Origin of the sequence: Fibrobacter sp. UWB4 (assembly GCF_002210345.1) — a bacterium.
Lineage (GTDB): Bacteria > Fibrobacterota > Fibrobacteria > Fibrobacterales > Fibrobacteraceae > Fibrobacter.
Map to the genome: position 1 here is coordinate 115343 of NZ_MWQI01000002.1, position 115343 is coordinate 230685.

Here is a 115343-nt window from a genome sequence, read left to right on the forward strand (position 1 = left end):
AAAATTGCAAGAATCAAGCCGCGCATTAGAAAGTAAAAACATCAAAGCGCCGAGAATCGCCGTCATGAGCGCAAAGCTCAACCGCGAAGAAATGGAGCAGGCGCTCGGCGTCAAATGTCTGGAACTCGGGCATCCGCTTTATCCCGTACAAATTCTTTACCAGAAGCCCGCCGCAGGCACAAACATTAGCGCAGGCCAGGGAATCGAAAGCGAAGTAGTTCGCGCATTGCGCACTTTATACCGCAATAACATTTGGCAGACAACGCTCGTATTCTTGCCAGGCAAAGCAGAAATCGCAAGATGCCACACCGCCGCAAGCGAAGCTCTTGGCGCAAACGTCGCCGAGTTCCTTGAACTCTACGGCGGTCAGGACCGAGAAACGCAAGACCGCATCTTTGAAGAAACGGAACGCCCGCGCGTCATCTTTACAACCAACATTGCAGAAACGTCTATCACCGTGCCAAACGTCACAGGCGTTGTCGATAGCGGCATCGAGCGCGTAAACGAATATGACGACAGCAAGAAAGTGAACGTACTGCGCACTCTCCCGATTTCGCTGCAAAATGCAATCCAACGCAGTGGCCGTAGCGGCCGTACGCAAAACGGTTGCGCCATCCGCCTCTGGACCGAAGAAGCCGAGAAGCACATGCCGCAAGGCATCGTGCCCGAAGTCCTGCAAATCGAACCGTCGGAACTTTTATTGCAAAAAGCCGCACTTGAAGAAGATGAGAGAACGGGCAAAGCCCTACAGACGAGAGACGAAAGAGGCGAGTGTGCTAGAATAAAACTGCCCACGGCAATTCCAGAAGTGCGCGAAAAAATCGCTACAGCGATGCTCGAAAAATTCGGCATGCTGCAAGACAGCCGCATCACTGAACTCGGCAAGCGAGCCATTCAAACACCGATTTCAAGCATTCCGCTCGCATTGATTTTAGCAAAAGCAACAAGCGCCGCAGACCTCCCCGACTTGCTCCTCGCCGCCATGGCATGGATCCATTCCGGAACTGAATTTATCCAGAAATCTAAAAACACGCTCAACTTGCTCACGCTTGCAAGCGATACACTATCAAAAGCCATCAGCGCTCCGCGAGAAGTTTCGTTCACACTAAAGCAACTGCGAGATTTTCGCGACTCATTAAAGGAGATGCCCGTTCAAGACGGGCATGACAACCAACGTCATTGCGAACCCCAAAGGGGTGTGGCAATCCATGAAGTTGTCATTCGCAACTTACTAAACGCATTCCCAGACGCACTCGCGACACCAAGCGGTAATGTCTACAAGTTGAGCAACGGCAACACCATTCGATTGCAAGTCGCAGAGCCGCCTTATGCATTGCTCGCGCTCTCCATGCTCCGCACCGAAGCAGGCGCCAAATCAGAAATGCGCGTGAACCTTTACGCTCCAGTGCCCAAAGAATTGCTCGATGGAGAAAGCGAAATCATCCGCTATGAACTGCTTTGGCGGAGCGGTCAAGAACGCTTCATCGGCGTCGAGATTCACAAATGCGAAAGCCCCAACGGCGACATTCGCGAAACTAGCCGCAAAGAAATTCTCCCGCAAGAAGCTTCGCCAAAAGTTCTCGAAAAGCTCAAGGAACTCACCGCCGATGCCTGGCGCGACAAGCTCGAAAAAGAAAACTGGACCGGCCGTTACCTCACCGAAAACATCCAGACGCTCCTCATCAAGATGCGCCTTGCCGCAAAGCTTTACCCGGAATACAGCCTCCCGGAATTTAACGAAGAGGACATGGATCTTATCCTGAACGAGCTTACAGACGGCATATTCCTATTGCGCGACATCAACGAAGACCGTTACCGCAACATTGTCGAAGACTACTTCGGCAAATCCATGTTAGCATGGCTGCAAAAGACGTTCCCCGATCATTATGTACTGCCAAACGGCAAGCGCGCCCGCTATAGCTATCAAGAAGTCGCCACCGCCGATGAACAAGGCAACGGCAAAATTGTTCAAAGCGCGGACGGCGTACTCGTCGAGATTTCGGCGCGAATCGAAGACTTTATGCAGCTCCGTGGCGAGCACAAAATTGCTGACGGCAAACTCAAAGTGCGTTACGACATTCTAGCGCCGAACTTCCGCACGATTCAAAAGACATGGGATCTCACGAGCTTCTGGCAGAACACCTACGCCGAAGTCCGCAAAGAATTACGAGGAAGATACCCAAAGCACCCGTGGCCTGAAAAAATCATGTAATTTCATTACATGAAAAAAAAGTTTTTTTGAAAAGCATGCGGGCGGGGCCCCAGCTCAGAGTTGACGCCTACGGCGTCAGCGGCTTCACTCGGTCATGAACGCCTGCTAGCAGTCGTTCGCGACTCTCGTTTTGCACGCTACTGCGAAGAAAATACCTTGGCCGACGCTTTTTGTAATACAAGACGCTAATCTATTTAATAATATTAAAGCACCTAAAATTTACTGTAACACTAAGAAGTTACTTCACGCTATATACAGCGAGTGTCTTGCTGTACTCGTAGCCCACAACTAAAAGCGGCTCGCCATTCGGGCTTTTTTCAGCAGGGATAAACAGGATGCCCTCTGGACCGCGATCTTTCGGGTCTAAATAGAGATCGACAATCTTCGGAGTATTTCCGTTTTCAATTCCCGAAATATCCAATACGGCAACACCGCTCGTGCGTTCCAGCCCGACAAAAGCATAACGTTTATCGCCTACAACGCCAGTCGTCACGTTTTCCGGTTCGCAGCCCTTGTCTTCGCTGCGGGCATCCATCTTGACTTTGCCCTTCTTGGAATTCCAGTTAAAGTAATCCGGCGCCATCTGGGCCATCGTCTGTTCAAACGCGTCGCCAGAATCCCACATCAAGTGCCCTGTTTCGCCATCAAAAATGCTAATCGAACGCGTTCCAAAGCTGTACATGTATGGACACTTGCCATTTTCAGTCTTATCCGGCGCCACATTGCAGCGTTCCAGATTGCTCACAGAAATGTTCTTCACATTTTCAAGGACTTCAGCCGTAAACATGTCCGGGTCCAAAACGCCATTTTGCATAAGCATCATCGGAGTGGTCACATCCGTCCATGCCTTGTAATCGTTCACCGGAGAGCCTTCGTTAGCCGTGAGCACAAACGTCTTGCCACCTGCGGTAAACGCCGAAATCCCATCCGGCTGGCGCAGGCCGCGCAACGGATAATTCTTGATTTCAATTTTCTTGTTCTTCTTGATGTCCAGACCAAATCCAGGCTTGGAATGGTCCACATAACCAAGCGGGAACACATCCAAGATCTTTTTCGCTTCGACATCGAACTTCACAAGCGCATTATTTTCTTGCAAGCTCACCCAAGCAGTCCTGGAATCTTTAGATACCGTAATGTATTCAGGTTCAAGCGACTGTACAAAACCTTTCACGCCCGTCTTGCGGACACCTTTAGCCATCAACGCAATCGAATCAAGCCCGCCAAAACCGACAACCGTCTTCTGAGGCTTTTTCCAAGCTCTTGCCAAATCAGCAGCACTCGATGCATTCACGCCTGCAATCGACAAAACACCAAGGCCGCCTTCCGGGTCTTCCGTGAAATTTTCATCCGGGGAGCCTTCACATGCGATAAGCAAATTCGCGCCATCCGGAGTAAACGTGATCATGTCGGGCATGTAGCACAGTTCGTGCTTTCCAAGAACTTCGAGTTTCTTGCCGTAGCGCATCACCTGCACATGCCCCATTTTCCATTCGGGGTTGTTCAAAAGGCTTACCGCCACAAGGTCGCCATGGACGGTCACACTAGAGGCGCCCCCCGGCAATTTCACCTCGCTCACCTTTTTCGGATTTGCGGGGTCAGCCATATCGACGACTTCAAGGACATTCTCGCCGCCAACGACGAACAGCACTTTCTTTTCGGGCATGTACGCCGAAATTTCTGCCGTCGTCATAGGGATAGAAGCCATTTGCTTGAGCGTCGATCCCCAATGGAACGGACCTGTCGGCACATCCGACTTTTTAGCAAACGAAAAGCCCGTGCACATAAGCAGGCTCATGACAAAAGCGGTTCTTTTCATTTTCAACTCCCTGCGGCGGCGCCGCAACTTAATGAATTAATCCAGAATCAGCCACATGATAAGCATACCAAGTCCAAAGCTAGCCGCCATAGACGCCGTTTGCACGACCATGTCCTTTTTCTCTTCTTTCTTTATCTTTTCGTCTTTGGCTTTTTGCTTTTCAGCCTGTTCCTGAGAAGCCTGTACCGCAATACTCAAAGCCTTGGCGCAAGTCTCATTGTTCTTCTTGAGCATATTGTAACTCTGTTCCCAATTTTCGCATTTGGCCGTCTCGATTTCGAGATCAGAACGGAGAGCTTTCTTTTCAGCGATGCAGACACTGTCGTGAATCGCCATCACGCTATCGCGCACGGCAATTTCAGCGACAAGTTCAGCCTTCTCGGCGTCATTATCAGCAACACTTCCAGTCGCTTTCGATTCCGCAGCATTCACTGCTCCGGCAAAAGCAAGCACAAGCAAAGAGCACAAAGCACATGATTTCAAAAAAGAACGAGCAAGAGAAACCATATTCCCTCGATTACATCTGGGCGTAAATGCGCTGCCAGCCTTCTTCAGGAATCTGGGCGCCCATCACCTGGACCACTTCGTTCGAGACAATGCTGCCGAGATTACCCGAGCGCTCCATATCCCAGCCGTTCATGTAGCCGTACAGGAATCCCGATGCCCAGAGGTCGCCTGCGCCCGTCGTATCGATAGCCTTTGCAGCCCCTGCAGATACGCGAGTCACCACGCCGTCCTTAGCGATCAAGGCACCGCGCTTGCCGATCTTCACGACTGCAACCTTAGCCTTCTTGGCCAAGACTTCGAGAGCCGCTTCTTCCTTGACGCCGGCATAGGCAAAAGCTTCGTCTTCATTTGCGATGATGATATCGATCATCTTTTCTTCGAAGAGTTCGTCGAACAGCTTGCGGCAAGCTTCAACCACGCCAAACGAGCTAAAGTCGAGAGCGGTCTCGACACCGAGACTGCGCGCAAGCGTAAACGACTTCTTGAAGCATTCGCCATTAAAAGCGCGGTAGCCTTCAGCATAAAGAAGGCCTACATCGTCATAGAGAGCCGGAGTAAAGTCATCCGAACCGAGGAAATCCGAAGCGCCAAGGTAAGTCCACATGGAGCGCTGGGCATCCGGAGTCACGGCAGAGAACACGCAGCCCGTAGCGACATCGCTCATCCCGAGCTTCGATTCCACACCGTTATTCTTCAAGTGTTCCTGGAAAAGCTTGCCAAGTTCGTCATCGCCAATCTTGCTGATAAAAGCAGCCTTGCCATGCAAGCGGGAAAGACCCACCATGGTATTGCAAGTCGAGCCACCCGGTACGCGAATCGGATTTTCGAGAGCACCGAGGAACTTTTCCATCTGCGGCCAATCAACCATGTTCATGCCGCCCTTCTGGACGCCCTGTGCAGCAATCCATTCGTCGCTCACATTAGCCAAAATATCAACAAGGGCAGCGCCCATACCAAGAACTTTCTTCATTAGAATCCTCCGCGACGGCGACGCAACTTGTCACCCGCTTTCAATAAAAATTCACGTTCCGATTCCGTCAAGGACTGGATGCCACTGCGTTCCACCTTCTTGAGGATCTCGTCCATGCGTTTCTGTTCATCTACGTAGAACACTTCACCTTCGAGAACTTCCGGTTCCTCAGAATCGCGCGAGTAAGAGCGCGACCCCGAACGGCGGTCTCGACTATACTTTTCTGGATTGCCCGAAAACAAGCGGAAAATAGCCGAAAGCGGAGAATGGTAAAGCACCTTCGGACCATTCTGGAAAACGGCCATGTAAATAAACCCGGCAACGACACCGCCCAAGTGGGCAAAATGCGCTATCATGTCGCCCGAATTTGCAAAGAGAATGTCAAGCGCAATCATCACCCACATAGCATGCTTGATTCGCATCGGGATGACAAAGAACATGAGAATCATGCGTTCCGGGAAGAACTTGTAATACGCGACAAAGACGCCCATCAGGGCGCCAGACGCACCGATAATCGGATTGTTCGTGAGCCCGAGCAAGCACATGAAAAAGCTGAACAGCGCAGCAAAAATGCCACAGAAAAAGTACATCGAAATAAAATGACGCGCCCCCATCCATTCTGCCACTTCGGAGCCGAACATCCAGAGCATCAACATGTTGAAGAAGAAATGCATGAAGTCGAAATGGATGAACATGTACGTCACGTAACGCCAAAGTTCCAGCGGGACCCGAGGCATAAAAGCGCCATAGTAACTGATGTAATCCGTCAAGGTTCCGTATCCAGCCCCCAGATTAACTTCTAGTCCACGCCCAAGAAAAGCGATAATAAATACAGCAGCATTCGCAAGCAACAGCGTCTGCAAAGCTTTGGGCAAATATTTAAACGGTTTCATAAACCTTCCTATACTCTTTTAAAAGCATTGACACCATATTCTTCGGCACGTATTTAGAGATAAGACTCTTCTGTTCGGTTGCGCTTCGGTTCGCACCGCACTTGAGAAGTTCACGCACCAAGGTACTGCTCACAACGAGATGTTCCTGCGCGCTAAGCAGAAGCACCGTCTCGACTCCGTTCCCGCCATAAATGACCTTGTTATTCCAGGCTGCCGCCTGTTCCGCTTCCAAGTCTGCGGAATTGCGAATCCCGCGTACCAGGTAATGCGCCCCCACCGACTTCATAAAATCGACAGTCAGCCCACTGTGGACTTTGACCGAGACATTCGAGAATCCAGAGACAGCAGCCTCCACCATCGCCTTGCGGGTTTCGGCATCAAAAAAGTTTTTCTTGCTTGCATTCTGGGCAACGAGTACAATCAGAGAATCAAAGATGCCCGCGGCACGCTTTACAAGATCCAAGTGCCCCACAGTAAACGGATCGAAAGAACCTGCAAAAACCGCCACGCGGCGTTCGCGCCCTTCCTCCACAATCGATTTTTTCTGTGCTTTAGAATTCCACACCATGTGGTATAATTTACAAAATTGCGACCAAAAAATGTAAGCTATGAGGTATGGGTACGGCACTTCGAGCCTTTGAGCTATGGGATATAAACAATCGCCCAAAGCGAAGCGAGCCCAAAGGGGCTTTAGCCCCGAGCTGACAAGCTCACTTTCTTATAATAATCAGCGATGACTCGCCATAGCGGCGAACTTGCCCCTGAAAATCGTCACCTTTAGCCCATTCAGGCAACTTGCGGCTCGGAGCCTCGAAAACGGCCACGCCGCCAGGGTTCAGCCACTCGATAAATGGGCGCAAGTCCGGGTATTCCATGTCCTTGAACGGCGGGTCCGCATAAATCAAGTCAAAACCGCCATCGGCACAGACAATTTCCTTTTTCAGCGTAAGCACACTCGTTTCCAGGAGCTTGAGCCTAGAATCCATGCCGACCGACTTGTAAGAGCGTTCGATCATCTTCGCCTGCGGGCGAGCAAGTTCCACCGCAGTAACGCTTGCAGCCCCACGGCTCAGCGCCTCAAGCCCCATGATGCCACTACCGGCAAAAAGGTCCAGCACACGGAAACCATCGACGCCCTGCAAAATGTTAAAGAGAGCTTCCCTCGTGCGAGAAGCTGTCGGACGCGTCTTCATGGTATCCGGGGACTCGATGTTGCGCCCCCGCAACGAACCGCCTGTAATACGAATCGGCATACTAGCGAAGCACAAGCATTTCGATACGCATGCTCGTAACTAGATACTTCTTAGCAAATCTAAGATCGGTCTTCGAGACACCCATGCGAATCGGAGAATTAGCAAATGCATTCAGGAAGTTCAACAAGTCGGCAAAGTCCGCTGTCGAAGTCACCTGATAGGCATAACGCTTGTACACGCCGAAGTCCTCAACAATCGGCTTTTCAGTTCCCTTCAGCTGCACTTTGTGCGTAGAGGCAAGCGTCTTGAGAGCCTTGATTTCGGCCCCCACTTCAGAAGCAGGAACAAAGCCGCGCACGGCATCGAGGCGCACCTGCGGAACAGAGAACTGCCCAAATGCAGCCACTTCAGTTGCAGCTTCCGAAGCAATCGGAGACTGGAAGGACTTGCTCACCGCCTTAAGCCTATCCATAAGCGTATGCTGAGAAGAAGCCTTCATTGCGATACCGCGAAGGTAATAGTAGTTCGGAGCCTGGAACACGCATTCAGAGAATCCAATATCGTCCGGTGCGGCCGTGTTGAGGAACGACAGGAACTGAGCCAGAGCCGTTTTCTGGAACGAAATCTTTTCTAGTGGGAGATAGCTATTGTAGCTCGTTCGTTTGTTATTAAACAAAGCCTGGGGCTTGATTTCCTTTACGATTTCCCTAACAGGCATTGCGGCACGAGCCTTCGCCAAAGCCTTCTGCTGTTCTGCAATCTCTTCGGCGGTCGGACCAGCAGGGGCCGTCTTAGTCGGAGTACTCCCCTTCGCGCCAATCAAGTTGAGGTAAGATTCCGGGAAAACGCCATCCAGCGCCGCCGGAACCCCGTTCATGCTCAAGTAACCGCTTAAGCCAAGCACGGCAACGACAACAACAGCAGCAACAGTCAAATACTTTTTCTTGTAGCGGCGTTCCACATCCGCCACATTCGTCACATGCAAATGCTGCGAAACACTACCGATGGTGGAATTCTTTTCCGCCACCGCAATAAGGTTCATGTGAATCATACACCCTCCATCTGATTGAGTGCAGCACCAACAGCGCCGACACAGCAAATCATGTCAACGGGGTTCACGCTTTCGTCACACGGGAGCTGCGACAAGTTTGTCATCAGCGACACCTTGTAATCGCTCAACTTATCCATGAGAATATTCACGAACTGCTCGTTCGAAGCCATCTCGCCGCACAAGCGCACATCGGTCACACCGTTGACGGAATTCTCAGACTGGACAAGCTTCATCTGTTCAACAATTTCGTTTGCAAGAATCGGGTACGCCATTTCTTCGGTCTTTCCGACCATCGAAAGCGTCGAAACGCAACGCAAGGCAAGGAGTTCATCGCGACGCATCCAGGCAAGCGTCACGCCAGTAAAGTCAGCCTTCACAACGCAAACAGCATCCTTGATCTTTTCGCCAACATCCATTACATTCATGAGCGAGAGCACATCGACTTCCATAGACTTCGGCGAGAGCACACGGGAGCGGAAGCCCTTGCGCAAAGCATCGACCCATTCCTTGCGGACAGCCATGATCAGTTCATTATACCCGAGAGTATCGTCACCGCTCAACGTGATGGAATCGACAACATAAGCGCTCACATCGGCGTTGGTGAAAAGTTCCATATACCATTTCAAATACTGAGACTTACTTGCAACAGCCTCTTGCGGCACATAGACCTTGCGGATAATAGACATCGTCGCAGGCATCGTCACCGAAGTCGCTTCGATATCCTTGATCTGGTTTTCGTCCACCCACTGCTGGAGCATGCTCTCAAAAAGGAAAATATCGTAAATGGGATTGGTTTCAGCAGGGAGGACCGCAGCCTTGACCACCATCTTTGCAGTAGCGTCCACAAGGGCGACCTTCATGGAGGTGTCACCAACTTCAATACCTAGATATAACTTCGTATCGCTCATATATATGCTTATGTAAAGTTTTATATCCTAAAACTAATCAAAAATTATCGATTGTAACATGTTTTCGAGCTTTTTCTTTCCAATTCCGTGCACTTTTTTGAGGTCAGAAGGCCCTTTGAACGGCCCTGCGGCATTTCTGCGCTCGATAATTTTGTCAGCAAGCTTTGGCCCCACCCCCTTTATGGCGCACAAATCGTCGGCACTCGCCGTATTGATATTCAGCGGGAACGAGACCTTTTTCTTTGCCTTACGGTGACGCTCCGTCGATTTCGGGCCGGGATCCGCAAGGGGTATTACTTTGTCGGTATCGTAAGCCTGGACTGTACTAGCATCTGCAACCGGGACTGCATCAGAAAACGCACCCGGTGATGCGTCAGGAGTACCCCCCGGTGATGCATTTGCAACAACTATAGCGTCTCCGACTTCGAATGTCTCGATAGACGGGAGTCCCCACGGGAGGTAGCGGACGGTTAAGCCAATGATAAAGAGGATGATTGCGAGTTTGAGAATTCTTTTTTCAGATGCGTTCATAGCCTTTTCTGAGAGGTTCATCTAGCAAAGGATTTAGCAAACGATCTAGCAAAATATTCTCGACGTGGGTCGCGTCCGACGGGACGTCCACGGAAATGCTCGGGTAAGCGCTCTGGACAATGCGGATCGGGCGGCGCCCCAAAATTCGCATCTGTTCTAGCGAGCGTTCCAGCTCAATTTTACTCTGCGGGAGCGATGCAAACTCGTCGCGGGCTTCGCGGGAGTAAGCGTAAATGCCCTGGTGCTGGAACCATAGGCTCGCTTCTGCAGGCGGCACGGACCTTGTAAAGTCAACCGCCACACCGTCGCGCACGAGCACTTTCACGACGGTCTTGAGTTCAGCTTCTGCGGGGTTCAACGGGCATGCGACCGTCACCCAGCAGTCGGGGTGTTCCGAGAGGTCTTTCGCGACATCGCGGAGCACGGAAGGTTCAACGAGAGGTTCGTCGCCCTGGAGATTCACGACCAGGTCAAGGCCAAGCTTTTGGGCGGCCTCCGCCACGCGGTCGGAACCGGTTGCACATTCGCCAGTCATCACGCAGTCAAAGCCAGCCGCCTCAACCACCGCTTCGATTTCAGGACAGTCCGTCGCACAGACGATGCGGTCAAAGCAATTGGCGAGGAGCGCTCGTTCCATGGTACGGACAATCATCTCCTTGCCGTTGAGCTTCAGGAGAGGCTTTCCCGGGAATCTGGACGATCCCATGCGGGCCGGAACAACGCAACTGACCTTGTTCAAAGCGAAATGCGTAACGAGATGCGCGAGATTCGGCAAATGCGTCGGGCAAGTGCGCCGACTACATCACCTTCGGAATGGCGAAATGGTCGTTTTCGACAGCCGGAGCGTTAGCAAAAGCCTGTTCAAGCGTAAAGCCCTGCACCGGCACGTCTTCGCGGAGGATGGTTGCGCCATTTTCGACAGCAGTCATCGGTTCCACGTTAGAAAGGTCCAAAGCCTTCAATGCTTCGAGATGGTCGAGCATCTTGTCCAAGTGACCCTTGATAGCCGGGATATCTTCTTCTGCAATGCTCAGGCGAGACAACTTCGCGAGCTTCAAAACTTCTTCACGTTCAAGCATGATTACCTCTTTTTTTCGAGATGTAAGATAGAATTTTTTAGTAGGAAGTAGGAAGTAGACAGTAGGAAGTAGCTAGAAAATGCAATAGACGAAAGAGCACTTCGCTGGTAGACGAAAGACGAGAGAGGCTAATGCAGCGGATACGCTCGCGTATACATTGCTGAGCCGACCAGTCTTGGCTTGAAGAGCAAAGACGAGAGATTTATAATCGCGGCTTTGCCGCCTTACTAAATTCACTTTCGTCTCTCGTCTGTAGGCTCATAGAGCCGTTCTCTCGTCTATATCAACCAATCACTTCCAATGCGGCGTATTTGAGGATGATGGTGCGGTTCATGTTCTCGCGGTCGAAGCGCACATCGACGCGGGCGTTATCGCCACTGCCATAAGCCTTCATAATCACGCCCGTTCCATACCTGGAATGGCGAACGCGAGCGCCCTCGTGGTACGGATTATCGTACTCGATTGTCGGGCCGGACGGAGCAGGCGATTTCACGACCTTCACCGGATTGCGGTAGACAATATGCTTGTCGTTCTTCTTGATGGATTGAGGCACAGGCGCCGGGCGAGAGCCATACGAGCCGTAAGAACCGCCACCGTACGAATTGCCGGAACCGCTCCCATAGCTGCCGCGAGAACCTCCGCCATACGAATTTCCGCCAAACGAGCGATTGCCATACGAATTTCCATAAGAGTTGCCCGAACCCGAGTTGCCATAAGATGGACGGGAGCCATAGTTCGACGAGCCGTACGAACCGTAAGACGGTTTGGAACGCGTATTGCCAACAAAATCAGGAACAGACGGACGCGTATTCAAGCACGGCGTAAAGTCTACAACGGACGGATCCAATTCCTTAAGGAAGCGTGACGGCGCAAACGGTCTAATGTTCCCCTGGAAGAACCTGCGTTCCGCATGGTACAGATAAAGTTTCTTTTCAGCACGGGTGCAGCCCACGTAGAACAGGCGCCGTTCTTCTTCCATTTGCTCGTTGATTTCGGCCATCGAGAGCATCGAAGTTCCACGCACGAGCGGGAAGATTTCATCATCGCAACCCGCCAGGTGAACCGTATTGAATTCCAAACCCTTCGCCATGTGAATCGTCATAAGCGTCACAAGGCCCTTCGACGTATCGACCTTCTTGTCGCCATCCGTCAAGAGCGAAATATCCTGCAAGAACGCATCGAGCGTTGCGCCCGGATGTTCTTCGTCAAATTCACGGATAGCGTTGATCATTTCGTCCAAGTTCGCAATTCGTTCGTCGGCAGTGACTTCGTCTTCCTTGCGCAAGAAGTCCTTATAGCCCGTATCATTGATGATATGTTCAGCAAGAATCGGGAGCGGATACTCGCCAGAAGTCATCATGTTCTTCCAGTTCGTCACAAGGTCGGTGAACACCTTGAGCTTCGGAGCGCCGCGCCCCGTGCCGTTTGCCTCGGTGAGTAGATTGTCCCAGAACGAACCCTCGCCCGCTTTCACCTTGGCGAGTACGCCTTCGACGGTCGTCTTGCCGATGGCACGTGGCGGAGTGTTAATCACGCGCAAATAGGCTGCATCGTCTTTTTCGTTGGCGAGCACGCGCAAGTAAGCAAGCACATCCTTGATTTCCTTGCGGTCCCAGAATCTTGTACCGCCAAAAATCACCGACGGGATGCGCAAATCGTTGAGCGCCTTTTCAAGCACACGGGACTGCGCGTTCGTGCGGTAGAAAATGGCAGTCTTGGCATAAAAATCAGGACCCGCCTGCGCCACCGTCTTTGCAATGTTTGATGCTTCGGCACGGTCATCTTCAAAATAGCGCACGTGAATAAGCTCGCCCGCTTCTTCCTTGGAAAACACGTTCTTCTGCATTTCGGCAGGACGGACGTTATGTGCAATCACGGAACCCGCACCCTTCACGATGTTTGCAGTCGAGCGGTAATTGCGTTCGAGCTTGACAATCGTCACCGGAGCAAAATCGCGGTGGAAGTTGCGGATAATTTTGATGTTCGCGCCGCGCCAACCATAAATACTTTGGTCGTCATCGCCCACTACCGTCACGTTTTTGGTTTCCGGATTGATGAGCAATTTCAAAAGTTCATACTGAACGTCGTTTGTGTCCTGGTATTCATCCACGACAACGTACTGGAAACGTTGTCTAAGCTGTTCCGCCAAATTCGGGACCATCTGCAACATGCGAACCGTATTGAACAGCAAGTCGTCAAAGTCCATTGCATTCGATTCCGCAAGCTTTTTCTGGTAAGCCGCGTAATAGCGGGCCTTGCGTTCTTCATCGGCAAATTCGGCGTTCAAAGCAGCCACATCCGGAGTCTGCAAGACAGCCTTGTCGTTCTTGTACAAGACCGTATTCTTGAAACGGGAAATGGCGCTGTGGACCTTTTTCAGTTCATTCACGTCGTAATCGTCGCCCAGGTCGTCCTTCAAGATTTCCTTGAGGATGCGCTTCTGGTCATCGTCATCGTAAATGGAAAAGTTTGCATCAAACCACTTGCCACCAAGCGCCTTGATTACGGATTCCTTCGCCAGGCAGAGCTTCAAAAGCTTAAGGCATACGGAGTGGAACGTGCCCATCCACGTGAACGGCTTTCGGCAATTCAAAAGTTTCTGGATACGATCCTTCATTTCGCGGGCGGCCTTGTTCGTAAAGGTCACCGCCAGTACGCGATTGGAGTCAATCTTGTGGTAAGATACCAGGTGGGCAATCTTGTAAGTAATGCAACGCGTCTTTCCAGAACCAGCACCGGCCAAAATCAGCATCGGGCCGTTAATCTTTTTCGCGGCGGCGGCCTGTTCCGGGTTTAACTCTTTATCTAAAACACTATCATCAACAACATTGCATTCTACGAAATCGTCCATCCTGCACCTCTAGTCAATATACAGATGTGCAATATAGTAATTAGTAGACAGCAGGAAGTTAGAAGTAGGAAGTGGTCATTGATTATTAGAGATGTAATTCAAGAATCTAGCGGGAATGGAGTGCCCCACGGCCACTAAGCGAGAATTGCACTCAATACAATAAGTCTCTGGAACGTCTTATTGAAGAATTCCATTAACAAAGCTCATTGAATATTCACCACCAGCACTTACATATGGTTCAAATTGATATATTTGATTTTCAAATAAGATTTCCCGTCTAAAAAAGCGTTCTAAAACAGGAAGCATTCCAGGAATATAACGAATATTTTTTTTCGCTTTATTTTGAATAAAAGTCGGAACTTTAGATTGATTAATATTTTGTTCAGCATTAGTATATTCTTCAATAAACCTTTTTATTCCATCTTCATTATACATTGTTGAAACGACACTCAAAAAAATGCGTTCTATATTTACAAAATAATAAGCACAAACACTCTTTACATATCTAATAGAACTCATCCATTGTTCAACAAGATGTTGTATAACTTCAACACCATTTCCCACAGTTTTTTTTAAGTCACATATATAACAAAAAGCCTTTTTATCCTTTGAGACAATATACATATAACAAAAATCTACAGCTTTTTGGCAATCATATCTATTACAACACTCGGATCCAAACAAACCACAATCTGTAGAATCCGTCTCAAACGTAAGCAACAACGTCTGTTGAGCCTCTTTTTCATATAATTTAAATTTTAAACAATTCTCTTTATCCGTAATCTTAGTCAAAACATTCTTTTGATTTACAAGATAAAAATCATTTTCCAACTTTGATATAGTAGTCAAACAAGGAATGTTTCCAGCAATCATTATACATCCCCATAAATTATTTTTGCTGTTTCAAAAATACTATTTGATACTTCTGAAAACAAAGAGAAATCAAACCCCATACCTAATTCATTAAATTTGGGAATTTCAGAAACAACCATTTGACCATTTTCGTCTTTTATAAACTGATATGCGTAAACTGAATCATTCTTTAACAAATCATCAAATTCATACCCAAGTTTTTTGCATTTTTCTTCTTTATTCCTCGCAAAAGAAAGTGCAACTAAATTTGATATAGCAGCAGCCATGGTATCACTATGAGTACTGACAATCAAATTTATGCCAGAATTGACAAGACGATTCATTAAACGAGCCAATTGAATTTGAGTCGTTGGATGTTGGCTAGTTTCTATTTCATCATAAAAAACATAACCAACAGGTTCAACAGAAGACAAAAGATGAACAACTGGCGTCAGTTCATTCACCATTGACGATGCTAGAAAAAGAGGTAAATTTACACCATTATCGGTTATATACCGAATTTCATCACCAATATAGATTATGTTTCCCTTAATTATTTTTTTGTTGATAAAATCAATGATATCCTTATTTTTTTTCAACCTATTTTCATCAGGTTTATAAGTTTGCATAAATAGTAAATAATCAAAAACAGGCTTAGAAAGTCCCAATTTTTTTGATTCCGGCACCAAATTTAATGGAGTACCTAAATTATATTCTCTAGGTTTAACCATAGCAGCCATCAAATCTCTGTATACCAAATTAAGACCTGAACGAGCAACAGGTAAATATAAAGTCCTAGAACTACCAATCGTACACAAAATGGACTCAAACAAAAAATCTACAAAAAGCGTAATCCAAAAAGATTTTGTCTGTTCTTGTTCTTTCGCTAAAATATGTATATATTCTTCCGTCTCTATTCCTAAAAAAACATCTCCGGTCTTATCAACTTTTGGAGAAAAATAAACTTTTTTTGTAGCCTTTTCTATTTCAGACGATTCTATTCTTTGAAATAGAAAGGGATCTTTCGTTATGTCATTTTCATCAATTTCCACCGAAAGAGAATCAATAACCAATTTATTATTAAATGTATCCTCTACTATTTTATTCTTATTATCATCCAACCATTTATTGATATCCGCTTGAAATTCAAGAATATTTTCTTTATTAACCTTAAATGGATACTCTTCAAACAAGGAGCTTTTAAAATTAGTGATATTGCAAAGAGCATTGATAACTCCATATATCAATTGCATTAGGTACGTTTTACCACTATTGTTATCTCCAACAAGTATAGTGAATCCATTCAACTCTACACATGCAGATTTAATTTTTCCAAAATTTTCAACATTTAGCTTCATATTTTAATCCTTCATCTTAAATATACAACTTTCTGCATCTTTTTTTTAAAACATAATCCTAATCCATTCACAAAAGCTCTTTTGAAGATTTATTCTATATCTTTTAAAGATTTCCATAATCAAACCACCAAATGACGTTCGCTCCAAGAAGCGATATAAATCAATAGTCAAACAAAACTAATTAACAACCATTTCTTACAAAAATAGGAGATGCCCGCTCAAGGCGGGCATGACAAGATTAAATGTTCGGAGCGACAAGCGTCTATTATTCGTCGGCGGTGGAAGCGCCAACGGCCTGCTCAAGCGTGGTCAAGCCCTGGAGAGCCTTGTTGATGCCGTCCATACGGAGCGTAATCATTTCGCAAGACTTGATGGCCTCGCGCTTGATTTCGTCACCGGAAGCGCGCTTGATCACGAGATTACGCACAGCTTCGTTCGGCACGAGGAACTCGTAAATACCGCAACGGCCCTTGAAGCCCGAACCATCGCACTTTTCACAACCGCGGCCATGATAGAACTGCATGTCCGGCGAGAGGTGGAGTTCATCGCGAAGTTCCTGCGAGATTTCGACCGGTTCCTTGCAGTTCTTGCAAATGCGGCGCACAAGTCGCTGGGCCAACACACCCTTAATAGCGGTAGACACAAGGAACGGTTCCAGTCCCATTTCGAGCAAACGAGGGAATGCGCCGGCAGCGTCGTTCGTATGGAGCGTACTGAAGACCAAGTGACCCGTCAAAGCAGCTTCGATAGCCATCGTCGAGGTTTCCTGGTCACGCATTTCACCGATCATGATCACGTCCGGGTCCTGACGGAGCAAGGCACGAATGCCCGCCGCAAAGGTAAAGCCTGCGGCATTGTTGATCTGGCCCTGGTTCACACCGTCAATATTCAATTCCACCGGGTCTTCCATCGTCGAGATGTTGATCGTGGAATCCAAAATTTCTCGAATAGAAGCGTAAAGCGTCGTAGACTTACCGGAACCCGTCGGACCGGTAACGAGCACAATGCCGTTCGGGGCATTAATGGCATCAATAAACTGCTTGAGCACACGGGGGTCAAAACCCATTTCACGTAGCGGGAACTGACCCGAATTCGGGTCCAAAATACGCATAACGATCTTTTCGCAAACGCCGCGCTTACGCAAAGAAATCGGGAACGAGCTTACACGAAGGTCAACTTCGGATCCCTTGTAGCGCACCGTGAAACGTCCGTCCAACGGCTTACGCTTTTCTGCAATGTCCATCTTGGACAAGAGCTTGATACGCGAAAGGATCTGCGGCATGAGTCGTGCCGGAATCGGAGACATCACCTGCAAGTCACCGTCAATACGGTAGCGCAGCTTAAGGAACGTCTCCTGCGGTTCAAGGTGAATATCGGATGCATGACGCGCAATAGCTTCGTGGATCAAGGTCGTCACGATCTTCACGACCTGGCGGCCTTCTTCATCAGAAAGTTCCGGTTCATCGCTTGTACTGCTACCGCGTTCGACAGTTTCGAGTTCATCGTCGCCAGAAGATCCGATAAGCTCCGCAAGGGACTCTTCGGCCGGGCCGTGGCCCGCAAAGAGGATGTCGATCGTCTTCTTGATGTCCTGTTCAGACGCCATGACCACATCGACATTGCGCTTGACCTTGAACTTGATGGAATCCCTGAGGCGAACGTTCGTCGGGTCCGCCATGGCAACAACGAGCGCCTGGCGAGCATCCTTTGTCACGTAAAGCGGAACAATCTTGTTCGCCTTGCACTGGTCTTCGGAGATAAACTCGTAGACCTTTTCATCAAGCTTGATGGAATCGAGCTTGACGTAAGGAACTTCGAACTGGCTGCAAAGAATCTTCATCAGCTTATCTTGCTGGATGAATTTCAAATCGACAAGAATGCTGCCGAGACGCTTGCCGCCCGAAGTTTTCTGCTTTTCAAGGGCTTCGTTCAGCTGTTCCTGCGTAATAAAGCCCTGGTCCAGAAGCATTTCACCAATACGCTTTTTGGTGACACTCTGCATCTGGACACCCAAAATATCCGTAAGCTGCTCAGGTTTTACCATCTCCGCTTTGAGAAGGACCTGAGTCAGGGTCAACTTTTTACCCTTCTGTGTCCAGAACTTGACTTCTTCTTCAGCGTACTTCAGCTGATCCTCATTAATCAGGTTAACGCGAACCAGCAACTGTCCTAAACTGCTTGAATCCTTCATAGATGCGACCACGCCTGAGCGTTTAAAGTAATCCTACCACCAAGTTTTCTTTTCAAAGAAACTCCACTCCCACAACTTACTAAACCGACGTCGTGGATTTTGCCCCACTTGGGCGTTCCCTTCAAATATATACTATTTGTAACTTCAGAAGTAAAAAGGAGTTCATATTCTTCACCACCATTTAACGCAAATTTGAGGGGAGACAGGCCAAAATACTCGCACATTTCCAAAACATCATCGTCAATAGGCAATTTTTCCTCGTCGATTTCGATGGAAACGCCAGACGAAAGCGCAAGGTGGTTCGCTTCGGAACTAAGACCATCGCTAATGTCCATACAGGCGCCACGCACCCCCTGTTTTACCAGCTGCGCCCCAGCATCTTCGCAAATTTTCGGGGAAAGGTGGTACTCGACCAGGCGCGGGAAGCGTTTTGCCTCTTCGGGACGGTTCATCAAAATCCAAAGTCCGGCGTCGGATTTGCCGAGAGTGCCCGCCACAAAAACGTGATCGCCCGGCTTTGCCGCACTGCGTAAGAGCGCCGTTTCGCCATCGGTCGTGCCAAGAAGCGTTGTCGAAAACATCCCGACATCGCCAGCAACCGTATCACCGCCAATCAGCGTAATTCCTCTTCTCTCAAAGCCTTGCGCAAAAGCTTCAGCAATTCTGTTTCGAGTTTCTTCGCTCCAGTTTCTGTTCACGCAAATTCCGAGCACGGCAATTTTGGGGCGACCGCCCATCGAAGACACATCCGAGACATTGGACACAATGTGCTTCTCGACCGCCTGTTCTGGACTAGACCAGTCCAGGCGGAAGTGCGTGTTCTCGACCGATAGATCCTTTGTAACAAGCCATCCGTCAAAGATGGCGCAGTCATCTCCAGCAGACAGCCAGCCGCGGTGTGCCGGCGGCTCGTTTCTTAAGGGGCAAGCCCCTTCTAAAATTTTAGTGACGAACCTGAACTCGCCAAGATCTGGGAATTTCATAATTTTCAAGGACAATTCATTTTTTCATCCGATAATTTAACAATAAACTTTCTATACTTAAGGCGTGGGACACATATTTTTCATAACGCCATCATCGCCAGGCAGCTTGGACAAGCTCAACCAGTGGACATTCCGCTGGCTATTGGAGCATGGCAACATGGCAGAAGATTCCACCCTCTATACTTGCAATTCCATCGAAAGCGCCCAGAGCCTTCTGGAATCTGCACTCATCATCGGTCAGTCGCCATCGCTCATCATCTTTGACCATGCCGACCACGCTACCGAGAAGAACTTGGCCTTTAGCAAGGAACTCCACAACGGCATCCCGGAATCCTGGATTATCGAGATCATTCCGGACGACATGCCGCTCCCCGAAGATTCAAGAGACGATAGCACATTCTGGATCAGACGCCCTGTCAGCGAAGAAGAATGGTACGCCACGCTTGAAAATGTTCTGCACAAGAACGGTTGTCCGCAATGGGCAAAGTGGACCAAACACAAGAGCTATAGAGGTTTTTAAACGTGATTAAAGGCGTTAGCTATTTTGGAGTGCGCTCACCGAAGCTTGCGCTCATGGACGTTGCACACATAAAAGAAGCGGGGTTCAACGCCGTTCTCCACACATGGAGCGAAGAGGACCTGCAATATTATTACGATACCATGAAGCAGATTGTAAATGAGTCTGCCGCCATGGGTCTTTCTGTTTATGTGAACCCGTGGGGCGTAGGCCGCGTGTTTGGCGGTGAAGCTTATTCGGAACTCACCGCAAGGAACCACGACATGTGCCAGGTCGCCCTCGACGGGAAGCCGAAAGTGGCCGCATGTCCGAACCACCCGGAGTTCCGCGCGTACATGCACAAGTGGATTGCAGCCGTATGCGACACGAAAGTCTCAACGATCTTCTGGGACGAGCCTCACTTTTACTTTGAAAAAGGCGGGCTTGAAAACTGGAGCTGCCGCTGCGAAAAATGCCGCGAGAAGTTTCGTACAAAGTACGGATACGAAATGCCCGCCGAGCTTACGGAAGACGTGAAGCAGTTCCGTGAACAAAGCCTGATTGAATTTCTGGACGAGATGACCCAAGATGTCAAATCGCGCGGCAAACGCAACTGCGTTTGCATGCTCCCGCCATGGTTCCCCGCCGGACTCGATGACTGGAGTAAAGTCGCAAGCCTCGATGCCGTCGATGAAATCGCGAGCGATCCGTACTGGGAGCGCGGTGCAAGCGAAGAATGGGTCCGCGAAAAATACCGCGAGACAGCAAACAAGCTCGTCGAAGTTGCATCCCGCTACGCAAAATCCGTACAAATGTGGATCAAGGCTTACCAGATTGAAGCGGGACGCGAAAACGACCTTGCCATCGCCGTAGAAGAAAGCCGCGCTGCAGGCATCAAGAACATCTTCGCCTGGAGCTACCGAGGCACAGAAACATTAAGCTGGCTCAAGAGCGACAACCCGGACGAGGTCGCGAATGTTTTCAGAAAAGCTCTTAAAAAACAACCCCAATAATTTTTTATGAAAAAAAAGATCCTCGCAATACTACTCTTACTCGCGTCAAGCGCATTCGCCCAGTATGCCAACGGCAAATTTCATAGAGGGCTTTTCTTTTCAACAAGTCTAACCTTCGGATATACGTACTTGCGCAACTACGAGCTGAGCATTCAGGATGAAGGCTACAACGAAAAGACGCACAAATTTAATGGCGCCATGCACCCCTATGCCGAATTGCGATTCGGCAGGACAACCGCCAACATATTCTCCTTATACGGATCCCTCGGTCTTGGATTCGGGATTGGAAATTTTGATGCCGTGGACAAGTCCTACAATGTTTATCCAGACAACAACAGCCAAGTCGAGGCCACCGGTCTGGACGTCAAATTCCTTGTAGGCGGAGGCGCAGAGTTTTATCCCGTTCAAAATCAGGAAAACCCTCTTTACGGTCTATTCTTTGGATTATCCCTGGGTTTCGTGATTGACGGCGTAAAATACACCATCGACGAAAACGATGGCGACTTCGACGGATTTGCCAATATCTTCTACCGTTTTGAATTGGGTAAGGAATGGTGGATTGACACACGCTGGAGTCTCGGCGTAGCATTGAACTACATGTACGGATCTCTCGAACTCAAAGACGAGACATCCTCGTACAATAGCGCAGGAATCAACGAAAAAGCATCCTGTGTCACTCACACCATTGGCATTTCAGTAAGAGTCGCCCACTAATTACTTTATCACGCGGATCGTCGCGGAGCCGTTACGGGATTTCGCGAGGTACGTGCCGTTAGGCTTCACAAGTGCACGGACTTTCTGCGGAACATCTTGAACGGTCCGAGCCTCAATACGGCCTACATGTGCCCCGAGCATATCGAACACATCGTAGGTGGCAAACACTTGGCTTGCCATAAACTTTGGGCGAACCGAAACATACTCATGGAAGAACTCAAGCCAATCGATATTCACGTAGTTGCCCGTAATCAGAATTTTCAGCACGTGCTTTCCGGCTTCCAAATCAAAATTTCCCAGATTTTCTGTTTTATACACGCTCCAGTCCTCGCCCGTCTTTGAAAGCGTCATCGGCGGGACAATTTCCTTATCGTCCAAGAGCAAACTCAAGCCAGAAGATTCGGAACCTGAGGCATAATTGACGCTGACGCCATACGCGCCTCCAGATACGACATCCACGGTGTATTCCAGCCACTCACCTTCCTGCGTGTAACCAATAGCGTAATTGTCACCACCCTCATAAATATCCACGCCGTCCTTGCGATACTCGCCGCCCCTGTTTTCGGAATCGTTATCCGAGTAAGAGGAATTGCCAGAACCGACGCCCGTGATGTCATAATTTTCAGCTTCAATCTTGCCCGGAATTTTTGCAGGATCTCCAGCGACAACGCTATCGCCTTGCACCTTGCCAAACGGCTTCTGCGGAACTGGTTCCACGGGCTTGCGGTTCACCGCCTTGAGCATCTGCGCCGCATAACGCTTGCCGAATTCCACGTAGGCATCGTGATTGAAGTGGTAGCGGTCCACGCCGTTACCGCCCAAGCCTTCAGACGAGGCGTAGTAGGTGTTGTCCATCGATTTCGGGAGTTTCGACACGCGATCGGAATAGCAGCAGCCTTCGCGCAAGAGTTCGCCCGCCACAAACGGCACCGTATCGGAACTCATGTCGAGCGCCTTGAGAATGTCGTCTCGGGTTTTCTTCACGATTTTAGGCCAGTCGGAATAGCCGCCATCAGTTTCGCCCTGGTGGAAAATGAATCCCTTGATAACGCCCTTTTCCTGCGCCTTTTTCGCGATGTCGATAATCGTCTTCGTCACGTTGCCATCGCTTGCGTATTCCTTCGCGTAGTTCTGGAGCCAGGTTTCTGCCGTCAAGAGATAAGTTTTGTACTGGTCCTGGTCAAAGAGCTTGATGCTTGCGCCTCCCACAGCCACCGGGATAATCCCGATGGTCACGTCAGGCATGCTATCCGCCATCGTACGGCCAAACCAGTCCGCCACAGAAATCGTGTTGCCACAGTTAAAGAGCGAGGGCACCGCCGGGTAAATATCACCGAGCGTATTGCGCCCCTTGCCCGAGCATTTTTGCGTCGCGAAAATCTTGAAACGAGAATTTTCGACCTTGTCCGCGCTCTGCGCATCCGCGGTGCCGCCCATGTTGGACTGCCCGTACGCAATGTAAATGTGGAAATTCGGATCTGGAGCGGCCACAGAAGGAGCTGCCCCGAACGCAAGAAAGCCCGCGGCAAAACACGCCACGGACGCAAAACCAGAAAGCTTTTTATACATTCCCATATATCCCTTTGGGTTAAACAACAATTATAAATTATACAGAAATGCAATAAAGCGCTCCCCCACCCTAAAAAATTCTATAGACACTTTGTCTATGCGCATAGGATATAGTTGGCAGAACTTAGATCTTAGAACTTAGTAAGATCAATGCGTAAAGTAAATCTACAGCGATTATGATTTGAAGGCGGTAAACGGTCGAAAGAAGTAAAAAAAATGTATTTTTTACAAAGTCAATAATCTCGAAAAATTTTTAACAAATCCTATGACAAAAAGCTTTTTTGCGACCTCGCTTTTTATATTCCTCTTTGTATCGAACGCCAGTGCCTGGGATATGGGAGCATATGTTGAAAGCGCACAAGCCGGTGAAGGGAAAACTGATTCGACTCGTGTTCAAAAAACGAGCAAAAAACAACCTGAAGCCGCCGACAGCAGCATGGCGTTAACCAACAACCACGTCTATCGCGGACTCTATTTTTCAGCGGAAGTCGCATTCGGTTACACATCGCTAAACTATTCTGTAAACACCTGGAGCGGCAAATCTGTTCAAAAATTTAGCGGACTATCTTTTCCTTATGCCGAAATACGGTTTGGTCATTACTTCGCTAACATAGTCTCCGTTTATGGTGCACTCGGAATCGGAATTGGTACAGGCAAATACGAAGGCCCCTACCCAAAGCGAGATAAAGAGGAAATTGACGCCGTGAGCTTTAGAGGTCTTTTAGGACTCGGTGCTGAAGTTTATCCATTTCAGGACAAAGAAAGCGCTCTTTACGGCCTGTATTTAGGGCTTTGCGTTGGCGGCGCCGTCGAAAGGGCACAAGACGACAACGAAAGATTTGGCTACACATACCGCTCAGCCGATCCTGATTTAGAAATCTTCGACAATACCTTTATCCGTTTTGAAGTAGGTTACAGCTTCTGGATCGATAATCGTTGGAGAGTAGGCCCAGCTTTCAGCTATTCTTTCGGCAAATATGATTCTGACGACGATGACAATGTCGTCACAACAACCCACAATTTCAACTTAGCCATTAAGATCGCACTCTAAAAGTGTCGTACACATCATCTGCAATTAGCAAAAAAAATTAGCCTCGTCGCTTGGACGAGGCTTTTGAAAAATCACTGGATGGGGCAAAGCCCCAACTCTTTGGCTCGGTTATGCCCATGCAAGCATGGTCGCAACACTCGCCTTCTGAGTTGTCTTCCGCGCTACGCGCTCCAGGATGACAAGATTACTTAGCGCGTTCGAGGTAAGAACCGTCGCGGGTGTCCACGCGGATCTTGGTGTTGTTTTCGATGAAGAGCGGAATCATCACCTTAGCGCCAGTTTCGAGAGTAGCTTCACGCATCACGTTACCGCTGGTGTTGCCCTGAACTGCCGGAGGTGCGTCAACGATCATCAAGTCAACGAAGGTCGGCGGGATAACTTCGATCGGAAGTGTAGCCATCGTCTTCGGGTCCTTCCACCAAGTGACTTCGACAGTTGCGCCATCGAGGAGCCAGACTTCGCAGCCATTGAGAGCTTCCTTGGAGATTTCTTCAGTTTCCTGAGTTTCGCTGTTGAGGAAGTACCAAGTAGAACCGTCGTTGTAGAGGTAGGTCATTTCGGTGTAGGTCACATCAGCTTCTTCCACCGTATCACCGCTCTTCCAAGTGCGTTCGAGAGTACGGCCTGTCACCAAGTTCTTGATACGAACGCGGTTGAAAGCCTGACCCTTACCCGGCTTCACAAACTGGTTTTCGATGATTTCATACGGCTGACCATCAACCATGATTTTCAATTTTTTACGGAATTCGTTGGTGCTTACAGTACCCATATTATCCTCTTTTGGTTTTTGATTCTAAATTTAGCAATATAATGGACAATTCTGTTAAAACCTTCACGCATATTTCTGAATTTTTAGACTATTTGGGCAATGATTTTACCGGTTTGACAAGCGAAATGCGCACAAACCTCGACCAAGAGCCCACGTTCGCATTCAACTGTTCCAAGCACTACGCCGACCTCATCAAGAATTCGGCCGAGCCCGTCAAACTGCTACGCGAGGTTCTCCCAAGCAAGGACGAACTCAAGGAAGCCCCCGGCTTTGTCGATGACCCTGTGGGCGACCTCCCCGCCGGCAAGTCCGAATGCATCTTGCAAAAGTACGACAACCGCGCCCTCATCGTTTCGACTTCTGCCTGCGGTGTGCGCTGCAGGTTCTGCTTTAGGCGCAATTACCCCTTCCAGGACACACAGAATATCGCGAGTGAAGTTTCGAACTGGCTCGACGTCCATACGAGCATTTGGGAAGTCATCCTCTCGGGCGGAGACCCGCTCACGCTTGGCCCGGGACCGTTCCGCGACCTCGTGGAAGCAATCGCATTCCACCCGTCTGTCACGACGCTCCGCATCCACACGCGACTCCCGATCATGCGACCGGACCTCGTGATGCAGCATTTTGAACTTTTGCGCGAACTCCCCGCGCGATTCAACTGCGTACTCGTGGTACACGTGAACCACCCTGATGAATTGGACGAAGAATCTGCCGCCGTTTTTGCACAACTTAAATTCAGCGGTTGGACGCTCTTGAACCAGAGCGTTCTTTTGAAAGGCGTGAACGACGAAGCCGAAACGCTTGAACGCTTGAGCCGCAGGCTATTTGAGCAAGGAGTGCTCCCCTACTACCTGCACCAGCTCGACCACGCGAAAGGTGTCGCCCATTTTGAAGTCAGCGACGAACGAGCCCGAGAGTTCATCGCGCAAATCCGCACCAAGCTCCCCGGCTATCAAGTGCCCAAGCTCGTGCGAGAAATCGCCGGAGAAAAGAGCAAGACACCGGTGTAATGAGGTCGCAACCTATGGTTGCTTTGAGGTATGGGCATTATTCGATAAAGCGAGAATCGTTTAAAACCAATAGCCGATGCCGAGCTGAATTTTGTTGAATAGGTAATACGAACCGACCATACCTTCGTCGATATATTCGAATTCCTTTTCGACGGATTCGGTACCCGTCGCATTGTCCGTACGGCTATTCCATCCAGAAACGGTGTAGCTGCCACAAGTTTTATTGACCGTCACAACATCGGTCAGTTGATATGACAAGTGCACATCGACAAAGAGGCCAAAAGAAAATTCGTGTCCGAGACCTACAGATAAGCCTGCTCCGAAAAAGCGGTCGTCATGGCATTTGTCCTGCCGATGTTCTTTCGGAATATAAAATTCACTTTTTCGCATAAGCAAAAAATCAAAAACCGGCCCCGCCTCGAAATAAATTATTTCTGGAATCTGGAACTGCGCCATCACAGGAATTTCTAAATAAAGTAGATAATCCTTATTATCACCTTCCCACAAAGATTCTGAGCATCCATCGCAGCTAACACCCATTTGTTGATCGTCCGAAATAAAATAGCGGTAGTCTAGCCCGACCGAAGGATGCAGCGCAAAACGGTTCGAAAGCTGGTACAGCGCATCAAACGAAAGCGTTGCGCCGGACCCGACACCGTCCGCATAAACACCCCAGGGAGCATCGGTAATCTCGTTAACCTTACTCAAGTTCAAGTGAGTTCCCAATCGCAAAGGTCTGTCAGTCGCAGCAGCCGATTCAGCCCCACCGGCTAGCAAGAGAACGACTGCGGCGACCTTCATCATTTTTTCAAACAACATATTTTCTTCCTAACACGGTTTACAGTATTTTTATTCACGCCCGATAATGCTTTCAATGCATTTTTCAAATTCAGAAATATTGTCCTTTTTATATCGCAACGCATGCGCATCTGAATCCGAATCTTTTGTGAGAAAATCCAGATAAGGTGCATTTTCTTCACGGCATAATTCAGGCGTGACATGATTCATCTTGCTATAATGGCCAACGCATGTCGTCCCGTTAGACGTAAGCCTTACAGCCACGCTATCGCTATAACGGACATAATCCAGTTTCAAGTCAAACGTACGACCTTCATGCGTAAACTTTATGCTCTTATTCGTTTTCTCCTGAACCGTAATTCCGTATTTCTCAGGACTATTGTTAGTACGTGAATAGAAAACATCTTCGAACATAATGGTGTTGTTACCGTTCAAGAACCGGAATACATCACCCACAAAATCCGAGTTCATATAATCATAGTTTGCCATATCACCAGCACGGAATTCAACATCGTTTCCATCGAGTTTAATAAACTTATCGTAAGCGTCATTGTTACAGTAATAGACGCCATCGATATAAAAGCACGGCGTCAGGCGCCAAGTTCCATCCAACTCGCCAGAAGTTCCGCCAACATATTGAACCGTCTCAAGTTCTTTTGTTGTTTGATCTTCGTAAATGAAAGAAAGTTGCAATGTATCATTGCGGAAGTTATAGGCATAGTGATTTGTATCGGCAAAATAATAGTCTGGATCATAGAAGAGCGATCCATCGCGCTTAAAGCAGCCTCCAAAAATTTCAGATACAAACGTTATAGAATCCTGAGACGCATTAACCAGCACCTTGCCCTTTTCCACCACGCGGCTCATCGCAAAAGCATCTTCCAGAGAATTATCTTCATCGACCATACCAGTCGTATTCGAATCATCGGTAAACCCAGCACAACCGGCAATAAAAGCCATACAAGTACAGCCTACGGCAAAGAAATTTCGAATAAAATCTACAGTTTTCATTTATCCCCCACTTTTTTACACAACGGAAACAGTTGCAAATTCATACGATAAACACAATCGTATTTCTTTACGTTAGAAACAATGCTCGCCACTTTTTTACGGAAAGCGTCCAGTTCTTCAGTAAGGCGTTCGTAAGCCTCCTTATCAAGCCCCATAGTCACCCCAGAAATATGCCGTTCCCTTCGTGAAAACCTGTTCAAAGCATCAGACGCAAGATTCGCATATTGCTTTTGCATATTGACAACCGTTGCAGAAACAACTTCGCGAGAACTCGAAATGCCCACACTCGTTTGCACATAATTTCCGCATTCATCCTTTTTCAGAACGCCAAGCGATTCCTGAAGCTCTAAAGATTTTCGAGCATCGGCGGCAGGAATCGGCGGAATAAGCGCATGCCCCATTTCAAGCGGAGTAGCGCCTTTCATAATCGGAGCAAGTTCCCTGAGAGCCGGATTCACCCACGACGAAAAATACGCAAAGGACTTGGATTCTAAAAACTCAATTTTATTCCCTTGCGCAATCTGCATCATCTTTTCAAAAGCCGCCTGGCGCAGATCTGGATTCGAAGAATCACAAAACGTAACCATTTCACGGAAATAATCCGCCTGCGTACCAGACAAATTCATTGCAGGCAAAACTTTTTCAACACCAATTTTTGAAAGCCGCGTTTTACCGTCACAAACAAGTTTCAAAAAACCCGATGACGAAAACCCGGCAAGCATTGCAAATCTGCGCCACGTAAACGCAGACTTCTTTTTACGGCATTCGTAAAAATCCTGCATGTACGCGCGATAATCTCTATATTCAAAAACGGATTTCATATTTATTCGCTTTTCTAAAGCTAAAATAAATAATCTGTCCTAAAAAAGCAATGTACACAAAACAAAATTGCGTAAATTTTTACAAAATCAACGCTTAAAAACGCTATTTTAAAATTTTCACTTTACCATATGAAACAGTGTGTTTCATAAGCAAAAATACGTTTTTACCGAACACTAACACGCAAGCACAGATTCGATAAATTTCCTTTCCAGGAAATCATCAAAAACAGCCGGCGGCATCACATTCAATTCTTCGTTTTTGCTATAGACAAGGCAGTTCCCCTTTGGGCCGCCCAGCCAATCCATCCCCTTAAACATAAGGGTAATGCAATCGTCAACGGAAAAATCAGCAATATCAATTTTGGCGAATTCGGAATCTCCATTACATGCAAAGTTTGAATGAAACAGGGCCGCATTGTACTTGGGCTTGAACTTTTCAATAAAGACACGCTCAGTTTCCAGCGAAAGCAATTCGACAGATGGGAAATTTTTCCCCATCAGCGGAGATTGAAACTCATTTATCGAAACAGAATTACCGATTAGAAGGCTATTATCGCGTTCCAGGACATCAAAGAACAGCAAAACAACGTCATCGCGGACGTCCTCATAATCCTCAATTTCAGATTCCAGCATATCCAGAATCGACTCATGATGCCCATGATGAGCCTTTACATTTTCGCCAGTCACCTTCCCTATGAACATCACCTCGTAATCCCAAAAGAACTCTTTGGACTTATCAAAGTTCGGAATATGGAGTTGCTTGCTCAAATAGAGGTACAAAATTTTTTCAGGCGTAAGCCAAGTGACAAAAGAGTCCTCATCAAGGCACTTCTTCAGATCCTTAGCGCTCGCTTTTTCGTACAAGCCCGAATCAACCTCATAGATTTTCAATCGATGAGCAACGGGGACAACCTCGTTATTTGCAAGAATGTGTATTTCTTTATCACCGGCATCTAAAACAAGAGTTTTTTTCGTGCTAGTCTTGAAAATAGGCTCTTTTGTAGGGATCGATACACTTAAGCGCCCATGAACGCCGACAAGATCAAATTCTATCTTATGGCCATTAAATTTCAGATTGCCAAAATAAAGGCGCGACTTCTTAGCGACCATATACACATGGGCTTCGCTGACTGCTTTCAACACATTTGCATCGTTCTTGACCCATGCAATATCATGAAAAGACAACGGACAACACGCTAATTTCAACGTCGTAGAAATTACCTTCATATCGACCTCGCGATATCACCCATACAATGCGAAACATAAATTTTTTCTTGAAATATCAAAGGAAAATATTAACAAAAATTTACGTTAATTTTCTTACACAATTAGCCAATTTTTACAGAAAAAGGCGAAACCGAAGTTCCGCCTTGGAAAGATTTACAAGATGTGTGTGGGGGGAAGCGGTTAAAACTACACCTTTTCCACATTAATATTCGGCAATGCCCCTAGCCCATTACTAACATAATCAATTTTCAAATTGATTTCGCTCGATTCTATATTATCTCCATAACATTTAATTTTCACAAAGCAATTCCCCGTAACATACGTCATCTGTGGATTTTGATTCAAATGAGGTAAAACAAATTTGGTAGAAAGACGATTTACCATATCCACTGAGGACTCTATAAAGTCCAAATAGACACATTGTCCAGAAGCAACATCACGATAAACACTATCTAAATGAGTCCATTTAAATGGAGCAGGAACAATTTTACGGGGAGTTCCATAAGCCCCTTTAATTTCTACAGCTTTTACAAATATTTTTTTTACCGTTTTTCTAGAATCATTTTTGAATACAAGTCGATAAATTTCATAAGCTCGACAATTTTGAGCATTTTGTGGAATCTTTTCCACACGCAAAAAAACTATGTTAGGTTTTTCTGAAAAAAAATCTTTTATTCTATCACCGAAACAACCAAAAACAACAGCGGCAATTGTTGCGACAGTAGTTGAGATTGCAGCAATCATATTAGAATCCATATGCAAAAAATCCTTACAATATTTATAACACACTCCAAAGCAGCATACAACACAAACGATTATTACAGAAATAAGCAATAATTCCGCAAAAAAATCTCTAATTTTCTTCATATTTCACTTTCTATCACAAGCAACAAATCACATACAAATCATAGTATTTTTATTTGCAAATTCAACCAACACATTACAAATAAATACTTTTTATTTCTTACAACAGAACTATTACAACACAAAATGCCGGAACAGTGTCCAGCATGACTATAAAGATAAAGCCCGCTTTCGCGGGCTTGACAATTTCGGCGATTTTCGCGCTTCTCAATCGCAGCGACTCTCGTGGGCCTTACAGAACACCCTTGCTGCTGGGAACGCCCTTCACGTTGCGGGAAGGTGCGACAGCCATGGCGACGGCGCGGGCAAAAGCCTTGAAGATGGATTCCAGGCAGTGGTGGTTATCCTTGCCATAGAAGAGTTCCACATGCAGGTTCATGCGAGCGTTTTCGCAGAGGCTCTTGAAGAAGTGTTCGAACATGCTGGCTTCAATTTCGCCTGCGGTTGCTGCGGGCAAATTCACATTCCATACAAAGCCGATGCGGTTGCTAAAGTCGATGCACACGCGGCTCAAGGCTTCGTCCATCGGGACAAAGTAAAAACCGTAACGTTCGATACCCTTCTTGTCGCCGAGGCATTCAACAAGCGCCTGGCCAAGCACGATGGCGATGTCTTCCATGCTGTGGTGCATATCGACTTCGGTATCGCCCTTGCAGGTCAAATCGAGGTGGAATCCACCGTGGACTTGGAACAAGTTAAGCATATGATCCAAGAAGCCCGAACCCGAGCTGATCTTGCCTCTGGAGCAATCGTCCAAATTCAAGAAAAGTTGAATGTCGGTTTCACTCGTCTTGCGAGAAATCTTAGAAGAACGCATCTTAGCACCTCTTATTTAAGGACACGACCGTCATAGACACTAAAGCGAGCCACACGGCCAAACTTCGGCACAGGCACAGGCGTTTCCACGCCGTTCAAATACATTTTGCTGATAGCGCGCGGTTCACCAATCACAATGTAGAGCGTACCACTTGCAGTATAGACAAGCTTGTTATCAACAGTTGCAATGTTCGCTTCTTTCACAAATTCGTCATCATCTTCATCGCGCTTGATGCCGACCCAAGAACGCATTTCGCCGGAACCGACGAGTTCGATTCGAGTGCGACCGTTATCCGAAACCGGACCAGTCACAGTATCCTTCTTGGAGGTCGAAGAGATAAAGATTGTTGCAGATGCCGGGAGATTTTCAGCTTTTTTCACAGCCTTGTCGACTTCGGCCTGCGTCACCGTCTCGTTTTTCTCGTCCTTGATGGAATCGACCGGAACCTTGATTGCACCTTCAGGCATATCCTGGTTGACTTCCGAAGAATCGTCAGCAGCAACTGCCGCCGGAGGATTGGCTTTAGCATCTGAGGTAGCATTGTCACGGGTTACAAAATGAAGCCCGACAATGAGAAGAACCAAAATGGCTACGATTGCTATAGGCACGGCCTTGCTGCGCGGCTTCTTTTCGTCTTCGGTCACCGGAGCGATATTCTTGATGGGTTCAGCTTCACGAATTTCGTAACTAGAACCCACTTCCTGGGTGTACATTTTAAGGATGGCCTTTGTATCCAAGCCAAGCTTTGAACTCACGGAATTCAAATAGCTACGAACATAAGCTTCAACCGGCAAGGATTTCCAGTCGCTCGCTTCGATAAAGTGAAGCATTTTCACCGAGATTTTCGTGCGCTCGGCAAGATCTTCTATAGAAAGCCCTTGAGATTCGCGAACGCGGGCCAAGAAGTCACCAAGGCGTTCGTTTGGATTTTTCTCTTCCAACTGAATCATTTGCTATACCCTAACTTGTAAACCATCCAACATTTCCAGTGTACGTGCAACTGGTAACCCAACCACGTTGTAGTAGCAACCGTTGATAGACTTGATCAAGCGCGCGCCATTCGTCTGAATGCCATAAGCGCCGGCCTTATCCATCGGGTCCTTAGAATTTACATAATCTTTGAGTTCTTGTAAGGTGCAGTTTCTGAAAAACACCTCTGTTTTCTCCTCGGACGCGCTGAGGATTTCTCCGTTACGCGCAATCGCAACTCCGGTGATGACAAAATGCGAACGGTTGTTTAGTTTGCTCAGCATTTCAAGAGCGTTCGCCTCGGATTTTGGCTTGCCAAGCGGCTCGTTATCCAAAAAGACAAGCGTGTCAAAGCCGAGCACGTAAGCATCGCGTTCCTGGCGAGAAACGGACAGCGCCTTGATGCAGGCGTTTTCACGCGGAAAATCAAGCGGGTTTGTGCTTGTGGGCTTTTCATCTTCGCCCGAGACAACTACGCGGAACTTAACTCCCAGCTGCTTTAAAATTTCAGAACGGCGCGGAGATCCGCTTGCAAGGATTATTTGGTTATTGGTCATTGGTTGTTGGTCATTAGATATTGGTCAATAGTTATAAGGTATGAGGTCGGCACGTTGTGCCTCTGAGCACACTTCGCTTTGGGGTCGCCTTGCTTTGCAAGGCTTTGGGCATTTCTAAGGACAATAATCTCATACCCCATACCTCAAAGGGGCGCAAGCCCCGTGCCCATACCCCACAGCCATTAATCATAACTCTTCGTATCGGTGCTGCCGGCGTTAAGCTTGATATCCGGCAAGTCGCGGACATACACGGAGAAGCTCCAGCCTGCGGCAGGCCCTGTCGGGGTCCACGTAAAATCTAGCTGCCAGCAGTGCAACGAACGCTTGAACGTAAACTCGTGCGAGACAAACTTGCCTTCATTATAATCATAGCGGGTGCTGTAAGACACATCCCAGTTCACAGTCGGCTGGAATGTGGCAGAGATCCCGGTCGAATGAGAAATATTGTCTTTGAACAAATTCTTTGCGACTCGCGTACTGCTAAACGAATAACGATAATCCAAGCTCAGCGACCACTTGAGCATTTCATATTTTTCAAGCTGCGACGGAAGGCCGCCGTTAAAAGTTCCGCTCCAGTGGAAGCTCTTTGAAAGTTCGTAGCCCCAATACGTGAGTTCCGGGAACCTTACCTTGTTCGGATTCACATCGTACTTGTGATAGAAGCTATGACGCGTATTGATGGTAAACATGTAGTCTGGCAAAATCTGGAAGCCGAACGACGAAGAGATATCCGAGAAATTCAGGGAATCGGCAGCAAAGTTGTACGAAAAATTATGCCTTGTCGTGAGCAAGCGACGAGTGCCGTACTGATCTTCAACAGCCTTCGCGCGCTTGGCCGAATCACCACGACTCGTATCGGCATGCCCAGCCACCTTGAGATACTTGATATCAAAGTCGTTACTCAAGCTAAAGCCAACCGTCTGTTGCTTTTCCTGATACGGAGACTGCCCCAAAAGCGGATGCGGCGCAAAGGTCTTTACAGTATCAATTTCAGGAGCATACGTGTAGGAAACGCTCGGAGAAAGCACGTGGCGAATACCGGTGAATCGTCCGATTTCAGGAACCCAGATACCATAGAGCTTAGTATCGGCGGTCAAGCTGTAATTGTGATTATAAGCCACATTGCCATAAGTTCCGGCATCCGGATTAAAGCTCATGTAGCGTTTTCTTTTGTACAAAGAATCGTTCGGATTGCGCCAGGAGGTACCCGTCCAGTAACCAGAAAAAGAAGCTCGCGGAGTTATGTTGATCACATCAAAAAGACGTCCCGAGTAATCCAATGTATAATTTCCCGTGTACCCCAGGTAATGGGCCGCCGTATCTTTGTTCAAAGTCGTATCGCGAGCCTTGCGCATGTTGTAGTTAAAGCGGTTCGTAAAGCTGTAGTTGAACTTTTCAAGAAACGACTGGAACGATCCATCTTCTGCGGCAACCTCGCCTTCTTCCAGTTCAAAGTTGAAAAGGTTTCCGCTCATGCGGTACTGGATATCGGGCAAGTTGCGTTCGAGCATGCCGGTCGTGAGGTTGTGGCTCTGCGAGATTTTCACCGTCAAGCTCTTGTTGTTCCCGAACTTACCAGAATAAGCAAGAGAAGCGTTTGCCTGCTGGTTCAAAATGGTACTCGCCTCTAGCGAATTTTCCTTACGGATGCTTCGGTCGCTCACAAAAGAACCCTGGCCGCTCAACGTGTGCTTGGCATCCGGAGTCAAGTTCTGGTTATGGGAAAACGAAATGTCGTAACCGCTGTTGCTGAAATCAAATTCCTGGAGGTAACTCGTGTACTTCAAGTAGCCATCCAGCAAATAACGTTTCTTGTAACGAATTTCGCCCGACAAGGTCGATTTTTCAAACCGAGCCTCGTCGCCTTCGATAATGTCAGCGGAAAGAGTTGCATCCCAGTAATCGTTAGCGGCGTAATAGAAACCGATATTGCGCAAATAGAATCCCTGCTTCTGGTCACCACCGAACTTCGGCGTCAAAAGGCCGGATTTACGACCACTCTTGAGAGGAGCGACAATCATCGGAAGAACCGCCACCGGCACATCGGCAATGTTTAACACCACCGGCCTTGCAGTAATCGTCTCCTTGGGCTTGACCACCATGCGTCGGCCATAGAAGTAAAAGTGCTGATGCGTCGTATCGTTACACGTACTGAAGTCGCCACGGGCAATCTGGATTCGCGTATCAGGCAAGCGGCGGACTTCCATACCATTCAACTGCTGGTTATCCTGGAATGTAGTAGCGTAATAGACTTCACCAATTTTGGACTTAAGGTTGTACTTGAGGCGCATCCCAGACAAAGACGGGTTTTTCGCTTCGCGGAGAACTGGATTACCGGAAGCCGCAAGGATCTGGTTTTTCTGGTCCATCCAGATCGTGTCCGACTCAAGCGTTGCGGTACGGTACTTGAGCTGTGCCGACTTATTCAGATTAAAAGTCGAAGTTTCAACATCGTAGACCAGGTCTACAGCATGATACTCAATCGTATCGACACCCGTCGTATCGTTCATCCAATCGACCTCAGTCGTATCTTCGACAGGCTGTTCACGCTCTTCGAGTTCAAAGCGGGTCATCTCCTCGCCATAGGAGCAAGGAGCGAAGACCACAGCGACAAGAATCGCGAAAACGGCCCACAAAAAGCGATGGGTTTTGGATAAAATCACGGTTCCACAAGATAGAAAAAAGAACGCTCCAAAATAGCAGCGTTCTTCAAAATTTTTGTTTAAAGCGCGAATTACTTCAGCACAGCATTTGCACCGCTCACGCTGCCATTGTGGTCAATGGAAATAACATAGCGGCCATTCGAAATCTTGGAACCGTCCCAGTTGAGCGTATTCACACCAGCGACAGCATTGTCAAGGCCAAGCTTTGCCACCTGTTCGCCATCGGCGTTCAAGATCGTCACGGTTGCACGGCCCGGAGACTTAAGCGTAAATGCAATTGCCTTGCGACTGAAAAGGCGGAGGCTTGCATCGCCCGAGCGGACCGGAGTCGTCTTTGCGAACCTCGGGGCAGACTTAGCCTTTTCCACATAAATTCCGTTGACATCAGCAGAGGCTACAGCCACATCGTTCTTGATGAGATTTCCACGGCTAAGCACAGCGACGAGCTGCTTGTCGTTTTCGGTAGCGCTGGCAAACGTTTCAAGTTCATGAACATTCACACGTTCCTTGTCGCCATACCAGTTCTTGACGGCCTTGTTGTCCAAGTCCTTCACCGTAATCTGAGCGCGACGGATCACGGCAGAATAGGTTTCGCCATTGCTTGTGTAGGTGATTTCGAGCGGCTTGTTAACCTGACCGCGAAGCTTAGACTTTGAAAACTCGATATCCTGTCCCTTGAGGCTTACACCATCAACAGACGTGATGATATCGCCAGCACGGAGATTGGTCTCTGCAGCAGGCGTACCCGGGATGACTTCTGCCACGTGGACACCTTCGCCCACCTGATAAATCGTAATGCCTACGCCACCAAAGGATTCGTCAGCCATAAGCGGAGCCGTCATCATAGCGGCAATCAGAGAAGCCTTAACGAAAGAATTCATAAAAATCTCCTTAATATTTACTTTCTTAATATAATATAAATTACTGCATTTTTAAAGAAATGCCCCTAAAAATCAAGTCTAAATGGGCTGTAAAAAGGCAATGCCGGCTCGATGGCCGGCATAATGCATTAACAGGATGTCGTAAAGACTCTTTTATTCCGTCATTTCCTTTGATTCGTCGTAAGACGGGCGGTCGTCTTCATAGTCCTTGATCGTCTTGTCGCCAGGAACAACAATCAAGCCAAGCGTCACCGGTTCGCCCTTCAAGTTGATGTAGGCTTCAAGATAAAGCGTCGTCGAGAGGCGAATGAGGCGCAAATCCATCATCGTGCCGCCCTTGTGGATGCTCATCGGGTCCAAATTGAAGAAGAGAAACTTCTTGTTGATGTATTCAAAGCGATCCTTTTCGTAGTTGATAGACCATTCCGTATCGCCGTCGTTTTCCTGGCGGTAAGTGCAGCGGTCATTGTCGATATCGCATTCAAAGCTCGCGCTTTCCTGGTAGCGCTTGTTCCATTCGCGGCTAAAGGCGCAAGACTGTACGCGAGAACCGCTACGATTCTTGTTCAGCTGGTCGTTAATGACCACGTAATCCATCTTCATGTTCTTGACCTGATTGTAGACATTCATGAGGATGATGTAAGCTTCGATATCCTTCGGGCACTTGCCTGTGAGATTCACATCTTCGTGCGCCTTCAAAAGCGTCTGCTGCAATTCAATGTCGATAGCATCCGGAATTTCACTCTTCTTGATTTTGTCAAGCGTTTCCTTAGGCGGCACATGGATAATCTTGTCACCCTTCTTGATGGCGTAACCGAGCTGGTCGCGCACATAGTCCAAGCACTGCTGCACGTGAATATGCACCGTATTGGAACCTGCGGAAACGAAGTCCGCACCAATGCGCACGTTCCATTCATCGGCTGTATTTTTTGCGGCCTTGTCAAGCTCGCAGAACGGCTCTTCGCGGGTACCATCCACAAAAATCAAGTTCACGTGGAGCTTTGTCACAAGCGATTCTTCCTTGTTGATGGCACTGCCCAAGCTCCAGAAATTTGGATTCAGGCGAAGCACTTCAGCAAAAGCCTTGTCGCCATCGAACGCCGGCAAAAGAGAATCGTTACGGGCGTTTTTCTCCTGCAACAGTTCAGAATAAGAAGTCTTGACATCCATGTTGTCAAACGAGTTACGAGCAACCGCCGAAAAAGCCGAAGTGGCCAAGAACGAACACGCAACAGCAATGGACATACCCAATCTTGAAAACATTTTCCCTCTCCTATTTTTTCACAAATTTTTTTACAGCAAAATTCAGCAAGTACAGGATGACGCCGCCAGCAATAATCGTAGGACCGACGACAAAGTTCAACTGGCATGCAACTAAAAGTCCAAGCACCACGAGTACAAGCGAAACGATGACGGAAACAACCATCATCTGTAGTAAGTTCTTGGCGTAGCATTCCGCAATGTAAGCCGGAATCGTGAGAAGCGCAATCACGAGAATCATGCCCACCGCCTGCACTGCAATCACGACCGTAAGCGCAATCAGCGCAATCAAGAGCATGTAGTAGTTCAGCACAGGAATGCCCCGGACACGTGCAAATTCCGGATCGTACGAAATCGAAAGGAAATTGCGGTAGCAAACAGAAACAGCCCCCAAAATGAACACGAGCAAGCCGCCCATCCACCAGAGAAGTTCTGTCGGCACCGTCAATAGGCTACCGAACAAGAAGCTCATCATCTCGCCGCTGTATCCGGGAGTCAAGTCGGTCAAAATCACGCCAAGCGCCATGCCAGCCGCCCAGATAATCCCGATGAACGTATCGGAGTGCTTGCGGTCGCGCCACGTGAGAGCGCCCATGAGCATGGCACAGGCAAGTGCAAAGCCAAGCGAGCCAAGCATCGGCGAAAAGCCGATAAAGCAGGCAAGCCCCACCCCGCCAAACGAAGCATGTGCCACACCGCCCGAAAGCGATGTCAAGCGGTTTACCACGACATACGTCCCCATGACGCCACAGGCAATGGCTACAAGTACCGCCGCGATGAGGGCGTTCTGCATAAAATCCATGGAAAGCAAGTCGAGCATAGGGCTATGGGGTTTGGGGTTATGGGGTCGCACCTACGGTGCTTTGGGCAGACTGATCACTAGATTCAATCAACTTCTCCCGTAAATTTAGTAAATGCGGGATATGAAAATCCACCCAGCTGGGCGCTTGAATGTTCGGATTTACAAGAACGGTCGTCCAGCCGCGTTCATGGGCGGGTTCCAAATTGCGGAGCGAATCTTCGAGCAGCACGATTTGCGACTTTTCCGACGAATCCTGAGCCAAGACGCCCCGCGCCACAAGCCATTTTTCGATTTTATCATATGCGCTCACGTGAGGCTTGCCTTCCCAATCCATAAGCTTGAGGTCAAAAACATCCTCAATCGCAGAATCGAGCTGCATGTGCGCCATGCCCGCGCGGCTCCAGTCCCCTCGCCCATTCGTAAACACAAAGCGATGCCCCTCAAGCGATTTCAGGAGTTCGAGCTTTTCAGGCGCCACCTTTGGATAAACTAGGTACTCCGGTTCATGGATAAAGTCAAAAAAATCGTCAGGAGCGGTGCCATTCATCGCCATGAGTCCCGAAAGCGTCGTGCCAAAGCGGTGCAGATAATCCTTGCGAATTTCCGTTGCACTTTCAAAAGTCCCGCCCACGGTCTTTTGGACAAATTCAGCAATGCGATGGTCGAGTGAATTTAAGACAACGCGTTCCTCTTCGCCATAAAGCGTGAGGTCGTAATCGAACAGCCAAATTTTCGAGGCATCATTTTTGATGCCGATATCCAGCGCACTCACAGAGCAAGACCTCTTAATATCCCATCGCAAGCCCGCCGATTTGACGAGCGAGGTAAGTGGCATAGTTGTCCGTCATGCCGCTCACAAAGTCAAGCACCTGGTGGTAAGCTTCGGCGGTCGTCACGCTCTGGCCAATCTTGGCCTGTCCAATCAAGCGGACAATGCGGTTTGCACGGTACGAATTGCGGTCATTCTGGCGGTAATCGTAAACACCGTTGATAAACGCATCGAGCACGGTGCTGAGCGTCGTATAGCTACCGACTTCAAGTTCCGTCTTGCGGCGGTCGGGGTAAATGCGTTCCACGCCCAAGCGCTTTGCAATGCGGATGCCTTCCATCGTATCCGAACGGGAAAGGTCAATCAGATGCTTGTCGAGCGTCCCTTCCATGATGCGGTCGTAATGCTTTACAAAGAGCACTGCCACGTCATCGATCAAGTTCTGGATGGCGCGCCCGCGAATGCTGCTGAGGAAGTCCCTGAAATTCTGGCCATTTTCTTCGAACTCGCGGTCGATATCGACTTCCGGGCCGCACAAGAAACTGAACATGTTGCGCACATCGCCAAACGTCAAAATGCCAAGTTCAATTGCATCTTCTACGTCGAGAATGGAATAGCAAATATCATCCGCGGCTTCCATCAAGTACACGAGCGGATGGCGAACCCAGACGCCGTTTTCAATTTCTGGAATACCCAGAATCTCTGCGGTTTCGCGATAGAGTTCTGCTTCAGTGCGGAACAAGCTCGTCGGGCAACCGTAATACGCAAGTCGCGGGTACTTGATCATCGAGCCAATCGTCGCATACGTAAGCCGCATTCCGCCATCGAGGAAGTGGTATTCCAGCTTACTCAAGATGCGGTGGCCTTGAGCGTTACCGTCAAAGTTTTCGAAATCCGCAATTTCCTTGTCATTGAGTTCAGACATCGGAGCCGAACGGCGATTCTTGCGGAACCATTCGCGAATAGCGGCTTCGCCCGCATGGCCAAACGGCGGGTTTCCAATATCGTGAGCAAGGCATGCCGACTGCACGATCGTACCGAACTGGTATTCGTTCACGTACTTCGGCAAATGCTTTTTAATCAGGTGATACACCGTAATCGCAAGGCTACGGCCCACACTCGAAACTTCGAGGCTGTGCGTGAGGCGGCTGTGCACATGGTCATTCACCGAGAACGGGTGAACTTGAGTCTTGCGGCCTAAGCGGCGAAATGCAGTAGAAAAAACGATGCGGTCGTAATCGCGATGGAAGTCAGAACGGTTCGGGTCCGGATCGGCCGGGTGACCGTAACGCGTTGCAGAAAGAAGCGTATCCCATTGTAGCATATAATAAATATAGCAATAAGGCAATCAGCCATGGGGTCGCACCTTCGGTGCTTTGGGCTATGGGGTATGGGCTTTTTATAATGCTGTTCCGGCTTCGACTGAGACGAACTTACGGTTATCGAGTTTCTGTTCGCCATCAAAACGGTAAGCGACTAGGCGCCCGTCACCACGGTAGCCAGCAACGCTGTAATCCAAGCAGCAAATGTTATCACGAATAAGTTCAGGCAAACCCGTCAGCCAATAATGCCCAAAGAAAACAGGGCGTTCACTTTCGCCATAGAAATCGCGAGTCTGGATTTCAAGCGGAACTTCGAGCGGAGGCAATTCCACGCCCGGCTGGAAACTGAGTTCCTGCAAATTTTTGTTTTTCGGGCAAATCCACCAGCGAATACGAGTGCGCTTGCGAAGTACACCTTCGGCATCGCGGAAAGTCAAGCCTTCAGGCAAATCCAATTCAGGGCCTTTCAAGAACAAACTTATCGGCCAGTACAACGAGTCATCATACTCGTCATTCTTGTCGTTTGCGCGAGCAATCAGCTCATCGAAATCGCCATCCATAAAAGAACGGATGTTTTCGGCCTTAAGCACCTCAGCGCATTTCAAGTCAAAGCAGGCATGCTGCGCACGGAACAAGTCCGTTTCCAAGTAAAGCGGGAGCGTCTTGAGGAAATCCAGCATTTCCAGGAATTCCGCCTTGCGCCCGCGATAGCTCTCGACCGTCTTCACGTGAATCGCTACTTTGTTAAAAGTATGCTCACGCAGATAGCCGCCATGGATTGCTTTTATAGGTCGCCCACCGGCTCCATTCTCGTGCCAAAAGCTAAGCGCATTGAACTCGTGATTGCCCATCAGCGCCACCGCAGAACCCGCATCGCGCATGGCGCGCACGAAATTCACCGTCTCACGCACTTGACTCCCGCGGTCGATGTAATCGCCTAAAAACACAACCGTACGTTCATCGCCCGGATAGCGGAAAGCGCCGCCACGTTCTTCGTAGCCTAGCTTTTTAAGGAGCACCACGAGTTCATCGTAGTGCCCATGAATATCGCCAATGAAGTCGATAGAAGCGTTCATTAAACCGCAATCGGAGCCTTGATGGTCGGCCACGGGTCGTAATTTACAAGTTCAAAATCTTCGAACTTGAAATCGAACAAGTCATTGACATCAGGATTCATCTTCATCGTCGGAAGCGCACGCGGCGTACGCGAAAGCTGTTCACGAGCCTGGTCAAAGTGATTGCTGTACAAATGAAGGTCGCCAAAAGTATGGACAAACTCGCCCGCTTCGTAACCGCAGACCTGGGCAAGCATCATCGTCAAGAGCGAATAAGACGCAATGTTGAACGGCACACCGAGGAACATGTCGGCACTGCGCTGGTAAAGCTGGCAGCTGAGCTTGCGCTTGCCACTAGCGCCAACACCGCCCACGTAGAACTGGAACAGGCAATGGCACGGCGGCAAAGCCATTTTGTCTACTTCGGCAACGTTCCAGGCGCAAACCAAGTGACGGCGGGAATCCGGATTGTTCTTGAGGCTATTGATCAAGTTTGCAATCTGGTCGATATGTCCGCCATCGGGTGTCGGCCAGGAGCGCCACTGGTGACCGTAAACCGGACCCAGGTCGCCATTTTCATCGGCCCATTCGTCCCAAATCGTAACCTTGTTATCGTGCAAGTACTTGATGTTCGTATCACCCTTCAAGAACCAAAGCAGTTCGTGAATAATGCTGCGCAAGTGGAGCTTCTTGGTCGTTAAGCACGGGAAGCCCTTGGAAAGGTCAAAGCGAGTCTGGCGGCCAAACACAGAGCGAGTGCCGGTGCCAGTGCGGTCGGAACGGTCCACACCGTTATCGATAATATCTTTGAGAAGATCTAAGTATTGCTGCATATTGTAATTATATAAAAGTAGGCAGTAGGCAGTAGACAGTAGACAGAGGTTAGTGGTTAGTAAACAGGGGTTTGTATGAGGTATGGGCTATGAGGTATGGGCTATTGCTCACTGCTAAGCGACTTCATCGCTTCCGAACACTTCCACGCGCTTGTACTGCTTAGCGACCTTACCTTCCACTTCAGCGGCCGTCTGCAACAAGAGTTTGTTCAAAGCCTGCAAAATGAGGTCTTGCGTGTGCTTGGGCACGGGCTTCTTGCCGAGGCGCGCTTTCTGCACCATCTTATGGTTCAAGTTCACAGGGAGCATTTCAACGAGATCGTGATTGCTAAAGTTATTGGCTGTTAAAATTTCATCGAGTTTTGTCATACGTGATAATTTAGCAATTCATAAAGGCGATCCCGGCATACTTCGACTCCGCTCAGCACAGGCTCCGGCCGGGATGACATAATGGCAACGTAGTTGCGACTATAAGAAAAGCCCCGGGCGGATGCCCGGGGCTTTGGTTGAGACTCTAAAAGTTATTAGTCACCAACGTAGTTGCTTTCGCACTTCATACCGTCATTTTCCGGTGTGACGAAGTGCATTTCAATACGACGGTTCATTTCGCGACCTTCTGCCGTGGAGTTATCGTCAACCGGGCAGGTAGAGCCGAGACCAACAGCCTTGATACGGTTCTTGGCAACGCCGAACTTCGTGAGCTGCTTCATAACTGCCTTAGCGCGGCGGTCAGAGAGCTTGAGGTTCTTCTTAGCCTTACCGCGGTTATCGGTATGACCCTGGATCACAATCTTGAGGTCCTTATAGGCTTCGTCTTCCTTGAGCTTCTGAGCGATACCCTTAAGGATTCTCTTAGCGTTAGCGTTGACAGTAGCAGAACCGCTCTTGAAGGAGATACCTTCGAGCTTTTCTACCTTCTTCTTCGGGCAGCCGAAGCCATCGTCACCAGCTTCATTCGGGCAGCGATCAAGACCAGCGCAGACACCTTCGAAGAGGTTGAACATGTTCCTTTCGGTGACCCAAGCATCGCAGACGCCATCCTTGTCAAGGTCCGGATCCGGGAGCGGGCAACCATCGTTAGCGGCAACACCGTGTTCGAGCGGGCACTTGTCAAGACCCTTACAGGTCTTGGAGATGAACCATTCCTTAGCAACAGATTCGTCTTCGGCAGCCTTTTCGAAGTAGTAGCCGAGCTTCTTCTGTACAACCCATTCATCGCAGATACCGTCGCCGTCGCTGTCCGGATCATCCCACGGGCAGCCCTTATTGCCGGCAGCACCAGCTTCACCCGGACACATGTCGTAGCCCTTGCAGACGCCGGCATACTGATCGAGCTTGTTCTTGTCGGTGACCCACGGAGAGCAGAGACCGTCGCCATCCGGATCCGGATTGTCTTCCGGGCAACCGTTGTTGACGAGCGTACCAGCTTCAGCCGGGCACTGGTCGATGCCTTCGCAAATTTCCTTGAACTGGTCAAGCTGACCCTTCTGGCTTACCCAAGAATCGCAGACGCCGTCCTTATCCGGGTCCGGATCATCCGTCGGGCAACCATTCGTGCTATTACCCTTTTCGTTCGGGCACTGATCGATACCTTCGCAAACATTGCGGAATTCGTCAAGCATACCCTTTTCAGAAACCCAAGCGTCGCAGACACCGTCTTCGTCGCTATCCGGGTTGCCCATCGGGCAGCCAGCGTTCAAACGATGACCATAGTCATCCGGGCAACGGTCATCAGCATCCGACACGCCATCGCCATCGCGGTCCTGCGGAAGGAGGAAGCCAGACCAAGTCAAGCCACCGAACAAGGCATACTGCGGATTCACGCGAATCTTGGTTGCAACAGTCTTAGCCTTGTCCTGGTTTTCGAGAACTTCCACAAAGTGGATGTAGTTATCGTTACCCACGTACATAGAACCACCGAGCTGGATATCGAGGCCAACCGGCAAGTGGAATACGAGACCACCCGTGACCTGCTTCATATCAAGCTTTTCTTCAAGAGTCTGACCCGCCGGAGTCTTCATTTCGAAGTTCTTGTCCTGGTAATCCATGTAGAATTCAGCAAACAAGGAGAGGAAGTCGAGCGGATAGATTTCGATTGCTGCACTACCGAACGGGAAGGACAGATAGTCCTTGTTCATCGACAAGCGGTAGCCACCGTTGATGTGGAGGAGGAGCGGCATGACATCAACCTTGGAAAGGTCCAAAGTCAAAGCAGCACCGGCAGTAAAGTCGGACTTGTTGGCACCGAACGGGTAAGCCTTACCAGCAACTTCACCCTTGTTACCAATGAATTCCGGTTCACGAATCCAGAGACCCTGTTCGGTCTTCTTGGAAGTAGCAAAAGAATATCTGAAGAATGCAGCGAAGTCCACCGGAATATCGGACGGAATCGGAGCACGCATCTTCAAGTTGGCCGTCAAGTTACCAACGTAACCCTTCTTGGTGCCGTAAAGATTTTCCGGGTTGCAGTTAGCTTCTTTGCCACACATCGTCGGACCCTTGAACTGGTCATAGTAGACCGGCAACGTCACACCGAGGTCGAAATAGTCCAAGAGACCAATTGCGAACCCAACATAAGCGCTAACACCGTTATAGTTACCAACATCTGCTCTCTGCTTCCATGCACCCGGAGTCTGAGTTTCATCAAATGTTCTTTCCAGAGTATAACCGTAATAAGCCTCCGGCTGGAACATCTTGTTACCAAATGCAAAGTCTCCCAAAGCATTAAACACAAGCTTGGAATGACCGAGAGACTGAGCTGACTGTGTCTTATTGACACCGACGAAGCCCGTCTTATTGATCGTCTTGGCATGCTGGTCAGCGTAAGCGGATACCGCCAGCGCCAGAGCCAATCCCATTGCTACTCGTTTCATAGAGTCTCCTTGTTTTGACCAACCCTTGAATAGAGCGGTCCTTATAGTAATGTTTATGTGAAATATAACTCTTTAAAAAAAAGTCCGCACTTTTTGTATAATGAAAAAATTGACAAATCGTACATACTTTTTATATTTCGCCATTTTATTTCTTTTTTTTTACACAAATTCACTTAAAAAATGTGCTTTCAAAGATTTCTGGGAAACAGCGGCATAAACTTGTAAACCCACTTTTACCTATGATAATATGGTCCAGAACGGGTATTTGCAAAATTTTACCAGAAGCGCAGAGAAGCCGCGTAATCGACATGTCCTCGGAACTCGGCTCCAGCGATCCGGAAGGATGATTGTGGGCAAAAATCACCGATACCGCGCGATCCTCAATGGCTAATGCAAAAGCCTCGCGCGGATGCACGGGTGTCTGGTTCACAAGCCCCGTCGTAAGCTCATGGACGCGAATGATGTAATTAGCAGAATTTAGCGAAACAACCACCAGGTGTTCCTGCGATTCGTATTTCATGTACGACAAGCGCGAAAGGACATCTTCCGGGACCGAAACGGGTATCGCCTTGTCGCTTAAAATGAAGCGCCCCGAAAGTTCCAGACAGGCCAAAATCTGTGCCGCCTTGACTTTTCCAAGTCCACGAATTTTCTTAAGGCGGTCAAGCGTAGGAACAGACGTTTCCGTCGATAAAAAATTAGAAAGCCGCCTAGACAGCTCAAACACATTGCATTCGCGAGTTCCGCTCCCAAGAATAATGGACAACAGCTCTTCGTTACTTAAGGCACTGACTCCGATATGTTCCATTTTTTCTCGTGGCATCAAGTTATATCCTGTTTTTGAAAAAAGCGCAACCTGATTGTGGTTCATGGATTTTCTCCTATAAAGGTTTCTATTATATAAACACGCTTTTTTCAGATTTTTTGAGCCACCTTTTTCAAAAAAAAAGGAATCCACACTTTGCAGCATGGATTCCACTCTCCTTTCTTGAATTTATTAGTACAAGTAGTAGTTCAGCACGAACTGGATATTCCAAATCTTGGAATTATCTTCCATTCCGTAGAACTTATTGTCCTTCTGAATACCGCTAACGTCAAGGTTCAAACGAAGGCCCAAATCCATTTCGTGGTTTTTAACCTTGATCGTACCGCCAAGACCTGCGACAACGGACGGAACAAAAGTCTTGACTTCCCAGGTATCCAAGTCTTCGCTATCAAAAGTCTGTCCAGTTGACTGATCGCTTGCATCCAAGCTATGGCCTGTAGCAAAGTTAAAGTTCATGCGAAGGCCTGCTTCAAGATATGCATAAGGGACCGGAGTAAAGCGTGCTGTGACTGGGATGTTCAAATTGACGAGAAGACGAGTTTCGTTAATATTGTAACCACCATACCAATAACCTTCAGCCACCTTTCTAGAAGAATGGATAAAGCCGATGTTCAATTCAGGCACGACGGCAAGCATGTCATTGACGCGATACTTGAGCACACCACCAAGATCAAAGGCCAGGCCAAACCACTCGTTACTGCCCAATTGCGTGGGATAATCCCAGTAAGTACCGAGGCCAAAGCCAAAGTGGCCACCAATGTTGAGCTGTCGAGACTGGCTGTTGCCATTAGACGACGAGCGGGCATCAGTGAAGCTCTTGAATTCGGATTCACCAGACGACGGAAGCTTGTTTCCATAGCCATCATCAACGGTACCTTCTTCCCTTGCAGTCGGGATATCGTTACCGTAGCCATCATCTTCAGCAAAAGCGTTTGCGCTAAAGCACATCAAGGCAATAGCGGATGCAATCATGAGTTTTTTCATATGGACTCCTTGAAACAACATGAAATGTTATTAAAATAATGTGTTTTTGTTAAAGATGGGGGAAAAATACAAAATTGTAGGAATAAAATCCCACAATTTTTAACAAAAAAATTAAAAAAATTTACAACATCCCTAAATTTGCTCAAAATCGGCAAATTTGGATGTATTATGTTCTTGAAAATCTTTCCAGGAATGCACTCAAGCGCTTGTTCTGAGACTGGTTGAACACAAAATCAGGAGTTCCCTGTTCCACGACAACGCCCTGGTCCATGAACATGATCTTGTTCGCCACATCACGTGCAAAAGCCATTTCGTGCGTCACGATGACCATCGTCATGCGGTCTTCAGCAAGTTTCTTGATAATCTTGAGGACTTCGCCCGTGAGTTCTGGGTCCAATGCGCTCGTCGGCTCATCAAAGAAGAGAATCTTAGGCTTTAACGCAAGCGCCCGCGCAATGGACACGCGCTGTTGCTGGCCGCCCGAAAGTTCACACGGATAAGACTTTTCCTTGCCTTCGAGCCCCATCTGCTTAAGCAGGAATCGGGCAAGCTCACGGGCCTTTTCACGATTTTCTCCGAGTACGCGGATCGGCGCAAGCGTCAAGTTCTGGAGTACGGTCAAGTGCGGGAACAAGTTAAAGTTCTGGAACACAAGGCCCGTAGAAAGTCGAATGTCACGGAGAGTCTTTGCAGGAGCGTACTTGATTTTACCACCAATGCAAGAACCGGGTACGACCATGTCCTTGCCATCGACACGCACCTCTCCCGCTTCAAACGTCTCGAGCTGCGTGAGGCAACGGAGGAGAGTGCTCTTGCCGGAACCGGAAGGACCGATAATCGAAAGGACCTCGCCCGCATTGAGATCAAACGAAATGTCCTTGAGCACATGCAAGTCGCCAAAGGACTTCTTCAAATGTTTGACTTCGAGAATCGGAGAAGAATCTAGAGGTGCGTCATTGATAATAACAGACTGAACTTGAGAATCCATGACACGCCTCACTTGTAGTAATTCAACTTACGTTCAACGTAAGCAAAGACAACGCTCAAAATCAAATTTGCGATGTAGTAGAACACGCCCGCCACAAACAACGGATAAATGCTCGCGTAAGCAGCCTGCTGCTTTTTCGCAAGCGCAAAAAGTTCCGTCACGGCAATCACCTGCGCCAAGGAAGTATCCTTCACAAGCGTGATGACTTCGTTTGCACTTGCAGGTACAACGCGCTTGACCACCTGCGGAAGAATGATGCGGTAAAACGTCTGACCGCGCGTAAGGCCAAGCATTGCAGCCGCCTCGTACTGCCCCTTCGGAATCGACTGGATGCCACCGCGGAAGATTTCGGCAAAGTAAGCCGCGTAGTTTATCGAGAACGCGACAATCACCGCCGGGAAGCGGTCAAACGAGAACTCCACTCCCGTGTATTCGCTCAAGTAGTACGAGCCAAAGTAGATCGCTACAATCTGGAGAAGTAGCGGAGTGCCACGCATCACCGAGATGTAGAACGATACCGGGTAACGCACAATGCGGTAGCGGCTCATCTTGAGAACCGCTACAAGCAAGCCGAGCGGAATCGAGAACAACAACGTGAGCGCGAAAATCGCGAGCGTCGTGCAGAAACCGCCCCAGAGAATCGGGAGTAAAGAGCTTAAGTCAGACATGGGAATGAGCGCCGAGCGTTATTTGCCGAACCACTTGGCGGAGATTTCGGCGAACTTGCCGTCGGCCTTCATCGCAGCGAGGACGTTGTTCACGGAATCGCGGAGAGCCTGGTCCTTCTTGCGGAAGCCCACAGCGTAGACTTCGTCGGAAAGGCCTTCTTCCAAGACGATGTACGGCTTAGCGTTCGTGACAATCCAGTACTTGGCAACGATTTCATCGAGGAATACGGCATCGACACCGCCCTTGTCCAAATCCATGAGAGCTGTCTGGTTGTCGTCAAACGGGACGATTTCCTTGGCTGCCTTACCAGCATCGGAAGCATCCAAAAGCTTCTGAGCGGTAGAGCCGTTCTGCACGGCAATCTTCTTGCCAGCGAGAGCTGCGAGGTTTGCAAGAGACTTGTCCTTCACCGTGAAAATCATGCGGTTCTTGAGATAAGCATCGCTCAAGTTCATGGCCTTAGCACGTGCAGAGTCAACGCTCATGCCGTTCCAGATGCAGTCAATCTTGCCGGTGTTCAGTTCCTGTTCCTTAGCATCCCAGGAAATCGGCTGCGTTTTGAGCTTGATGCCCAGACGAGCGCAAACTTCAGTCGCGAGGTCGATATCGAAACCCACGATGTTGTTGTCCTTATCGCGAAAACCCATCGGCGGGAAGGAATCGTCGAGGCCGAGCACGAACACGCCAGCAGCCTTGACCTTGTTGAAGGATTCGTCGGCAGCGGCCTTAGTTTCGGACTTCTGGTCGTTGCAAGCAGAAAGGAAAGCAGCGCAAGCTACCGTCGCAAGAATTGCAAAAATCTTTTTCATCTTAGATTCCTTGTTTATTTTCTGATGAAAATATAGGAAAGCGAATTGTTATAAGGCGAAGCAAGCGTGACCGAGCTACAACTTCTTTTGGGAATTTCCCGAAAAATTGACCTTTTCCCGAGAATTTTGGACGATTGCAGTTTACATACAAAAAAGGGCCGCATCGCTGCGGTCCTTTTTAAATGCACTAGATCCTTCGACTTCGGCGCTACGCGCCTCCACTCAGGATAACACAGGAAAGGTCGGTGAGCCTGCCGAACCGACTATTCAGTTCACTTCGGCAAGCTCAGTGAACTTATTAATCCTTGCCGTACACCTTTTCGGCGTAGGTCACGGTGGCGCCGAGGTATTCGCGGTTCATCTTGGCGATGTAATCGACGGTGATACCCTTCGGGCAGGCAGCCTGGCATTCGTAAAGGTTCGTGCAATTGCCGAAGCCTTCCTTGTCCATCTGAGCGACCATGGCCAAAACGCGCTTCTTTGCTTCGACCTTGCCCTGCGGCAAGAAGCTGAGGTGAGAAACCTTAGCGGAGACGAAGAGCATAGCAGATGCGTTCTTACATGCAGCGACGCAAGCACCGCAACCAATGCAAGCGGCAGCGTCGAATGCACGGTCGGCATCAGCCTTCGGAACCGGGATCGTGGATGCTTCAGGAGCGGCACCAGTGTTCACAGAAACAAAGCCACCGGCAGCGATGATGCGGTCGAAAGCGGTACGGTCAACAGCGCAGTCACGGATAACCGGGAATGCGGCAGCGCGCCACGGTTCGATCACGATGGTATCGCCATCCTTGAACTTGCGCATGTGAAGCTGGCAGGTAGTCGTTGCATGGTCAGGACCGTGCGGCATACCGTTGATGACGAGAGAGCACATACCACAGATACCTTCACGGCAGTCGTGGTCGAAAGCGAAGCCTTCCTTGCCCTGCTTCATCTGTTCTTCGTTCACAATGTCGAGCATTTCCAGGAAGGACATGTCCGGAGAAACATCGTTGATCTTGACAGTTTCGAACTGTCCCTTGGTCTTGGCATCCTTCTGACGCCAAATCTTCAAAGTCAAATTCAGTCCGCTCATTATTTGTAGCTCCTAGTAGCAAGGTGGACGTTATCAAAGGTAAGAGGTTCCTTGGAGAGTTCCGGTGCGATACCGTCGCCCTTGTATTCCCAAGCACCGACGTAGCAGAAGTTTTCGTCATCGCGCTTTGCTTCGCCTTCCGGAGTCTGGCTTTCTTCACGGAAGTGGCCACCGCAAGATTCTTTACGATGGAGAGCGTCGAGAGTGAGGACTTCGGCGAATTCGAGGAAGTCAGCAACGCGGCCAGCACGTTCGAGGTTCTGGTTGAAGGAACCTTCGGAGCCGAGCACGTTGACGTTTTCCCAGAATTCCTGACGGAGTGCCGGAATCTTTTCGAGAGCCGTCTTGAGGCCGGCTTCGTTACGAGCCATGCCAACGTATTCCCACATGATGTTACCGAGTTCACGATGGATATCGTTAACAGTGCGGTGACCCTTGATGGAGAGGAGCTTGTGGATGCGTTCTTCGGTCTGCTTCTTGCAGTCTTCGAAAGCGGCATCGGATTCAGAGACCTTTTCGAGCTTGGTACCTGCGAAGTAACCACCGATGGTGAACGGAATCACGAAGTAACCGTCGGAGAGGCCCTGCATAAGAGCAGATGCACCGAGGCGGTTTGCACCGTGGTCGGAGAAGTTTGCTTCACCGAGAACGAAGCAGCCCGGGATGGTGGACATCAAATCATAGTCAACCCAGAGGCCACCCATGGTGTAGTGGATAGCCGGGAAGATACGCATCGGGACCTTGTACGGGTCTTCGTCTGTGATCTTTTCGTACATCTGGAAGAGGTTGCCGTACTTGGCAGAGACGCCTGCAACGCCCATACGCTGGATAGCGTCGGCGAAGTCGAGGTACACAGCCTGCTTGGTGTTACCCACGCCGAGACCTGCATCGCAGACCTGCTTGGCGTTACGGGAAGCCACGTCACGCGGAACGAGGTTACCGAAGCTCGGGTACTTTTCTTCGAGGTAGTAGTAACGATCTTCTTCCGGGATCTGGTCCGGAGAACGGGTGTCGCCAGCCTTGCGCGGAACCCAGATACGACCGTCGTTACGGAGAGATTCACTCATCAAGGTGAGCTTGGACTGAAGGTCGCCATGGCGCGGAATGCAGGTCGGGTGGATCTGCGTGTAGCACGGGTTTGCAAAGAGAGCGCCGCGCTTGTATGCACGGAATGCAGCCGTGACGTTGGAACCCTGAGCGTTCGTGGAGAGGTAGTAGACGTTACCATAACCACCAGTGCAAAGGCAGACAGCGTCTGCAACGTGGCTTTCGAGTTCGCCAGTGATGAGGTTACGGACGATGATACCGCGTGCCTTGCCGTCGATCACGACGAGGTCCATCATTTCGCGACGCGGGAACATCTTGACCTTACCGGCGGCAACCTGGCGCATGAGAGCCTGGTATGCACCGAGGAGGAGCTGCTGACCCGTCTGGCCACGAGCGTAGAACGTACGGGAAACCTGCGTACCACCGAAAGAGCGGTTGTCCAAAAGTCCACCGTATTCACGACCGAACGGAACGCCCTGAGCGACGCACTGGTCGATGATGAGGTTCGAGTTTTCGGCCAAGCGGTGCACGTTAGCTTCGCGAGCACGGAAGTCACCACCCTTAACGGTATCGTAGAACAAACGATAAACGGAGTCGCCATCGTTTTTGTAGTTCTTAGCAGCGTTGATACCGCCCTGTGCAGCAATGGAGTGTGCACGGCGCGGGCTATCCTGGATGCAGAAAGACTTGACATTGTAACCAAGTTCACCGAGGGATGCGGCAGCAGATGCACCTGCAAGGCCAGTACCCACGACGATCACTGTGAACTTACGCTTGTTAGCCGGGTTCACGAGCTTGAGTTCGAACTTGTGCTTGGTCCACTTTTCTTCGATGGAACCACCGGGGATTTTAGAATCAAGAATCATTAGTGGGCTCCTTACTTTTCAATATTGAAAGAAACTTGTACTTCGCCAACAGACGGAATGACGAAAGCAGCCTTGTCGGCCTTGGCCTTCTTCTGCTGTTCGTACTGCGGCTGGAGACTACGGGACTTTTCGATAAGAGCCTGGGTTTCAGGCTGGTTAGCGAGGTAGTAAGAGGCAACAGCGGTGATGCCGAAGCCAAGTGCCACGACGACGCTATAAACGATACCGGCGATATCGATAATCGGGGTCCACTTCTGGTGAGCGATACCCATCGTCTGGAATGCAGAGGAGATGGCGTGGAAGAGGTGGAGGCCGATTACGAACATGCTAACAACATAGAATGCAGCCCAGCCCGGGTTTGCAAACATCTGGATCGTGGTGAGCCACATGTCGCGGATGATTTCGCCCTTGTCGTTCACATAGAGATAGTGCTCACCGAACTTGAGCATCATGAGGTGCTGGATGAGGAAGCCGAGAATGAAGAGACCAGACCAGATCATGGTGAAGGTTGCGAAAGTCTTCTTGCCCTTGCGTGCGTTGACTTCGTATTCGATTCCACCACGAGCCTTCTTGTTTTCAATCTTCAACTTGATAGCAAGGAAGATGTGAATGGCGAAAGCAGCCACGAGTACCAGTTCGACGAGGTAAATCATCTTCACCGGGAAGTGGAGCGGGTTGAATCCGGTCAGGAATTCGGTATAAGCGTTGTAAGACGCCTGTGCCGCAGCCTGGTCGAAGTTCAAGAGCTGGAAGTTGCCACACATGTGGCCAAAGATGAACAGAGCCAGAAAGGCGCCTGTGCATCCCATGATCTGCTTCTTACCAATGGACGAGGTAAGATACTTGATGATCCATTGCATTTGAGTCTACTCCTTAGAAGGATTGTTTTATTGTTAAAAATTAGAGGACGCAGCAGGCCTTGAGAGAAGGCATTTCGTAAGCGTAGCGTTCTTCCTTCTTGAACCAGAAGTCGAGTTCGCGTTCTGCAGAAGCCGAACTATCGGAGCTGTGAACGACGTTTTCGGTCATGGAAGGAGCAAAATCGTAGCGGAGGGTACCCGGTTCCGCCTTGGCCGGATTGGTAGCACCGTTAATGGCGCGGACCTTTGCAATTGCGTTTTCGCCACCGAGAGCAAGCATCACGGACGGGCCCTTGGTCATGTAGGCTTCGAGTTCCGGGAAGAACGGCTTTTCGACGTGTTCAGCGTAGAAACCGCGTGCATCTTCGGAGGTCATCTGGTGCATCTTGACGGCGCAGACAGAGAGACCGGCACTGATGTAGCGATCGATAATACGACCAACCAAGCCAGACTTGACTGCGTTCGGCTTGATCATTGCAAATGTCATTTCCATAGTAGTACCTTTTAGTTAAAGATGTGAGAAATATAGATTTTAGTAGGAAGTAGGAAGTAGGAAGTAGGAAGTAAAAAGACAAAAAACTGTCTACTTCCTACCGTCTACTGTCTACTCAATTACTCTTCGGCTGCGATTTTTTTCATCAAATCATCGGCGAGTTTGCCGTTGCTCTTGATGTTCTGAACGAGCCAGTCCACTGATTCATTGAGTTCGCTCTTCGGGTAGAGCTTCTTGAATTCTTCAAAGACCTTAAGCGCTTCATCATCCTTGTGCAGGTTTTCGTTCAAGATGAATCCACGGCTGAACATCGCCTTTTCGGCATCCGGAGAATCCGGCCAAGTCTTGTAGAAGGCCCTGTATTCGCGCTGAGCTTCGTTGAAATTTTCCCTGTCGCTAAAGATATGAGCAAGTTCAAAAGTCGCCCTGCGGGCTACAGAATCAATGTCCACATAGCGGTCGCGGATTCCAGACCAGGCGAGATAAGCCTTTTCAATACTTTTGGCCTGCGCATAGAGGGAATCCGCAGATCTCACAGCAAGATCAACGGACCATTCCTGCGGTAAAAGTGTTATGTTATCTGCAAACAAATCCACTTTGGCCGTACCCCAGGACGTCACAACTTCCTTGTCCCAACGACCAGAACGGTATGTCAGATAAGCCGATTCGAACACCTGCTTCTTTGCCTCTTCGTAGGTTTTCGGCAAATAATCTTCTTCTGCATAGTAATAGGTTCTCTTCATGAGATTTTCAGGAATTACGAACCAGTCACTCAATTCCGCACGAGATTCTTCGTAGCCCATATTCGGGTGAGCCGGGTTCCCCATCCGTGCATACAGAGCCTTGAGGGAATCTTCGGGAACCGAGACTCGAGTAAGGACTTTATGTTTGTAAAGCTTAATAACGTAATCCACATCGCTCTGGCGTTTCATCGCACGGTATTCCCAAGAATGGTCAAGCCCCACTTCACGAGCTTCCGAAGCAAATGCAAGCTGAAGCGCAAGAGCATTAACAATCTGGTCATGAGATCTACGGGAACGGAGCATCGCCGAATTGTCATCATATACAGCAATAACATCCTTTTCACGAATGGCGGGTTCACCGTTTTTCGTTACAAGCACATAGTTCGAGTCGAGTTCGTAATTTGCAGTCGTAGCAAGATCCCGTTCAATAACCTTGCGAACGCGATCAAACGGTTTACGAACTGGCGGAACAAAGGATTCGCGATAAAAGACATGGTAACGCCCCGTCGATTCAGAACGAATGATCGGAGAAATAGAACCGTCTTCCAGAGAATTAAATTCCATAAACATTCTCGAAACAAAGCCAATCCCATACGGGAGCAAATGGCCGAGCAAGACCTTGCCGACATAACCTTTTGCCTTCTTAGTTTCTTTGTTTTCGCTATACTTGGATGCGATTTTCTTGAACATGTTGAGATCGACTTTCTTGCCCTTGAAACGCTTTGCAAGAGATGCGGAATCCGCCGATTCAACGTGATAGACGACATAGCCCATCGGGGTATTGTAAAGTTCAGGATGACGGTTATAGTACTCTTCCGCCGATGGCATCTCAATCTTTGTTTCCTGGATATTGAACTTTTTCAAAAGAGCGGGACCTGTTTCGCGAACAATCCTTTGGCGATGGTCCGAGACAAAACTTTCCTTAATATCATCCGTAATTTCAACTTCAGCTGTAGAATCGGCCAGATTCCTGTGCAACATCGCAAAGGATTTCAGGGAATCCTTATGAGACTCGATATACATTGCATCAGCGATCTTATCACGGAGATTCATGTAGGCAAGGGAATCCGGGAACTGGTCGCGATGCTTATCGTAATAGAAAGCCAGTTCATTATCGCTGTACATCAAGCGGTCCATCGAGAACAGGCGCTGATAAACAAACGTCAAAAGGTAGTTTTCCAGAGCCACATTGTGGCTAGCAAGCTTCTCCTTAAGTTCAGGACTCTTTTGAAGAGCGACCGTATAAAGAGCTTTGCGGCTAAAGAGAGAACCCGAAGCCTTTCTCATCTGTTCTGTATTCGGGACAATATTGCCCACACGCATCATGAAGGCATAGTCTTCCTTGTAGATGGGTTCTCCGTTCACCCTGGCCACAAGGGTATCCTTCTCGCCAATGGAGTTACATCCTGTAAATACAAGGGTACAGAAAGAGAAAATCGCAAGCAAAGCTTTTTTCATAAAGTCCTCATAAATGTGTGTGCTTGAATATAACAATTTTTTAGTTAGTAGTTAGTAGTTAGTAGTTACTAGTTATTAGCTAATAGTTAATAGTCAATAGTTAATAGTATTTATGGCAAGAAATCCTAACTCAGGATTTAGAAATTCATGAACCAACGGCTAATGACCAATGACTAACGGCCAATCGGCAAAATACTTTATTCTAAACAAACCGTAATTTGCAAATTTGGCGTACTTTCAAGCGTAAGTTCCATATCTGCAACCATTTACAGATATGAACATTATCTATATTAAGGGTACTTGAAGAGTTTACTTTCGATTTTCCTAGTTAAAGCCGCGGTCATGACGGCGATTGTAGGCGCTATCGCTCTTGGCGTCTGGTATGTGCATTTTGCCATCGAAGAAGTACTTTCATCCCCCCATACTTTTGGCGATGTCACAATCACCCCTTACGGCCACCGTCAAAACAACCTCCTGGACCATTTTTACGATTCCATCCTCGTGGAAAAAGGACCTTCGAAATACATGGTACGCGGTCCTCACCTGGACATCACGCCATTCGGTGACGACAGGGGCATCATTCTCGATGTAAAGGAAGTGTCCGCAAACCAGGTTCTGGATTCAGCCGCAAGCGAAACAGAAAAGGATTCTTCAAAAATCGAACCCATTGAATTTCCTGACAATGTGAGGATACCGTTCCCCGTGAAGGTCAATATCGGAAAAATTGACTTTAAAATGGGAGATATGGACTGGAAAGCGGAAAATATCCAAGTCCAGAATATCGGTCAAAGAAACATCACTCTCAGCGCAAACAATATCGAAGGCAGCTACATCAAGGAACCGGCGTCTCTACAGCTTGATGCAGACTTTGCCGACAAGAACATCCTTGTCAACGGAAATATCAAAACGCCAAACGACCACATTTCGTTGAGCGCCTCTGCACCCAAAAAAGACCTCACGCAGCTAAAGGCTTCTACAAATATAAGTGTCAAGGATCCGCTGAACTGGGTCCCGATGAAGCTATCGAAATCCATCCCTTCGATAAGCAACATGAGCTTAAACGGCAGCGTTTCGACCTCGCTCAGCAAAAAGACGCTACAGTACAACCTGACTCTCAAGACCCACATCGGCGAGTTCTGGCCGTTCCTTCCGCTCTATGCGACAATCAAAATCAACGGTTCGCCAAAACAAACGAATATCGAATCATTCTTCCACAACAACGAAGGCGGTTCAATCAGCCTGGACGGAACGATTGACGAAAAACTGGACTTTGACTTTTCTGGCGAAATTGCCAACATGAGCGCCATGTACGGCCCGCAAATGATGCCAATGGACATGGACATCCAGTCCCTTACCAAGACAGGAAACGATATTGACGCCTCGATTGAAACCCGCGAAGGATCCATTGTCAAGGCTCATGTGAAGACCAAGGATAGCCTCAAAGTTTTCTTTGCAGCAAACCTTTCCGCTATGGAACCATGGGCACTGGACTGGGTCAGGGGCAACGTCGAAATCGGCAAGAACCCCAAGATAATCGGATCATATCAAAACAACAGATTACGCGCCTACGTCAAGATCGATTCCATCATCAACGCCTACCATTTCAAGGCAGACTCGCTCCGCCTACAGCTTATTCTGGATCTCAATCGCGACTACATCGAATTCCCCAAGGCAACGATCTACACACCTAACGAAGAATATGCCATTTCTGGCGATGTCGATTACCACGACCCCACGCTCCACACCTCCTGGCGTCTGAAACAAAAGAACGGCGGCTCGGCAGAAACTGTTGTACACGTTGGCGATTCGCTCCTCGTATGGGCGCAGGCGGACCATGCCGAAATATCGACCATACCGTTCTCGGACATCGAACTCAGCGACAAGCTTAAGGGAACCGTTACAGGATCCATCGACTACAATCTTGATTCTAGAATCGGCGAGGCCGAACTTGATATCGACGGAAACGTGGAACCGTTTATCTTACACGGGCACACAAAAATCAGGGAAGTGGGCGACACGGTCTTTATCGACAAAGCGAACTTTACTCACAACAGTAACAAAGTCGCCATGCAAGGATCGTTCATCTTGCCGAACGATTCGAATCCAAACTTCAAGCCGACCGCCATGCTCCCCATACAGGTATTGCATGCCTGGGCTTCGGCAGAAGACTTCAACTTGCCAATTCTCCTGGAACCGCTTGGAGACACGACGCTTGCATCTGGCAGCTTTAACGGCGAAATTTCCTTTGAAGAAGATTCCGGCCTGCTTGGAAATATCGAGTTCAAGGACCTGAGTTTCACGAACATTCCGTCCGAGCTCTTGAATCTCAAACAGCTGAACGTGTCCGCACAAAAGAACAAGATCGAGATTCTCACCAACTTCGACATCTTAAACGGTGTCTGGACTGGAGACGCCAATGTCGTCGTAAACGACATTTTTGATCCCAACAGACAGGTCGATCTTACATACATAAGTCCCAATAGCGGATACATCAAAGGTAACGGCACAATCAACAACGATCTCGATTTTCTCGGGACGGTCAACATTGGCGGTACATGGCTATTGCCAGAAACGCGAGCCGAAATCGAAAAGACCGACATGAAAATCGACGTTCAGGCAAAGCTACGCGAAGGTCTGAAAGGAATCACCGCCCAGATCTGGTCAGACTCCACCATCGTAAAATATTCAACGCTTCCCACAGACTTCCCGATCCACGTGAGAGGCGACCTGAAAGACGGAATTCTTGCGATCAACGAAGTTTCAACGCAAAACGAAATCGGCGACCTGGTTTTCGGAACGCTGCTCTACGATTTGCAAAACATGCATCTCGACGCCATTGACATCAGCACAGACAAATACACGCTCGAGACAGACAACCACACTGTAACCATCCTGAATGTAAAAAGCCATCTCGTCGATTCTGCGGATCAGATGTCCCTCGTGGCAAACATACCCATGATCCAGTATTCGTTCCAGGATGAGACATACGGCACCGCAAAACTCACAGGCAAAAGCGACATTACGCTTAATATTCCGCACACGCAAGAACGACAGATCAAGAACAAGAGCATTAGCGGCAATTTCGTCATAGACAAGCTCGTCTATAGAAAAGATCTAGAAATTGAAATCACGCCAAGTTCTCTGGATAAAATTCTTTCGCTCTTAAACAACGCAATTGCAAGCCTCCGCAGCAAGGAAAAGACAGAGGCAAAGATATCCGTATCAAGCCCTATCGACCTGTCGTTCCACATAAGCGACTCTCAAAGCGACTCTGTCGAAATCATCACGCCGTTTGCGGCCTTCCCGCTCACGTTCGACATCTGGGTGCTCGGAACAACGACAAGACCTATTTTACGTGGGGATGTCACCAATGCAGATAACGGATTCATCGGGGTTAAGGATCTCTATGAATTCAACCTCAATTCCTTCAGCATCTCCTGGAACGACGTGCCCTGGCAGCACGGCATCATCGATGTTTCCAGTTCACAGGAACTCCCCTATTGCTCCGAACCCGAGGATAAAGACAAAGAAACCTGTCCCATCAACTTTGACATTCAAGGCACCATAACTAACCCTCAGCCTAACCCAAGTTCCAACTGCGGAACAGAATCTACCGCTGCAGCGACTTATTACAACATATTCCTCGGATGCATCGCAAACGAATCAGGCGAATCAACAGACTGGAACAAGCTCGCCGGCAAAGCAATTGGAAAGGTTATTTCTTCAACAGCCAACAAGACTCTAGGCGGTGACTACATTGGTGATATCGACATGAAGGTGATGTTGTTTGACAACTCTGGCAACGAAAAGGATTCTTCATACGTCAAGGTTCCAATTTCGCTGGACCGCTGGGTTAAAAACTTGAGCCTCATTTTCGGCTATACGCAAGACCAAAGCCAGAACCCGACTTACGACCAGGCTTTACAATTTGGCGCAACATACACGCTTCCTGTGTTCCAGGATAAGGAATACTCTCACAAGAATCATCTTTCACCATCGCTATCCTTGAACGGGCTTCTCATTTCAAAGCAGTACATGTCCAACACGGGTACAGAAAGCAACGAAAACCGTGTCGAAAAAAACATCGGTATCAATTATACGTACAAATTCTGGAATCCTTGCATTTTGGGCATAGGCAGCTGCGAAACGGTACGCCCGCCAAGAGCAATGCGCCAACCGAACGATACTCCTGAAATGGAACCCGGTAAAGAAAAGAACGCCGTCGAAAAAAGACCTATGGAGAATGCAAAATGATTTTATTGATTTGCGCATTATTGTTATTTTCGGCGCTCTCGTATGCAGAAAACGAAGAAAAACATCCATGGTCTGTATCCATTGAGGGAAACAAGGTCTTCTCGAACTTTCAGTTAAACGAGCAGCTCGATATTCCCGAAGAATTTGGACAACTGGATACGATCAAGCAAGATTTTTTGATGCGCCTGTCATCAGAAAATGTTCGAGCACTTTATTACTCTCGTGGCTATTACAGCCTTGACTTAAAACTTGAAATCAATCGCGAACCACGCTCTGACGGAAGCCTGCAACGCAATTACCTGATTACGGTAAAAGAGGGCGACTGCTACCGATTTAATGAAGCCCAGATTGTCTCCGAAGATGACGAGCCCATCCCTGTAGACGTGAAATCCCTAAAAATTTCACAGCACAAGTATTACAATCAAGAAGACATTTCAGAAGATCTCCAGGAAATTCAGAAAGCCTACCGCAAACAAGGTAATTTACATGTTTATCTTTCATCGGAAGAACATGTCGATACCACCGCAAAAAAAATCAACGTCATCATCAATGTAAGGCCAGGCCCTAAAGTTTTGATGGGTAACATCATCACAACGACACAGCGCGCCGTTAACAAGAACGACAAGAAAGCGGCACCAGAACAGGGGCTTTCGGATACCGCATGGCTTTCATCGCTTTGGAGAATCCCTAAAGGAGAAGTCATTGACGGTAACCAATACTTTAACTTCAAAAGCAAGCTTTATTCTACACAGCTATTCACCCAAGTCAAGCTGAACGATTCTCTTCGTGCAGACGGGCTTTCGGACGTCCATCTCGATGTGATTGAACGTGTGCCAGGTGAAGCACGTTATGGATTTTTCTTTGAAGAAATTTACGGTTTTGGAGCACTCGCTTACGCAGACCACAAGAACTTTTTTGGAAAGTTCAATGAATTTTCGACAAGTATCCAGATTGCGCAACACAAACAGGAAATCACTCTTGGATACGCAAACCCGCTTTTATTCGGTACGGCATTTACATTCATCCCGACTGCCATCCGCTTTGTAGACCGCCTTTCATTCAACCATGAAAAGATCAATCCACCTGCATATCCAGACAGTGTCGAAGAGCGTTACGAAATAATCAACCGCGGGGACTTAACCTTCGGCATTACGAATAACATCAGATTCCGTGGAACGATCGATACCCGATACGTGAGCAAAAACGAAGACAAGCTTTTCAAGCTCAAGGGCGAAATAGCCTTGACATTTGACTATACTGACGATTACTTCAACCCGACAAAGGGCATCCGAGTGTCACCTACAGCAGGTCTTGGAACAAACTTTAGCGACAAAACAGATTACGAAGACGGACGCTTTTACACATATGGCGAAGCGACCATGAACCTATACTCGCCGCTTTTCTGGACTCTATACGGTGCACTCAGCGGAAGTATTGGAAGATTTTTCAACAAAGGCATTGAAGACGATGCCCGTGTATTTTATCAAGGTGGTTCCCGTTCTGTACGCGGATTCCGTTTCCGCAGCATTTACGCAAGCTACACAAGCTCCGATGAAAATGGCAAAGAAGTCATTAACACGGCACTTACGCCGATGTATTACCGCATCAACGAGGAACTCCGCTGGACGCTCCCGTGGAAATCCTTAAACAAATGGCAAATCGTGCAATTCTGCGACTGGGCCATGGTCAAGGACATGAAGGACGACGACTACAAGGATAGGCAAGACGGAAGCCTTGGACTTGGAATCCGTTACCACTGGCAGTTCCTTACATTCCGCCTAGATTATGCATTCAAGAAAGGGCTGACCAACTGGCACAAATCCGAAGGCTTTACCTGGAGCCGATTTGCATTTGACCTGTCGCAAGCGTTCTAATGCAGCGGCATTATACCACGGTCATCCAGGAGCAGTCATTCTCAGTCAGTCATTCTCGACCAAAAGGAGAGAATCCATTATTTCTCGTACAAACATTTGCGACGGGATCCAGTATTTTACTGAATGATTGAACGATAAAGCTTTGAAAGGCTTGTACGTTCGATATTAACGTCAGCGGAGATTCCGGCGGCGGCAAGGGCAGCGCGGATTTGTTCTAGAGTTGCGCCAGCTGCATTTATCTTAAACGAAGGGGTATCGGCTCCGACATCGGCAACTCGCCCACTTTTCAGAACGCGACCGCAGTCGATAATGGCGTAATCCGTTGCCCACTGGTCCATTTCGGCAAGCACATGGGAGCAGACAATCGCCGTTCCGTTTTCTTCTTTGCGCCATTCGTCAAGCAGTTGCCAGACCGTATCTCTTGAAATCGGATCGAGATTTGCGACCGGCTCGTCGAGAATCAAAAGCTTTGGACTATGCAAAAGCGCACGGACAATTTGCACTTTTTGGCGGTTTCCGAGCGAGAGCGTTTCCAAACGTTTTTCGAGAGGCGGCAACTTGAGGCGTTCAGCAAAAGACTTGCACCGCTCCAGCATCGCGCCATTTTCGCGCCATTCCTCTGCGCCAAAGCCATAAAAGCCCGTAAAATACTGGAGGTATTCCTTGATGGAAAGCTTCGGATAAACGCCTGGATTTTCAAGAAGCACACCGTACTTTTCGGCATTCAGGAATCCCGCAGAATTGCGCAAGGCTTCGTCGATTTTGACAGAGCCTTTGAATGATCCCAGGCGACCGCAAAGCAAGCGCAACAAAGTTGTCTTGCCAGCGCCATTAGGACCAACCAGCGCAAAGAAACTCCCTTGCGGGATATTAAGAGAAATATTTGACAGAGCATCTGCCGTGGATTTCGGATAACGGAATGTCACCGAATCAAGTTCAATCACGCACAGAATTCCTTGACGGCTGGAGTCGGATTCTTGATAAGCTTGAGTGCATCCTTGGACTGACGCACCGCTTCCATCTGCACATTCTCGCTTGCACGCTGCAAGTACTGGATGCAGCGCCAATCCGCGCGCACTGCGGCAAGCTGCACCGGTTCCGTACGGCGACGGATGCTCACGTATTCAAAAGCATGGAAGTCCTGCTTGACCGCAGCCACAACAACCGCAGCCGTCGGATTTTCAATTTCTTGAATGTACTTCCAGTCGCGTTCCACAGCAGCGACAAGCACCTTTTCGCCGGCATTGTGAATAAATTTCAAAGCGTCCGCACTCTGACGAACGGCCTCGGCCCAAAGTTCATCAGAAGCACCTTCAATCTTACGGACAATGCGCCAGTCCTGCGACACCGCCGCCTTGAGAAGAGCCGGATTCGTAATAAACTTGAGCAAGTTCGGTTCAGCCTTGAATGCGGCGAGGAACTTAGCCTCGTCCATGGCATTAAGCGACTGCTTCAAAGCTTCGCACGGGCCACATTTCACATAAAGAATGGCCTGCTCATTTTTTTCAAATGCAGCCTTTTGAACCTTTTCTGTCGGATTCTGAATTAAGCTGATTGCGTACCAGTTAAGCCCGATAGCTTCCAATTGTTGTTCTTCGGTGGGGTTCTCAATGTTCTTTATTTCGGTCCAGGACTGCATAAAACCTCGTGTTTATGCAGGTAAAGATAGTTTTTAGACGATAGACTTGATACGAAAGACGAGAGATATGCAATAGAAAAAGCCCTCGGTTTTAACCGAGGGCGAATTTCACTGGATCCTTCGACCACTTCGTGGTCTCAGGATGACAATTTTGAATTACTTATAAAGCGGGTGCTTCTTGCAGAGAGCGACGATGTCTTCGCGGATCTTTGCGAGAGCAGCTTCGTCGTCCTTAGCCTGGATTGCACGGTCGATGATACGAGCCACTTCACGGGTGTCTTCTTCGTCGAAGCCACGGGTCGTAATAGCGGCAGTACCGAGACGAACACCGGACGGGTCCATCGGCTTGCGCGGATCGAACGGAATCGTAGAACGGCTGCAGGAGATGCCGACCTTTTCCATGGCAACTTCGGCTTCCTTACCGGAAACGCCCTTAGAAGTCATATCGACAACGATGAGGTGGTTGTCGGTGCCATCGCTGATGACCTTGTAGCCGAGCTTCTGCATTTCAGCGCACATAGCCTGAGCGTTCTTGATGACGTTCTTGGCATAAACCTGGAATTCCGGCTGCAAAGCTTCGAGGAAAGCAACGGCCTTACCGGCGTTGATGTGGTCATGCGGACCACCCTGCATGCCCGGGAACACGCCCTTGTCGATTTCCTTGGCCAAAGAAACTTCCTTGAGTTCGCCCTTCACCATCTTCTGGATCGTGCGGTCCTTGCACATGATGATAGCGGAACGCGGGCCACGGAGAGTCTTGTGGGTCGTGGTGGTCACGATGTCGAAGTACGGCACCGGAGATTCGATTGCCTTACCGGCGATGAGACCAGCAATGTGAGAGATGTCAGCCATCGTGAGAGCGCCAACTTCGTCTGCGATTTCCTTGAAGCGCTTCCAGTCGAGGTTACGGCTGTAAGCAGAGAAACCAGCGAGGATCATCTTCGGCTTTTCGCGGAGAGCAATTTCACGAACCTTGTCCATGTCGATGCGGCCAGTTTCCTTATCGACTTCGTACTGCACGAAGTTGTAGAGCATACCGGAGAAGTTCACCGGATGGCCGTGAGAAAGGTGTCCACCGTGGTCAAGCTTGAGGCCGAGGACCTTGTCACCCGGTTTAAGAACGGCAAAGTAAACAGCAGCGTTAGCCGGAGAACCGGAAAGCGGCTGGATGTTCACGTGATCGCAACCAAAGAGCTTCTTGCAACGATCGATAGCGAGAGCTTCCATTTCGTCGATAACTTCGTTACCGCCGTAGTAGCGCTTGCCAACGTAACCTTCACTGTACTTGTTGGTGAGGACGGAACCCATGGCTTCCATCACAGCCTTGGAAGTGTAGTTTTCAGAAGCGATAAGTTCGATACCATATTCCTGGCGTTCGGCTTCCTTCTGGATGATGTTATAGATTTCCGGATCGGTCTGTTGCAATGTAGATTTAAGCATTATAGCTCCTTTAAAGTTCGCGTCCCAAATATAGCTTTTTTAGACGAGAGACGAGGGACGAGAGACGAGAGATTTTTCTTAAAACTAGCGCAAAGTGCAGTCTTTTTATGGAAGGGGGATGTATCCCCCTGGTTCGCACGTTGTTACTCTCCACCCCCTCTACGGGCTTCAAACGCCAGCCCGTAACGCCCGGCTTAGCAAGATTCTACCGGGGACCGGCTTCGTTTTTCACGCGAACGGCAAGTTCAGCACCAGATTCATCAACAGAAACCTTGTAATCGGGCTTATAGCCTTTGGCATCGCCAGCAAGTTCCTCGCCACTACGGCCAAACCAGTTGTCTATCATGTAAACATAGCCTTCCGTAGCCTTATCCGGCGAGCCATCTTCAATTTTCAGGCGATAGTCCCGAACAGGCACATTGTTATTGTAAACATTACCTTCAATGTAACAAGACGCCGAATCCGAGCATTCCATTCCAGCATCCCCCACATCGTAGATGAAATTGTTATAGGCATGAATTTTACCACGACGCGCAAGCACGCCTCGAAGTTCCAAGTTCGAGAAGTAATTGTGATGCAAAGTCAACGTCTGTGCTGAATCAACGAAAAGGTCCGGTTCCAGCCCAAATAAAATGCCTGACTGTGCATTTTCAAAACGATTCCACGAGAGCGTAACCGCATTTGAACCGCGCTTGACATCCACCAGAATTAACGGATATTCTTCGAACCTACAATGGTCCACCCAGACATGGTGCGTGCGGTTATGGATCGAGAGCGCACGACGGCTTGTTGTATCATGAGCTGTTATCGCAGGCGCCGTAAAAGTCAAGTTTTCAAAAATAAGATTGGACGATTCATTCGTCAAAATGCCCATTCCCGTAATGCGGACATCGCGGCCACGGCCATCAATCGTCTTGTTAGACCTTATACGCAGTGGCGACCGCAAATTGTACGAGCCGCTCTTTTCAAAAAGAATCCAGACCGCCCCTTCTTTTTCAGCGCACTCGCGGAAAGAGCCTGTAGCAACAATCGTTTTTGTAGCAACATCCGCAGAATCCACTTTCGAAGAATCAATGACATCCATCAAATCATCCGTTGTCGTGACAACGCAAATTTCACCTTTGGCCTTGTTGATTTTTCCTGCACTGTCCGCAAGGCCTGCTGCGCCAAGCGTTCCGGCGGCATATCCCTGAATCTGTTTGAGCAAAGCTTCATGGGCGCTCCAGTCGCTCTCGGGATATTCCGTTGCGGCCGACGTTTTAGACTTCACCACCTTAACGGTCGATGAAGTGTCGGAGCCATCCACAAATAAAGTGTCCCCTGCATTGGATTGCACCGTCGTCGAATGGACTTTTTCCGGGTCGCCAATTTGCACATCGAAACTCCCCTGCGGAAGCGAGTCAATCACAAAATGCCCCGTACTATCAGGAACAACATAGCGGTCAAGGCCAGCCACGCGAACGACAGGCGACGTTCCAAGCAGCACATAGCCCTCGATAGACGAAAGCTCACCTAGCTTGATGGTATCGACCTTGGAATCCGACTTGGCATCGAGAGCCACAGAATGCACAGCCCCCGAAGCCTTAGATTCACTCACGTTACGCGCTTCAATGGTATAGCGGCCGTTACGGACTTCAAACGAGACTTGCCCATCCTCATCTGTTTCGTTCCAAGCATTTTCCGCAGGGCCGCTAGAAAGGTACTTATCCGGCAAAATACGAACACGCGCCGTAGAAGCAGGCGTTCCATCCGCCATCTGAACATACAAAGCAATAGTCGATTCCGCCTCGGTGCCACCGGCGACATTTTTTTCACTGCACGATGTCAAAACAAAAGCAATAGCACCAAGCCACACGAGCAAACGCATTTGAGCAACCGTCATCCAGCTAGTTTTCATGATCGCCCCCTTGAACTTCGGCAGGTTCGCGAGATTGTTGCAATTCAGCACCGCGAATGCGACGCTTGCGCCCTCGCCTCTGCGGTGGCGGATACGGGTCTGAAAGCGGGAAAAGTTGCATGCCAAGCTGGAATACGCGATTCGGCTTTTCACACGACTGGACTTTAGAAAGCACTTCGCGACGGAACCTGCGCACCATTTCGACAAGCTCTTTATAGGTCGCTTCATCGCAGCCAAACGCGAGCGTCGAAAGATTGCGTTCATCACGCTCAAAACGGTCCATCGCCGTTTGCGCCACGTCCAAGTTCTGCTGGATGTACGCATTCACAGCGGTACTATAAGATTCAAAGCCACTTGAAACAAGCCCTTGCGTTTGTTCATAAAAACCAGTTTGCTCATTTTTCTTGATCATCGAAAGGCGTTCCAAGAGCGCAATCGAAGACTTCACCTGGCTTGCAGAAATCGGCGGGCGCACCATAAGGCCCAACGCCGCATCGTCGCCCACATACGGGTAAAAGGTCACAAGTTCACGAACAACAGCGTGGTACCAATGGTCAAAATATTCAAACTGGTCCTTCGCCAAGTTTTCGACCTTGCATTCCTTGGACGCCACAAGCTTCTCCAAAAACTGGCGGCTTTCCGTATGCGTTTTTGCCTGGTTGAACGAGACCATGTTCGCAAAGTAAGACTTTTCACGATCGTCACTGCAAAAAATATTCGCAAAGACTTCAACCATCCGGTCGGTCAAGTTGCGCTTGCCCTGCAAAATCTTATTGAACATCGATGAATCAAAACCCGCTTTTTCGGCAATAAAACGATGGCTAAAACGCCAGTCGCTTGCATGGCGCTCTTCATAAGCGTCCTTCAAAAATTCGCGGTAATTCAGATATTCAAAAATATTGATCATGATTTAGTAGGAAGTTAGAAGTAGACAGTAGGCAGGAACTGCATAACTTAATATACATTATTGTCCACAGTTTTTCAAATTTAAAGTCCACATTATGTTGTAAAAAGGAGATGCCCGCGCGGTGGCGGGCATGACAATGCAGTTTTTTAATAGCGGAAGTAGTTGCCCTTGGGGAGGTTTCGCAAGTCCGACTGGTCGCGTACATTTCGCACTTTCTGGCCAAGCGCATTAACCGTGATGCCATTGGAACGCGGCTTTGTCGTAATCTTTTTCGATGCAATCGAAACAGGTCCATGCTGTTTTTCCCTTGCCGCCTTGCAACCCGTGCGGTAAACATTCGCCATATCAAACGCAAACATGTCGATATTCGGGCCACCATCAGCCGTAGCGGACTGGAACGTCACCTTGAAATCCAGGGCATCCACCCACACATCATCAATATAGACCGTATCCCAGACATCCCAAGAAGCTGTCGGCTTAAACACGACATCATATGTGCCATTATCAATCGTGATATTCATGTTGCGATTCGCCGTTCCAGCAAAAGAATAGCGGATCATCACGCGGGCCTTTTCAGCCGACTGGTCCGACGTCACCAAATATGTCGCCTTGCTGTAGGAGGAATTGTCAAAGTTAAAGAAACCCTTGCCGGTAAAGTTTTCATGATTGTCTTCCGAAAAACCATCCGCAATCTCCGGCTGATACGTTTCAATCACAGAAGGCCAGGCATCCGTGCCAGCATCAAGCGAACAAAGCGATTCGTCGAGTTCGACTGCTTCAATCGGCCCGCTTGAACTGCTAGACTCACCAGCCCCCGAACTGTAAGTATCTTCGGAGCCATGAGATGTCGGCGTACAAGCGGAACCACCCTTGAACATCGCCGTGTAAGTAATATCGCGAGCCTTCGTCTTGAAGCCGTAATAAATCATATTCTTCGAGATTTCGTTGCAATCGTCATCGACCCACTTTTCAAACGTCTGGCCGTTCGGCGTCACGCGAAGCGTCATCGGGGAACCCGCCGGGAAATACTGCGTCTGCGTAATGAGGCCATTGTAATTCGAGAGGTTCGTCTTGACCTTGATGGTGTAACGTTTCTTGATGCTCGCCACAAGCGTCGTGAGCGCAGCCTTTGCATCGGCAGAGAGATTCGTGTTGGACTTGAGATTTTCTTCGAGTTCTTCGCAGATCATTTGTGCATGGCCCATCGAACCCATTTCCTGGAAATGCGTTGTACCATCGCTCACGCCATCGGGGTAATTCGGATACTCGCCCTTCTGCAAAGACTTGTACAAGTATCGCGTCACATAATCCGGCATCGATTTATACGTCGTATTGTACGTGTTGTACGACTTCATGTTCAAATCGACAAACGGAATCTTGTTGTTCTTGGCGACCGTCTGCATCATGCCTCGGGCATCGTAATTATTGCTACCCGTCGAGAACACGTTGCGGCTTCCGTTCAAGTTCATCGGCGAAATCAGGACAACATTCATGCCCTTCTTTTGACCGGCATCTACATACTTCTGAATGTATCCCGGGAACTGCGAAGGTTCCACATAGCGAGCCGCCTTGCTGTAGTCGCGGTCATTGTGTCCAAACTGCACAAAGAGATAATCGCCCTTTTGCGCAGCGGCAATCACGCCGTCCAAGCGACCTTCTTCAATAAACGTTCTAGAACTGCGCCCTCCGATAGCAGCGTTATTCACCTTGACGCGAGCACCATCGAAGAAATAACCAATAACTTGGCCCCAGCCCGTTTGCGGGTAAGCGTTATCCTTGTAAGTACAGACCGTGGAATCGCCAACGACATGAATCGTGAAGCTCGTAGAATCGCTCACGGCGACACCCGCAAAAACAGCGGCAGCAAGAAAGAATTTAATAAACTTATTCATAGGAATCCCTTTGTTGTCATGCCCGATTCAATCGGGCATCTCCATCTCGTATTAAAAAAGGTGATCCCCGCCTACGCGGGGATGACAAAAAAACACTACCTTACCTTCGCGAATGTTGCGACTAGTTTTTTTCTTCCCTGCTGGACCATCACGCGGTAAAGTCCATTTGCACGTACAAGCGTTGACAAATCAACTTCGCCAGCATCAATAGATTTACGCATAACAAGGCTACCATTCATATCGAACACGCTTACGTTTGCACGCTCTGCAAGCGAGAGCAAATTTCCACGAAGCCTAGTTTCCACACGCTCGGCACCAGCATGCAATGAAATCGTTGCACAGTCAGCGCCCACACGGCAAACACCGTCCAAGTTAAAGCCAAACGCATCAAGGTTCGGCGCACCATCGGATGTAAGCGACATGAACTTGAGAAGAGCTTCACCTTGCGGAGCATCCATCACTACATAAGCGGTATCCCACTTATCCCAGCCGCCAGTCGGAGGCGCACTCACATAATAATCGTGATCGAGGTACGCATTAAACATGCGGTCGCTCGTGCCACCATTAGCATAACGAACACCAAGCGTCACATAGCCAGCTCCGGGGAACTTCATCTTGTAACCGGCATAAGATTCCTTGGTGTTATCCAGATTGTAGTAACCCTCGCCAGTAAATCCGGTCCACTCGTTCTGAGACCATCCAATTCCCGCTACATCAGGAGTATAGGCATCAAAGAACTTCTTGATATTTTTATCAACCTTCACACTGTCTTCCGTGCTGCCACCAATCGGCGTAAACGGTTCAAACGTCACATCGTCAAGGCTCTTCGGGGTCGTTGTCGGGAATGCGGTCAAAGCCTTGCCATCGCCCGTGTACTTCTGAGCGGTACCGCCTTCATACACTGCAGTGAACTGCGTCGATGCAGAACCCATGACAAACGTGTGGATGTACGGAGACTTTACATTGGAGCGGCTCGGGGCGCCGACCTTGTTGCCGTTACCGTCATACCAGCCCAAGAACTTTTTGCCGGACTTCGGAATGGTCTTGAGCATAACCGTCATGCCCTTCGGGTAGTAAGCGCTAAGAGAAGTCGCTTCGGCAGCGCCTTCCGGGCTCACCTTGACATCTACCTGGTACATAGGCGCCATGTAGTCGCCAAGTTTTTTCACAATCGGATCCTTGTGGGCGCGCATCTGTTCTGTAATGATACGTCCAAAGGCATTCGCACCGTTCATCTGTAAATGCACCTGGTCCGTCTGGTCACTGCCCAAGTTGCTATATTCAGATTTTGTAGCATAGTTGAAGATAAACTGTGCCGAATAGCGTTCGCCCACAGAAATCATGTAGTTCGCGACCATTTCGCTCATATCGATAAACGGAACGTTCAATTCCGTTGCAAGGCTCTGGTTAAGAGCCGGGTAGCCACGATAGCTGTTATGGATCTGCGTCGGAGAATCATAGTACAAGCGACGAATCGGGCTCATGATAATCGGATAAGCGCCTTTCGCCCTGACATCGCTCACAAGCTTTTTCATGTTGGAGGCAAAGAAGTCTTCCGTGCTGTAGTTCACGTCGTTAATACCGAACTGGACAACGACATAGTCGCCAGCCTGCAACTTGTCCGCAATGCAACCACCATTGGAGCAGCCCTTCTTAAAGAACATGTCGTAATAGCCGACCGCGGTGTTACCCTTTTTGTCCTTACCGCCGCCACCAAGCGACATGCCGCCCTGTCCACGGTTCACCACTGCCGCCTTGTTTACATCGAACCAGTAATGAAAATCCTGGCCCTGGCCCTGTTTGGGATAATAACCATCAGCCCAGTCCTGCATCGTCGAGTCACCGCACAAATAAATGGTGACCTTAGCCATCGCAAGCGGGGCCGCAATCATCGATGCCGCAACAGCACATTGCCAAACCTTAGAAAACATATTCATTATCAAAAACCAAACCTTTTCCGAATTTGTTATGCCCGATTTAATCGGGCATGACAAGCCTACTTTTAATTATTAAACACACCTTTCTGAACAAACTTACCATCCAGTTTTACCTTCACAGTGTAGGCACCCTTCGGGAGCGCATCACGGTCGATGGCAAATTCATTCACGCCAGCAGTCACATTCTTCGAAATGCCCATACGCACTGCACCCGACATATCATAGAAATAGACTTCTGCAAAACCGGCACACGGAGTGAACAAAGTTCCAGTCGTCACATTGAAGATTACACCACTCCTGAACGTCTGCGGCACAATCGAAATCGGCGGAACAACTTGCGTACCATCGTAAAGTTCCACGCCATCAATGCCGAACGTGAACATATCGACATTCGGGCCGCCGTCACTCGTCATCGAAGAGAGCCTGAGCGTGTTGACACCCATCTTCAAATACACATCAATTTTTGCTTCTTTATACGTTGTCCAGCCTGTAGCCGGGAAGCTCACCGTTCCCGCAGACTTGCCATTCATGCTGAGAGCCATGTCACGGTCACTCGTTCCGCCATTTGCATAACGAATCGTAAGCGTCGTTCTGGCATCTTTTTGCGAGAAGATTTCCCAGACGCCATAGCTAGAGAGCGTATTTTCGAAATTGTAGTAGCCATTTTCGAGATAGCCCTCATTATCCTTTTCGGTCCAGCCAGCGCCTTCCTTCGGCTTGGACGCATCCATCGTTGACTTGCCATCGTTCACGACAGGAGTCGTATCGACCGGGATTTCAACGCTTTTGCCAACAACGTAAATATCCGGCTGCTTGAGCGACTTGACCATGTCCGGCAGATAGTAGCCCAAATGCGGCGGCTGGTTGTAAGCCGTATTTTCAGAGGCAACAGCAGTGCGGTACGTGGCATCGTGCATCAACGTATAAACGCGAAGCTTGCTTTCCACCGGAGTCGAAACAATGTACATAGTCGAGGGATCCTTGTCGGAACGCACCACGAGTTCTTCGCGCCAGTCGCCAAAGAGGTCTGCAACGAGGCTAGGAGTATTCTTCGTTCCATTGCAACCGGTAACACCGAGGGCAGATGGACCATCGAAATAAGTTTCGGATTTTTTCGACGTAGAATTGAACTTGGTCACAAAAGCGCCGTCCAAGAGTTCATCATACTCATCGCCGTCAAAATAAATGCGGAAGTTCTGAGACACTGCAGGCGTTCCAATGAGTTTGCCCTTAGCAGTCTTCATTCCACCGCCCTTTGCAGACCACATTTCATAGCCACGATATTCAGAATCAACGTCTGCAGCCATGCCACGACCATTATCGACACCTTCGGCAGATGGCTGCGGAGTGCCCCAAATAATCTTGCCATCATTGGCGCGCATTTCTTCGGTATACTTGGCATCCTTGTGTTCGTGCACGTCCCAGGATTCAAGACCCGGAAGATCCGGATCCAGATCACCGATGTGATGGGCATCGCCATGGCCAAGGCCTGTGCGGTAACGCAGTGTACCATCATGATTCAAGGCTGCTGCACCGAAGAAGATTTCGTCATAGCCGTCGCCATCAAGGTCCACCGCCTGAAGGCTGTGGTTGCCTTCACCATAGAGGCCCTGACCCGGATATTCTGACTTGTGGAGCCAGCGGAGCTTCAAGTTCTTTCCGTCGAAATCGTATGCAGCCACATAAGCAGAGCTGTAATAACCACGCGCAAAAATGGCACTCGGATGAACTCCATCCAGATAGCCCGTTGCCGCCAGGTAACGTTCGCAACGGTTACCGTAGTTATCACCCCAGTAACCATGGGCATCCTTGCCCTTCACATGCTGGTTGATATCGCGACTCGGCGTGTATTCAATCGTCGAAACAGCAGCTCCGTCAACACCGCGAAACACAGTCAAGTATTCAGGACCCTTGAGAACCAAGCCGCTAGCATCGCGATAGTCCTTGGACTTGTCGCCAATCGCCTTGCCCGTACCGTCAATCGTACCGTCGGCGGTTTTCACGATCATTTCGGCCTTGCCGTCACCATCGTAGTCAAAAACCTGGAACTGCGTGTAATGAGCGCCCGCGCGGATGTTCTTGCCCAGGTCAATGCGCCAGAGGCGTGTGCCATCGAGCTTGTAAGCATCAATGAACACCGTACCCGTATAACCCGTTTGCGAGTTATCGTGAGCATTAGACGGATCCCACTTCAAAATGAGTTCATATTCGCCGTCGCCATCGAGGTCGGCAGCGCTCATGTCGTTAGGAGTGTAAGTGCACTTTTCGCCATCGGGCATTGTCTGCGCCGCAGGAACTTCAAGCTTGAGAGTCTTGTACGGGAAGGATTTTCCGCTATTCGAGACCGTTTTATCCAAAACCAGCGACTGTGCAATTTGAGACTGTTCCTTGCCATCGACCACGGCAGCCACCGTGTACTTGGAAGTCGTCGAGCCGGCAGCATCTAAATAATTCGTACCCGCATTTTTCGCAACCGAAGCAATCTTTTTTCCATCGCGGTAAAGATTGAATTCCGTCGCCGGATCATCTGTTCCCAGCAAGCGCCAGCTAACAAGCATACCCTTGCCCACATTCGACGCCACAAGACCGCGCGTCAAGTTTTCCATTTGACGCGGCGCGGCAAAAGAAGGAACAGCCAAGCCCGCAGCCAACAGCGAACTTGCAAGAATCACCCTAAAATTACGGTTATATCCCATAAACAACGCTCCTAACGATGTTAAAAACCAAACCATGAATCTATCTTAATATAATCTATTTTTTAATAAAAAGTCCACATTGTATATTATATTTTTATCTGTCAAACAAACATTTTTGCATTTCCAGTCCACAATTCGAATTAATTAAAAGTCTACATTCTGCGACCAGTTTTCAGGAAAAATCCACCAAAAAGCACCGCTTTTTTCGTAAAAAAACGAAACGATACACTCCAAAAGGTCTCGTAAGTCGTTCCTTTAACTATATTTAATACGAGTATGCCGCATTGGTGGAAAAATTTTTCGTGGGAATGGTTGTTCGATCACATCGCAGCACGTTCTCCGACATTTGTAAAAATTATGGTTGTCACGGGTAAATCATTCCTGTATTATCATGGAATGACCCGAGCAGCGTCTTTGACATACACGACTCTAGTGGCAGTTGTTCCACTGCTCATTATGCTCACCTCCATTACGCTTGCCGTTGGATTCGGAAACTTCATCTCGGATTACCTCCCCATCGTCATCGACATGCTCAACCTGGACTGGCCAACAGAGCAGATCATGGATATTGTGGAGAACGCAGAGCACATCCCCATACGGAAGCTCGGATTTATCGGTGCCGGCGGTCTTTTTGTGACATTCATCCTCGCATTCGGAAGCCTCGAAACGAACTTCAACGTGGTCTGGGAAAACAAGACCTCCAGAACGCTGGTGCGCCAAATCAAGGTTTACACGCCGTTTCTCCTCATCGGGGCTGTCGTCGTCGGAATGTTCGCAGGCTTCGTGAACCACGTCCAGAAAGTGCTTTCGGTCATCATCGTCGATGGGTTCCATTTTTCGCCAGAAGTCATCAAGGCTTTAATTTCTGCGTTCTGGTTCTCGACATTCCACGCCGCAGTCATCCTAGTCATCTTCCTCATGTTTTACGCCCTCCCGGCACGTCCAGGTGGACACAAGCTCTACACGCGTAAAAAGCTGTTTTTGGCATCGTTTTTATCGGCACTGATTTCGTGGCTTGCCATCAACATTTACGTAAAGATACTGATGCTCATCCAGACTGCGATGGTCACACGCATGTCCATTTTCTACGGTTCACTAGCATTTATTCCACTATTCCTCTTCTTGCTCTTTGGCGTCTGGTCTATCATTTTGTGCGGCAACAGTCTCGTGTGGACCATCTGCCACTGGCCAGCCGTTAGCACAAAGAGCTGGAGATGGGAAGGCAATACGGACGGACTATGAAAACTAAAATTTTGACATCACTCCTTATGGCATTGACCCTTGCCGTAAGTTCCCATGCAGAACTCCAGGGTTCCGGAGACTATCAGCCCAAAGAAGAGAAATCCTCGGGCTGGAGCGCTCTTTTAGGCGTCAGCGGTGGCAATTCCTTGATCGCCCGCGACGGAACGATTTTCATGAACCTCCGCATCGGTATCGCCCTAAACCCTTACATCAGCTTGGGCGCATACAGCTCTTCCATTTTTAGCGACGTGAAGAACCCCAAAGTGCACCATTCCCAGATGATCGACTACCACGCATTCGGCATTTTTGCTGAACCCGTCGTTTTCCGCAATGGGCTATTTTCAATATCTCTCCCTGTAAGCCTCGGGTTTGGCGAAGTCAACTTTATGGATAAGGGCGATGAAGACGGTTTCAAAGCCGAGGACACGTTCTTCGTCTCTGACTTTTCGGCACAGTTCAACTTTCGCGTGACAAAGCTGCTCGAAGTTTCTGTGGGTGGCGGCTACAGGCTGTTTGCAGGAATCGAAGCCAACAACCTTAAGAACAAGGATTTCCGCACACCGTTCGGTGAACTGAGATTCACGTTTAAGGAATAGTCATTGGCCCTTGGTCAGTAGCCATTAGAAAAGCCCGGCAGTAAGCGAACTGCGCGGGCGATTTTTGATAGACGCAACAGATACACCTATGTCAAGGGGTTTAGTCTTGAATTAGTGCTGCATTCTGCGCTTCTGGATTTCTTCTTTCGGAAAACCAGAAATGGAGGCAATATCTTCATCGGTAAACTTAGGATTGGCGAGCATCGCATCGACCATTTCGAGTTTGGCCTCTGCTTTTCCCTCTTCCTTGCTTTCATGAAGGTCAAATTCGAAAGTCATATACTTGTTCCTTATGAGAGTGTCGGCTTTGTAAAAGGACACCTGATCGTTAATGGTTTCTGTTTCGCGTGAATCAGCATTTCTAGTCGCAAAATACTTCATATACGCTTTTACGACTGGATTTGTGAACTCCTCGTATTTATTAAAATTATAAAAATTTTTGAAAGTGCGATCATTTAAAGTTACACTAAAATCTTCGCGTGCCCTGTTTTCGAAATGATAGACAGGGAATCCTCGCCCAAAGATGTCCACGGTACAAAGGAAAATGATGTATTGTTCCTTGAGGCTAGTGTAATATTCACCTTTAGAAAGAGCAACACCATCGCCTACGCTTTGGTAGTATCTGGCTCGCTGCGGAAGTTCCTTTGTATCGACCATCTGCATTTCCAAATCAAAAGAACGGATCGTTTCACCATTTTCATTCGTTTCACGAGCATAAACATCGTAGCGGACACCCTTATGTTCAGCATCGATGCTTAAAACAGCTTCAGGAATAGGGGTCTCCAGGTGATCGATTTTGACACCAAGCAAATGTTCGATAAATGGTTTTGCAATGTGTTTATTGCTAAAAACGAGTCCGAACATAATTGGGTCGGTAATGTCAAGCTCGTCAAAAGACTTTATGTTCACAATCATACCTCCATTAGATTTAGAGGATATAATCTACAACAAAGATTTTTCGAAAAGAGAAACCTTGTAAATTTTGCAAACAACTGATTGCAAATTCGTTTATTTTGGTAACAACTGTTTGCAGAAGAAAGACTCTATACGAGTCTGAGCAAGAACGTTCAAATTATTTCAGAAGAAATCCTTTTCGTTAGCGATAATGCGGTCTAGATTTTTCAATGGGATTTTATATAAACCTTTGTAGGTTGCTGCGTAGAGCATACCGTCTATCACATCACCTCCATATATAAGTGATGTCGGAATATGCTTCCCATTGTTGATTTCGCCGACAATCTTTCTCCATCCTTTAGGAATATTACCATAGGGTTCTCCGTAATCACCCATATATACCTTAGGATAGGATCGATCACCAAAAGTGAATAAGTGCACTCCATCAGACACAAGTGCGTGTTTAGCATGTATTGAATTGATGTTAATTATATAGTCCAATGAATCTTTCTCATATTTTTTATCATAAAAGGACAGAAAAAGACTATCTATTGAAACCCAATTATTATTGGAATGATCCCATTCATATACTAAGTGACTCCATTCATTGGCGATAACCAATTTGTTTTTATGAATAAGGATGTCCATAATAGGGTTTGCAACAGTATTTTTTGTATAATGAACTTTAGGAGGAAAGGGTAACAATTTCCACGTTCTAGATCCTGATTCGAGTTCAAAAACGCCGTCTAGAGTTGCTGCATAGAATTTTCCATTCCATTCAACACCCTTATGAAATTGCAAGGGGATAATATCTGCATCATAAGTGTCATAATGAATAGGAGGTGTTTCCAAATCTATCCATGAGTCTCCATTCTGCAATCTCAGAATAGATTTGACTTCTTTTGTGACTGTATCCTTGAATCCAGCCAGGCAAACAATCAGGTTGTTTTCAAACTTGGCAATTCCATAGACTCCATATTCTATGCCGTCAGAAGAATCGAGAACATTTATCTTTATCCACTCTTTACTATCCGGCAAATATTTCAACACATCACCCGTTGTTGTTCCAATATAGAATGCTGTTGAGTCTGAGTAAAGCGTATGCACAAAGCCTTTCGAAGGCACAGAAAGAGTATCCCAGTGATTCCCATTTACGGTAGATATAAAAAGACGTGGTGCATGCACAAGATATCCGGGTTTTCCTTCTGCAGGGATACTCCAGGCGTCTTCAACCATAATCCAAGATCTTGAATGCAACACCTTTTGCAGACCGCTGCCTCTTGTGTTGAGAGTTTCCATGTCAGGGGTAAAAACATTTACCCATCTATCTTGCGGAGTTTCTGTAGGTCCTGGATTCACACCCGGATCAGAGCAGGCGACAAAGAAAATGAAAATAAATATAAGGTAAATAAGATTTTTCATACTAGTATCTCCAAGTGTAAAGAGGTGTCAACAAGCTCGGTTCATCAAAAGACTTACAACGATCAACCGTAGGCACATTACCGAAAATAACATTATCTTCAGCATCAAGCAAAGCCATACCGCAAACAGTCTTGTCAAAAGTACTCCAATCCTTCAGATGAACGCCAACATCGCCCTCATTTACGGATTCACCTGGGTATAGAATGAACTTTTTGAAGCTCAATGCCAGTTCCCATATATTTTCACCCACATTTGCAAGTGAGGGAACAGAATTCGGTGTGTACCAATCATCTGTGGGAATATAAAGTTCCTTACCTTCGGGTACACGGAACCAAATCTTTGCCTTATAGTTCTGGAGAGATACAGAACCCGTATTCTTGATGGTGACTGCTGGTTTTAAATAATTCTTTTCATGAGGTGCTGAATCATGCCATGTCATGGTTGCTGTAACTTTAGGGATTATTCCTTCATCAACACTCTTATAAGCACTAGGTTCTATGCCCCAAATGATATTATCGTTTAGGTCATAAACAACAATCTTTGAGTTTTTGGCTGGGATTCCATAATTATGGTCTGCTGACCAATCATTAACAAACTTATAGTTTGTCCAGTCTTCATAATGGATACGAATCTGCCAACCGTCAACATTAGGAAGAACGCTATCAGCAGCAAGGACCTGATTACTCGCATCAAGAACGAATCTCCATTGATCCCCTCCAAGGTTTTCCAAAGATACAGGAATCTTGGGATAGTCCACCTCGACAACAGGCTTGCGTGCAGGATCAGCCGTAAAATAATATGCAACTTTAAAACCGACAATATCCTTTTTACTGTCATTTACAACAAGAATTCTAGGACGAGAGGTATTCTTTTCATGTTGTGCTCGTGCCTCACGATGGTACACCGTCACAGGACTATTTTTTGTAACTCTATCGATGGGAGAAACAGGGGGAGTCTGTGTAGAGGGATTTGCAGCAGTACCTTTAGCCATTACTACACTGGGAGCAACTTCACCTGCCCCAACAACAACTGCAAAAGTCGTCGTTGCGGACAAATTCGAAAGCAAATAGTCTTTTTCAAATTTTTTGCCCGACTGGTTTGCAAAAGTGACATGAAGAACTTGATCAACACGTTTAATAGAAGGGCTTGTAGCTATAGAACCATCAAATAATGTTTCTTGATGTTCAATTCCGTTTTCATCCGTATAACGAACTACAGATCCTGTACCAGGAATATAGCTTGCAGTAAGAGAATAGTTTGCATCGCTAACCTTGATTTCATGGGTTCCTTGGTTCAAGAAAATCGGAGCTACATCAAAGTCCCCTACAAAATCAACCGTTCCCATATTGAGGTAAATAATTTTCGAGGCATCATTATGTGCAACGTCGTCACAATGCTGATCTAATGCACATACAATATCAAGTCCCTGCATCGTAGCTCCCGCAATGTTGATATTCAGTTCGTCTGAGCTAAAGGGACCATGAAGAATATCTTCCCAAGGAGCCATTGCGTCATGGAAAACAAATCGTCTAGGATCAGTAAAAGCCGGGATGTTTTTTGGAGAAAGACCTTTACTGGGATCAACAAATTTTTGGCTAAATTCCGTTACAAGAGCATCTCCTTTGCCAAACCAGGTGTCTTGAATATCTACAAGGCTTTTCCACAATTCAGAATTTACAGTTTTTATAGAAGCTTTATTAACGTCAAAGTCATCCTCCTTACTCATTTTTACAACAACATCATTAAAATATTTACCAATAACAAAGCACCCACTTGCATCGTCATCATAATCTTCGCACAATTTTTCTGCAGTATAAGAAACAGAACCTAGTAATGAAGAGAGAACTTGTGTTGATTTCGGAGAATAAAGTGGTAGCATATTAACCAGTTCTCCATTTGGTTTCTCTGGATAAGGAGGTTTTCCATTCATCACCATGTTAAGGTTTTCTACAAAAGTACCTCCGGGATCTAGATGAAGCCCGTTATGGCGAGAATAATAAAGATCTTCTGCAACTGGTTCGAGCTTATCAATTACTATGGTTTTAGCATTAGGATCATCATGCGGACCTTCAAGAGACACTGTTGCAACATATTTACCTATATAAGGTCCCTTAATCGTTAAATAACTTTTATCAAAAAGATAAATAAATGTCCCTCCAAACCAGCCAAGCACGTTACATGCGTTAATACCATTAATGGAAAAATTTTTACAATAATATTTATTATGATTTTTTGCATCTTCTGTTGCAGCTGAAATATATTCTAGCCAGTCTATGTCTAATTCTGCTTTAACAAGTTCATGTTCTGGAGGATTTGCTGTTTTAGAAGCATCTAAATCTTTAACAATCTTTTTCAAACCAGAAAATTCTTCTGAAATATCATCAGGATTTTCCGTAGCCAATTCTGAACCAAAATGAGGAGTATCTACGGTAATAACTTTACGGACATGATTTGCTGCATTTGCTGTTCCTGTACCATCTTCCCCTGGGTCTATTTTCAAACCACGAAACATTTCTCTAATAGTAAGGCCGCCTTGACTATGTCCAATCAAGTCGATATAAGTTTTTTCATTAGTCGTCCAGTCAATATCCTTTGATCCATAAAAATCATTCAGAACCTCTTTAATTCTTTCGTATAATCTCTTGGATTGGGATGGTGTTGCATCCCAAGAGGGCCTTGCTTCTATCCAATTTCCGTCCTTATCATATTCACCAGGCGTTTGGTAGAAATAAATACCGTTTTTATTGATTGCATCACCGGTATTAGGAATATTGTATGTTCTTGCAAGAATATCTGGTGCAGATCCGTTTTCATAGGATTTTACAAGAGCTTTCATGAATTCTGGCTGCGCTTTTTTTTCGCATCCATCGCATGGCTTTGGTGCATTTGATTTTACACCCCATATTTCATAATCACTATTTAAACCATGTACAAACAAAACTGGATGAGTAAGAGTCTTTCCTGGTTCACCGGTATAGGTCCACGCAGGAAATTCAACTTGTCTTTCATTCCATGCCGTAATCAAGTCCTTTATGGGCACAACATTTTTTCCACGTACCTCGGCTTCAGGAAAAGACGTAAAGGCATTCGTTGTATAATTATATGTGTTAATATCTAGAATATGAGGAGCCATATTATGACCGTTTTCATCGCCGCAATCCTCACAGTCCCAAAGTTGTGTTCTCCATTTAAAAACACCTTTGTACGTAATCTTGTTTCCACAAGTTATAGTATAACCCATAGTATAATGAGCAGTCCAATGTCTGTGTATTTTAAAAATGGGCTTCACACCTATAAAGGTAAAATCAGTGTAAAACACCTCTTTATTTTTAAGTTGTCCGACTAAAGATTCTACGTGGAAAACACCTTCTTTAAAATTATCTCCTGTTGCATTAACGATGTCTCAACAATAACCGTGTGGACGGTAATTATTTTCATCGTATGCGACAATTAAATCCTCAGTAGCCTTTACGCCCGGTCTTATAACTTTTTCTATCCAAGTTGGGTTATCCGCATTACCGGAACCCGGCAATATCTCTGCCACGGCAGAATCCCATTCTTTTAAATCATCCGCCGCGCTTAACCCAGCAAGAATTAGTAACGCGGAGACAACAGTCCTAAGCAGTTTTTTTTCAAAACCAAATTATGCATTCTAATACACTCCTAAAAATCAGCCCGTTAAAACGGGCTAGAATAACATAAATATAGAAACATTCTTTTATGATGTCAACATATTATTATAAATAAATTTTATTATTTTCAAATAAAATTGATATTAACATTATATAAATTATTTCACAAATAAAATATTTAAAACAAACAAATCAAAAGCACAACTAAAATAAAAAAAGCTACATCAATCATAGAATTCAAATAAAAAAAATATAAGGCAGCAAAAAAAAAGACAACCTTTACTCCCACCCCACTCCTAAGAATGACATCTATTATGCAATCTAAAACCCAATCGTTAAAGGTAATTACTTATACACCGAAGCAATATTAATTATCTTTTAATCGATGCTTGATTACATTTCGATTCGCGGTTGCAGACTTCATAATTTAAAGAATGTCAACGCCCAGTTTCCGCTGGGGAAAATTACGGTTGTATGCGGACCGTCGGGTTGCGGAAAATCAACACTCGTGATGGACACGCTCCATGGCGAAAGCAAGCGACGTTATCTCGAGACGCTCTCGCCTTTTGCAGCGGACTTGCTCGGTGGCAAGCGAAGCATTCCGCTTGACAGCGCCGAAGGACTCCCGGCTAGTTTGGCGATTGCCGCCACACGCGGAGAAGCGCCCGCAAAAGCATCTGCACTTTCGATTGCCGAATGCGACAATGCATTGCGTACATTGTTTGCAACGTTTGCGAAGCCATCTTGCCCGATTTGCGGCGCTCCGATGGTGAGTCAAAGTCGCGAAGAGATCATTCGCGAAATTGCGGGAATGCCAATAGGGACAAAACTACAGTTTTTGGCGAAAATCGAGTTAAATGAAAGTCGCACGACGCTCGACAAGCTATCGGCGGTGTTTTTGGCACAAGGTTTTACACGTGCCATTGCCGATGGCACCATGTATTCGCTTGCAGACTTGCTCCCTGGCGAAAAAGTCTTGACGCCCAAAGAATTTTTCATCATCGTCGATAGAATCATCGTCCGCGAAAACACGCGTACGCGAATCGCAGAAGCCGTTGACGGAACATTAAAGCTGACGCATTCCGCAATAACGCTTGACATTGCAGGTGAACGCAAGTTCTACAGCACAAAGCCGTGCTGCCCGAACGCAGGCGACGAGCAGCATCAAAAAAGCGACGTACAAGAGGCTATCGCAAGCCTGGATGCACGGGCATTCTCGCCCTACAACCGCGCAAGCGTCTGTGAATACTGCGAGGGCACGGGACTTCTGGAATCTTCGGAAAGCGACGAGAACGAAAACACAGAATGCCCGCATTGCCAAGGACTCCGCCTCAAGAAAACATACTTGAATGCCTCTGTTGACGATGTCAGTTACAAGCAAATTCTCACAACGGAATTTGCAGAATTGCCAGAACTTTTGCACCAAATTTTTGACAATAAAGTCGGTCAAAATCTAAAGGCGACTTTCAATTCGCTCCTCGACCGCATTGAAGCTATCAACGATTTGGGAATTGGTTACCTCACGCCAGGGCGCGCGGGGCAAACGCTTTCGGGCGGCGAATTGCAAAGACTCAAGCTCGCAAGCCTCAGCACAGGGCACTTGAACGGACTTTTGATAGCGCTTGACGAACCCGCCAGCGGTCTCCACGCTAGCGATGTCACAGCACTTTGGAAAGTCCTCGAGAAAATCCGCAAGCGCGGTAACACGCTCGTACTCATCGAGCACAATCCGCAAATTATCAGCCGCGCGGACTACATCATCGAAATGGGTCCTGGCGCAGGCGAAAAGGGCGGCGAGATTTTATTCCAAGGCGCTCGCGACGAAGTACTTGAAAATCCGGGATCGCCCACGGGGAAGTGGCTCAATGAATTAGGAATTAGGAAGTCGGAATTTGGAATTAAAGGAGATTCCCGCTCGAAGGATGACACGGCAATCCTCGTCGAGAACTTCGCGAAGTTTGACATGGCGCCAGTCAACGCAGCCTTCCCCATCAACAAATTCAGCGTGATTACCGGCCAAAGCGGCAGCGGAAAATCGACACTCCTTTTCGAAAACATTGCCAAACGCGCGAAAGCAGAAGAATTCAAAAAACTCGGCATCGACGCTCTTTCGATTCTCACGACTGGCGATTTCCACGGAAGCAAGCGCAGCACGGTCTTGAGCGCCATCGGGCTTGCCACACTATTACGCGACTTGTTCGCCAAACTTCCCGAAAGCAAAGTGCGCGGCTACACCGCCTCCAAATTCAGCATGCACACCCCCGGCGGTCGCTGCGAAAATTGCAAAGGCGAAGGAGTCATCTACGATCCGCTCGGCTACGAAGAATCCGAATGCCCCGTTTGCCTCGGCAAGCGCTTCCGCGATGAAGTCTTGGAAATCCGATTCAAGTCGCTTTCCATAGCCGACATCTTGGACATGGAAATCGGTAGTGCATACAAGCTCTTCACGAACATGAAACCGTTCGCCGAAAAACTGAAACCGCTCGTAGACACTGGCCTTGACTATCTGAAGCTCGGGCAAACAACAGCGCACCTTTCCGGTGGCGAACGCGCACGACTCCGCCTTTCCATCACGCTCGCACGAGCTAAAGCACCGAACACGCTATTTCTCTTTGACGAACCTGCCCGAGGTCTCCACCAAAAGGACATCCAGCAGTTGCTCAGCCTCATTCACGGGCTTTGCAATGCAGGCCACACCGTCATTGCCATAGAACACGCCCAAGACTTCGTCGACGCCGCGGATTATGTGGTGGAACTGAAGAGAGGCTAGGAGTCGTTAATTAGGAGTTTAAAGATGAAGAATAGAATTTCACATGCATTTGTAGCGTTCATCGCTAGTTCTCTTTTCACTCTCGCCGGTATTAGTTCCGCATGGGCCGCCCCGCTATTTATCGGTTATTACCCCGATTGGGGCAAATGGCACAAGCCCGCCTACACTGTAGATAAAGTTCCGTACAACAAATTAACGCATGTGCTGTGGAGTTTCATTACACCAAACACGGATGGTTCATTGCGCGGAGATGCCGCAGAAGACCCAAGCGCACTCGATGAAATGGTAACACTCGCCCATGCAGCCGGTACAAAAGTCATCGTCTCGCTCGGCGGTGGCGGACAAAGCGAAAATTTCGTACCCGTCGCATCGAACGACGCGCTCCGTCAAAAATTTGTCGCAAGCCTCGTCAAATACGTCGCCGACCACAATCTCGACGGACTCGACATGGACTGGGAATGGGAATACAATCCCGTTCCCGAAGCAGATACTATCGCCTACAGCAAATTGCTCACAGAGCTTCGCGAAGCTCTCCCCAAGGACAAAAGTCTCTCCGCAGCACTCCCCTGCTCCCCCTATTACGGCAAGTATTTCACGCCCGAAGTTCTCGTGAAAAACTTGGACTGGCTCGGATTCATGACCTACGATATGACCGGCGACTGGGATGACAAAGCCATGTTTGATTCGCCACTATACCCGCATGACGGATACACCACATGGTCGTGGCAAGAAACATTCGAGTACTGGAGCAAACGCGGAGTTCCCGCCGAAAAGATGGTCTTCGGAATTCCATCATTTGGCTTTGAATTCAAGGGCGCCACAGGCCCGGGCACCGACTTTACCAAAGGTACCGCCAAGCAGGTACCGTACAAGGACATTGTTGCAAACAAAGAATGGAAATTCAATTTCGATAGCGTTTCCGTAGAACCCTACGGCGTATCTTCAAATGGATACGTGACCTTCGAAGACCCGCATTCTTCCGCCGTAAAATCGCGATGGGTCAAGGAGAAAGGCTACGCAGGCATCATGGTCTGGGAAGTTTCGCACGACTACATCGAAGGCGTCGGGAATCCGATTCTCGACAGTATCGCTATTGTATTGCGCGAAGAAACTACAGGAATCCGCGACATTCACAAGAAGCGCGCGGCAAGTTCTGCTCGGCATAACACTTCACAAATGCCAAATGCACAAATCAAGCGCGTGGATGCGCTCGGGAAAAGCGTACAAAACGCAGGCCGAGAAAGCCATTTGAAGAACAAGTTTATTTTTAGAGTAGAACCGTAAATATTCCTTTCCCCTTGCCAAATATCTTTTACTTTAGTATAATTTGATAACGATTATCAAATTTCGAGATAAGCATGGGCATTATTAAATACAAAACCAAACAGCAAGAACTACTCCTATCTTGCTTTAAAGCGATGCAGGGCCGCCATTTTACCGCAGAAGATGTGTCGGCTTATTTCCAGAAGCAGAACATTTCTATCGGCATTGCGACAATCTATCGCCAGATTGAAAAATTTGTAGCAATGGGCGTTGTTCAAAAGTATTTCCTTGGCGAACAGAACGCCGCCTGCTTCCAATACATGGGCGAAGAATGCCACAAAGAAGTTTCGCATTTTCACCTGAAGTGCGAAAAATGCGGCACGCTCATCCATCTCGAATGTCACGATCTTGAACAGCTGAGTTCGCACCTGATGGCAGAACATGGTTTTGCACTTGATCCATTCCGCACTGTTTTTTACGGACTTTGTGAGAACTGCCGCCTAGCGAGCTAACAACTTAATTACATAATTTTTTAACAAAGGATTCTTATGAAAAAGAATAAGAAACCGGTGGTACTCATCACCGGGTATTTGGGGTCGGGTAAAACCACGCTTTTGAACAATCTTCTCAAGCAAGAAAAGAGAAAAGTCGCCCTTATCGTGAACGATATGGGAAGCATCAACGTCGATGCTGAAATTTTGAAAAAGAACGGTTCAAACGTCACCGAATGTCCGATGTTCGAACTGCAAAACGGCTGCATCTGCTGTACGCTGCGCGATGAGTTCATCCAGCAGATTGAAAAAATTTCCAACCTCGATTCCATTGAAGTCGTGTTTGTCGAAGCCTCCGGCATCAGCGACCCGGGCGCAGTCAGCGCAAGTTTCCTCGCTTACGAAGAAGACAATCCAAATACGAACGTCTACTTGACTTCTATCGTCACGGTTGTCGATGGCGACAGAATTTACCGCGAATTCCTTAGCGAATTGAAGCAGAAAAAAGAAAAAAGAGATTCTCTCGCCGAAAAATACGATTTAAGCGATGAAGAAATTTCGACACTGATTGTAGACCAGATTGAATTCTGCAATTTCATCATTTTGAACAAGTGTGATTTACTCAGCGCAGACCAGCTCAAGGAAGTAGAATCCATCGTTCGTGATTTCCAGCCTCGCGCTCCGATTATCCATTCCGTCAACGGCGACATCGACATCGAAAAAATCATGACGACAAAGCCGTTCAACTACGATCAAATAGATTCCTCTTCAGCTATCCAGAAGGCAACAGCGACATTAACCCAGCCAGGCCGCAAGAACAACGGTTGTGTAGACGAATACGGGATTACATCTTTCGTTTTCGAGGCAAGACAACCGTTCAACAGAGACCGCTTTATGGAATTTGTCAACAACAGATACCCATCACAGCTTATCCGTTCCAAAGGATACATCTGGTTCTCGGATGCTAGCAAGGACGTGCAGCTTTTCGAACAGGCTGGTCGCAACTCGTCTGTGATGCCAGTTTCTTACTGGATCGACGCTTTGCGCGAAGACGTCAAGCAATCGTACCTCGCCGACAATCCTGAAATAAAGGAAAACTGGGATTCCCGTTTTGGCGACCGCGAAAACCAAGTCGTGTTTATCGGAAAAGGCTACAACAAAGACGATATCATTGTCGAGCTTGAAAAATGCCTTGACGAAAGAGCTTTTGCTTAAACATAATACAGAATATTTGCATAACCGCAAAAAACGAGCTGAAATCACAGGGGCCTCAAGGCCCCTTTTACGTTTTAGAAAAATTCCTTGAACGCATCCTTGTTGGCGTAAAGATCTTTACCGCGCCAGTCAAAAAGGCCCGGCCCCCACGCGCCACCGATTGTCGGTTCCCAGAAGAACGAGCCAATCCAGCGGTTCATCTCGCGAACAAATTCACGAGTCTTTTGGCGAGATTTGTCGAAATTGTAGTGGTTGTCAGAATCACCACCGTTGTATTCCGCAACGATAAATTCCAACTTAGAATACTTTGTCGTAATCGTATTGAACAAATTCTTCCACTTATCGGGAGTGCCGTCGCCGTATGCGGTATAAGCGGAGAAGCCCATCACGTCGGCGGGGATTTTATAGTCGTCAAAGATGACGCCCATCCACCAATTTACGGTTTCTTCTTTGCGGATGCGTTCAATGTGAAGCACCGTTTTCGTTGATGGCGAAACTTCTTTGACGGCCTTGATGCCCGCATTGAAATACTTGGCGGCATTTGCCTTGCCTGCGGCGGTTCCCATATCGCCATTAACTGAAGTTGCAGCCTTATCGACGCCATTTCCCCAGCAGTCTGTATTGTTATTTGGCTTATGAATCAAGATGCCAGGCGTTGTTTCGTTGCCTATCTGCACCATGTCAGGCGTTGCGCCCGCATTCTTAAGAGCAAGCATCAAATCCTTGGTGTACGCATACACGGAATCCGCCATCGCATTGGCATTATTCACACCACGCCAGCGTTCGGGAATAATCTGCTTGCCCGGATCTGCCCAGACGTCGCTGTAATGGATATCCACGAGAAGGCCCATACCAGCCGCTCTGACTTTCTTGGCAAACGCAACAACATGGTCCTTGTCTCCATACGCTTCGGAATCGTGACCGCAACCGCTCGCCGCATAGCCGTACTTTGCCTTGGGCGAAACAAACGTGCGCAAGCGAATGGAATTGAATCCGTGATTTTTCAGGATTGTGAAGATGTCGCTTTCCTTGCCATCGACATCGTAAAACTTCGTATTATTTCGTTCGTACTCCTGGACTTCGGAAATGTCGGCACCATTATAAAAGTCAATTTTTATGGGTTGAGCGGAAGATGAACTAGGTGTTTCCGAAGAACTGATCGCTTGCGATGACGAGGATTCTTCCACCGAAGACTGAGCTTCAGACGAGGAGGAACTCTGCAACGTTTCAGACGACGTCGGTTCTACCGCAGACGATGTCGCAATGGATGAAGATGATTCTGCTTCAGGTTCGGAAAGGCTCGACGAGAAGCCACCAACATCTTGGCTAGAAGACGATAAATTTTCTAAGGACGATGACGAAGATTCTTGCACAGACGAAGAACTCAAAGCAAAAACAGGCGACGAGGCAGGATCGTCACCGCACCCCAGCATAAACAGCGTCAACGAAGCACTAAACACACACACTGCAAGATTTTTCAAAGACTTCATACCAACCCAATCCTTTCTAGAAGGCGATTCCCGTTCAGAGACGGGAATGACATACTTAAAAAATACATCTTAATCGCAAATCCTCAAAATTTTAAATTGTAAAATTCCTGCATAAAAATTAAATTTCTAGCATGTTCAACGCGGATTTAATTACTTCGGCTAAAGTTCAGGATTTCATCAAGCTTGCAACCAAGAAAAAATTGGATGCATTGCAAGTTTCAACGCAACTTGCCAAGGAATTCAGCAACGAAGAACGAGCCGCCATTATGGATTATATGGCGCTCGTGCCGAAATTCCGCGAAAAATTCGGAATCGAGAGTACCGCGTTTCTCCTTTGCGACAAACTAGCGCTGGAACAGAGCACCGCGCAAGATATCGGGCGCTGGAAAGCATCGCTTTGGGAAAGCGCTCGCCAAGCGAACAAGAACAGTAGCGAAAGCGCCCCCGTCGTACACGACCTTTGCTGCGGCATGGGAGGCGATTCGTTCTACTTGCCCAATGATTTTTTAGCCATTGGCGTAGACCTTGACGAAAACCGACTTGCGATGTACCGCTACAACAGTTGCGTAATGCGAGGAGTCTCGCCAGAATCCAGCCTTGCGCACACCATACTCGGGGATGTCCGCGAAGTTGCCAAAGAAAACGATTCCGAATGTGCGACGCTCGCCCGCCTCAAAGCCGACTATTTCACGATTGACCCCGCCCGCCGCGCGATTGAAGGCGAGAACCAGCGTGACCTGCGCAACCTCACGCCCACATTCGAAGAAGTCATCGAAATTTCGAAGCACTACAAAGGCGGCATGGCAAAAATTCCGCCCGGATACCCCATTTGCGAAATTCCCCGCGGCACAGAAATCCTGTACATCGGCTCCCGCACGGACTGCCGAGAATGTTTGGTGCTGTTCGGCGAACTCGCCCAGAATCCCGACCACGTACGCGCTGTGATGGTCGACAAAACGGGGAACGAAATCGCCGATTGGACGTTTATCCGCGACGAAAAGCGCGAAGCCCGCAACGAGAGCGAACAATCGCAATACGACCACAACTATGAGCTCGAAGGCCGCGACCGCATTTACCGCACATCGAGCAGCGAATCCGACTTGCCTCTTGGTGGGATTTCCAAGTTCATCGCGGAACCCGCGCCGGTGTTGCTCCGCAGCCACCTCTTTGGCGTTGTCGCCCTCGCCCACGACGAAACGACGCACCTGATTTCGCCGGGTATCGCTTACGTGACGAGCGAAAAGCCGCTCCCCGCCCCCGCCTTTGCTAACTACGAGATTTTGGAATCGTCCGAGATTTCGACAGGCGCCATCCGCGCCATGCTCAAATCACACGACATCGGAAAGCTCACGCTCAAACTCCGAGGCGTCAAAGTCGACCCCGATCAAGAAATCAAGCGCCTAAAGCCCAAAGGCAAAAACAGCGCAACGCTATTCTACACACGCCTCGACGGCGAGAAAATCGCGATACTTACGAGGAGGAGTGAGCTATGAGTACGCTCGTATACACTCGCTTTGAGGTCGGTCGCCTACGGCTCCCTCTGGGCATAACAATCGCGCCTACGGCGCCATACTTAAACCCCATACCCCATTACCTCACAACCCCATAGCCCTATGTCCGTTAAACTTGAAGAATCTTGGCTAAAACTGCTCGCCGACCAGTTCGAACAGCCATATTTTAAGCAAATCAAGGCAAAACTTTTGCAGGAACACGCGGAACATCACGTGGTGTATCCCCCCGGACCGCAGATTTTTGCAGCCCTCGACTATTGCCCCGTCGATAAAGTCAAGGCAGTCATCATCGGACAAGACCCGTACCACAATCCGGGCCAGGCTCACGGGCTTTGCTTTTCCGTGCCGTTCGGAATCGAGCCACCGCCCTCCCTCATCAACATTTTCCAAGAACTCCACGATGACCTCGGCATCACACCTCCGCCTCACGGAAACTTGGAAGGTTGGGCCCATCAGGGAATTTTGCTTTTAAACGCCTCGCTCACGGTGCGCGCCCACATGGCTGCCAGCCACGCAGGCATTGGCTGGCAGCAGTTCACGGACACGATCATCCAACGACTTTCGCAAGTCCGCGAGAACCTAGTCTTTTTGCTCTGGGGCAGTTTCGCCATCAAAAAGCAGGTGCTCATCGCACCCAATCGCGGCCACCTGATTCTCACCGCTCCGCACCCGAGTCCGCTCTCGGCATACCGCGGATTCTTCGGCTGCAAGCACTTTAGCAAGGCAAACGCTTACCTTGTCAGCAAGGGGCTTGAACCCATCGACTGGAGCATTAAATAAAGTAGGAAGTAGACAGTAGGCTGTAGGAAGTGATTAGTGGTTAGTAAACAGTGGTTGGTGGTTTGGTTCGGTAGTCTCGCCGACCTTGTGTCATCCTGAGCGATGTGTAACGGAGTCGAAGGATCCAGTGAATTTAGACGAGTAAATAAAAAATATAGAAGGGAGAATATATATGTCCAAAACGGAAACACTCAACAACATTGATAAAGAAGAAAACCGCAATAAGGTCATCGTCAAAACTAGCGTTGTCGGGATTGTCACCAACGTCATTCTCGCGAGCGTCAAGGCGGTTATCGGCCTCATGGCTAATTCCATCGCCGTCGTTCTCGATGCCGTGAACAACCTCTCGGACGCACTCTCGTCCATCATCACGATTGTCGGCAACAAGCTCTCGCGAAAATTGCCCAACGAAAAGCACCCGCTCGGTTACGGTCGCATTGAATACCTGACCGCCATGGTCATCGCCTCCATTGTGATTTACGCGGGCATCACCTCTTGTGTGGAATCCATCAAAAAAATCATCCACCCCGAAGAAGCCGACTACTCCACCGTTTCGCTTGTCATCATCGCCATAGCCGTGGTCGTGAAAGTCGTCCTCGGGCGTTACGTGAAATCGCAAGGCGAACGCGTGAATTCCGGTTCGCTCATCGCATCCGGCTCCGATGCTCTCTTTGACGCCATCCTCTCCCTTTCCGTTCTCGCCTCGGCACTCATCTTCATTTTCACGGGACTCTCGCTCGAAGCTTACGTTGGCGTTCTTATTTCCATCTTCATCGTCAAAGCAGGCTTTGAAATGTTGAAGGATACCGTCAGCGACTTGCTCGGCAAGAAAAATGATAACGAACTCACCAAGCAAATCAAGAGCCTCATCCGCAGCGAAGAAGGCGTCCACGGCGCATACGACCTCGTCATTAACGATTACGGTCCTGAAAAGAAACTCGCCTCCGTGCACGTAGAACTCCCCGACACAATGACTGTTGCCGACCTGGATTCTCTCACGCGCAAAATTGAAAAGAAGGTCTACAGCGAAACAGGCGTCATCCTCACCGCTATCGGCGTTTACTCTTACAACACCCAAAACGACGAATCCGCCAAAATCCGCGACACGATTTTAGACAAAGTCAAGTCACACGATTGGGCGCTCCAGATGCACGGTTTTTATGTGGATATCGAAGCCAAAGAAATGCGCTTTGACGTGGTCATTAAATTCGGCGTGAACGCCCAGGAAGCTCTCGAAACCATCAAGAGCGAAGCGGCCCAACTCTACCCCGATTACAAGATTCAAGTTTCACCCGATATCGATTTGGGTTAATATTCAAATTTTACTGGATCCTTCACCCATAAAGGGTTCAGGATGACTTTGCAAAATACTATATTTGCGGCATGACTCACAAGAACTCATTGGCACGTGTCGTCCTCTTCATCTTTGTCGGCCTTATTTTAGGCGGCATCATGAGCGAAGCTCTCGGAGCTTTATTCGGCGAACTCGGAGTCCTCTTGAACGCTGGTGGATACGATAACAGTGTTCACCACATTTTTACAGCGGCAGCCGATTACAGTATCGGTTTTTCTGGCGATACACCGCAGCCCGTTGTTATTGATTTGTACCTTGTCAAATTTGCACTTGGATTCGGCATCAAAGTGAACTTTTTAAGTGCTATTGGCATGTTCATCGCCCTTTACATTATGAAATGGTCCGGAGAAAGATAATGCAGACTATTCAGGAACTTCAAGCTCAACTTGCTAACGGCAGCACCACTGCCGAAAAGCTTGCACAGGCTTCCCTCGAAAAAATTGAATCTACAAAGAATTTAAACGCCTATATCTCGGTGCTGAACGACCGCGCTCTCGAACGCGCTAAGGAAAGCGACAAGCGCCGCGCCGAAGGCAAGTCTCTGGGCGCCCTCGATGGCATCCCGGTCGCCGTGAAGGACAACATGTGCTTGACCGGCACACGCACCACGGCCGCCTCCAAGATTCTCGACAACTTTGTTGCTCCGTACACTGCAACGGCACTCGAAAAGCTCGAAGCCGCAGGCGCCATCATCGTCGGCAAGACGAACATGGACGAATTCGCCATGGGTTCCAGCAACGAAACCTCTTACTACGGCCCGGTCAAGAATCCGCTCGATGAATCCCGCGTTCCGGGTGGTTCCTCGGGTGGTTCCGCAGTCGCCGTCGCCTCTGGCACGGTTCCCTGCGCTCTCGGTTCCGACACGGGTGGATCTATCCGCCAGCCGGCTGCCTGCACAGGTGTTGTCGGTTTGAAGCCGACCTACGGCCGCGTTTCCCGTTACGGCCTCCTCGCTTACGCAAGCTCTCTTGACCAGATTGGTCCGTTCGGTGCAACCGTTCGTGACTGTGCCACGCTCCTCGGCGCCATCTGCGGCATTGACCCGCACGACAACACCACGAGCACTCGCCCGACCGAAGACTTTACCGCAAAGCTCGGCACCGGCGTTAAGGGCAAAGTCATCGGCGTTCCGAAGGAATACTTTGGCGAAGGCCTCGATGCTGAATGCAAGGCAGCCATCGAAAACATGCTCAAGAAGATGGAAGCCGAAGGCGCCACAATCAAGGAAGTGAGCCTCCCGCACATCAGCTACGCTGTGTCCAGCTACTACATCATTGCAACGGCAGAAGCAAGCTCCAACCTCAGCCGCTACGACGGCGTGCGTTACGGCTACCGCAGCGCTGAAGCTCGTAAGCTCTTCGACCTTTACGCCAAGTCCCGCAGTGAAGGTTTCGGCAAGGAAGTGCAGCGCCGCATCCTCCTCGGAAGCTACGTCCTCTCCGCTGGTTTCTATGACGCTTACTACGTGCAGGCTCAGAAGGTCCGCCGCCTCATCACGGACGACTTCACCGAAGCATTCAAGACTTGCGACGTGATTGCAAGCCCAACGATGCCGGGTCTCCCGCTCAAGTGCGGCATGAACGAATCCGACCCGATGGCAGTTTACCTCTCCGACATCTATACCGTTAGCTTGAACCTCGCCGGTCTCCCGGGCGTGAGCGTTCCGTGCGGTATGGCAGGCGGACTCCCGGTTGGCCTCCAGTGGATTGGCAAGCCGTTCCAGGAAGCGGACTTGCTCGCCGTCGCTGAAGCAACGGAAAAGTTGAACAAGTAAAAAAATCGCGGCTTTAAAAGCCGCGACTCTCGCAAAAAACGACGCCCACCAAGGCGCCGTTTTTGTTTCTGCAAGCATCGAAGATGCGCTGTGATTTCCTATTTCTTTCGATGTTCGTACAGATAAAGGTTCGCTTCCGGCACCGCCAAATCAGAACCCTTTAAAATCCATTCGTCATCCGTGCCGGTGCGGTAAGTGACGACTACGCTGTAACTTTTTTCCGATTGCAAAATTTCCAGCGGAACGGTCCAAAAGTTTTCCGTCCCGACAACAAATTCAAGCGGATAAGTCTTGTCGCCATCCAACTCGTTGAACACAATTTTGCGGACAGCATCTTTCGGATTGCGCACTTGGATAATGCTCCAGAATTCGCTTGCGCCTTCCTTGACCCAAATGGATGTGGAATCTCCCCACACGCCTTCGACTCCTTCGCAGCTCACAAATTCCCATTCGCCATAATAGCGGCCGACCTGAATCCCCATGATGTCACTAGCGGGCGCACCGCCCAAATCCACGCCGCAGTCTGCATCCGGGCATCGGTCCGTAATGCGCACAGTCACCTCTTTCCAGCCATCCGGCGTTTTAGCCTTCACGTGAACGCAGCCGCCACAAGCCATGCCGCCATCCCACGGTCCTTTATCATCACCCGGAGAAACATTCACATGGATGGCCGCATAATACTGGATATTCGTCTGTCCGTAATTGCAGGCACCGCCGAGACTCGTTTCTTTCGCAGTGATGCTTCCGTAAGTCGTCACGGAACCCTTGCCGCCATTTTCCACAAGTATCGGATCTGCGGCCGTATAGCTATCGCAGCTCGTGCAAACACCACTGTCCGACGATCCCGCAGGTTTCGCGGAAGAAGATGATTGCGCAGACTTTTCCGAAGACGAACTTGATAAAGCGCGATCGCTCGAAGATTCAGCAGGCTTCACCGAACTTGAACTCGCAAGCATTTCAGAAGACGAAGACTCTTGCGAAGAAGATGAATCTTCGCCCTCAGCAACAGGCAAACCATTCGGCGAATCGCCACACGCGACAAAAGCAAACGGAACCGCAAGCGCCCCCGCGAGCACAGCCGCAAACAACCTACTAAAACTAGACTTACTGTTCATAATACACTCTCATCCCTAATATATATCAAAAAACGCAGCCTGGCGAAGCTGCGTTTTCTTATTTAAAACTGCGCAATTGGAGTTTTATCAATCATGTGCAGAATCAGGTCTCGTAGAACATTCTGCCAGTCATGCTCAATTACATTCTGGTCCGAGCATTGCGATTCTTCCAAATAACCATAATCCAGCGGTTTTGCAGTTTTCACCTCGTAAAAAGCGTACGAAGCCGATATATGTACGCAATTATTATTTATGGTAGATCCAACACTCATGCCTACAGACACCAAATTTGTAGAAGCCCCTTCCATCACGCGGATATTGGACTTCAGCCGAATACTATCCAAAACCATATAGACATCGGCACTGTCCGACATAGATTTCAGCACAGGAACACGAAATTTTTCACCATCAGCATCTTTTTCAGAGTAAGAAACAAGATCCTTTGAAACTTCACTGATCTTATAATGAGAACTTGAATTGAACTTAAGCGTATTATCGACATTGCTCAAGAACCACTCCGACATCTTTTTCATTTCATCGGGCAGCATAAGAGCATCCTTCTCACATATAGTTTTTGCGCCCCCTCCTGCTACACCAGAAGCGCTATAATACCAAGGGAACATCGGGCAATTATCCTTTGCCGAATCCAAAACAACAGGTGCAGTGAACACCACCTGTAAATTTGATGGTTTCGCCGTCCACGACGGATCTTTGTGCTGCTTCGAAGCCGAACAACCGACAAGGGCTAGGCCACACAAGGCCAAGGCAACAAACAACTTAACATTTCTCATTTTCAACTCCTTCTTTGATATTATTCCAATTTTTTTGCAAATAATAAAAAAATCCGCTGCACCTGTATGCAACGGATTGAAGTTTTTTTTTGAGAAGGCGAAAGCGACTTAGTCGCCTGTGCGGTAGTTCGGAGCTTCCTTCGTGATGGTCACATCGTGCGGATGAGATTCACGGAGGCCTGCGCCCGTGATACGGACAAAGGTTGCCTTCTTGTAGAGTTCTTCGAGGTTAGCAGCACCGGCATAACCCATAGCAGAGTGGATACCGCCAATCAGCTGGTAAACGGTGTCGCGGAGCGGTCCCTTGTACGGAACACGGCCTTCGATGCCTTCCGGAACGAACTTGCGCGGTTCCTGAACGCCACCCTGGAAGTAACGGTCAGCAGAGCCAGCCTTCATAGCGCCGAGAGAGCCCATGCCGCGGTAGCTCTTGTAGCTACGACCATCAGCGAGGATGACTTCGCCCGGAGCTTCTTCGGTACCGGCAAAGAGAGAACCCACCATCACAGCGTGACCGCCAGCAGCGAGAGCCTTCACGATGTCGCCAGAGAACTTGAGGCCACCGTCAGCGATAATCTTCACGCCGACCTTGCGAGCCATCTTGCCGCATTCCACGACAGCGGAGAACTGCGGGTAACCGACACCAGCAATGATACGGGTCGTGCAAATGGAACCCGGACCGATACCCACCTTGACGATGTTCGCACCGCACTTGGCGAGTTCTTCGACAGCTTCCGGCGTGCAAACGTTACCGGCGCAAATCGTAAGTTTCGGATATTTCTTGCGAACGGTCTTCACCATGTTACGCACACCGATGTGGTGGCCGTGAGCCGTATCGATAATCAACAGGTCAACGCCTGCGTCCACGAGGGCAGCAACGCGTTCAAGAGTATTTGCAGAAGTGCTGACAGCAGCACCGACGAGCAACTGACCATTCTTGTCAAGGCTTGCGTTCGGGTTGTTTTCGCGCTTCAAGATGTCCGTCATCGTGATGAGGCCCTTCAAAGCACCAGAAGCGTCCACGAGCGGGAGCTTTTCAATGCGCTTTTCGGCGAGGATTTCCTTCGCCTTGGCGAGGCTCACCTTCGGGCTTGCCGTCACAGGATCCTTGGTCATGATGGAGCTAATCTTCACATTCATGTCGCTAACGGTGCGAAGGTCGCGGCTCGTGAGCATACCCACAAGCTTGCCCTTCGAAAGGATCGGGAAACCGCTCACCTTGTTCTTGGCGCGGAGTTCAAAAGCAGCAGAGACCGGCTGGTCTGCATCGAGCGTCACCGGATTCGTGACGATACCGGACTGCCAGCGCTTGACCTTGCGGACTTCTTCAGCCTGGTCTTCGATAGACATGTTCTTGTGAATAATGCCAAGGCCACCCTGCAAAGCGAGGGAAATAGCGAGCGGAGCCGTCGTAACGGTATCCATTGCAGCACTGATGATAGGAATGTTCAGCTTGATATTCGGGGCGAGCTGAGTGCTCACATCCGTCTGAGCCGGAAGAACAGAAGATTCAGCGGGAACGAGTAGGACGTCATCAAACGTCAATGCTTCTGGCAAAAGTTTCATATAGTACCTCTTTTGCGCATTGAATATAGTAAAATTAGTTCCAAGTTCCTAGTTATTAGTTACTAGAAATATGTAAAAAAGAGCGTTTTAGCGATGAGCCGCAAGCCTTGAACGATGAACAGCAAGCAATAAGCAGTGAGTCGTGAGCCATGAGTTTTCAGGAGAAAGGGGGAAGTCTCCCCCTCTCTACAGCCCCGGCTGTATGTGTCACCCTGAGCGAAGTGCAAAGCACGAAGTCGAACGGGTCTCCAGCCGGGTCTTCCGCTACCCCTTCGAACGGGCGCTCAGTCGCCGCCCCGTAACGCCCCGGCTACTTTCTATACTCCGCCAGCGTCTTGACTTCACAGCCTTTTGACGCGTAATAAGCAAGCATTTCAGGAACTTTTTTCAAGTCATAGCTAGTCACGCCGTCAGAGACAACATGAACCTTGTAGCCCGCTTTCGCCATGTTGAAACAAGTGGATTTCACGCAAGCGGTCGCATCCGCCCCTGCGATAAAGAATTCGTCAATTCCATTTCTCTGAATAAAATCTGCAAACGCCTCGCTCGTAAGCGAGTTGGATTTTGTCTTTACAAAAATATTTTTCGACACAACTTTCAATTCAGGAGCAAGTTCAGCGCCTTTTGTATCCGGCTTAAAAGTTCGCGTTCCCGCCGAAAGATTGTTATGCTTGATGTAGACAATTTCCATGCCGCACGTTTGCGCCCAATCTACCGCTTCGTTGATTTTTTCGACAATGTCCTTGTAATGCTTCGTAATATCGTTTTGGATATCAATAATGACAAAAGCGTTCATAGTTTTCCCTAATCGTTATAGCAATTCAAATTTGACATGCTCCACAAGCTAACATTTATTAGCCAATAAAATCAAACTAGCTAATAATCATTAGCCTGTCAAGGGACTTTTAACACTTTTCGGCATTTAAATCCGAACATCACTGCAGTTCCCGCGGTGATGATCTTAGGCAAAATGATTGAGGACTTTATAGCATTTCTATCAATGCGTTATATCGGAACTACTTTCCGTTGTAGCGTTCCATGCACTTTTCGATGCCGAGTTTAAAATAGCATTCCACAAGAGCAGGGACCTTTGCAATCGCCTCATCGAATTTCGGGCGGTCCTCGGGCGAGAACTTCGCCAGGACCCAGTTGCTGAGGTCAAATTTCGGAGGGCACTTGCCCACGCCAAAGCGGATGCGCGGGAACTTGTCGCCCACATGCTCAATGATATTGCGCAGTCCGTTCTGGCCGCCGTGGCTGCCGTCCTTGCGGCAACGGATACGGCCTACATCCAAATTAATGTCATCGCTGAAAACGAGCAGGTGATCGACCTTCACCTTATACCAGGTCATGAGTGCCTGCACGGCCTCGCCAGACAAGTTCATATAAGTTTGCGGTTTAACAAGCAGGCATTCTTCACCCGCGATGTTCACCTTCATGGTAAGCGCCTTGTGTTCGCTCTTCCAGTCCTTGCTAGGATCGGCTAGCTTTTCGACCGCCATAAATCCGGCGTTATGATGAGTATTCGAGTACTGAGTACCAGGATTTCCAAGACCGACAATTAAATACATAATAAAACCTATTTACTCCAAAGGACCTGAGGCCAGTCTCTTCCCTCTTCACCAAGCATGAACAAAGGTTTGATTTTTTTGTCCAATACAATCGTGCGCGGGAGGCTGATCTTTTCGTTTTCTTTTACAAGTCCAAAACCTTCAGTAAGGCGCTTGAACGGATCACCTATGACCATAAACTTTGTCGCATGATTTTTCTCCACCCAGTTCATAACAAGGTTTTCATCTTGTTCGCCGATATTCACAAGCACCACCGAAACCTTGTTCTTTTGCAGTTCTTCAAAATTTTCAGCAAGCCGCCTGACGCCAACCCTGCAAGGAATGCACCACGTCGCAAAATAAACCAACGCCGTACGCTCGCTTTTCCTAGCAATCTTTGCCAAATGGGAACGAGTAAACGGCAGTGAATTTTCAGAAATTTCTCGAACAGCAAACCACGGAAGCGAATCGGAAAGGGTTGCCGGCAAACTCATCCTGCGCGATTCTTGATCTGGAGTAAAATTTCCAGCCCAGGAAAGCGAAACCATCAGCAGGACAACAAACGCTAAACGAATCATTTCAATCTCCACTTGTCAAGTTCGATCACCCATTCCTTAAACCAGGCTCCCCTAGATACATTTTCCTTCAAGCGTTTTTTCGCCTCTTTTGTATCATAGCGCCCGGCCCCTTTAACCTTAGCCTGAAGACTAAAGTAAGGTTCCCCTTCGCAATTCGAACCTGACAAATACAAGTCCGACACACAGTTAATTCCAAGACTGCCTTCGGAACATTCAACAGGCGAAATATCCAATTTCAGCAAGAGGCCACTTGTACACTTTGCCGTACGCACAGGATACCTTTCCGAAATACGTTCAAAAGTACTACGATGAAGCTGAGACACCAAAGCATCCTTACCATCTGCCAACTGATAATAAAAGGCATACTGGGAACGGAATACACTGTATTTCTGCTGAAGCGAATCGAACATCGACTTCGACTGGTCATCAAATTCAGCGCCAATACCTTTAATCACGGAACCAATATCAGTCAAACGGACAAAAGCATCTTGCGCCGTACGGAAAGCGTCGTTTTTCACCAAGGGATGCTTTTGCTCCTCGAAAAGCTTAACCGCCAATTTCAGAGAATCCTGTAACAAATTAAATTCCTGGATAAAAGGCCTTGCCGCATCGGCTCTCCGCATGCAGGCAACGACGCCAAACTTATCGCCAGCATTCAGTGTGGCAATCGGTTTTGCATCCTGGGCATTTTGCAGACGAGCAAGCACCTGCGTTTTAGCTTCATACGACGACTGTACAAGCTCATTCCCGTTGGCATCGACATCAGAACGACGAACATCTTCAATCCTTGCAACAACAACGGACTGGATTTGCACGGCAATATCCTTTTGCGCAAGAACAAGAGCGGTACTTGCATCACCAGCGATACCTACGCCACGCAAATCATCATCCGGGCACGTCGAAGACTGCAACAGTTCAACAAGCGAAAACCGGGAATCCACAACTGTTTGCAATGGCAGTTCCGCATCTTGTGATATACTCGATGAAGAAGAGAGTGCGACATTGTCAAGTTCACTGTAAGCAAGTTCTGCCCTAGCACGGATATCATCAGCATCGTTATGTCCAGCCGTAGACCCAGAACCAGCGCAGCCTAGAAACGAAACAAGACCACCACAAAACAGTATCTTTAAGAATTTCATGCCGCAAATATAGGATATTATTTATAACAAATCAAAAAGACCCGCCCCAATCGGAGCAGGTCTCTTAAAGCCTTTCAGCTTGTTGCCAGAATTAGTTGGCAGCCGGAGCAGCAGCGGCAGCGGCGTCAGCAGCCGGAGCAGCAGCAGCATCCTTCTTCTTGGACTTAGAAGAAATCGTGAAGATAACGGTGCGCGGGCCAGAAGCGAGCGTAACGTTTTCCGGGAGCTTGAAATCCTTAGCGTAGAAGGTCACGTTCGTTTCGAAGTTGGAGATGTCCAATTCGAGAACAGACGGGATGCTTGCCGGCTTAGCAGCGAGCATGAGATAACGAGCTTCCTGAGAGAAGAGACCGCCCTGAGTCTTCACGCCAACCGGGAGACCGGAAAGCTTGACCGGGATACGAACCTTAACGAATTCGTCTTCAGCGATCTTGATGAAGTCAACGTGCGTGATCTTCTGGGTGAGAGCGTCCTTCTGGACACTGTAGACGAGAGCCGGATTGCCAGCCTTGCCGTCGATTTCGAGGTCAAGAAGCGTGTAACGCTTGCCCGGAGCAAGAACCTTGCGCAAGTCAATTTCGCTGACGCTGATGTTCTTAGCTTCGATACCCTTACCATAATAGACGGCCGGAATCTGACCAGCCTTACGCAAACGGGCGTTGTCGCGGTTTGCACCTAGCACTCTCGAGGCAGCTTTGAGCGTTGTGAGTTCCATTGTGTTATCTCCATTAGATAAAAAAATTCATTGGGGTAGCAGGATTCGAACCTACGAATAACGGAATCAAAATCCGTTGTCTTACCACTTGACGATACCCCAATGGTGCGACAAAGATAGTAAAAAAGTCTCTTTTGTCAAAGATTAACGAGCAAAAAAAGAGCTGAAAAAATTCATTTTTCGCGCATTTTGACAAAAAAAGCCACACTACCGATGCCAGAACTTGGTGACCGTCTGGTAGCGGGAAATCGGTTTCATCGCAGCGGCAGCCTTTTCAGCAAGTTCCTTGGTCCTGAAAATCCCGAAAACAGAGGCGCCCGAACCAGACATCAAGGCGACATCGGCCCCAAGTTCAATGAACTTTTGCTTCATTTCGGCGACAAGCGGGTGCGTCGGGAACACAGAAATTTCGAACGCGTTGAAACAGGAATCCGGATTCAGGAACTGCGGAATTGTAGACTTCGCGCTTTGGGATTGCGCGGCTTTGAACTGCGCGGCATCTTGAGCATTCCAAGCAGCCTTGTACTGTTCCCAACGGTCCGGGCCAGACTTCGGGACTCCCGCATAGGCATCCTTCGTCGGCACGGAATCAAGCGGGGTCGCAATGAGGAGCGCAGCCCCTTCCGGGAGATCCAGCGGATCCACAAACATCAAACGTTCGCCGATGCCTTCGGCAAAAGCGGTTCCGCCACGAACGAGGAACGGCACATCGGCGCCAAGACGGGTTCCGATAGATTCCAACGTCTCGAACGGGAGGTTCAAGTTCCACAAGTTGTTGAGCAAACGGAGCGTTGCCGCAGCATCGGCACTGCCACCGCCAAGGCCCGCCCCAAGCGGCATGACCTTCGTGAGGTGGATGTTGGCACCGAGAGCGCAATTGGCATATTCCTTGAGAGCTTTTGCCGCCTTGAACACAAGGTCCGATTCCAGCGGATAGTTCTGCGGTTCATTGTACGTCAAATGAATTTCGCCATCTTCGCGAAGCGTCGCTTCGACCGTATCGCCAGCATCAACGGTCTGGAAAACAGTTCCAAGATCGTGGTAGCCATCTTCGCGCTTGCGGATGACATCTAAAAACAAATTGATTTTTGCAGGAGCGTATTCTTTCATAGTCATTGGTCAATAATATATAGAAATGTAGCTATGGGCACGGGCCTAACGGCCCTTTGAGGAATGGGGTCTGAGCAATTTCTCAAAGCGTAGCGTCCTCATAGCCCAAAGCGAGTGTAACGAGCGCGCCCATACCTAACTCACCTAACCAAATCTTCCGGAGCGTTCGAGTTGCATGAGTTCGTCCATTCCAATAAGCATGGCTCGCGGTTTCGAGTTGCCCTTGCTCGGACCGCACACGCCAAGGCCATAAAGCTGGTCCACAATCTTACCTGCTCGGCTGTACCCCACGCTAAAGTGACGTTGCACAGCCGAAGTCGAAAGACCGTTCACACTAATCGCCCATTGCGCAACTTCAAACAAGAGCTTGTCGAGTTTCTCGTTCTTGAGAGAACCGCCGCCTTCTTCATCGCCCTCTTCGCCGCCCGAAACGTCGAACGATTCCACCTGCGGGTAGAACACGTTCTGGTCGGAGCAGGCATCGGCCAAGCGTTCGGCTTCTTCGTCGCTCAAGAACGCCCCATGTACGCGCACCGGATCCGGGTCATTCACGGCCTTGTAAAGCATGTCGCCACGGCCCAAAAGTTTTTCAGCACCGGCATGGTCCATCACCGTGCGGGCGTCAATCTGCGACGCCACCTTGAAGCTGATTCGCGTCGGCAAGTTCGCCTTGATGATACCCGTAATGACCTTCACAGACGGACGCTGTGTCGCCAGCACCAAGTGGATGCCCACAGCACGAGCCTTAGCCGCCAAGCGGGCTACGGACTTTTCAATTTCCTTGCCGGCGACCATCATGAGGTCCGCCATTTCATCGATAATCACGACGATAAACGCCATGCGGTGGCCGCGATCTTCTTCAGGAACTTCATCCGGCAATTCACCCGCTTCGAACTTTGCGTTAAAGCCGCCGATGTTACGCACCTTTGCAGATGCCAAGACTTCCGTACGGCGGTCCATCTCGTAGCAGAGCCACTGGAGCGCCTGGATAGCAATTTCGGGCTTGGTGATGACAGGCGCCAAGAGGTGCGGGATGTTCTCGTACATCTTGAGTTCCACCGCCTTCGGGTCCACGAGAATCATGCGAAGTTCATCCGGAGTCTTGCTAAAGAGCATCGACGCCATGAGCGCGTTAATGCAAACAGACTTACCGGAACCTGTCTGACCAGCAATCAGCAAGTGCGGAGCCTTTGCCAAGTCCATCGTGAACGATTCGCCGGTGATGTCCTTCCCTAGCGCCACAAGAATTTTGTCGTGCGCAGGCTTGAACTTTTCGCTCATGAACACATCGCGGCAGAACACAGTCTGGAACTTGCGATTCGGGATTTCCACACCGACCGCCGCCTTGCCGGGAATCGGCGCCAAAATGCGGATGGACGAAACCTTGAGCGGGAGCGCCAAGTCTTCTTGCAAAGCCGAGAAACGGCTCACTTTTACGCCCGGGCCCGGTTCCACTTCAAATCGGGTAATCATCGGGCCCGTTTCGCAACCGATCACGCGGCCCTTCACCTTGAAGTTTTCAAGCTTTTCTTCAAGCATCTTGCCGATAGCGTTCAGCTCTTCTTCGGTATAGTCAGCCGTCTGGACTTCGTGCGTGTCAAGAATCTTTGCGATTTCAGGAATCTTGTATTCGTCATAAGATGCCGTCGGAGCAGCAGGGATTGCAGCCGAATGCACCGCCGGGCGCGCATTTCCATTAGCACTCCCGCCAGCATTTCCTCCGAAATCAGCTCCGAAAGTCGGGTCTTCACCCACTTCATCAGCAGTCACGACCACCGGAGCGTACGTTTCATCATCATCGACCGCAGGGCTTCCCGGGAAATCCTCTACGTAGGCGCCATCGCCTCCCAAAAGTTCTTCGGCATGGATAGCGGCTCGCGTTGCTACAGAATCCGAAAGTGTCGCATCACGGACAATCGTATTTGCACTTGTCGAAGATTTCGCGTCACCACCCGCAGGTTTTGCCACCTTCGGTGCAGCCACCGTCACAGGCTTAGCAGGCTTCGGCGAAGCATTTCCGCCGGCATTTCCAGCAACAGCAGCATCTACGGTTTCAGAACCCGCCGTTCGGCGCACATCACCCTTCACCTGCATACGGCCCTTATGGCCCTTTTCCCAGTCGATCAAGTCGCGGGCACGGCGGAGCGCGCCAATGCGTTCCTTGATTTCCAGAATCTGGAGTGCATTCATGTGCCGCTCGTTCAAACGCAATTCTTCTTCCAGGCGACGGATTTCTGGATCTTCATAGACTCCATCTTCGTCAGCCCCGCCCAGCGTTGCACCAGCAGGCACATTCCCAAACTGGGCATTTTGTGCGTTTTCAACCGGAATTTCTCGCAAATCGCCCGGTTTCGCACTTCCAACCTTTTCCGGCAAGCCATAACCCGGGACATTCCTGGCCCCGTACTGAGGCAAGCCAAACGATTCACCGGCCTGAGTCTGCATATCCGAACGGCTCACGTCCAGCTCATCCGTCAACCAGTTATGGCGTCCGTTGAACGGTTCCACTTTTCCCCGGCGACGCATTTTCACAGAATCCGGGACAAAAATCATCGTTTCATCTTCCATTACAACGCCACGGCGAAGTTGCTTTTTCTCGGAGCGTTCGTCGCGGATATTCGGCACGTATTCCGTTTTCGGTTCATCAACTTCATCTTTACGGCGACGTCCAAAAAGTCCTGCCAAATAACGCATCGTCTGGGCCACAAACTTAAAGTGTCTCGGACGTACACCAAACGAAAGCACCAGAATCAAAGCCAAAGTGGTCAACAAAATAATCAGCGGAGCCACATATGAAACGCGCCCAAACACAGGAATCGCCAAATTCTGCAAAAAGAACTCGCCCAGTACGCCACCGCTCATCGAAAGCGCATCATTCGAGACATTCCTTACGCCAAAATTCTTGAGCGACATGAGAAACGATACATTCACCGCAAGCAGGCTTAACCCAACCGCAAAGCGCAACAACTTTGCACGGAGCGAAGCTATCGCGATAAACAGCCCCCAAAGCACAAGTGCCGCCGTAAACACGACAACGGCCACGCGCCCAAACAGGAATGTCATAAAGCTCGGGAACATCACGCCAAAGTAATCGCCAAGCCAGTTTTCCTGTTCGCCCACAATTGAAATTGTAACACAGCCAAGCAACAAAATGACACCAGCAAGCAAAACCAGATAGCCAACCATCATCGTCACAAAATACGAATCCGGCTGAATATCCTTTTTCGGTTCAACTTTGGGTTTCTTCAATTTCTTTACAGTTTTTTTCTTTTGAACAGCCAAAAAACACGCTCCTCTATTATCCTCTTCAAATATAGTCTAATAACGGCCTTAATTTTGACACAAAAAAAGACACTATTTGCTCAATTATTATTTTTTTGATGACATGGCACAAAAAAATTCGAAAAATCAAAGAAAACTGTATTTTGGGGTAGCATTTTCGGCAATCGCCGTTTTGCTCATTTTGATCTTTGGCAACAGGCAAAACAACTTTACTGCGGAATCTGCAGAAAATATTTTCTACGACCAGTTTTTTAAATGGACAACTGAAGTACGGGATACGACAAGCACAAAAGACGGCATCATCATGGAAAGCAAGCCGTACAATGATCCCAGTATCCTCATTGCAGACATTGATGAAAAGTCATTGCAAAAGCTCGGGCATTACTACGAATGGGACCGATCCATCCATGCAAAAGTCATCAAGAATTTAAGCGAAGGCGGGGCCGCAGCCATCGCTTTCGATATTCTTTTCAAAGAAGCGGACTTCGGAAAACGCAGAGGCGAGCAGTGCCGCGACATCCTTACTGCACTTGATCCAGACACAAGCCACATCGCGTTATTCTCACAAATTCAATCGTACTACAATTACGATTCCGTTCTCGTCGAAGCGACACGCAATTCCGGCATTTGCATCGTCAGTTTCTTGATGAACAACACCTCGTACTACAAGAACAAAAGCGACTGGAATCCGTTAAGCACATGGGACCGCGCCAAAGAAATCGGATTTTCATCGACTCTGCAGTTAAACCAGGTCGATAAGCCGCAAAATATTGAATCACGACAGCTACTCGACAACGTATTCCCGGAACTTTCCAACGCAGGCGCCCGCATCGGAGCTGTTAACGCCTACCCCGACAACGACGGCACCATTCGCCGTATCAGCATGTTGTACAAGTTCCCATTTGTCAAAGACGATAAGCTCGCCCCGCAGCGCATCTACTCGACGCTTTCCTTAATGACCATTTTGCACCTTTTCCACAAGGATCCCAAAGACATCACCGTAAAAACGGGAAAATACATCGATATCGGGAAACCTTTTGGAATTTACCGAGACTCTGTCGGCGAATACCATACAACTTACCCCAACTTCACCTATCCCATGTTTATCGCCTTGCGCGACAAGATGAAGCAAATCAAGGAAAGCGGCGTTGAAAAGGCAAGTCTAGTCGAGACATCATCCAAGGTTACAGCAAAAAGGAACAACGATGGACGAATAGTCTTTGACATATTCATTGACGACGACCAGCACCTAGACGAAAGACTTTCAATGCTTTTACGAAAGCTTCCTGTAAACATCTTTGACAAGCTCAAGGACAACAAATCCATTGATTTAAAGTTCGGCTATAAAATGGCAAAAAGCGAAGATGACGAAGGTGTTTACGTCATCACAAACGAAGACGATGAAGAAATCTACATCACGCCCAACATAATCAAGACAATCCATTTTTACGAATCAAGCTATCGACGCATCAAAGTTGGCGAGCACAAGCATTTGTCACGCCAAATGGAAATAAGCTACAACAAATCAAAAGACGAATGGTCCGCTTCAATCGCATTTTTCACAAATCAAATCTTGCGGGACATTTCCAAGGTTACAGATAAACAAATCAGTAGCCTCACGCCCGGCGAAGAATTGCGATTCGGTCCTCACAAGCGTATTCCCATCGGAGAGCACGGCGAATACCTCATCAAGTACAAAGGCCGTTTCAACCGAGTCACCCCCGAAACAAGAACTTTCAAGCACATATCTTACTACGACATTTTTAGAGACACCACAAATCTCGACCAATACGCCGGAAAAACAATTATTCTCGGATCATCAGTATCGGCGCTCTTCGATATCGTGAACGGGCCACACGAAGAAAATGTCCCGGCAATTCTCGTGCACGCAAGCATCATCAAGAACATCCTCGAAGACGATTATCTGACCGTATTGAACGAACGCCACCAGCGTTACGCCGTAATTTTGCTCGCCTTAATCAGCACCCTCATCGGGCTATACTTCAGAAGCTTTGCTTCACTATTCTTCACAATTACGCTTGCCATTCTATACACATTACTCGCCTACATTTGCTTCAAGCACAATGTTTACATAGGCGTTTCCAAGCAGCTCTTCGCCATCATTGCCACAAATACACTCGCCATGGTTGTGCAAGCGTATTTTGAGAGCAAGGAAAAGAAATTTATTACAAGTTCATTCAAGCAGTACATATCCCCGGAACTGATCGATGAAATGGTTGCAGGAGGCATCACCCCGCAACTCGGCGGTGAAGAATCAAACATCACGGCCTACTTCACTGACATCCAAAGTTTTTCGACTTTCTCTGAACAAATTGGCAACCCGACCAAGCTCGTTGAACTTCTGAATGAATATCTGACCGCAATGACCGAAGTTTTGACAACCAAGAACAAAGGAACGCTCGACAAGTACGAAGGGGATGCCATCATCGCCTTTTTCGGCGCCCCAATGAAATACGACGATCACGCCAAACGCGCTTGCGACACAGCACTCGACATGCAAAGCGAACTTTTAAAGCTCCGCAAAAAATGGCACAGCGAAGAAAAAAAATGGCCAAACGTCGTACTCAACATGCACATGCGAATCGGCATCAACACAGGTAACATCGTGACCGGAAACATGGGTTCCACCATGCGCAAGAACTACACCATGATGGGCGATGAAGTCAACCTTGCAGCTCGTCTTGAAAGTGCAGCAAAGCAGTACGGAGCCTACATTCACATTTGCAAAAACACAATCGATCAGCTCGTCGAGCAGAAAACCAACAACCAATACATTTACCGTCCACTCGACATCATTCGCGTCGTGGGTAAAGACGAACCTGTTGAAACATACGAGCTGCTCGCTTACGCAAACGACAAGGATTCAAGCAAGCTCAAGAAGCTCTGCAAGCTCTGGGAACAGGCCCGTGCCGCTTATCTCGACATGCAATGGGACAAGGCAATAGAACTATTCACGCAATGCCTCGCGTACGAGCCGCATTTGCCCGAACGCGATCCGGGAAGCAAAACTTGCCCAAGCCAGGTCTACATCAAGCGCTGCAAAGCCTATAAACAAAATCCGCCCGCAAGCGCAGGCGAAAAATGGGACGGAATCTTTACCGCTACTGAGAAATAGCGGCTTCGCCGCAGTTACTAGTTAATAGTTATTAGTTACTAGAGATTGCAATATAAACATTTCTAGTAACTAGTAACTCGGAACTTGAAACTACGCGCATCAGCGCGCTTAATTCAATTCCATATTGTCAATGAGGCGGGTCTTTCCGAAGAAGGCTGCTGCAAGAATCACGGCCTTGTCTTCAGCGGCAAGGGCGCCATTGCACTTCTGCAAGTTCTTCTGGTTAGCCACTTCCACATACTGCACAACGCCACGGGCAGCCACAATCGACTTCACAACGATATCGCGAATCTTCGAGACGCTGCGTTCGCCAGCTTCATAGGCAGCCTTAGCAGCTTTCAAGCCGTTGTAAATGCCAAGTGCCTGATCGCGTTCTTCTTCCGTCAAGTATTCGTTACGGCTAGAGCGGGCAAGGCCACTTTCTTCACGCACAATCTTCACGCGGTGAATCTTGATATTGAAGTTCAAGTCCTTCACCATTCTTTCGATCAGGAACACCTGCTGGTAATCCTTCTCGCCAAAGTAAGCGTCATTTGCGCCAGAAATGAGGAACAGCTTGGAAACGACAGTCAATACGCCACGGAAATGTCCCGGACGGTAAGCGCCACAGTACATGCCTTCGAGAGCTTCATCACGGACAAGCGTCATCGGGTCGCCATCGGGGTACATTTCAGCAACAGACGGTGCAAAGACGTAATCAGCGCCGATAGATTCAGCAAGCTTCGCATCAGCCTCCAGGCGTTTCGGGTACTTGTCCAGGTCTTCGTTCTTGCCGAACTGAATGGGGTTCAAGAACACACTTACAACAGTCACATCGCACTCGCTCACGGATGCCTTGATAAGAGCGCCATGACCTTCATGGAGAGCACCCATCGTTGGAACGAGACCGATTCTTTTCCCTTCCTTCGCAAGAGGAGCAAGCGTTTGACGTAGGGAATCGATAGACTTAATAATCTGCATGATTAGTTACCTTCTGGAACAAAATAAGTCGTTTGACTTGGGCAAGACGCAATCGCGTTCAATACCATCTGCAAATGGCTTTCGTTATGGACAAAATCGATATTGTCAGTATTGATGATGAGCACAGGAGCATCCGTGTAGTGCCAAAAATGGTGGTCATAACGGTCCTGCAAGTCGCTCAGGTAATTGCCGTCAATGGTCTTTTCCATCGCGCGGCCACGGCCCCTGATGCGCTTTAACAGCGTCGAGACGCTCGCCTGCAAATAGACAACGTAATCCGGCTTGCGAATATCGTGATTCAAGGCGTTCGACACCTGGTCATACATCGTAAGTTCATTTTCGGTGAGGTTCTGCGAAGCAAAGATGCGGTCTTTGTCAAACGTATAATCGCTCACCAGCAAGTCGTGGAACAAATCGCTCTGCAAGGCAGAATTCTGGAGCTGCTTAAAACGGTCGAGCAAAAAGAAGAGCTGCGTCTGGAAAGCGTATGCCGAACGGTTCTCGTAGAATTTTGGCAAGAAAGGATTCTCTGCAAAATTCTCTTCGATGAACATTGCATTCCAGCGATCACAGATAGCACGGGCAAGTGAAGTCTTTCCAACTCCAATCACACCCTCAATAGCCATGAAATGAATGTTCTTATCAAGGAGCATTAAGGTTCCTCCCCATTTATAACACGGAACGGAATCTTTTCTTCTTTCGAAAGCAGTTCCGTAAGCAAGTCCTTCACCGTCTTGTTCGTCTTCGGATCCACCCAGTCCGGTGCAATGTCGCATAACGGCACAAGCACAAACTGGCGATTATAAATCTGCGGATGCGGTATAGTCGGGCGCCCAGAACAGATTTCACGACCAAAGAAGAGCAAATCCAGGTCCACTTCCCTAGAATTCCAATGACCGCGGTCCTTGCGTCCAAGAACAAGCTCGGAACCCTTTAAATAGTATAAAAGTTTAGTCGGATCACCATCGTACCAGAAACTCACGACCTGGTTAAAATACGGTCCTTGACCCTCCGGTCCAACAGGTGGCGTTTCATAAATAGGACTTTCTACCCAGCCGCCTGCGCTTATACGGCGAAGCATGTCCCTCCCGGCATTCAAGTGGGCCGAGCGGTCTGGAAGATTGCTTCCGAGTGCTATATATACTCTATTTAAGGAATCCACGCCCCAAATATAGTCATTTTTTAGTTAATAGATACTAGTCATTGGTCGTTAGTCATTGGTCATTAGTTACTAGCGATTCAAAAAAAAGAAATTTTCTAAGAACCAATAACTAGTGACTTAGAACTAAGAACTCGCAATATTTTTCACAAAAAAAAATTTTTTTATGACATTTCACAAAATTTAATGTATCTTTTAACCCGTTCCGCTATTTCGGAACGTAATATTAAATCATCAATAAAATTTATGGGGCAATAAGCCCTAGTCATCATTTCACTATATCGCCTATTTCATTTTTTGAAATATCCAATTATAGGACGCAATCGTGCCCAGAACACCCAAGAATCAGAATTTAGAACAAAACGCTCAAGCTCCTTCTTTGACGGATCTCGTTTATCCCGAAAGCACAGGTATTCCCGTACCCGATTATCTGGGAACACCCGACAAGCTTCCTGAAAATGCCGATGAAGTGCCTCAGCCCAAGCGCCGCGGTAGAAAGCCGGGTCAAAAAGCAAAAGTCCGCAAGGACGTTGATGTCGAAGAAAATTTCCAGGCCGATATCGAACAAAATTATCAAGAAAAAAAAGAACCGGTTGATGGCATTGCTGCCGCCGAAAAGCGCCTCGCCGAGCAGTACGGTGTAGCAAACATTGATGCCATTGCAGAACCGATTTACACGGGCGAACAAAACTACAAGCCAGCAGAACCTACCGAAGAAAGCGCATTTGTTGGCGAAAGCAACGGCGAACCCGTTATTCCGCAATCAGCCGATGCAGCACAAGGCCAGGCAGAAAATCAAGGCGATGTATCCGCCGATCCGAATGCCGATCCAAACGCCCAGCAGCAAGGTGAAGCTCAGGCACAGAACGGCGAAGGTCAGGACGACCGCCGCTTCAACAACCAGAACGGCAAGTTCAACAAGTTCAATAAGAACAACAAGTTCAACAAGAACAACCGCAATCGCAATTTCCAGCAAGAAGAATTTGTCGATGACTCCGCAACGCTCCCGGCTCCAGGTTCCGAAGCTATTTTAAAGGCTAAGGAAAACTGGCTCAAGTTCCGCAAGCTCTCCATGAGCGAACTCCAGGAACTCGCCGTGCAAAAGGAAGTGGACTTCCGCAGAATGAGGAAGCAGTCCCTCAACTACATTTTGCAGAGCCTCGAAAACGAAGGCAATATCATTTATACGGAAGGCGTCCTCGAAGTGACTCCACAAGGTCACGGATTCCTCCGCATGCCGGATCAGAACTACCAGACCAGCGCCGATGACGTTTACGTGAGCCAGAACCTTATCCGTAAATTCAATCTCAAGATTGGCGATACGATTGAAGGTCTTGTGCGCACGCCTCGCGAACAAGATAAGTACTTCTCCATGCGCCGCATCGACCGCGTGAACTTTGAAGAACCGGACAAGATGCGCCGCCGTGTGGCATTCGAATATTTAACGCCGATCCATCCGGAAGAAAAGATCCACCTCGAATGGAACGAGACGGAATACAGCACCCGCATCATGGACTTGTTCTCCCCGATCGGTAAAGGCCAGCGCAGTATCATCCTCGCACCTCCACGTACCGGTAAGACCGTTCTCTTGCAGAACGTGACCCGCGCTATCGCAAAGAACCATCCTGAAATCATCCTCATCACGCTCCTCATTGACGAACGTCCGGAAGAAGTCACCGAAATGCGCGACATCATCACGGACATCAAGGAAAAGGCAGCGGAAAAGGGAATTGAAATCAAGGCTGAAGTTGTCGCCTCGACATTCGATGAACCGCCTGAGCACCACACCCGTGTTGCCAACATGGTTTTGGAAAAGGCAAAGCGCCTCGTCGAAAGCCAGAAGGACGTCGTGATTCTGCTCGACTCCATCACGCGTTTCGCTCGAGCAAACAACGTCGTGATTCCGCATTCCGGCAAGATCTTGTCTGGCGGTGTGGATGCAAACGCAATGCAGTTCCCGAAGAAATTCTTCGGTGCCGCCCGTAAGATTCAGGACAAGATCCGCACCGTGAAAAACGAAGACGGTTCCATCACGGAAGAAGTGCAGAAGAACGGCTCTCTCACCATCATCGGCACGGCTCTTATCGAAACCGGCAGCCGCATGGACGAAGTGATCTTCGAAGAATTCAAGGGCACTGGCAACATGGAACTCGTACTTGACCGCCGCATCGCCGAAAAGCGCATCTGGCCCGCCATTGACGTGTTCAAGTCCGGCACCCGCAAGGAAGAACGCTTGCTCACGCTCCTCGAACAGAACGCCGCCTGGAACTTCAGACGCGGCAGCCAGAACGAGACGGAAACGGGCATCATGGAGAACCTGCTCAAGCTCATGAGCAAGCTCAAGACAAATGCCGAACTCCTGAGCGTCCTCTCCAAACCAAAAGTCTAAAGCAATTTAGACAAGAAACGTCTTATTCAAATTTGACGAGAAGCCCGCGCATTAAAGCGCGGGCTTTTTTACGCTTGTCATACCGGACTTTGTTCCGGCATCGCCTTTTTTATGCTTGTCATGCCCGTCTCCGAACGGGCATCTCCTTTTTACAAGCGAAAAATTTTTACGTTTACTACCGTAACGTCATTGCGAGAACCCTGTAAGGGGCCGAAGCAATCCATAAAGTTTAAAAAGGACATAAAAATGAACACTACGATTTTCTTTGCCGGTACTGGTAACATGGGCGGAGCCATCCTCCGTGGTCTTTTGAATGCAGGCACAGACGCCAAGAACATTTTCTTCTTTGACCCGAGTGACAAGGCTGCCGAAGCCGTAAGCGCCCTCGGTTGCGTCCGCGTCAAGAGCTTTGCCGAAGGCATCGAAAAGGCTAACGTCACATTCCTCTGCGTCAAGCCGCAGATTTTCAAGCTCGTTGCCGCCGAATGGAAGGCAGCCGCATCTGCTCTCAAGAGCGAAAAGACGT

At 48.5% G+C, this 115343-nt stretch carries 93 protein-coding genes and 1 tRNA gene (2 of these 94 running past the window's edge); 22 read left to right on the forward strand and 72 right to left on the reverse strand.

The window, feature by feature from the left end; genetic code table 11:
* Positions 1 to 2212 carry the 3' portion of an ATP-dependent helicase C-terminal domain-containing protein gene (locus B7990_RS05500; RefSeq protein ID WP_088640030.1) on the forward strand. 416 nt of this gene lie to the left of the window's left edge, so only the last 2212 of its 2628 coding nucleotides appear in the window; its start codon lies off the left edge, out of view; its stop codon occupies positions 2210 to 2212.
* 238 nt (positions 2213 to 2450) lie between these two features.
* Here B7990_RS05500 and B7990_RS05505 read toward each other — a convergent pair whose 3' ends face one another.
* The 16 genes from B7990_RS05505 to thiL form a co-directional block, all read right to left on the reverse strand.
* Positions 2451 to 4028: a choice-of-anchor I family protein gene (locus B7990_RS05505; protein WP_088640031.1), complete on the reverse strand. Its 1578-nt coding sequence runs from the start codon at positions 4026 to 4028 to the stop codon at positions 2451 to 2453.
* 36 nt (positions 4029 to 4064) lie between these two features.
* Positions 4065 to 4535 carry a hypothetical protein gene (locus tag B7990_RS05510; protein WP_088640032.1) on the reverse strand — a complete coding sequence of 157 codons (471 nt, stop codon included), beginning with the start codon at positions 4533 to 4535 and terminating at the stop codon, positions 4065 to 4067.
* A gap of 10 nt (positions 4536 to 4545) precedes the next feature.
* Positions 4546 to 5505 (reverse strand): adenosine kinase, encoded by a 960-nt coding sequence (locus B7990_RS05515; protein WP_088640033.1) that lies wholly within the window; start codon positions 5503 to 5505, stop codon positions 4546 to 4548.
* A complete protein-coding gene (locus B7990_RS05520; RefSeq protein ID WP_088640034.1) occupies positions 5505 to 6398 on the reverse strand; it encodes a rhomboid family intramembrane serine protease in 894 nt (297 codons plus the stop codon). The genes B7990_RS05515 and B7990_RS05520 overlap by 1 nt, the downstream gene beginning before the upstream one ends.
* Entirely contained in the window at positions 6385 to 6966 is a 582-nt protein-coding gene (coaD, locus tag B7990_RS05525) for a pantetheine-phosphate adenylyltransferase (protein ID WP_088640035.1), read from the reverse strand. The genes B7990_RS05520 and coaD overlap by 14 nt, the downstream gene beginning before the upstream one ends.
* A 142-nt stretch (positions 6967 to 7108) precedes the next feature.
* Positions 7109 to 7651, reverse strand: coding sequence for a 16S rRNA (guanine(966)-N(2))-methyltransferase RsmD (gene rsmD / locus B7990_RS05530; RefSeq protein ID WP_088640036.1), 543 nt, complete (start codon positions 7649 to 7651; stop codon positions 7109 to 7111).
* A 1-nt stretch (position 7652) separates the two neighbouring features.
* Entirely contained in the window at positions 7653 to 8642 is a 990-nt protein-coding gene (locus B7990_RS05535) for a hypothetical protein (RefSeq protein WP_088640037.1), read from the reverse strand.
* Entirely contained in the window at positions 8639 to 9550 is a 912-nt protein-coding gene (locus B7990_RS05540; protein ID WP_088640038.1) for a hypothetical protein, read from the reverse strand. The genes B7990_RS05535 and B7990_RS05540 overlap by 4 nt, the downstream gene beginning before the upstream one ends.
* Before the next feature lie 33 nt (positions 9551 to 9583).
* Entirely contained in the window at positions 9584 to 10081 is a 498-nt protein-coding gene (locus tag B7990_RS05545) for a ComEA family DNA-binding protein (RefSeq protein WP_254917340.1), read from the reverse strand.
* Positions 10068 to 10856 carry a 3-deoxy-manno-octulosonate cytidylyltransferase gene (locus B7990_RS05550; protein ID WP_254917341.1) on the reverse strand — a complete coding sequence of 263 codons (789 nt, stop codon included), beginning with the start codon at positions 10854 to 10856 and terminating at the stop codon, positions 10068 to 10070. The genes B7990_RS05545 and B7990_RS05550 overlap by 14 nt, the downstream gene beginning before the upstream one ends.
* A 22-nt stretch (positions 10857 to 10878) precedes the next feature.
* Positions 10879 to 11160 (reverse strand): Asp-tRNA(Asn)/Glu-tRNA(Gln) amidotransferase subunit GatC, encoded by a 282-nt coding sequence (gene gatC, locus B7990_RS05555; RefSeq protein ID WP_073422954.1) that lies wholly within the window; start codon positions 11158 to 11160, stop codon positions 10879 to 10881.
* A 283-nt stretch (positions 11161 to 11443) separates the two neighbouring features.
* Positions 11444 to 14011 (reverse strand): ATP-dependent helicase, encoded by a 2568-nt coding sequence (locus B7990_RS05560; protein ID WP_088640040.1) that lies wholly within the window; start codon positions 14009 to 14011, stop codon positions 11444 to 11446.
* A gap of 177 nt (positions 14012 to 14188) precedes the next feature.
* Positions 14189 to 14884 (reverse strand): hypothetical protein, encoded by a 696-nt coding sequence (locus tag B7990_RS05565; protein WP_088640041.1) that lies wholly within the window; start codon positions 14882 to 14884, stop codon positions 14189 to 14191.
* On the reverse strand, positions 14884 to 16221 hold the full coding sequence (locus B7990_RS05570) for an AAA family ATPase (RefSeq protein ID WP_088640042.1): 1338 nt from the start codon (positions 16219 to 16221) through the stop codon (positions 14884 to 14886). Before B7990_RS05570 ends, B7990_RS05565 begins: the two co-directional genes overlap by 1 nt.
* Before the next feature lie 265 nt (positions 16222 to 16486).
* Positions 16487 to 18412 (reverse strand): GspE/PulE family protein, encoded by a 1926-nt coding sequence (locus B7990_RS05575; protein WP_254917343.1) that lies wholly within the window; start codon positions 18410 to 18412, stop codon positions 16487 to 16489.
* Positions 18409 to 19395 (reverse strand): thiamine-phosphate kinase, encoded by a 987-nt coding sequence (gene thiL, locus B7990_RS05580; RefSeq protein ID WP_088640043.1) that lies wholly within the window; start codon positions 19393 to 19395, stop codon positions 18409 to 18411. The genes B7990_RS05575 and thiL overlap by 4 nt, the downstream gene beginning before the upstream one ends.
* A gap of 64 nt (positions 19396 to 19459) precedes the next feature.
* Between thiL and B7990_RS05585 the strand changes: the two genes are divergently transcribed.
* From B7990_RS05585 to B7990_RS05595, 3 genes are read left to right on the forward strand one after another with little or no spacing between them, the layout of a single operon-like run.
* Positions 19460 to 19915 carry a hypothetical protein gene (locus B7990_RS05585; protein WP_141099219.1) on the forward strand — a complete coding sequence of 152 codons (456 nt, stop codon included), beginning with the start codon at positions 19460 to 19462 and terminating at the stop codon, positions 19913 to 19915.
* 2 nt (positions 19916 to 19917) lie between these two features.
* Positions 19918 to 20904 carry a hypothetical protein gene (locus B7990_RS05590; protein WP_088640045.1) on the forward strand — a complete coding sequence of 329 codons (987 nt, stop codon included), beginning with the start codon at positions 19918 to 19920 and terminating at the stop codon, positions 20902 to 20904.
* A gap of 6 nt (positions 20905 to 20910) precedes the next feature.
* Complete coding sequence (locus tag B7990_RS05595; protein WP_088640046.1) at positions 20911 to 21618, forward strand: hypothetical protein; 708 nt, start codon at positions 20911 to 20913, stop codon at positions 21616 to 21618.
* Here B7990_RS05595 and B7990_RS05600 read toward each other — a convergent pair whose 3' ends face one another.
* The gene (locus tag B7990_RS05600; RefSeq protein ID WP_088640047.1) at positions 21619 to 23193 is read right to left on the reverse strand and encodes a sialate O-acetylesterase; all 1575 of its coding nucleotides are present in this window, start codon (positions 23191 to 23193) and stop codon (positions 21619 to 21621) included.
* Positions 23194 to 23452: 259 nt separating this feature from the next.
* Here B7990_RS05600 and B7990_RS05605 point away from each other — a divergent pair, with 259 nt between their 5' ends.
* Positions 23453 to 24238: a hypothetical protein gene (locus B7990_RS05605; protein WP_088640048.1), complete on the forward strand. Its 786-nt coding sequence runs from the start codon at positions 23453 to 23455 to the stop codon at positions 24236 to 24238.
* A gap of 184 nt (positions 24239 to 24422) precedes the next feature.
* Here B7990_RS05605 and efp read toward each other — a convergent pair whose 3' ends face one another.
* On the reverse strand, positions 24423 to 25007 hold the full coding sequence (gene efp / locus B7990_RS05610; protein ID WP_072827029.1) for an elongation factor P: 585 nt from the start codon (positions 25005 to 25007) through the stop codon (positions 24423 to 24425).
* A gap of 41 nt (positions 25008 to 25048) precedes the next feature.
* Here efp and B7990_RS05615 point away from each other — a divergent pair, with 41 nt between their 5' ends.
* The gene (locus B7990_RS05615; protein WP_088640049.1) at positions 25049 to 26017 is read left to right on the forward strand and encodes a KamA family radical SAM protein; all 969 of its coding nucleotides are present in this window, start codon (positions 25049 to 25051) and stop codon (positions 26015 to 26017) included.
* Positions 26018 to 26077: 60 nt separating this feature from the next.
* Here the strand turns inward: B7990_RS05615 and B7990_RS05620 are convergent, their stop codons facing one another.
* The 28 genes from B7990_RS05620 to B7990_RS05755 all read right to left on the reverse strand — a co-directional run bounded on the left by B7990_RS05620 (position 26078) and on the right by B7990_RS05755 (position 56357).
* Positions 26078 to 26836, reverse strand: a complete 759-nt coding sequence (locus B7990_RS05620; protein ID WP_088640050.1) for an outer membrane beta-barrel protein — start codon at positions 26834 to 26836, stop codon at positions 26078 to 26080.
* A gap of 30 nt (positions 26837 to 26866) precedes the next feature.
* Positions 26867 to 27826 carry a hypothetical protein gene (locus tag B7990_RS05625; protein WP_141099220.1) on the reverse strand — a complete coding sequence of 320 codons (960 nt, stop codon included), beginning with the start codon at positions 27824 to 27826 and terminating at the stop codon, positions 26867 to 26869.
* Positions 27823 to 28647 carry a TIGR02147 family protein gene (locus B7990_RS05630; RefSeq protein WP_088640052.1) on the reverse strand — a complete coding sequence of 275 codons (825 nt, stop codon included), beginning with the start codon at positions 28645 to 28647 and terminating at the stop codon, positions 27823 to 27825. The genes B7990_RS05625 and B7990_RS05630 overlap by 4 nt, the downstream gene beginning before the upstream one ends.
* 174 nt (positions 28648 to 28821) lie before the next feature.
* Positions 28822 to 29874, reverse strand: coding sequence for a hypothetical protein (locus tag B7990_RS05635; protein ID WP_088640053.1), 1053 nt, complete (start codon positions 29872 to 29874; stop codon positions 28822 to 28824).
* Between the two features lie 186 nt (positions 29875 to 30060).
* A complete protein-coding gene (locus B7990_RS05640) occupies positions 30061 to 30741 on the reverse strand; it encodes a hypothetical protein (RefSeq protein WP_141099221.1) in 681 nt (226 codons plus the stop codon).
* A gap of 229 nt (positions 30742 to 30970) precedes the next feature.
* On the reverse strand, positions 30971 to 31555 hold the full coding sequence (gene hisB, locus B7990_RS05645; protein WP_088640055.1) for an imidazoleglycerol-phosphate dehydratase HisB: 585 nt from the start codon (positions 31553 to 31555) through the stop codon (positions 30971 to 30973).
* Between the two features lie 11 nt (positions 31556 to 31566).
* On the reverse strand, positions 31567 to 32505 hold the full coding sequence (locus tag B7990_RS05650) for a helix-turn-helix transcriptional regulator (RefSeq protein ID WP_088640056.1): 939 nt from the start codon (positions 32503 to 32505) through the stop codon (positions 31567 to 31569).
* A 3-nt stretch (positions 32506 to 32508) separates the two neighbouring features.
* The gene (locus B7990_RS05655; RefSeq protein ID WP_088640057.1) at positions 32509 to 33081 is read right to left on the reverse strand and encodes a nucleoside triphosphate pyrophosphatase; all 573 of its coding nucleotides are present in this window, start codon (positions 33079 to 33081) and stop codon (positions 32509 to 32511) included.
* A 182-nt stretch (positions 33082 to 33263) separates the two neighbouring features.
* Complete coding sequence (locus B7990_RS05660) at positions 33264 to 35744, reverse strand: putative LPS assembly protein LptD (RefSeq protein ID WP_254917344.1); 2481 nt, start codon at positions 35742 to 35744, stop codon at positions 33264 to 33266.
* Positions 35745 to 35815: 71 nt separating this feature from the next.
* The gene (locus B7990_RS05665; RefSeq protein WP_088640059.1) at positions 35816 to 36625 is read right to left on the reverse strand and encodes a PDZ domain-containing protein; all 810 of its coding nucleotides are present in this window, start codon (positions 36623 to 36625) and stop codon (positions 35816 to 35818) included.
* Between the two features lie 153 nt (positions 36626 to 36778).
* Positions 36779 to 37888 carry a hypothetical protein gene (locus B7990_RS05670; RefSeq protein ID WP_088640060.1) on the reverse strand — a complete coding sequence of 370 codons (1110 nt, stop codon included), beginning with the start codon at positions 37886 to 37888 and terminating at the stop codon, positions 36779 to 36781.
* 10 nt (positions 37889 to 37898) lie between these two features.
* Positions 37899 to 38705 (reverse strand): metal ABC transporter permease, encoded by an 807-nt coding sequence (locus tag B7990_RS05675; protein WP_088640061.1) that lies wholly within the window; start codon positions 38703 to 38705, stop codon positions 37899 to 37901.
* Positions 38706 to 38724: 19 nt separating this feature from the next.
* Complete coding sequence (locus B7990_RS05680) at positions 38725 to 39522, reverse strand: pyrimidine 5'-nucleotidase (protein WP_254917345.1); 798 nt, start codon at positions 39520 to 39522, stop codon at positions 38725 to 38727.
* Positions 39473 to 40780 (reverse strand): deoxyguanosinetriphosphate triphosphohydrolase, encoded by a 1308-nt coding sequence (locus B7990_RS05685; protein ID WP_088640063.1) that lies wholly within the window; start codon positions 40778 to 40780, stop codon positions 39473 to 39475. The genes B7990_RS05680 and B7990_RS05685 overlap by 50 nt, the downstream gene beginning before the upstream one ends.
* A gap of 75 nt (positions 40781 to 40855) precedes the next feature.
* Positions 40856 to 41854 (reverse strand): metallophosphoesterase, encoded by a 999-nt coding sequence (locus B7990_RS05690; RefSeq protein WP_088640064.1) that lies wholly within the window; start codon positions 41852 to 41854, stop codon positions 40856 to 40858.
* Positions 41854 to 42666, reverse strand: coding sequence for a thymidylate synthase (locus B7990_RS05695; RefSeq protein WP_088640065.1), 813 nt, complete (start codon positions 42664 to 42666; stop codon positions 41854 to 41856). The genes B7990_RS05690 and B7990_RS05695 overlap by 1 nt, the downstream gene beginning before the upstream one ends.
* Positions 42667 to 42780: 114 nt before the next feature.
* Positions 42781 to 43035: a hypothetical protein gene (locus B7990_RS05700; RefSeq protein ID WP_088640066.1), complete on the reverse strand. Its 255-nt coding sequence runs from the start codon at positions 43033 to 43035 to the stop codon at positions 42781 to 42783.
* Positions 43036 to 43190: 155 nt separating this feature from the next.
* Entirely contained in the window at positions 43191 to 45539 is a 2349-nt protein-coding gene (locus B7990_RS05705; RefSeq protein ID WP_088640067.1) for an OmpA family protein, read from the reverse strand.
* A 169-nt stretch (positions 45540 to 45708) separates the two neighbouring features.
* Positions 45709 to 46509, reverse strand: a complete 801-nt coding sequence (gene radC / locus B7990_RS05710) for a DNA repair protein RadC (protein ID WP_254917372.1) — start codon at positions 46507 to 46509, stop codon at positions 45709 to 45711.
* 27 nt (positions 46510 to 46536) lie between these two features.
* A complete protein-coding gene (locus B7990_RS05715) occupies positions 46537 to 47349 on the reverse strand; it encodes a porin family protein (protein ID WP_088640068.1) in 813 nt (270 codons plus the stop codon).
* 166 nt (positions 47350 to 47515) lie between these two features.
* Positions 47516 to 48337 carry an amino acid ABC transporter ATP-binding protein gene (locus B7990_RS05720; RefSeq protein ID WP_088640069.1) on the reverse strand — a complete coding sequence of 274 codons (822 nt, stop codon included), beginning with the start codon at positions 48335 to 48337 and terminating at the stop codon, positions 47516 to 47518.
* A gap of 8 nt (positions 48338 to 48345) precedes the next feature.
* Complete coding sequence (locus tag B7990_RS05725; protein WP_088640070.1) at positions 48346 to 49005, reverse strand: amino acid ABC transporter permease; 660 nt, start codon at positions 49003 to 49005, stop codon at positions 48346 to 48348.
* 18 nt (positions 49006 to 49023) lie between these two features.
* Positions 49024 to 49815 (reverse strand): amino acid ABC transporter substrate-binding protein, encoded by a 792-nt coding sequence (locus tag B7990_RS05730; protein ID WP_088640071.1) that lies wholly within the window; start codon positions 49813 to 49815, stop codon positions 49024 to 49026.
* Positions 49816 to 50113: 298 nt separating this feature from the next.
* Positions 50114 to 50890 (reverse strand): succinate dehydrogenase/fumarate reductase iron-sulfur subunit, encoded by a 777-nt coding sequence (locus B7990_RS05735; protein ID WP_072811006.1) that lies wholly within the window; start codon positions 50888 to 50890, stop codon positions 50114 to 50116.
* Positions 50890 to 52803: a fumarate reductase/succinate dehydrogenase flavoprotein subunit gene (locus B7990_RS05740; RefSeq protein WP_088640072.1), complete on the reverse strand. Its 1914-nt coding sequence runs from the start codon at positions 52801 to 52803 to the stop codon at positions 50890 to 50892. Before B7990_RS05740 ends, B7990_RS05735 begins: the two co-directional genes overlap by 1 nt.
* An 11-nt stretch (positions 52804 to 52814) precedes the next feature.
* Positions 52815 to 53663 carry a succinate dehydrogenase cytochrome b subunit gene (locus B7990_RS05745; RefSeq protein WP_088640073.1) on the reverse strand — a complete coding sequence of 283 codons (849 nt, stop codon included), beginning with the start codon at positions 53661 to 53663 and terminating at the stop codon, positions 52815 to 52817.
* Between the two features lie 40 nt (positions 53664 to 53703).
* On the reverse strand, positions 53704 to 54156 hold the full coding sequence (gene ndk, locus B7990_RS05750) for a nucleoside-diphosphate kinase (protein WP_088640074.1): 453 nt from the start codon (positions 54154 to 54156) through the stop codon (positions 53704 to 53706).
* Between the two features lie 119 nt (positions 54157 to 54275).
* Positions 54276 to 56357: a peptidyl-prolyl cis-trans isomerase gene (locus tag B7990_RS05755; RefSeq protein ID WP_088640075.1), complete on the reverse strand. Its 2082-nt coding sequence runs from the start codon at positions 56355 to 56357 to the stop codon at positions 54276 to 54278.
* Positions 56358 to 56699: 342 nt separating this feature from the next.
* Here B7990_RS05755 and B7990_RS05760 point away from each other — a divergent pair, with 342 nt between their 5' ends.
* Complete coding sequence (locus B7990_RS05760) at positions 56700 to 60611, forward strand: hypothetical protein (protein ID WP_254917346.1); 3912 nt, start codon at positions 56700 to 56702, stop codon at positions 60609 to 60611.
* Positions 60608 to 62485, forward strand: coding sequence for a BamA/TamA family outer membrane protein (locus B7990_RS05765; protein ID WP_088640076.1), 1878 nt, complete (start codon positions 60608 to 60610; stop codon positions 62483 to 62485). The genes B7990_RS05760 and B7990_RS05765 overlap by 4 nt, the downstream gene beginning before the upstream one ends.
* A gap of 116 nt (positions 62486 to 62601) precedes the next feature.
* Here B7990_RS05765 and B7990_RS05770 read toward each other — a convergent pair whose 3' ends face one another.
* From B7990_RS05770 to B7990_RS05805, 8 genes are all read right to left on the reverse strand, one after another.
* Positions 62602 to 63429, reverse strand: coding sequence for an ABC transporter ATP-binding protein (locus B7990_RS05770; RefSeq protein ID WP_088640077.1), 828 nt, complete (start codon positions 63427 to 63429; stop codon positions 62602 to 62604).
* Positions 63426 to 64124: a hypothetical protein gene (locus B7990_RS05775; RefSeq protein WP_088640078.1), complete on the reverse strand. Its 699-nt coding sequence runs from the start codon at positions 64122 to 64124 to the stop codon at positions 63426 to 63428. Before B7990_RS05775 ends, B7990_RS05770 begins: the two co-directional genes overlap by 4 nt.
* 156 nt (positions 64125 to 64280) lie before the next feature.
* The gene (gene glyA, locus B7990_RS05780) at positions 64281 to 65564 is read right to left on the reverse strand and encodes a serine hydroxymethyltransferase (RefSeq protein ID WP_072826992.1); all 1284 of its coding nucleotides are present in this window, start codon (positions 65562 to 65564) and stop codon (positions 64281 to 64283) included.
* A 205-nt stretch (positions 65565 to 65769) separates the two neighbouring features.
* Positions 65770 to 67461 carry a right-handed parallel beta-helix repeat-containing protein gene (locus tag B7990_RS05785; RefSeq protein ID WP_088640079.1) on the reverse strand — a complete coding sequence of 564 codons (1692 nt, stop codon included), beginning with the start codon at positions 67459 to 67461 and terminating at the stop codon, positions 65770 to 65772.
* Positions 67451 to 68368: a TIGR02147 family protein gene (locus tag B7990_RS05790; RefSeq protein ID WP_088640080.1), complete on the reverse strand. Its 918-nt coding sequence runs from the start codon at positions 68366 to 68368 to the stop codon at positions 67451 to 67453. Before B7990_RS05790 ends, B7990_RS05785 begins: the two co-directional genes overlap by 11 nt.
* A 146-nt stretch (positions 68369 to 68514) precedes the next feature.
* Positions 68515 to 70260: a GDSL-type esterase/lipase family protein gene (locus B7990_RS05795; protein WP_088640081.1), complete on the reverse strand. Its 1746-nt coding sequence runs from the start codon at positions 70258 to 70260 to the stop codon at positions 68515 to 68517.
* Between the two features lie 95 nt (positions 70261 to 70355).
* Positions 70356 to 72197 carry a GDSL-type esterase/lipase family protein gene (locus B7990_RS05800; RefSeq protein WP_088640082.1) on the reverse strand — a complete coding sequence of 614 codons (1842 nt, stop codon included), beginning with the start codon at positions 72195 to 72197 and terminating at the stop codon, positions 70356 to 70358.
* Positions 72198 to 72262: 65 nt separating this feature from the next.
* Entirely contained in the window at positions 72263 to 74893 is a 2631-nt protein-coding gene (locus tag B7990_RS05805; RefSeq protein ID WP_141099222.1) for a carbohydrate-binding protein, read from the reverse strand.
* A 276-nt stretch (positions 74894 to 75169) separates the two neighbouring features.
* Between B7990_RS05805 and B7990_RS05810 the strand changes: the two genes are divergently transcribed.
* Positions 75170 to 76135 carry a YihY/virulence factor BrkB family protein gene (locus B7990_RS05810; RefSeq protein WP_088640083.1) on the forward strand — a complete coding sequence of 322 codons (966 nt, stop codon included), beginning with the start codon at positions 75170 to 75172 and terminating at the stop codon, positions 76133 to 76135.
* Complete coding sequence (locus B7990_RS05815) at positions 76132 to 76731, forward strand: hypothetical protein (RefSeq protein WP_088640084.1); 600 nt, start codon at positions 76132 to 76134, stop codon at positions 76729 to 76731. Before B7990_RS05810 ends, B7990_RS05815 begins: the two co-directional genes overlap by 4 nt.
* A gap of 111 nt (positions 76732 to 76842) precedes the next feature.
* Here the strand turns inward: B7990_RS05815 and B7990_RS05820 are convergent, their stop codons facing one another.
* From B7990_RS05820 to B7990_RS05830, 3 genes are all read right to left on the reverse strand, one after another.
* A complete protein-coding gene (locus B7990_RS05820; RefSeq protein ID WP_088640085.1) occupies positions 76843 to 77646 on the reverse strand; it encodes a PD-(D/E)XK nuclease family transposase in 804 nt (267 codons plus the stop codon).
* A gap of 162 nt (positions 77647 to 77808) precedes the next feature.
* A complete protein-coding gene (locus B7990_RS05825) occupies positions 77809 to 79047 on the reverse strand; it encodes a hypothetical protein (RefSeq protein WP_088640086.1) in 1239 nt (412 codons plus the stop codon).
* Between the two features lies 1 nt (position 79048).
* Positions 79049 to 82288, reverse strand: coding sequence for a triacylglycerol lipase (locus B7990_RS05830; RefSeq protein ID WP_141099223.1), 3240 nt, complete (start codon positions 82286 to 82288; stop codon positions 79049 to 79051).
* 776 nt (positions 82289 to 83064) lie between these two features.
* On the opposite strand from B7990_RS05830, the gene B7990_RS05835 reads away from it, so the two are divergent.
* The 4 genes from B7990_RS05835 to B7990_RS05850 all read left to right on the forward strand — a co-directional run bounded on the left by B7990_RS05835 (position 83065) and on the right by B7990_RS05850 (position 88418).
* On the forward strand, positions 83065 to 85449 hold the full coding sequence (locus B7990_RS05835; protein ID WP_088640088.1) for an ATP-binding cassette domain-containing protein: 2385 nt from the start codon (positions 83065 to 83067) through the stop codon (positions 85447 to 85449).
* A 24-nt stretch (positions 85450 to 85473) separates the two neighbouring features.
* Complete coding sequence (locus tag B7990_RS05840; protein WP_088640089.1) at positions 85474 to 86733, forward strand: glycoside hydrolase family 18 protein; 1260 nt, start codon at positions 85474 to 85476, stop codon at positions 86731 to 86733.
* A gap of 74 nt (positions 86734 to 86807) precedes the next feature.
* Complete coding sequence (locus B7990_RS05845) at positions 86808 to 87224, forward strand: Fur family transcriptional regulator (RefSeq protein ID WP_085490729.1); 417 nt, start codon at positions 86808 to 86810, stop codon at positions 87222 to 87224.
* Between the two features lie 36 nt (positions 87225 to 87260).
* Positions 87261 to 88418 (forward strand): GTP-binding protein, encoded by a 1158-nt coding sequence (locus B7990_RS05850; protein WP_088640090.1) that lies wholly within the window; start codon positions 87261 to 87263, stop codon positions 88416 to 88418.
* A gap of 74 nt (positions 88419 to 88492) precedes the next feature.
* On the opposite strand, the gene B7990_RS05855 is transcribed toward B7990_RS05850, so the two are convergent.
* Complete coding sequence (locus B7990_RS05855) at positions 88493 to 89908, reverse strand: glycosyl hydrolase 53 family protein (RefSeq protein ID WP_088640091.1); 1416 nt, start codon at positions 89906 to 89908, stop codon at positions 88493 to 88495.
* A 131-nt stretch (positions 89909 to 90039) separates the two neighbouring features.
* Between B7990_RS05855 and B7990_RS05860 the strand changes: the two genes are divergently transcribed.
* The 5 genes from B7990_RS05860 to gatA all read left to right on the forward strand — a co-directional run bounded on the left by B7990_RS05860 (position 90040) and on the right by gatA (position 95327).
* Positions 90040 to 91401 (forward strand): hypothetical protein, encoded by a 1362-nt coding sequence (locus B7990_RS05860; protein ID WP_088640092.1) that lies wholly within the window; start codon positions 90040 to 90042, stop codon positions 91399 to 91401.
* A gap of 120 nt (positions 91402 to 91521) precedes the next feature.
* Positions 91522 to 92199: a uracil-DNA glycosylase gene (gene ung / locus B7990_RS05865; RefSeq protein WP_014547073.1), complete on the forward strand. Its 678-nt coding sequence runs from the start codon at positions 91522 to 91524 to the stop codon at positions 92197 to 92199.
* Positions 92200 to 92371: 172 nt separating this feature from the next.
* Positions 92372 to 93511 (forward strand): cation diffusion facilitator family transporter, encoded by a 1140-nt coding sequence (locus tag B7990_RS05870; RefSeq protein WP_088640093.1) that lies wholly within the window; start codon positions 92372 to 92374, stop codon positions 93509 to 93511.
* A 71-nt stretch (positions 93512 to 93582) separates the two neighbouring features.
* Entirely contained in the window at positions 93583 to 93909 is a 327-nt protein-coding gene (locus tag B7990_RS05875) for a DUF4321 domain-containing protein (protein WP_072826975.1), read from the forward strand.
* Positions 93909 to 95327, forward strand: coding sequence for an Asp-tRNA(Asn)/Glu-tRNA(Gln) amidotransferase subunit GatA (gene gatA / locus B7990_RS05880; protein ID WP_088640094.1), 1419 nt, complete (start codon positions 93909 to 93911; stop codon positions 95325 to 95327). The genes B7990_RS05875 and gatA overlap by 1 nt, the downstream gene beginning before the upstream one ends.
* Positions 95328 to 95425: 98 nt before the next feature.
* Here gatA and B7990_RS05885 read toward each other — a convergent pair whose 3' ends face one another.
* The 11 genes from B7990_RS05885 to B7990_RS05935 form a co-directional block, all read right to left on the reverse strand.
* Complete coding sequence (locus B7990_RS05885; protein ID WP_088640095.1) at positions 95426 to 96442, reverse strand: expansin-like protein; 1017 nt, start codon at positions 96440 to 96442, stop codon at positions 95426 to 95428.
* Between the two features lie 62 nt (positions 96443 to 96504).
* Positions 96505 to 97233: a hypothetical protein gene (locus B7990_RS05890; protein WP_088640096.1), complete on the reverse strand. Its 729-nt coding sequence runs from the start codon at positions 97231 to 97233 to the stop codon at positions 96505 to 96507.
* A gap of 108 nt (positions 97234 to 97341) precedes the next feature.
* A complete protein-coding gene (guaB, locus tag B7990_RS05895; RefSeq protein WP_088640097.1) occupies positions 97342 to 98799 on the reverse strand; it encodes an IMP dehydrogenase in 1458 nt (485 codons plus the stop codon).
* Between the two features lie 310 nt (positions 98800 to 99109).
* Positions 99110 to 99595, reverse strand: a complete 486-nt coding sequence (locus tag B7990_RS05900; protein ID WP_088640098.1) for a cysteine hydrolase family protein — start codon at positions 99593 to 99595, stop codon at positions 99110 to 99112.
* 220 nt (positions 99596 to 99815) lie between these two features.
* Positions 99816 to 100370: an aminoacyl-tRNA hydrolase gene (gene pth, locus B7990_RS05905; protein ID WP_015732305.1), complete on the reverse strand. Its 555-nt coding sequence runs from the start codon at positions 100368 to 100370 to the stop codon at positions 99816 to 99818.
* Between the two features lie 8 nt (positions 100371 to 100378).
* A complete protein-coding gene (locus B7990_RS05910) occupies positions 100379 to 100927 on the reverse strand; it encodes a TlpA disulfide reductase family protein (RefSeq protein WP_088640099.1) in 549 nt (182 codons plus the stop codon).
* Positions 100924 to 102066: a hypothetical protein gene (locus B7990_RS05915; protein WP_141099224.1), complete on the reverse strand. Its 1143-nt coding sequence runs from the start codon at positions 102064 to 102066 to the stop codon at positions 100924 to 100926. The genes B7990_RS05910 and B7990_RS05915 overlap by 4 nt, the downstream gene beginning before the upstream one ends.
* Positions 102067 to 102157: 91 nt before the next feature.
* The gene (locus B7990_RS05920) at positions 102158 to 102781 is read right to left on the reverse strand and encodes a 50S ribosomal protein L25 (protein ID WP_088640101.1); all 624 of its coding nucleotides are present in this window, start codon (positions 102779 to 102781) and stop codon (positions 102158 to 102160) included.
* Positions 102782 to 102811: 30 nt separating this feature from the next.
* Positions 102812 to 102883 (reverse strand) — tRNA-Gln (locus B7990_RS05925).
* A 105-nt stretch (positions 102884 to 102988) separates the two neighbouring features.
* The gene (ispE, locus tag B7990_RS05930) at positions 102989 to 103891 is read right to left on the reverse strand and encodes a 4-(cytidine 5'-diphospho)-2-C-methyl-D-erythritol kinase (RefSeq protein WP_088640102.1); all 903 of its coding nucleotides are present in this window, start codon (positions 103889 to 103891) and stop codon (positions 102989 to 102991) included.
* Positions 103892 to 104035: 144 nt separating this feature from the next.
* Positions 104036 to 107173, reverse strand: coding sequence for a DNA translocase FtsK (locus tag B7990_RS05935; protein ID WP_088640103.1), 3138 nt, complete (start codon positions 107171 to 107173; stop codon positions 104036 to 104038).
* Between the two features lie 172 nt (positions 107174 to 107345).
* On the opposite strand from B7990_RS05935, the gene B7990_RS05940 reads away from it, so the two are divergent.
* Positions 107346 to 110309 carry a CHASE2 domain-containing protein gene (locus B7990_RS05940; RefSeq protein WP_254917350.1) on the forward strand — a complete coding sequence of 988 codons (2964 nt, stop codon included), beginning with the start codon at positions 107346 to 107348 and terminating at the stop codon, positions 110307 to 110309.
* 108 nt (positions 110310 to 110417) lie between these two features.
* On the opposite strand, the gene panC is transcribed toward B7990_RS05940, so the two are convergent.
* The 3 genes from panC to folK are packed head-to-tail and all read right to left on the reverse strand — an operon-like array spanning position 110418 to position 112431.
* Positions 110418 to 111269, reverse strand: a complete 852-nt coding sequence (panC, locus tag B7990_RS05945; RefSeq protein WP_088640104.1) for a pantoate--beta-alanine ligase — start codon at positions 111267 to 111269, stop codon at positions 110418 to 110420.
* A gap of 2 nt (positions 111270 to 111271) precedes the next feature.
* Positions 111272 to 111922: a deoxynucleoside kinase gene (locus B7990_RS05950; protein ID WP_088640105.1), complete on the reverse strand. Its 651-nt coding sequence runs from the start codon at positions 111920 to 111922 to the stop codon at positions 111272 to 111274.
* Positions 111922 to 112431: a 2-amino-4-hydroxy-6-hydroxymethyldihydropteridine diphosphokinase gene (gene folK, locus B7990_RS05955; RefSeq protein ID WP_088640106.1), complete on the reverse strand. Its 510-nt coding sequence runs from the start codon at positions 112429 to 112431 to the stop codon at positions 111922 to 111924. Before folK ends, B7990_RS05950 begins: the two co-directional genes overlap by 1 nt.
* A 322-nt stretch (positions 112432 to 112753) precedes the next feature.
* Here folK and rho point away from each other — a divergent pair, with 322 nt between their 5' ends.
* Positions 112754 to 114817 carry a transcription termination factor Rho gene (gene rho / locus B7990_RS05960; RefSeq protein ID WP_368668107.1) on the forward strand — a complete coding sequence of 688 codons (2064 nt, stop codon included), beginning with the start codon at positions 112754 to 112756 and terminating at the stop codon, positions 114815 to 114817.
* 246 nt (positions 114818 to 115063) lie between these two features.
* On the forward strand, positions 115064 to 115343 hold the 5' portion of the coding sequence (gene proC / locus B7990_RS05965; RefSeq protein ID WP_014547045.1) for a pyrroline-5-carboxylate reductase. 527 nt of this gene lie beyond the right edge of the window; only the first 280 of its 807 coding nucleotides appear in the window; it begins with the start codon at positions 115064 to 115066; its stop codon lies beyond the right edge, outside the window.

Excerpts from the sequence above, each read along its gene's own strand:
- gatC (WP_073422954.1), bottom strand. The coding sequence starts at position 11,160 with ATGCTTGAACGTGAAGAAGTTTTGAAGCTCGCGAAGTTGTCTCGCCTG.
- B7990_RS05845 (WP_085490729.1), top strand. The coding sequence starts at position 86,808 with ATGGGCATTATTAAATACAAAACCAAACAGCAAGAACTACTCCTATCT.
- ung (WP_014547073.1), top strand. The coding sequence starts at position 91,522 with ATGTCCGTTAAACTTGAAGAATCTTGGCTAAAACTGCTCGCCGACCAG.
- B7990_RS05630 (WP_088640052.1), bottom strand. The coding sequence starts at position 28,647 with ATGAAATCCGTTTTTGAATATAGAGATTATCGCGCGTACATGCAGGAT.
- B7990_RS05735 (WP_072811006.1), bottom strand. The coding sequence starts at position 50,890 with ATGAGCGGACTGAATTTGACTTTGAAGATTTGGCGTCAGAAGGATGCC.
- B7990_RS05625 (WP_141099220.1), bottom strand. The coding sequence starts at position 27,826 with ATGAAAACTGTAGATTTTATTCGAAATTTCTTTGCCGTAGGCTGTACT.
- B7990_RS05680 (WP_254917345.1), bottom strand. The coding sequence starts at position 39,522 with ATGCCACTTACCTCGCTCGTCAAATCGGCGGGCTTGCGATGGGATATT.
- B7990_RS05885 (WP_088640095.1), bottom strand. The coding sequence starts at position 96,442 with ATGAACAGTAAGTCTAGTTTTAGTAGGTTGTTTGCGGCTGTGCTCGCG.
- radC (WP_254917372.1), bottom strand. The coding sequence starts at position 46,509 with ATGCTGCAAAGTGTGGATTCCTTTTTTTTTGAAAAAGGTGGCTCAAAA.
- glyA (WP_072826992.1), bottom strand. The coding sequence starts at position 65,564 with ATGCTTAAATCTACATTGCAACAGACCGATCCGGAAATCTATAACATC.
- B7990_RS05520 (WP_088640034.1), bottom strand. The coding sequence starts at position 6,398 with ATGAAACCGTTTAAATATTTGCCCAAAGCTTTGCAGACGCTGTTGCTT.
- B7990_RS05605 (WP_088640048.1), top strand. The coding sequence starts at position 23,453 with ATGACAAAAAGCTTTTTTGCGACCTCGCTTTTTATATTCCTCTTTGTA.
- B7990_RS05835 (WP_088640088.1), top strand. The coding sequence starts at position 83,065 with ATGCTTGATTACATTTCGATTCGCGGTTGCAGACTTCATAATTTAAAG.
- B7990_RS05635 (WP_088640053.1), bottom strand. The coding sequence starts at position 29,874 with ATGAAGGTAATTTCTACGACGTTGAAATTAGCGTGTTGTCCGTTGTCT.
- B7990_RS05745 (WP_088640073.1), bottom strand. The coding sequence starts at position 53,663 with ATGCAATGGATCATCAAGTATCTTACCTCGTCCATTGGTAAGAAGCAG.
- B7990_RS05505 (WP_088640031.1), bottom strand. The coding sequence starts at position 4,028 with ATGAAAAGAACCGCTTTTGTCATGAGCCTGCTTATGTGCACGGGCTTT.
- B7990_RS05875 (WP_072826975.1), top strand. The coding sequence starts at position 93,583 with ATGACTCACAAGAACTCATTGGCACGTGTCGTCCTCTTCATCTTTGTC.
- thiL (WP_088640043.1), bottom strand. The coding sequence starts at position 19,395 with ATGAAATTCCCAGATCTTGGCGAGTTCAGGTTCGTCACTAAAATTTTA.
- B7990_RS05860 (WP_088640092.1), top strand. The coding sequence starts at position 90,040 with ATGTTCAACGCGGATTTAATTACTTCGGCTAAAGTTCAGGATTTCATC.
- B7990_RS05825 (WP_088640086.1), bottom strand. The coding sequence starts at position 79,047 with ATGAAAAATCTTATTTACCTTATATTTATTTTCATTTTCTTTGTCGCC.
- B7990_RS05620 (WP_088640050.1), bottom strand. The coding sequence starts at position 26,836 with ATGTTGTTTGAAAAAATGATGAAGGTCGCCGCAGTCGTTCTCTTGCTA.
- pth (WP_015732305.1), bottom strand. The coding sequence starts at position 100,370 with ATGTATTTAATTGTCGGTCTTGGAAATCCTGGTACTCAGTACTCGAAT.
- hisB (WP_088640055.1), bottom strand. The coding sequence starts at position 31,555 with ATGCGTTCTTCTAAGATTTCTCGCAAGACGAGTGAAACCGACATTCAA.
- gatA (WP_088640094.1), top strand. The coding sequence starts at position 93,909 with ATGCAGACTATTCAGGAACTTCAAGCTCAACTTGCTAACGGCAGCACC.
- B7990_RS05830 (WP_141099223.1), bottom strand. The coding sequence starts at position 82,288 with ATGGGTTATACTATAACTTGTGGAAACAAGATTACGTACAAAGGTGTT.
- B7990_RS05685 (WP_088640063.1), bottom strand. The coding sequence starts at position 40,780 with ATGCTACAATGGGATACGCTTCTTTCTGCAACGCGTTACGGTCACCCG.
- B7990_RS05690 (WP_088640064.1), bottom strand. The coding sequence starts at position 41,854 with ATGAACGCTTCTATCGACTTCATTGGCGATATTCATGGGCACTACGAT.
- B7990_RS05565 (WP_088640041.1), bottom strand. The coding sequence starts at position 14,884 with ATGATTGCTGGAAACATTCCTTGTTTGACTACTATATCAAAGTTGGAA.
- B7990_RS05540 (WP_088640038.1), bottom strand. The coding sequence starts at position 9,550 with ATGAGCGATACGAAGTTATATCTAGGTATTGAAGTTGGTGACACCTCC.
- B7990_RS05910 (WP_088640099.1), bottom strand. The coding sequence starts at position 100,927 with ATGATTCGTTTAGCGTTTGTTGTCCTGCTGATGGTTTCGCTTTCCTGG.
- rsmD (WP_088640036.1), bottom strand. The coding sequence starts at position 7,651 with ATGCCGATTCGTATTACAGGCGGTTCGTTGCGGGGGCGCAACATCGAG.
- B7990_RS05715 (WP_088640068.1), bottom strand. The coding sequence starts at position 47,349 with ATGAAAAAACTCATGATTGCATCCGCTATTGCCTTGATGTGCTTTAGC.
- B7990_RS05870 (WP_088640093.1), top strand. The coding sequence starts at position 92,372 with ATGTCCAAAACGGAAACACTCAACAACATTGATAAAGAAGAAAACCGC.
- B7990_RS05765 (WP_088640076.1), top strand. The coding sequence starts at position 60,608 with ATGATTTTATTGATTTGCGCATTATTGTTATTTTCGGCGCTCTCGTAT.
- B7990_RS05510 (WP_088640032.1), bottom strand. The coding sequence starts at position 4,535 with ATGGTTTCTCTTGCTCGTTCTTTTTTGAAATCATGTGCTTTGTGCTCT.
- B7990_RS05915 (WP_141099224.1), bottom strand. The coding sequence starts at position 102,066 with ATGAAATTCTTAAAGATACTGTTTTGTGGTGGTCTTGTTTCGTTTCTA.
- B7990_RS05840 (WP_088640089.1), top strand. The coding sequence starts at position 85,474 with ATGAAGAATAGAATTTCACATGCATTTGTAGCGTTCATCGCTAGTTCT.
- B7990_RS05675 (WP_088640061.1), bottom strand. The coding sequence starts at position 38,705 with ATGCTCGACTTGCTTTCCATGGATTTTATGCAGAACGCCCTCATCGCG.
- B7990_RS05570 (WP_088640042.1), bottom strand. The coding sequence starts at position 16,221 with ATGAAGCTAAATGTTGAAAATTTTGGAAAAATTAAATCTGCATGTGTA.
- B7990_RS05755 (WP_088640075.1), bottom strand. The coding sequence starts at position 56,357 with ATGAAAAAAGCTTTGCTTGCGATTTTCTCTTTCTGTACCCTTGTATTT.
- B7990_RS05820 (WP_088640085.1), bottom strand. The coding sequence starts at position 77,646 with ATGATTGTGAACATAAAGTCTTTTGACGAGCTTGACATTACCGACCCA.
- B7990_RS05785 (WP_088640079.1), bottom strand. The coding sequence starts at position 67,461 with ATGAAAACTAGCTGGATGACGGTTGCTCAAATGCGTTTGCTCGTGTGG.
- B7990_RS05805 (WP_141099222.1), bottom strand. The coding sequence starts at position 74,893 with ATGGGATATAACCGTAATTTTAGGGTGATTCTTGCAAGTTCGCTGTTG.
- B7990_RS05815 (WP_088640084.1), top strand. The coding sequence starts at position 76,132 with ATGAAAACTAAAATTTTGACATCACTCCTTATGGCATTGACCCTTGCC.
- B7990_RS05595 (WP_088640046.1), top strand. The coding sequence starts at position 20,911 with ATGAAAAAAAAGATCCTCGCAATACTACTCTTACTCGCGTCAAGCGCA.
- B7990_RS05790 (WP_088640080.1), bottom strand. The coding sequence starts at position 68,368 with ATGATCAATATTTTTGAATATCTGAATTACCGCGAATTTTTGAAGGAC.
- B7990_RS05655 (WP_088640057.1), bottom strand. The coding sequence starts at position 33,081 with ATGACCAATAACCAAATAATCCTTGCAAGCGGATCTCCGCGCCGTTCT.
- B7990_RS05920 (WP_088640101.1), bottom strand. The coding sequence starts at position 102,781 with ATGGAACTCACAACGCTCAAAGCTGCCTCGAGAGTGCTAGGTGCAAAC.
- B7990_RS05795 (WP_088640081.1), bottom strand. The coding sequence starts at position 70,260 with ATGAATAAGTTTATTAAATTCTTTCTTGCTGCCGCTGTTTTTGCGGGT.
- B7990_RS05950 (WP_088640105.1), bottom strand. The coding sequence starts at position 111,922 with ATGCTCCTTGATAAGAACATTCATTTCATGGCTATTGAGGGTGTGATT.
- B7990_RS05600 (WP_088640047.1), bottom strand. The coding sequence starts at position 23,193 with ATGGGAATGTATAAAAAGCTTTCTGGTTTTGCGTCCGTGGCGTGTTTT.
- B7990_RS05740 (WP_088640072.1), bottom strand. The coding sequence starts at position 52,803 with ATGATTCTTGATTCTAAAATCCCCGGTGGTTCCATCGAAGAAAAGTGG.
- B7990_RS05775 (WP_088640078.1), bottom strand. The coding sequence starts at position 64,124 with ATGCAGTCCTGGACCGAAATAAAGAACATTGAGAACCCCACCGAAGAA.
- B7990_RS05760 (WP_254917346.1), top strand. The coding sequence starts at position 56,700 with ATGACGGCGATTGTAGGCGCTATCGCTCTTGGCGTCTGGTATGTGCAT.
- efp (WP_072827029.1), bottom strand. The coding sequence starts at position 25,007 with ATGGGTACTGTAAGCACCAACGAATTCCGTAAAAAATTGAAAATCATG.
- B7990_RS05890 (WP_088640096.1), bottom strand. The coding sequence starts at position 97,233 with ATGAGAAATGTTAAGTTGTTTGTTGCCTTGGCCTTGTGTGGCCTAGCC.
- B7990_RS05670 (WP_088640060.1), bottom strand. The coding sequence starts at position 37,888 with ATGTTTTCAAGATTGGGTATGTCCATTGCTGTTGCGTGTTCGTTCTTG.
- B7990_RS05695 (WP_088640065.1), bottom strand. The coding sequence starts at position 42,666 with ATGCAGCAATACTTAGATCTTCTCAAAGATATTATCGATAACGGTGTG.
- B7990_RS05515 (WP_088640033.1), bottom strand. The coding sequence starts at position 5,505 with ATGAAGAAAGTTCTTGGTATGGGCGCTGCCCTTGTTGATATTTTGGCT.
- B7990_RS05900 (WP_088640098.1), bottom strand. The coding sequence starts at position 99,595 with ATGAACGCTTTTGTCATTATTGATATCCAAAACGATATTACGAAGCAT.
- panC (WP_088640104.1), bottom strand. The coding sequence starts at position 111,269 with ATGCAGATTATTAAGTCTATCGATTCCCTACGTCAAACGCTTGCTCCT.
- B7990_RS05575 (WP_254917343.1), bottom strand. The coding sequence starts at position 18,412 with ATGAAGGATTCAAGCAGTTTAGGACAGTTGCTGGTTCGCGTTAACCTG.
- B7990_RS05665 (WP_088640059.1), bottom strand. The coding sequence starts at position 36,625 with ATGAATTCTTTCGTTAAGGCTTCTCTGATTGCCGCTATGATGACGGCT.
- B7990_RS05705 (WP_088640067.1), bottom strand. The coding sequence starts at position 45,539 with ATGAAACGAGTAGCAATGGGATTGGCTCTGGCGCTGGCGGTATCCGCT.
- coaD (WP_088640035.1), bottom strand. The coding sequence starts at position 6,966 with ATGGTGTGGAATTCTAAAGCACAGAAAAAATCGATTGTGGAGGAAGGG.
- B7990_RS05545 (WP_254917340.1), bottom strand. The coding sequence starts at position 10,081 with ATGAACGCATCTGAAAAAAGAATTCTCAAACTCGCAATCATCCTCTTT.
- B7990_RS05800 (WP_088640082.1), bottom strand. The coding sequence starts at position 72,197 with ATGAATATGTTTTCTAAGGTTTGGCAATGTGCTGTTGCGGCATCGATG.
- B7990_RS05720 (WP_088640069.1), bottom strand. The coding sequence starts at position 48,337 with ATGGATTCTCAAGTTCAGTCTGTTATTATCAATGACGCACCTCTAGAT.
- B7990_RS05560 (WP_088640040.1), bottom strand. The coding sequence starts at position 14,011 with ATGGACGATTTCGTAGAATGCAATGTTGTTGATGATAGTGTTTTAGAT.
- B7990_RS05535 (WP_088640037.1), bottom strand. The coding sequence starts at position 8,642 with ATGATTCACATGAACCTTATTGCGGTGGCGGAAAAGAATTCCACCATC.
- B7990_RS05855 (WP_088640091.1), bottom strand. The coding sequence starts at position 89,908 with ATGAAGTCTTTGAAAAATCTTGCAGTGTGTGTGTTTAGTGCTTCGTTG.
- B7990_RS05730 (WP_088640071.1), bottom strand. The coding sequence starts at position 49,815 with ATGAAAAAGATTTTTGCAATTCTTGCGACGGTAGCTTGCGCTGCTTTC.
- B7990_RS05810 (WP_088640083.1), top strand. The coding sequence starts at position 75,170 with ATGCCGCATTGGTGGAAAAATTTTTCGTGGGAATGGTTGTTCGATCAC.
- guaB (WP_088640097.1), bottom strand. The coding sequence starts at position 98,799 with ATGAAACTTTTGCCAGAAGCATTGACGTTTGATGACGTCCTACTCGTT.
- B7990_RS05615 (WP_088640049.1), top strand. The coding sequence starts at position 25,049 with ATGGACAATTCTGTTAAAACCTTCACGCATATTTCTGAATTTTTAGAC.
- ndk (WP_088640074.1), bottom strand. The coding sequence starts at position 54,156 with ATGGAAATGACATTTGCAATGATCAAGCCGAACGCAGTCAAGTCTGGC.
- B7990_RS05700 (WP_088640066.1), bottom strand. The coding sequence starts at position 43,035 with ATGACAAAACTCGATGAAATTTTAACAGCCAATAACTTTAGCAATCAC.
- B7990_RS05850 (WP_088640090.1), top strand. The coding sequence starts at position 87,261 with ATGAAAAAGAATAAGAAACCGGTGGTACTCATCACCGGGTATTTGGGG.
- B7990_RS05650 (WP_088640056.1), bottom strand. The coding sequence starts at position 32,505 with ATGATTCAGTTGGAAGAGAAAAATCCAAACGAACGCCTTGGTGACTTC.
- B7990_RS05725 (WP_088640070.1), bottom strand. The coding sequence starts at position 49,005 with ATGTCTGACTTAAGCTCTTTACTCCCGATTCTCTGGGGCGGTTTCTGC.
- ispE (WP_088640102.1), bottom strand. The coding sequence starts at position 103,891 with ATGAAAGAATACGCTCCTGCAAAAATCAATTTGTTTTTAGATGTCATC.
- B7990_RS05640 (WP_141099221.1), bottom strand. The coding sequence starts at position 30,741 with ATGAAGAAAATTAGAGATTTTTTTGCGGAATTATTGCTTATTTCTGTA.